Genomic DNA, 102463 nt, shown 5'->3' on the forward strand with positions numbered 1-102463 from the left:
AAATACTTGTCCCTTTTTCGCCATAGAAAGATCCCCTCCAAGTGTCACTCGAACCTCCATGATACCATGAAGGTTTTTTTGAGTGTCTACTTAAAGGGGATAATATCACGGCGTCGTATGGCTAACGGATTTTATGAATCCGCAAAAAGAAAATGTCGTACGTCCAAAGCTGGTCAAGTTAAGTGACGGCCGTTATGTGGCGATGTGGGAAAAATGGTCGGACTCGGAATACTTGACGACACAATACTTGATTATGGACGAAAAGGGTAATATCTTGAAAAAGGCAACCAATATCGGTCCCGTCCGCTTGAATCGCCCGGATGATATTATAGGATACGGAAATAAGGTCATTTGGGTAACCGGTGACGCGCCGAAAAAGTCATTGCGCGTGAATTGGCTGGAATTGTAGTGGAAAAGCTACGCGTAGAGTGAAAGAATGAAATCTCGAAGAAGGGAACCCTGCGGGGTTCCTTTTTGCTGCAGTTGTTTATTGACATTTTGCGGAGAGAAGCATAAGATTATATGTAGTCATATGAACATATACTCATGTATTAACGGGAGTTGATCCTGATGACAGCCAAAAAGCATTCGCAAGTCGGTTGTTGCGACGATGATCACAAGCACTCCGACCATGAACAAGAACATCGTCATGATCAATGCCAACAAGAACATGATCATAACGGACGTGATCACGGGCATAACCATGAACATCATCGTCACGATCATTGTGGGCATGATCACCATGGGCATCATCACGATCATGGGGCGGTTGATGAGCTTGCCGCAAGTGTTTCGCTGCAGTTCGAGGGGAAAGTCCCGAAGAGCGTGTTTCGCATCGACGGAATGGATTGTGCGGATTGTGCCCGCAAGCTGGAGAAGAAGGTCGGGGCTTTGCCCGCGATCCGGCAGGTTAGCGTGAATTTCGGCGCGGCGAAGATGACGGTGTATCACGACGGCAGCTCAGTCGAACAGATCATTCGCACGGTCGGCCAAGCCGGGTACGAAGCGTCGGAGGAGAAAGGGAACGTTCGGCGGGAACCGCAGAAGTCGTTCTGGAAAAGTAACAAAAAAGTATACAGTACGGGACTTGCCGGTGTTTTCTTCGGTATAGCTTGGATATTAGAGCAGTTGGATACGTTGCCTGCTTGGTCGGTTAATCTACTCTATGCAGTCGCTATTATTGTGGGTGGTTATCGGATTGCCAGAAGCGGATTGTACGGCTTGAAATCGCGTACGATCGGCATGGATTTGCTGATGGTCATCGCCGCGGTTGGAGCGGCTGTGATCGGGGAGTGGGAGGAAGGCGCGGCGGTCGTATTTTTATTTTCGCTAGGCGAAACGCTTGAAGCTTATACGATGGACCGTACCCGAAATTCGATCCGCGGCTTGATGGAGCTTGCCCCGAATGAAGCCTTGGTTCGAAGGGGGCAGCAGGAGCAGCTACTGCCGGTTGATCAAATCGCACTGGATGACATCGTGCTTGTCAAACCAGGGGAGAAGATTGCGATGGACGGCATCATCGTTAACGGTCGTTCCTCCATCAATCAAGCCCCGATTACCGGCGAATCCGTCCCTGTCGAGAAAGGCGCGGGCGAAGAAGTGTATGCCGGCACGGTGAATCAAGAAGGGCTGCTGGAAATTCGGGTCACGAAGCTATTCAAGGACAATACGTTGTCCCGGATCATTCATATGGTAGAAGAGGCACAAGCGCAAAAAGCGCCGTCGCAAAGGTTCGTGGATGTTTTCTCGAAATTTTACACGCCAATCGTAATCATTGCCGCTATACTTATTGCACTTATCCCGCCTCTTGGATGGGGCCAATCCTTCGAGACATGGATATATCGCGCTTTGATGATGCTTGTTGTATCTTGTCCTTGCGCTTTGGTCATTTCAACGCCGGTATCCATCGTGTCGGCAATCGGCAACGCTGCGCGGAACGGCATCCTGATCAAGGGGGGAGCTCATCTCGAACGGCTTGGCGCCATTACTGCATTTGCGTTTGACAAGACGGGAACATTAACAGCCGGAGTTCCGGAGGTCACCGGGATTAAGGTTCTCAATGACTGGAACCGGACCGAAGTGCTGGCGATTGCGGCAACGTTGGAAACCTATTCCGATCATCCGATTGCCAAAGCGATCGTACGCCGTGCGGTTGCGGAAGGGATTATCGCTAAGCCAAGCGCGAACTTCATTTCCGTTGTCAGTAAAGGCGTTCAAGCCGAGGTAGGCGGAACAACGTATTATATTGGCAAACCCCGTTGGTTTGAGTCGGATTTCGGCATATCGCTAAGCACGATCCAACAAGAACTTCAAGCTCAAGAGCAACAAGGCCAGACGGTCATGCTGCTGGGCACACGCGACACTGTCATTGCAATGATTTGCGTAGCCGATACGATTCGGGAGAATAGCAAAGAAACGCTGACGCAATTGAAAAAGATCGGCATTCGGAAGACGATCATGCTCACCGGCGACAATCAAGGAACGGCTCGCGCCGTTGCCGATCAACTCGGCGGCGTGGAGTATCGGGCCGAGCTGCTGCCCCAAGATAAAGTCTTCGCTGTTCAGCAGATCATTCAGCAGGAGAACGGCGTTGCGATGGTTGGAGACGGGGTGAATGACGCGCCTGCTTTGGCCGCGGCGACGGTCGGGATCGCAATGGGCGCCGCGGGAACCGATACTGCGCTGGAGACGGCTGATGTGGCCTTGATGGCGGACGATTTATCCAAGCTCCCGTACGCGGTCGGTTTGAGCCGTCGCGCATTGCGCATCATCAAGCAAAATATCGCCTTTTCACTCCTTGTCAAAGCGGTGTTTATCCTGTTAATCTTTGCAGGCAAGTCGACGTTATGGATGTCCGTGCTGGCCGATACAGGAAGCTCGTTACTTGTTATTGCGAACGGGATGCGTTTGGTGCGGCAACAACAACCTCTGCGCGTTGAATAAACGTGCGGGGGTTTTTATTTTTTTATTGCAGAAATGTGCAAAAAAAGAGACCCGGCAGCAACGGGCCGCGGGTCCAAGGTTTATATATTAAAAAAGGGGGTCGAATAGAAGTATAGCCTAGCAACATTAAAGAGAGATGAAAAGAGGATTTCATTTTTATTACAATACGATGTCAACCTGTATCCGAGTGTAATCTTCCATACCAACTGCTAATGTCCAGAGCCGAGTTCGTGGATTGTGAGTGTGGCGGTAAAAATATTATACTTAATTTATTGCCATTTAGTTAGCCAGGGGGTTATTGTATGAACACCTATCATTTGCTCGATATCGAATTCGAGGTGAACGGACAAAAACAAGTCATCACTCCAATGCTGCTTCAAGACGATCGCGATACGATTCTGATCGACTGCGGTTATCCTGATTTTATGCCTCTTCTTGAAGAAGCGGCTAATCGGCACGGGGTCACGCTCGAAGATATAACAAAATTGATCGTGACGCATCACGATATGGACCATATGGGATCGCTTGCCGCACTCAAGCGGGCGTACTCTCACATCGAAATCATCGCTCATGAGCTGGAGGCACCTTATATTGACGGAACGAAAAAGTCGTTACGGCTTGAACAGGCGGAATCCACGTTAGACGTTTTGCCGACTGAAGCGAAGCCGTTTGCTGAACAGTTTATTCAATTGTTAAAGTCAATTGAACCGGTTGCCGTCGATCGGATGGTATCGAGTGGGGAGAGGTTACCTTGGTGCGACGGCATTGAGGTCATTCACACGCCCGGTCATATGCCCGGCCATATCTCATTGTATCTGCCCGCCAGCAAAACGCTGATCGCGGCAGACGCCGTCGTCATCGAGGAAGGCAAGCTAGCTATTGCCAATCCCCAGTATACACTGGATCTGGATGAGGCAATTCGCTCATTACAACGTTTGCTTGACTATGATATAGAGCGGATGATTTGCTACCATGGTGGATTGTTCCATCATGATGCCAAACAAGCTCTCCGGCAGCTCGTTCATGAATATTCTCTAGATAATGTAGTATTATTTCCAGACTAGCGTCAAAACGACAATCGAAAAAGCGACGATGCTGCCTAAAATATAGAACATCGTGAGCCTGCTCCAATACCCTTTTGTCTTGCGGTCGTAGTCCGGGTTCCCGTTTTTGTTCGGTTTAGAATTACCGATCATAACTGTTGCGGCTACGCCGATGATAAAAATTGCGAATATTAAGATATAACTATAGCTTGGCATTGTAAAAAGCACCCTTCCTCAAAAAAATGACAGTTCGATCATATAAACAATGGACGGAAAAGTAACCATCCAATTTATCGTTTTTATACCCATCCAATACTCGAGGTCATGGTATATTTCATCGCTCCGGAATCAACCTTGCTTTGATGCCGGTTTCTGTTTAAAATTATCCATACGGTAACGAAGAATCAGATAAACTATGCGAGTGGAGCGATCATATTGATGATGGATCTGAAATCGAAGCTGGATGAACCGGCGGTTGTGGAATTAATCGGTCTGGCTGTATTTCCGGAGCCGGAACATGTCGAACGAGCTGTTCAAATGTACAAGCAGGATGAGCGTCTTGAACTGTTAGGTTATGAAGAAGAGGACACGATCATTGGGGTTATCGGTTTTCACGACGATCTTGGAGAAATCGAGCTCAAGCATATCGCCGTTATCCCGGAGGAACGCGGCAAAGGATATGGCCGGGGAATGCTCATGGAGTTGATCAAGCTTAAAGATCCCAAAGTGATTGTCGCGGAAACCGATGAAGACGCAGTCGATTTTTACAGGGGATCCGGTTTTACGGTAGAAAGCCTTGGGGAGAAGTACCCTGGAACAGAGCGATTTAAATGTACATATATCACCGATCCTGATGATGCAGAATGACGCTCATAAATGAATGAGATGATCAAGAAGGAAAAATCAATTTAAATGCGAATCTATGTATCGATAACCTATGAAAGGGACGATTGATACAAATGAATCGATGGATCAAAATTGTTGGCTGGGCTCTCGTCCTATTTTTGCTGTCCGCCCAGTGGACTTATGCAGCCGGTGCTTCATCCAAAACCAAAGTTGAAGTTACGTTTGTTAGCGCCGAGCTTGTTGACAATAATCATGTCGGCAATGAATGGGTGGTAGCCGGATTTGTCAACGGAAAATCTATCTCCGAAGGAGAGCGGATGACTTTAACGGTGAAGAGTACATCATCCATTACATTAAAAGCCGTTGCGGAAGAACAAGATAAAATCCCCGACAAGGGAACGAAAAGCAAAACGATTAAAGTATCATCGCTATCTAAGAAGTCGACGGAAAGCGAACTTGTTGTTACCGTCACCGAAAATCGCGGCAGATACTCCGGGAATACGGCGGAATGGAAATTTATTTTTGCTGTCAAAAAAGTTTAGAATTTGGAGCTAAGAAGAAAGAGAGCAGGCACCCGTCGGTGACCTGCTCTCTTGCATCATGGCATACGATCGGCATTCATATTTTGCCGTTCTTCTCGTGCACGGATGTGATGACTTTATCGATGATCCCGTATTCAAGCGCTTCCTGCGCGGACATGAACGTATCGCGATCCATATCCTTCTCGATCCGTTCCAGCGACTGTCCGGTGCGCTCCGCCGTAATTTCATTCAGCCTCTTGCGAATGCCCAGAATCCGGTTCGCGCTGATCGCGATGTCGCTGGCTTGCCCTTGAGCGCCGCCATGCGGCTGGTGAATCATGATTTCGCTGTTCGGCAGCGCGTACCGGTAGCCTTTGGCACCGGCAAGCAATAGAATGGCGGCGAACGAAGCGGCGAATCCAGCGCATATCGTATGCACCGGCGGTTTCACAAGTTGCATCGTATCGTAGATCGCAAATCCGGCTGTAGTGGAGCCGCCAGGACTGTTGATATAAAGCGAAATCGGCTTATCCGGGTCGCTCCCCTCAAGAAATAAGAGCTGAGCGATGACGCTGTTGGCTATCGTATCGTTGATTTCCGTTCCGATAAATACGATCCGGTCATTCAGCAGCCGGGAAAAAATGTCGTACGACCGCTCGCCGCGGCTCGTTTGTTCAATCACGTAAGGAATATAACCGTTCATGAGCATAACCTCCTAATACTACTCGTTTTCGTCTTTCGTAACGTAAACGAACGAAGATGGTCAAAGGATACGCAATCATCAGGCGGCAGGTATTCTCAATCGCGAATATGGTTATATAATGGAATTGAAAAACTTTTTTCGAATCGGCGTATCTTTATTACAGTTTCATTCGTTTACAAGATGAGGTTATCGTGGCTTCAACCCAAACGAAGAAGAAGGAGGCAAGAACATGAATTCGGCTGATCAACTGCATGCTGTCGTGAAACGATATTGCGTCTCATTAACGGGCTCGCCGCTCGAAGGGGAGGATCTAGCTCAAGAAGTCTGGCTGAGAGCGATCGTATCCGCGCCTTACACCAATCATGCCAATCCGGAAGCTTATTTGCTTCGGGTTGCCAAAAATATATGGATCGACCAATCCCGCCGCAAAACGCGGCTGAACCGAATCATAAAACAACAATCGAGAGAAGAACTGTCGGCTGCCGATAACCTATCGTTTGATGTGGAGATGGCTTTCCAAGCTCTAATGAAGCATTTATCGCCGCTGCAGCGGAGCGTGTTTATTTTGCGCGACGTGTTCGGTTATTCAAGTGAAGAAACGGCCAAGAAGCTGAAGACCACGGAAGGAGCGGTAAAAGCGGCGCTCCATCGCGCGCGTCAATCGCTGGTACTCGTGCGCAGCGACTTGGAACATGATAAGCTTAAGTACCCCGAAGATGATTCGATGAAAGCGTTCCTTCATGCGATCGCAGCCGCCTACCGTAAAGGCGACGTCGCTGAAATCGTCCGATTGGCACAGCAAGACGCCATCGAGCCGGTTGCTGCAATTGGAGCCGTTCAGAGCAAATATGTTTACGAAGCTATTCACTCACAGCGACATGCAAGCGTTCGGAGCTCCGGCCACGTAAGCTCGTTCCATTCTTCTTCGATGTGGATGGTCGCATAAGCAAGATAAGAATAATCACTCTTTTAGAGAAGGGTGATTATTTTTGTTAAGAAGGCATTGGAAAATATAACAAAACATCGTATACTAAAGATGTTTCATGGATCAGGATATAGTTTCATATAACGAAACGATAGGGGTGATTCAATGAATGATTTTATCCGAAAAGCTGAAGTCCATGATATTCCTTCTTTATGTACGCTCATTAGTGAATTAGGAGGCAAACCGATCACACAAGAGGATATGATGAACCGGCTGAACATGACCGAGAACAGCGATACTGACACTCTTTATGTTTATGAGTCCGACAATCGGGTGAAAGGCGTTCTTCTGTTCCGAATTCGTGAAAATATTAGAGAAGTGAGCCGGTACGGCGAAATCGGGATTATTGTCGTTCAATCCTCCGAAAAAAGGAAAGGGATCGGGAAACGTCTTATGGCATTTGCCGAAGAACTTGCCAAACAATTAAACTGTAAAGGAACTTATCTGATTAGCGGATTTGCCCGGAAAGACGAGGCGCATCGGTTTTATTTGGAATTAGGCTACGAGATTACAGGCTATCGATTTGTAAAGTCATTTGAAGATTAACTGAAGGATTTTGAACAAAGAAGAGGTGATCGATTGACGCGGCACAAATGGCGTATCGCAGCGATTGCGGTCATTGCGATTACAGGAATCGTAATGCTGATCCTGTGGAGATGGACTTATACGAATAAATATTTAAACGAAGCGAAGCAGGTTGAGGTATCACAAGTAAAGCTACTCATGACCCGTACGGGGGTAGAAAAGCTACACGGCAAAGGTGAAGACAAGACTCCGGGGTGTTTTGGCTGCGAGATGAATTTTATATATCCCGAACTGCATCTTTCCGGCCGTTATTCAGAAACTTTGGACCGGATGAAGAAAGGGGAAATTGATCATCGGGTGAGCCCGAAGGTCAAGCAAATAACGACGTCGGATCCAGCTTTTAGCATCTTCGGTATAAGGATCGGCGACACGATGAAATTCGCGGCAGCGACGCTGGAATCTCAAGGTTTTGCTCGGCAATCCGATCCTTCGACGAATTATTATCTTTATTACTCCAGAGATGATCTGTATATTAGGCTATGGAACGATCCGGACCTCGATTGGAAGCAGAAGGATCGAACCTTATGGGGAGACGAAAACGATCCGGTTGCGAGCATTACGATCGAGATTCGAGTACCTAAAGACGAAGAGATCATATATTGATCGGGGCGTAAATGAAGAAGAGGAGCAGTATCCATGAAGAGCTGCTCCTCTCGTTTTGCGCATGTTATTCCGATTGTTTTTCATAAATAATTCCTCGGATTCTTTCCTGGCTCAGGCTATAGATTTCCGCAAGGGTATGAACGGGTACCCCTTCTATATATTTCAGATAGATTTCTTTGTTCCTCGCATTTAACTCCTCACGAATGCCGGAAAGCTGTCCCCATTGCTGCCTGTTTTGATTCGGTATATACAAGTATTCGCCTTGGATATATTTTTGTATTTCCTCAACCAACTCGGCAGGGAGGACGTTCCTGGCATTTTTATATTTTTTCATGTGAAATGTCCTTCGTCAGCCGGATCGTATTGGCTAAGAAATCAACGAATCCCTCGTTTATTAAGATAACGAATGTTTCAAAGTTCTTTAACGTCAAGAGGGTGGTTACAGCATGCAAATCCAATTGCTTCATGGACAATAAAGCGGCTTGAAGCAGCCTTCTTTTGTCCTCCATGGATAAGTTAATCTCCGGTCTAAAATGAAGCCCAAAACCGACGGCCGAAGCTTTTGGGTGTGACGGATGTACAAGAGAGACTTTATAATAGGCGAACCCTGCCAAGCGATTTGCATCCTTATCTTCTATCCCCAGAATGATCGTATTTTTACTTCGATCGGAATAAATTTCCTTGAAACGAGCCGCTGTGCGGGTTTCGCCATCTTCGGCAAGAATCTCATAAAACTCGTTCGGAACAATCTCAGCTGTCGGAACGATACGAGACAAATCAATTTGTTCAGGCTCCTTCCAGTTATCGAGTACCAGATGAGTTGAAGTTTCCGTATACTCGTCGGATACAAATCCAAGTTGCTCGAACATGGCGATCTCTTGATTTCTGATTTGCCCAAAAGGGGTCGGCGCAAAGTAAAATAATTTGTTTCCGCCTTTTGACCTGATCCACGAAACACAACGATCCACTAATTGTTGTAAAACATGTGCATAATCATCTTGAAAACCGTATCTGAGATACGCATTCCCGGTCTCCTCCGCATACGAGATGCCCATAAAAGCAACGATGGCTTCTCCCGCCGCGGCCACAAAGCATAGACTGGATTTTTGACCAAGGTAATCTTCCTGAATCACCTCCACGGGTCCAACATCGAATCTAGGATCGGAAATAAATCTTTTGGAAGTCAGTTGTAAAATATGGTGAACGTCCGTAACATCTTCGACTTCCATTTCTCTGATTGTAATTTCTTTCATAAAACACAATCACCTCTCATTGTTCGATATTTAATACATCCTAATTATGTCAGTTGCACAAGTATATTTAAATACTAACAATAAAGTAGACTTAAGCTCAAACACGAGTTACAAATCAGCCAGCCACTATTGACAAATTCTACAAACATGCCTAATATGCATAAATATACAATTAAATGAATGAAAAAACGAAAGCGAGCTGTTTTAATTATGAACCATTTAACTTCCTTCAACAATTTAACCGGTGATGATTTATTCGACCTTATCAAGCAAGGAATAGACATTAAGCGAAATCCGCGGCACTACGAACAGGCTGGTCATCGCAAAGGGCTGCTACTCCTATTCCAGAAAACTTCCACAAGAACGAATCTTTCGTTTCAATCCGGCATTCAACAGTTAGGCGGTAATGCGGTCACATTGGACTGGAATTCCAGCAATTTCAGCATTTCACCTATTCAATACGAAGCACGATATATCTCGAGAAACTGCGACCTTATTATGGCACGGTTGAAGAAGCACGCCGATCTGCTAGAGTTGGCGAAATATGCAACGGTTCCGGTCATTAACGGTTGCTGCGACAAGTATCATCCTTGCCAGGCTTTGGCTGATTTCATGACGATCTACGAAGTTGCGGGAACGTTTGACAACGTGACAGTTACGTATATTGGCATTCATAACAATGTGGCAAATTCGCTAGTAGAAGGGTGTATTAAGCTGGGACTGAAGCTGATTCTTGTAACGCCAGTGATCAACGAAGCATCCTGGGATGCCGAACTGATGGAAGAAGCGCGGCGAAGCGGCATGATCGAGCGAACGGACGATATGCAATATGCCGTTGCAAATTCGGATTTTGTATACACCGATACTTGGATTGATATGGAGTTCATTACCGATCCTGCCTTCGAGCAAGAAAAACAGCGCCGAATGGACATTATGATGCCTTACCAGATCAATCGTGCACTGCTGCGCAATCATACGCCGTACCTCATGCACGACATGCCGATTCACCCCGGTTTTGAAATTGAGGAGGAATTGATCGAATCCCCGCGGTCGGTAATCTACCAGCAAGCGGAGAATCGAATGCATGTACAAAAAGCGCTTATTCTTCGATTGTTATAGCGAAAATTTACCATGCGTCGGCTTCGGATAACAATTATACTAGATACTCGAGTACTATGCTCTACCATGTTGCTCTATCGAGGTGAAGTGATGAATCCATTAATACAAGAAGCTGTGATCCGGTTAGCTGAGAAGGTGCAGCTTCCGGAAAGAGTATTCCAAATCGATGATTTGCCATGGATTCCGTTTGACGGCGGATCGTGCTATTTCAAACCTTTGCGATTCGATCTAAACACGGGGACGTGGACGTATTTGTTCAAAATATTAGGCAATCAAGTGCTGACGCGGCATCGGCATACCGGCGGATGCGTGATCGGCTATAATCTGCAAGGCCGCTGGCGTTATGAAGGGCGGGATTGGGTTGCGACACCGGGTACGTTTATCTATGAACCGCCGGGAGATATACATACTTTGATCACCGGAGATGAAGAGGTGATCGCCTTGTTTATTCTGAGTGGATCACTGCAATATTTTGACGAGGAAGATCGTGTCGTGGGTCAAGATGATGTTTACACCATCCTCAATAAGTACAAAGTTTATTGCGAAGTGAGCGGGCTGAAAATGCAGCAGGAGCTGATTTATTAAGCGGGATAGGGGAATAGACATGTACTTATATCACTATTATAGCGAAAAGCAAGGTCCATTCCGTAACCTGTCGAGTTTGCCATTAGAAGAAGCCGAACAAATACTAAGTGAAATCAAGCAAAATAGGGTTGGCTTCGCCAGCCGACGCTCGGATGATTATTTGCTGATCCGCCATCAATTGGAGCAGCAAGCGAGAGCTTTGTTCATTTCGAAAGGCGGCAAACCGCAAAATCGATTTCCGCATTATTTGACATTAGGCGAATGCCCTTGGCTTGAATCCTGGTTTCCAGACGGTCGGGTTCTTCGGATTCCGCTGGAGGAAATCAAGGAAGAGGCGATAAGCTTCACCTATGGGGACTTGTTTCCGACTATGCGATATGATGACGGAAAAATCTACCGAGGTCAAGTGTATACAAAGCCGGAGATATTGGAGATGATCCGAGTCTACGGGTATCCGCAAGATTGGAATCCGGATGGAAAGTTAGGACCTGAACGATACATCGAGGCTCAATTATGGGTGGATCCGTATCCGAGGTGAATGACGACAATTTCCGGTTCAAAAAAGAAAAACATTAAAAAGCGCATTGCCCAAGGCAATGCGCTTAAGTTCGTATGTGTGTTTTTGACATGTATAAAGACAAGAATGGTGTCCTTGACTTCCATAATATTAGTATAAACGACAGAAAAGGTTAGGTCCTCAAACCGGTTGGAAAAGCTGGAGGTTTGCGGCCTTCGCTTTACTTATCCGGGAACCGATGCGGGTATTCGGGACGTATCGTTTTCGATCCCGCGAGGATCATTCACCGTCGTAACGGGAAAGATCGGAGCCGGCAAAACAACGCTGCTGCGCGTGCTGCTCGGTCTGCTTCCGAGCGACTCCGGCGAAATGTTATGGAACGGGAGCCGCGTCCGAGAAGCATCACAATTCATGGTCCCGCCGCGGGTCGCCTATACGCCGCAGACACCATATTTGTTCTCCGACACGCTGTTGCGAAACATCCTACTGGGCTGTTCCGACGAAAGTCGCGTTCAACAAGCCGTGCATCTAGCCGCATTGGAGACGGACTTAAACTTGTTGGGGGAAGGGTTGCAGAGCGAGCTTGGACCAAAAGGTTTGAATTTGTCCGGGGGCCAACAGCAGCGCGTTGCCGTATCCCGAATGCTCGCTAGGAATGCCGAGCTTCTCGTGCTCGACGATATTTCCAGCGCGCTTGATCCCGAGACGGAAGCTCGAATGTGGGAGCGTTTGAACGAATATCGAAAAACGAATCAGATCGCTTGCCTCGTCGTCACGCAGAAGCCGTATGCCATGCGGATTGCCGATCAAATCCTGGTGCTTGAGCAAGGCCAAGTGAGACTGTTCGGGGCGAGAGACGAAGTTTTGCCAAAGATCAACAAGGAATAATATCCAGCAATGTCGAAACTAACCGATAGCTGTAAAGGTTGTATTGCATCTGATTACGGAGGTGTCGTTATGGGGTTATTTGATTGGTTGCGAGGAGGCTCGGCCGACGAGGTGGTTTGTCCGGAAGAGCATCTTGAAAGCTACAAACGGTTAGGGGAGCAAGTATTCGGTCTGCATGTGGAGCTTAGCGAAAGCCGGCATTCGCGAGCACTCGCCTATTTGAATGCCGCGAGAAGTCTGCAGACGATGTCCGACGCACTGCTGGGTGACGCGGTGACGAGCGGAAAGAAAAAACCGGTCCCGATCGTATCGCATGAGCAAGCGGACGATTGGTACGGGCGAATTCCGGATTTGCTGGTCGCCGCAAGGCAAGAAGCCGCTTTCGAGCATTCGTCGAGCGTGCCGCTGCCGGTTCGGATCGGTGTGCAAAACGAAGGTCCGAGTCCTTGCCCTGTCGAGCATCTGGCGGGCTTGCGCCGCGCGGCGGCGGAGATGGAAGCACTCGTATCGGACGGAATCGCGCAGGCCCGGCTTGAGGGGGACCGGTTCAAATTCGCGATCCTGCTGTATGAAGAAGCGCGAACTCGCAAGCAAGCGGCTGACGCCATCGTGGGCATTATTACGAACGGACGTCATGTGTCCATGGAAAGCCACGAGGACGCGGAAACACAATACTGGATGGCGCTGTCGAACTATATTCTTGTTGCGCAAGGCATGAAGGCTGCGGATGTACTTGGCCCCGAAGATTTGAAGAAGCCCCAAGCGCCAAAGGAGACGAGGCCGAAACCGAATCCGATCCCGACACAGGAAACGAGACGTTGCAAGCTGGATTCGAACGACATCTGGAAGGTTACATCCCAAAGCGCCATAAGGGAAATCAAACGCTCGGGGGAATGGGAACAGGCCGAGCACGACTTGATCGAGCATTGGGAGACGCACCATATCCGCGAGGAAGAACGGACTTATGAATATACGGTCGAGCAGCTGCTTCGCACCGGGCACATTGTCGAGGAATCGTATTGGTACTGCTGCCCGTTCCCGTCCGTATATCGGGTCGGCAGCGAACCGGTTCGGATTCTGGGATACGAGATTCCGCGAGGCTATGTTTTCGTATACGAATACGGCGATGACGGAGCGCCTGGGCGGTTCATCTACCAACCTTCGTTCTCCAAAGCCGATTCTCGCAAATATTGCGAGGATTGATCGAACTTACTTACTAAACGAAGAAGGAGTCGCACAAGATGGGGCTGATAACCCGCCTGAAAAGCTGGTTCGGCAAGGAAGATCCGGAAGAGCAGCTGAACGCTTTTATTGAATCGGCCACGGAGAAGCTGCGGGAATTTGAGGTTGTCGTCAATCGTGCCGAATCGGAGCGGCTGACTGCACGTGAGCGGCTGAAACGGTATGAAACGGAAATTCGCTTTTTGCGCAGTCAAGCGGAAACTTACGCCGAGCAGCTGGACGAAGAGTCGGCGCGCCGAAAGCTGGAGCAGGCGCATGAGAAGAAGCAGCTGGCCGAACAGCTGTCGGTGGATATGGAGCCGGCCGAGAAATCGGTCGCGCTGCTTCGGGAACAGTTTCTGCAGATGACCAAGAAGCTGAATGAAGTGAAGGCGAACCGGCAGGCGATCGTTCAGCGCAACCGGAATGCCGCGGCGCGGAAGGATGCGTTTCTGACGATGTCGAAGAGCGAAGACCCGTTGAAGCTGCTCGGCTCCATGCAAGAGGACCCGTTTTTGGCAGAGGCCGAGGCAGAACTAGCCGGCAAACGGGAAACCTCGCTGGACGAGGAGTTTGAAAAGCTGCGTCGAAATGCTGCCGCGGCAAAAGACAATACGAAAATGCAATAACCTTGATTCTCAATGAATCTTATGCCGATCCCGGACGGAGTTTTTACGAATCCGGAGGTCGGCTTTCATGTTCATTCATGCTTATAACGATTCTTTCCTTACCGGACATGCTTTCAAACGTGGCATAATTGTTATAGTCATTTGAAAATTTCAATCAATTTTAGAGGTGTTCGATGAAAATAAAGCTTCGCCCTTTGCGGTTGCCGGATGATTATGAAGGAATCGCCAATCTGTTGAATCAATATGGGTCGGAACCGACGACGGCCGTCAAATTGCAGGATGACGACGCCAAGCTCTACGAGGTCGGACATACGTGGATGGATGACAACGGCTTGCTCGCCGGTTATGACCGGGAGCGCCAAGTGGCCGTGACGGAGAAAGACGAGATCGTCGGCTACTTGTGGACATGGCGCGCGCCGTGGACGGAACCGGGGTATTTGTGCAACACGCTTGTCGTAGACCGGTCGAACCGGAAGCAAGGAATCGGCGGGCTTCTGCTGCGTCACATCGTAGAATGGGGCAATAAAATCGGTGCGACCAAACTGGTTACCGAAGTATGGGACGACGATCCCGATGCGCTGCAATTTGCCGTCAGCCGGGGATTTGAGGTCGAACGCCATGCTTTCCAATCGGTTCTGGACATCGGCGATCATCATATGCCTGTTGATTCGGACGTTATTTCGAAGCTGGAGCATGAGGGAATACGGCTCATGACTTTGGCCGATGCTCCCGGTGAAGAAAGCGAACGGAAGCTATATGCGCTTTATCAGGAGACATTGGTCGACATACCGGGGTATATGGGTGAAGTGCCGCAAATCGAAGAATGGAAAAAATGGTACCTGAAGGTGGAAGGCTTCGCTCCCGAACAAGTGATCATTGCCGTGGCAGGGGATCGATATGTCGGCGTTACGAACGTGCTTCACAATCCGCAAAGCAACGGCATGTACCACGAATATACCGGGGTTAGCCGGAATTACCGCGGGAAGAAGATCGCCCAGGCGCTAAAAATCAAAGCGATAGAGCTTGCTCACCGCCGTAAAGCCGATTATATCAGGACCGATAACGATTCGATCAACGAGCCGATCCTTGCGATCAACCGCCGTTTAGGCTACGTGCCGCTGCGAGGATCATATCGTATTATTGCATCGCTGCATGACGTATTGGGACACTTGGAATCTGCTTCTTCGGCGGCTGCTCCTAAGCTTAAATAAGGTATGCAAGGAAAACGTTCAACAAGGACACTCCTGTATAGGGGTGTCCTTATTTGATTTTTTGACGCGTCTAGCCGTGTCCGTCGCATCAACTCTTTCCTTCATGCGTTCAAGGGCTCTTCCGCTCAAATGTCGGAATGCAAAAACTTGGCCCAATCATATAATCTTATGATCCTGATGGAAATGGGGCGTTTTGATGAATCCTTTGTCTATGTATCATTCGCTTGTGGCAAGTTTTTTGCCGCCAACCGCTAATTTATATCATCTAGAGCATCCTCATGAAGGTCCGGCTTTATTGTTCTCGGACATCGATAGTGACGGCGAGGCGGAGATCGTATCGGTGTATTGCTTTCGAGGTGATCCGTATTTGCTGGCTATCAAGAGACATCAAAACATGTGGTACCGCATGTTCGAGGCACGGGGCAAAGGGGTTGGCGTTCGGGATTTGTTATCGGCACCGATCATGAGGGCGGATCAGTGCAGCATTCTGATCGGTTGGCAGATGGAGTCCGATTCGGATTCGGCTGAACTGGATCTGATGCACTGGTCTCCGCAAGGCTTTCTTCGAATCATTCCGGAAGGTATGCGATACACCTATTTGCAGGTTGAAGATATGCCGGGACAGCATGGCTTAGACGGCATATGCGAATTGGGTTTATGGACGAGAGACACCGAGAGGGCGTTTCGCGTGGAAGCCTATCGCTGGCATGATTATGAATTGGTCCATGCTGCGGACGTGTATCCGTATTATTTTCAACGAGTTGCCCGATATTACGACAAATTAGTGAGAGAGTTCCCCGACACGCCATTATATCGATCGTACAGGGAAGATACCGCTGCAAAGATGGGCCATTCCATTCCTTAGTAAAGAAGGAATTCGATGTTCCTTGCAGAACTAAGAAAGCAACTGACCGAAGCCTTTCGATGAAGATACGCGCGGCCCGGTCATACGATTAGAGAAAGAGTGCTAACGGAGGAGCCGGCGATGATGAAGGTCAAATATGCGAACCGCCCCGATTGGGGGCGTATTCTGGAGCGGCGCTACAGCCAGGATTATGTGCGAGAGGGTGACTTTGAAGGATACGTCACCTATTTGTTTTTGGACAAGGTCAAAAGCCCGCTGATCGCGCAATATGGGGAAGATTCCGTCTGTATCGTTGATGACGGCTATATTTGGATGATGTTTTTTCCGATCGGCGGAAGCTATAGTGTGACGGTCATGATCAATGCGAAGTATGAGGTCGTCCAATGGTATTTCGACATGATCGCTTCAATGGAGCTTACGGAGGAAAGGGTTCCTTTTGTACAGGATATGTATTTGGACTATATTTATTTGCCTAGCGGCAGGCTCGTCGTGAAAGACGAAGACGAATTGCGGGAGGCTTTGCGAACAGAGGCAATCGGGCAGATGGCCTATGACGACATCGTCAGGAAAGGCGCGGAGCTGAAACGTACGATTGCGAGCGGAACGAATTCTCTGATTACCCATATCGGATGGTATATCGAACGATTGAAGGAGCTTAATGAACCGGGAGTTGCAAAGTGATGAAAAAAGCGATCGTCGCTTTATACGGACTGCTCGTATTGTGCATGACAGTACTTCATCCGAAGGCGTATGCGGATTTGTCTATTTACACACCGCAGGATATGATCTCGAAATCAACCTCCATCATAACGGGTACAGTGGTTGAGAAGGAGGACGGACAAGACCGGCGCAAAGTGATTATTCGAACGAAAAAAGTCATCAAAGGCGACAGTCCCGGGGAGCTACTCGTTCTTGAGCGGAACATTGGCCGCATGTATGGTTGGATCGGATTCGAGTTCCCGGAAGCGGGGAAGGACGTCCTCTTGTTCCTTCAAGGCAAGGATGGATTGACCGGCGATGCCAATAACGTAGCAACGATCGAGGCGGGCAATAAAGCGGTTGTATATAAGGGGTTGGCGACTGACGCACATCCCATTAAAGAATATAATAAAGCGTATTCCGAGCTTATTGCGTCGAAGACGAGCATGGCTGCGATCGGAAATACGGCACTGATCATTGCTCTCGCGGCAGTAGGTATCGTGATCTGGTCTATCGAATCCCGAAGAGGAAAAAGATAATTCCGTTATAACGAGTCGTTCCCTTGTACGCGATTTCTTAATATCTTTGCCGGAATAAATGGATACGCGCGAAAAAATAAGAGCTGGTCTCGCATCTTGCGGAGATCAGCTCTTTATTTACAAGGTACCTTTTTAGAAATAATCGGAAAAATAGGGTTTCTCGCGAATGATGAGATTTTCCAGCAGGTTGACGATATTGTCATCGGCGTGAATGCGGCCGATTTGCGACAGGTAGGTCGGACGCTTATAGCCCATCAGCATCGTCGTTAACGTCGGAATGTCGAACGTAATCGAAGGAGGCATTCCGCCTCCGCCTTCGGTCAAACGCCCTTGGCCCGAACGGTCCACGGTCAGCGTGAATGTACCTTGATTCCATTCCAGCATCGGGTCGTGCAGCTTGAAGACGAGACGACTTTCCTGATCTTGCTTCTGGAACGGATATTGCTCGATGAACAGCCGGATGTCAACGATCCGAGCCATAAAATACGGGGCGATCGTTTCCTTGATATCGCCGTCTTCCAACAGGAAAGCGAGCGGCTCATCTTTATAGATGTCTCCTTTGACCCGCGTGATCATGGAGAAGTGTGCGCTGATGAAATTCCATAAGCCGGTGCGCGCTTCTTCGTCGATCGAGACAAGCTCTTTAAGGTGGAAAATTTCTTCGGCGACCCAATAAAGCAAGTAGCCTGTCGGCTCGTCTTTATTGTCGTAATAAATGGCCACCGTCATATCGTCCAAATCCCAACGAAGGTATTCCTCCCAAGCGAGCTCGTTGCGAAGCATGGCGCCATGGTGAGTCAACGCGAACTTCTCGTACACCTTCTTAATGTCGGGATGCTCGATCGTTACGCGTTCCACGTTGCCCGGGACCATCTTAGGCTTCGGGAGCTGCGTGTCCTGTACTTCGAACGAAATTTTGTTGGAAATGATTTCCCAGCCTTTGCGCCGATAATACGGAATCGAATACGGGTACAGGTAAGAGATCGATTGCTTCCGGTCTCGCATGTTGCTAAGCGCATGCAGCATCAGCTTGTTCATTAAACCTAGATTGGCGTATTCCGGATATGTACCGACGCCTGTTAATCCGCCCATTTCGTAAATGCGCCCGAAAATATTCACTTTAAAAGGGTAAACGGCCAGCTGCGAGATCAGCTTGTCTCCGTCGAACCAGCCGAGTACGTCGGCATGCCGGAGCACCGGCAGCTTGGATTGCGCGATCTCCCGATTTTCCCAGCCGAACGTTTGCAAATCGCGGTTTGTCACTTGAAATACATAACGCAGCAAATTGTTGAACTGCTCGCCGTGCACCGGTTCTACGCTTCGCAATTTGAGTCTGTCGATCAATTTCCGGCGACTCATCGATAACAACCTCCATTTGGACATGACAATATCCAATAGTTTACCGATACCGGCATTGGATTGCAAATCTGCGGGTCAAAACTTCATTTTGCCAAGCAACGCTTGGTCAAGGTAAACTGTGACTAGAACCTTAGCCGAATGCGATAGGAGATCAAGATGAAAAATCTTCTCGTCACGGGTTACCGTGCGCACGAATTAAGCATTTTCGATCAGAAGCACAAAGGCATCGCCTATATCAAAAAAGCAATCGCAGACCGTCTCGCGCCGCTGGTGGAGGATGGGCTGGAATGGGTTATTACGTCAGGGCAATACGGCGTAGACTTATGGGCTTGCGAAGTCGTGTTCGAGCTGAAGAAGCGGTACCCGCGGCTGCAGCTGGCCATCATTACGGCTTACCTCAATCCGGAGGAGAACTGGAAGGAAGAGAAGCAGGAATATTACCGGGATATTATCAAGCACGCCGATTATTACGGTGCCGTCAGTAAACAGCCGTACCAAGGCGTTTGGCAGCTTACGGCGAGAGACGAGCTGCTGCTGCGCAAGACGGACGGCATTTTGCTTTTTTACGACGAGGATGCGGGGGAAGCAAGCCCGAAATATATGAAGCTCAAAGCGCTCAAGAAACGCGAGGAAGAAGGCTATCTGTATATGGACATCACGGCGGAGACGATCCAGAGCATCGCGGAGGAAGAACGTCAGGACATGACCGGGCTGGAGGAATGGGGCTAGTCACGGGTAGCTAAATACTGAAAAGGAATTGTTTACAAGCCCGTAGATGCGATCTATGGGCTTGTTTGTCGTTTTCGTCTTTACAATCCGCCAAGGCGTTGTTACAATGACAATGCAATTGTTAACCCATTATCACAAAGCGAGGTTAACAATTAAGTTTCTGAAAGGAGCTGTCAGATTGTCCTCCTTAACCTATGAACAATTAGCCGCGTGGGACCGCGCGCATGTGTGGCATCCTTTTACGCAAATGAAAGACTATTGCGGTACCGACCCGCTCATTATCGAGCGAGGCGATGGCATCAAGCTATACGATATGCAAGGGAAAGCTTATTACGATGGATTTTCTTCCATTTGGCTGAATGTACACGGCCACAATGTGCCGGAATTGAATCAAGCGATCATCCGGCAGCTGGAACGGGTGGCCCATTCGACGCTGCTTGGCATGAGCAACGTTCCGGCGATTGAACTTGCTGCGAAGCTGGCTGAAATTGCTCCGAAGGGGCTGAATAAAGTATTTTATTCGGATGCGGGCGCAACAGGGGTAGAGATCGCCTTGAAGATGGCGTACCAATACGAGATTCATCGCGGAAATCGCCGGAAAACCTCCTTCATCACAATGAAAGAAGCGTATCACGGCGATACGATCGGCGCGGTCAGCGTAGGTGCGATCCCGTTGTATCACGAGACGTTCCGGCCATTACTGTTCCCGGCGCATTCGATCCCGTACCCGAATACATACCGGCATCCTGACGGAGCAACAGGCGCGGTGGAAGAAACTTTATCGGCGCTGCGCCATGTGCTGAAGCGGCACGATGGAGAAATCGCCGCCCTCATTGTTGAACCGATCGTGCAAGGCGCAAGCGGCATGATGGTTATGCCCCGCGGGTGTTTGAGCGCCATTGCTGCCATTTGCCGGGAGCATGACGTGCTGCTGATCGCAGACGAAGTCGCAACCGGTTTCGGACGTACGGGCGCGATGTTCTCTTGCGATCTGGAGAACGTTTCTCCGGATATTATGATCGTCGGCAAAGGGTTGACGGGCGGTTATTTACCGGTTGCGGCAACACTGACGACAGATGCAATCTATAATGCGTTTTACGGCGATTATGAGGAGCAAAAAACATTTTTCCACGGCCATTCCTATACCGGTAATCCGCTCGGCTGTGCGGTTGCTCTGGAAAGCTTGCGGCTGATGGAGGAGCGGCGCATCGTTGAAGAGGTCAAGGCGAAAGCCGATTATGTGTCGCGCAAGCTCGCTGCGCTGTCCGACCGTCCGTTTGTCGGCGACATTCGTCAGCAAGGACTGATGATCGGGATCGAGCTCGTCCGGAGCAAGATGACCAAGCAGCCGTTCGAATGGGCGGAACGAATCGGGGTGCAAGTCAGCTCTCGGGCAAGGGAGCTGGGCATGCTGACAAGGCCGCTCGGGAACGTTGTCGTTTTCATTCCGCCGTTGGTCAGTTCGATCGAGGAGCTTGATGCGATGACGGACATCCTGATTCAATCGATCATCGACGTAACGGAGAGCGAGGGCCATTCGGATGGCAGGTAGAGCGATATTCGTCGCAGGGACGGACACCGAAGTCGGCAAAACGGTCGTGACCGGCGCCATTGCGGCGGCGCTTCGCACGGAAGGGCTTAACGTCGGCGTCTGGAAGCCGGTGCAGTCCGGCGCCGTGATCGGCAGCGGCAGCAGCGACGCGGAGCGATTGATCCGGTACAGCGGCATCGCCGAATTGCCGGAAAACGTAGCCCCGTATTCGTTTCGCGCGCCGCTCGCACCGATGCTTGCGGCTGAAGCCGAAGGCGTGCAGCTGACGAAAGAGGCTCTGCGCCGAGCAGGCGAACCGCTCTATGAGCGATATGACGCATTGCTCGTTGAAGGGGCCGGCGGCGTTGCCGTGCCGCTTACGAACGATGCGCTAGCGATCGACTGGATTGCCGAATTGGGAGCGCCGGTGCTGATCGTTGCCCGTTCCGGCTTAGGGACGATCAACCATACTTTGCTGACGGCGGCTATGCTGCGTACGAAGGGCGTGACCATGTTAGGCGTTGTGTTGAATGATGGGGCTGACGAAAAGTTCCGATTGACCGATGGCGGCGATCAGCGTGACTTCGGCGGTAATGATATGAGCATCGCCACGAATGCGCAAATGATCGAACGATATGGCGGATTGCGCATATTAGGTCGATTTCCTTTTGTGCCGGGCGAACCGGGGGCGAAGCAATTGGCGGAGGTCGCCCGTAATTGCCTCGATTTATCCACGGTCAAGGCAGCATTGATGGAATGAGAAATGATCATAAGAGAGGATGTGCAGCGTAATGAATGGAACAACGGGTAAGGCTGTAATCGACTGGAATCAATTGGCGCAGCGCGTGCTGGAGGGGCATCTGCTCACGGCAGAGGAAGGGCTTGCCGTCATCGAAGCGGATGACGAGCAAATATTGCCGATCATGCAGGCGGCTTTTACGGTTCGCAAGCATTATTATGGCAAAAAAGTCAAACTGAACATGATCATCAATACGAAAAGCGGGCTATGCCCGGAAGATTGCGGGTATTGCTCCCAATCGATCGTATCGACCGCACCGATCAAGAAATATACGATGCTTGACAAGGACACGTTGCTAGCCGGTGCGCGGGAAGCCATGAACCGGAAGGCCGGCACCTATTGCATCGTCGCCTCCGGCAAAGGCCCTACCGACAAGGAGCTGGAACAGGTCGTAGAAGCTGTGAAAGAAATTCGCGAGACGATGCCGCTCAAAATTTGCGCATGTCTCGGCATTTTGAAGGACGGGCAAGCGGAGAAGCTGGCCGAGGCCGGAGTTCACCGCTACAACCATAACCTGAATACGAGCAAAGCCAATTATCCTTCCATTACAACGACTCATACATACGATCAGCGCGTCGAGACGGTAGAGAAGGTGAAGAGCCGGGGCATGTCGCCTTGCTCCGGCGTCATTATCGGCATGGGCGAAACGCATGAGGAAATCGTGGAAATGGCTTACGCATTGCGGAAGCTGGACGCCGACTCCATTCCGATTAATTTTCTGAACGCCATCGAAGGCACTCCGCTTCAGAATGCCGGTCGGACACCGGCCATGAAGGCGCTAAAGGTACTCGCCTTATTCCGCTTCATCTGTCCTTCTAAGGAAATTCGCGTAGCGGGCGGTCGCGAAGTCAATTTGCGCACGCTGCAGCCATTGTCGCTGTATGCCGCAAATTCGTTATTCGTAGGCGATTATTTGACTACGGCGGGCCAGGACGTGAGCGTCGACCATCTAATGATCGAGGATTTGGGCTTTGAGATCGAGCTGTGCGCATTGTAGACGTTGAGGCGATAACGGCTGGGAAAGGGGAAGACGCGGCATGAACTGGATGGAGGAGGAACTGGCTGTGATGGCTCGGGAATCGCGAGAGCGTAAGCTGAGGGACGTCGGAGCGGTAGAGGGCAAGCCAGGGTATCTCATGCGAGAGGGCAAAATGCTGCTGAATCTATCATCCAACGATTATCTCGGTTTGTCGCAGCACCCGGCGATAGCCGAAGCGATGCGGGAATCGCTTGATGAAACGTGCGGCTCGGGTGCATCCCGCCTCGTCACGGGCAATCGGATGCCGTACCGGCATCTGGAGAAGGAGCTTGCGGACTGGCAGCAGACCGAGGCTGCGCTTGTATTCGCGAACGGATACATGGCGAATGTCGGCGCGATTGCCTCGCTTGTCGGGCGGGGCGATGTCGTGTTCAGCGATCGGCTCAACCATGCCAGCATCGTCGACGGCATCGTGCTAAGCCGGGCGGAGCATGTCCGTTACCGCCACGGCGACGTCGAGCATTTGCGCCACGTTATAGCGAAATATGCGCAAGCCCGCAGGAAGCTCATCGTGACGGATGCGATTTTTTCGATGGACGGAGACGCCGCGCCGCTTGAGGAGCTGGTCCGAATCAAAACCGAGCGTCATGCGATGCTCCTGGTGGACGAGGCGCACAGTGAAGGCGTCTATGGCGAACGCGGGGCAGGACTTAGCCATGCGCTTGGCATCGAGCGCGATGTCGACATCCGGATGGGCACGTTCAGCAAAGCATTCGGCCTATATGGCGCCCATATTTGCGGGAGTACGACGTTGATCCGGTGGCTGACGAACAAAGCGCGGCCGTTCATTTACTCGACCGCCATGCCGCCATCCATCGTCACCGGTGTCCGCCAGGCGCTGGAGCTAGTCCAGTCGGAGCAGAGCCGGCGGGAACGATTACTTGCAGCGAGCGCACGGTTTCGCAAGCGGCTGGCGTCAGCCGGATTCCGCGTCGGATCGGGCGACTCGCCGATCGTGCCCGTAATCGTAGGCGACAATGAAACCGCCCTGCGTTTCGCGGACGAACTGGAGAATGCGGGCATTGCAGCGGTTGCTATCCGGCCGCCGACCGTTCCGGAAGGAACGGCGCGAATTCGATTTTCGTTATGTGCGGCGCATTGTGATATGGAACTCGACGAAGCGTTCGAGCGGATTCGGCAGGTTGGGTATGCGCTTGGGGTGATCGAATGACAGCGCGTGACAGAAGCCAAATGGATTGTGAATGCGGGCAACTTAGCGTGCCAGCAGGCGCCATGCCGATCGACGGCATATTGTGGCTGACCGGCTGGAGCATGTCGCCTGCTGTATTTGACGAAGTGCAGCGAATGATGCCTGATTTTCGGCATTTCCGGGCGGATTACAGCAAAGCTGGCACACCGGATGAGATGGTTGCGATCGCGCGGGAAGCGGCAATGGAATGCCGCCGTTCCGTGGTCAATCCCAAAGGAGGTCAAGGAGATCTCATCATCGTCGGATGGTCGCTCGGCGGACTGCTCGCTTTGCAGCTCGCTGCAGAAGGGATGGCACAGGGCTTGGTCCTTATCGGTTCAACGGCTTGTTTCTCCCGCGGAATCTCCGAACAAGATCGAGGTTGGCCTGTCAGCTACATAAGGCAAATGAAAAAAGCTTTGCAAAATAAACGTGAGAGCACCTTGGATCAGTTTCACAAGATGATGTTCACGGTTCAAGAGGCTAACGGCGGATTTGCCAATCGCATTCCGTCCGGCTCAGAATGGTCATTGTCCGCTCTGCAATCAGGACTTCAACTGCTGCAAACAAGCGACTTCCGCGCTGCGCTGCCGGAGCTTGCTTGTCCTGTCCTGCTGCTGCACGGGGCGGAGGATCGCATTTGTCCGATCGGAGCGGCGGAGGAAGTTCGAGAACAGGCCAAGCACGTTGATTTGATCCGTTTCGATAGCAGCGGACATGTCCTCTTCCTGGGTAAGGAACGGCAGGTTGCCGACGCGATAAGGAGGTGGCGGGATGGCCAATCTGCAAGGCGCGATCCGTCGTCAATTTGACCGCAGCGCAAACGGTACGTACGACCGGCATGCATCGGTACAGAAGGAGATGGCTCATGAGCTGGTCCGTCATATCGCATGTACGGATAGAGCCGCGCCTGCCCGCTCGATACTCGAAATTGGCTGCGGTACGGGATATCTCACGAAGCTTCTGCTGGAGCGGTATCCGCTGCCCGCAGAATTGACGGCGCTTGATATTGCGCCTGCTATGCTAGATGCCGCGCGACAGCGCATTGTTCACAGCAGGGCAGTTGGCGTTGACGTGGAAGCTAGCGGCATCCTGGAACATGAAGCGGCAATACCGGGAAGGCACCCTCGTCGCACCGATTCGGAGCGTACGCATTTCATCCTGGCCGATATCGAAGCTTGGGCTGCTGCAACTCCATCCGAGGCATATGAGTTGATCGTTTCCAACGCTTGTTTCCAATGGCTAACCCAGCCGAAAGCAACGCTATTGGAGCTCCGGCGTATGCTCAGTTCGGAAGGCAGGCTTGTTTTTACAACTTTCGGTCCGGGTACGTTCTGCGAGCTGCACAGCGCTTTTGATGAGGCCTATCGATCGCTAGGCCAACCATCGCAGCGGCACGGTTTATCGTTCCTCTCGCCGGAGGAATGGCATGCTAGTATAGCCGACGCTGGTTTTTCGAATATACGGCAATACACACATCGCTATTCGGAGAAATTCCCTTCGGTACGAGACTTTCTCAAATCCGTCAAATCGGTCGGCGCCGGCGTCTCGGAAGCTTTTTTGCGTCCCGGTTTGAGCGGCAGAAGATTATTTCATCGGATGTTTCAAGCTTACGAGGAAAGATTCGGCGTGGACGGCCTTATTCCGGCAACCTATGAAGTGATGATTTTTCAAGCTTCGGTCTCGTAATCGATTGATTCTCTAAATAAGCGCGAAAGTGATATAATGGCAGAAAACAGAATCGAGGAGCAGTATGACCGTATATATCGCTTTATTGCGAGGAATCAATGTCGGCGGCAATAAAAAGCTCAAAATGGCCGATCTCAAGATGACATTTGAGAGCTTGGGCTTCGGCCAGGTGCAAACGTATATTCAAAGCGGCAATATATTATTCGTATCGCCGGACGAACCGGAAACGATTCGCGAGCGGATCGAGCAAGAAATCAAAACCGCTCACGGCATGTCGGTTTCCGTGATTTTGCGGACGGCCGATCAGTTGGAAAATATCGTCGGTAATTGCCCTTATTCACCGGATTCTATATCCGAAGGCGAAAGTATTTATTTTACGCTGACGACGGACAATCTTCCCAAAGAAGATGTCGATCGACTGCCTCAAGGCGAACACGAAATCGATGAGTTTGTCATCGACGGTACGACAATTTACTTGCTATACCGCCAAAGCATATTGGACTCTAAGCTTTCCAATCAGTTGCAGAAGCTGAAAACCCCGGCAACGACGCGCAACTGGAATACGATGAATAAGCTAGTCTCGTTGGCCAATGCAATGAAGGCGAAATGACAAGTTTCTGTAAAAAGCTCCGTGCAAACGGGGCTTTTGTTGTATTACAAGCGATATTTTATCCATATAAGCACAAAAATCAAAAAAGGAGTATAGCCTACACAATCCACATAAAAACAACAAAAGCCATTATTTTCGATGATCTGTCCATGGACACTCAAACGATTTCCAATTACAATCTGCCTGAATGGTGACTCTGAGTCATTTTATTATTCTGCGGCTGTTTTGGCTCGGGATGACTTGTCGGCTCACCATTATCGAAGTAGATACAGTCGATCGCGATGGCTTCATCAGTAGAAGGGAGTGATGTGGACAGAGCTTTAGTCGCTTCATCCGTACAAGATGCTCATCCTATTGAGCCGTTTTGCAGAGAAGAAATGCACGACAAAACAACCTCTGAGAAGATTTCGCCGACACAAGAAAATGAAAAGGGATGGCTTTGAGATCAATACGAAATACATGCAAAAGTAACATTATCCTGTGGAAGGTGGTTTTGTATGTTTCGGAACGTGTTCAAAAAGCTGGCGAGTATAGGTGTCGCAGCGAGCGTCCTGCTCACGACGCTAATTGCAGCACCGCTTACGGCAAGTGCCGCATCGGATGTAACCGTGAACTGGAATGACGTCAAGCAACAAATCGACGGATTCGGAGTTTCGCAGGCAGGATGGTCGGATGCGATTTATGATTTGGCCGAACCGGTAAGAAGCCAAATTATGGACCTATTGTTCACGCAAGAGAACGGAATCGGAATATCGATATTCCGTGGCGAAATATTCCCTCAATTCAACCCATCGCCCGGCGTTTATAACTTCAATGCAAGACCTGACCAAATCTGGGTTATGCAGCAAGCGAAGGCCAGAGGGGTCGATAAAATCATGGCTACCACCTGGAGCCCTCCCGCCTGGATGAAAACGAACAACTCCACCACGAACGGCGGATACCTCAAGTCCGAAAATTACGGCGATTACGCTACGCTCATGTCCAAGTTCATCAAGGAATACGATCAACAATTCGGCATTGATTTGTACGCCGTATCCATCGCCAACGAACCGAACTCCATGACGTTCCTCTCTTGGAATTCCAGCGAATGGAATTCAACCCATATCGAAATGTTCCTCAAAGATTATTTGAAGCAAGAAATGATCAATCAAGGCGTTCAAGACACGAAAGTCGTTGCCGGCGAGGTTTCCTGGTGGTCAGAGGATCTGGTGAAGGACGCTCTCAACAATCCGGCTTCCGCCGAAAGGATCGACATTGTCGGAGGACACAACTACCCGGTGCCCGTCATTAACACGGAGCTGCCGACGAATCCTTTCGCCACGGCGCAGTCCATAGGCAAAAAGGTATGGATGACCGAAGTGTCCAAAGTCGATTCCTATGATCCGGGAATCAATTCCGGCTTAAAGTTTGCCAAGCAGATCCATGAATTTATGACCCGGGCGGGCGTCAACGCGTGGATGTATTGGACCGGGGCGATTCCGGGCAACAATGACGAAGGTCTCATCAACGTTTATAAGGATACGAATACGTACCAATTGACGAAACGTTATTATTCTTTCGGCAACTTCAGCAAATATATCAAACCGGGATATGTTCGTATCGGAGCAACGACAAGCCCGCAGTCCGGCGTTTATACTTCGGCATACAAAGATCCTGCGACCGGCAAATTTACGATCGTGGCGATCAACGACAACGACAGCACGGTGGAGCTTAATTTTGTGCCGAGCGGGTTTACGGCAGGCAAATTAACGCCGTATATTACGAACAGCAGCCTAAGCCTTGGTCAAGGCCCGAACATTCCGTTGTCCGGGGGCAAATTCAGTACGACCATCGCTCCAAAAAGCGTCGTTACCTACGTCGGCGAAAACGGCTCCGCGCCGGACCCGATAGGGCAAACGCTCACAGATGATCTGAACAATTGGAACAATACGGTTTCACACACTAACAACCTGACGTTCGATTCCTCTAACGCCTTCTTGTATTTCAACAATGACAGCTCCCGCGTCAAACGGACAAATGGCACGACCGAAAGCTTCGTATACAATTTGCCGAACATCAAAAATTTCACGGCGACGCTATATCATTTCAGCATATGGGACGGGGTCGCGTTCTACGCATCCAGCGACAATGTCAACTGGACGCCGATCGTTCATGTCAGCACGCCGGGTGTATATACGGGCAGCCAGTGGTACCGTAAAACGTACACCGCGCAATCCGCATTGCCGGCCGGGACGCAATATTTGAAGGTGGAATTGTCGGGTTCGGATTCGTGGGAGAAGCAGGTTTCGAAGATGGTCATTAAATACGGGCCGTGAGATACGAGCGAGGCGAATTAAGAAGGAAGAGGGAAGAAGGAAGAAGGAAGAAGGAAGACCCGCCTGATCGGCGGGTCTTTTCTTTCGTGTATTTTCGCGATTAATTGTGCGTGACGACGGCACCGGAACCGCCGTACATATCCAGCTCGCCTTCGAGCTCAAGTTTCAGTACGGTTACATGCTCATGCGCGTCTTCCGGCTTCATGTAGATCCAGGTCGTTCCCGGAATGTTGAACCAAGGCACCCCGCCATGAATTTCGTGGGTCAGCTCTTTGCCAGAGTGGAGCACCGTAATACGGTTAATCTTATTCGACAGTCCTTTCAGGCAGATGCTTTCCTTAGGATCGTCGTACACGAAGAGATACAACGTTTTCTTGTCTTGGGATACCGTGCTGCCGCCTAGGAAATAACGCGGAAGAATGCCTTCGGTCGTTTTGAAAATCGCTTCTTCGTGCGTGCGAATCCAGTCTCCGAGCCCGAGCAAAATATCTTCCTGCCGCTTGTCGACCGTGCCGTCTTCCATCGGCCCGATATCGAGCAGCATGTTACCGCCCATCGTAATGCAATCGCAGAACATGCGGATGATTTGTTTTAAAGTCTTATATTTGTCGTCTTTAGGCTGATAACCCCAAGATCTGTTGATCGTCGTGCAGAACTCCCACGGACCTTCCGGTCTTGTGATCGGAATGCCTTGCTCCGGCGTTTTGTAGTCGCCATGGCCTTGCAGGCGAGAGTTGATAATGATCTCCGGGTTAAACGATTGGAGGTAATGCTTGAACTCCGGCAAATTCCATTGTTCGGCGCTTCTTTCCCAGTCGCCGTCAAACCACAGGAGGTCGACCTTGCCGTAGTTCGACAGCAGCTCGCCTAATTGATTGTTGTTGAACTCGAGGAACCGCTGCCACTTGGCTTCATCCTGAACGCCGTCCGCCGGGTTCGAATAACGATTGACTTGGCTCAAGTCTTCCGGCACTTTGCCGCCTTCGAATACGCTTGCGTAATCCGGGTGCGACCAGTCGATCAAGGAGTAGTACATACCCAGCTTGATTCCTTTTTTGGTTACAGCATCGGCATATTCTTTGATCAGGTCGCGTCCCGCAGGCGACTTCTTCACGACGTTCAAGTCGGAATATTTCGTATCCCACAAAGCAACCCCGTCATGATGCTTCGTCGTAAGGACGGCGTATTTTGCCCCGGCTTTCTCGAACAAGTCCGCCCACTTGTCCGCGTCGAAATTTTTCGCGGTGAAGCCGTCCAGCTGTTTCATATAGTCTTCGTGAGAGATTCGGTCGTGATAGAACGACCAGGACTCGGCGATCCCGTTAACTGCATAAACGCCCCAATGAATAAAAATGCCCAGCTTTGCTTCTTCAAACCACTTCGGTACCATGATAATCCTCCTTGAATGAAGTCCAGTTTAACTTTCTTACATCTTAGAAATAAAGTCAAGTTGGTATATTCACATAATAAATATTATGTAAACTCAATTGTCCAGCGTTTTTGGGATTTGCGGAATTCCGATGGTGAAATGCCGTATTTGCGCTTGAACTCCCGGCTGAAATGATAAGGATTCGAAAAACCGACTTGCTCGGCGACAGAATGAATCGATGAATCACTCATGCTCAAGATGCGAAACGCCTCATTCAATCGAACAGCCTTCAAATAGTTTAACGGCGTCTGCCGGAATGCTTGCCGGAAAAATAAAAACAAGCGTGAGCGCGACATTTGCAGCTCTTGCGTTAATGCTTCGATCGTGATCGGATCGTTCATATGCTGGTGTACGTAGGCAAGAAGCCGCTTAAGTTCATGAGAGGTCGAGAGGAGCAGGGCCATTTCAGGCCGCGGCGTTGATTCCGCCAAAATGGCGTTTAAGATCCGGTAACCGATTTCTTTGCGCAGGACGATGCGGCGGATCGGATCTGCCGATGACGGACTGCGGTCCAACTCCCGCAAAGCTTCGATCCATTGTCCGATTTGTTCCCCAATAACCGTACTGAACCGTTGGGGAATCTCATATAAGGATAACAAATCGATCGTTTCGAATAATGAAAATTGACAATGTACATAACGGAACGACATGGGCTGCTTTGTTTCTTCCGACGGATAGTGGTGAAAGGTGAGAGGCGTTCCCGCCCGGGAAAGAAAAGCTTCGCCTTGCCGGATGGTGACGGTTCCCGAAGGCGTATCGACCTCGTACCGGCCTGACGTCGCTTGCGTGACGATAGCGAACGGGACGGTTTTCGTATGAAAGAAATAGTCGGCTGTCCGACCTTTGCCCACATCCAATAAATCAAGTCGAACAACATCGTCGGTCAAGCTCGATTCCCGGTAATACATGAGGCATCGATTCCTTTCTGGACTCCTGGATATGAAACCGGAAGCTATGGACATTTCGATACGGATTGCTTTTCGATAAATTTATAGTAGCAAACGATACAAGCGAGTAGAAGGGGAATGACGCATGCCAAGCAAAAAAATTGTCATCTTGGCGGGTGAACCGAGTCATGGCGCCGATTACCACGAATACGAACAAACAGCCCGATTATTCAAGGTTGCGCTGGAGCATTCGAACGTCGGCGATCAAGTTGTCGTGGAGTACCATGCCGGGGGATGGCCCGAGGATGAAAGAACGCTTGAAACGGCCGATTTGATCGTCGTCTATACGGATGGTCGGGATGGCGATTTGTATCGCGACGTGCCTTTTGTCACGTCTGATCGAATGAACAAGATGGAGCAATGGATAAACCGCGGCTGCGGGTTGATGCTGATCCATTTCTCGACGTTTGTCACTCGGGCGGAAGGCAGGTGCGTTTTGGAATGGGCCGGCGCTTATTTCGAATGGGAGGATGAAGCAGGAGAGCGAAATTGGTACTCGCGGATCGACTACGGCAAGCGATTCCAGCTCAGCACGCTTAGTCACCCGATTGTTCAGGGGGTATCGCAAGAGCTAGCTTTGGATGATGAGATCTATTACCGCCTTCGGTTTCGTGAGCAGGATCCGCGCGTTACGCCTATCGGCCGTATTCCGGAGTTTGCCGATCAAGGCGATATGATGGCGAATGTAGTGGCTTGGGCGGTCGAACGGGAGGATGGCGGCAGAGCCTTCGGCACAACGCTTGGCCATGCGTACCGGTTGTGGAAGGAGGAGGATTATCGCCGCCTGCTGCTGAATGCCATCGTCTGGACGGCGGGGTTGGAGGTTCCCGAAGGAGGGGTACGTTCCCGTTTTTACTCCGATTCGGAGTTGGAGCAGGCGCTTGCCGGTATCCGAGGGAAGGAACGCTCGAAGGAATTGCCGGAACAAGTCCAAATTCTATTATTGTCAGGCAATGAACATCACAAATGGCATAACTGGGAAGAGACGACTCCGGAAATTGTCGAGGCGCTCCAAGCCGATGCACGTGTGACCGTGGAAGTGCTGCTGCAAGCCGACGGTATGGCCGAATTGGACTTAACGCAATTTGATGCGATTGTCCTCAACTATTGCAACTGGCTTGATCCGCGCGGGTTATCGGAGCCGTCTAAGAATAACCTGCTGCGATACTTGCAGGGCGGCGGCGGTTTGGCCGTTTTGCATTTTGCGAATGGAAGCTTCCATTATTCGCTTCCCGAAGCCGGCGCATCCGACTGGCCCGAATTCCGCAAAATCGTGCCGCGCGTATGGAATCATCATGGAACGAGCGGACATGATGATTACGGGGATTTTGAAGTGCGTCCGATCGCATCGGCGCAACCCATTGTAGCAGGCATCGAACCGTTTACCATTCGGGACGAATTGTATTTTGACCAAGAAGGCGACGCGGCCGTGGACATTCTCTGCACCGCACATTCGAAGGTGACGGGCGAGGAAGAACCTCTAGTCTGGTTGCACCATTACGGTGCGGCAAGAGTATTCCAATCGCTGCTAGGGCATAGCGCTGCTGCATACTCACCTTCAGAAGCGAAAACGATTCTTCGCAGAGGCGTGTTATGGGCGGCAAGTAGGGAGGAAACGAAGTGACAAAGGTGAATTCAGCGGTTATTGTCAGCGGTTACGGTCAAGCGGAATATGTGGAGGTGGCGTATTCCGGAGGAGCCGTGTCCGACGAAATTACGGGTGAGGCCGTCGTTTCCCTCATCAGTCCCGGCACGGAATTGGCCGCATGTTTTTTCGGGGAGGAGCCGTTTCCGAAATATCCGGGTTATGCAACAGTTATGCGAGTGAATGAAGTAGGAGAAGGCGTTCGCGACGTACGGCCGGGCGATTATGTCTTCTTGATGGGTAATCACCAGCGATATCATAAAATTTCCCGCTCAGGGGTTGTGCCGCTGCCTTCGGGGTTAGATCCGAAAGCTGCCGCAATCGCTAGACTTATGGGCGTCAGCATGACGACTTTGATGACGACCGCGGCCCGCCCAGGCGATCGCGTGCTGGTGACGGGTGCCGGTCCGGTCGGTTATTTGGCCGCTCACCTATTCCAGCAGTCCGGCTACCGGGTGACCGTATGCGATCCGGTTCTTGACCGCCGGGAGCTGCTGTTGCAATCCGGCATTGCTTCGGTTTGCGAATCGGCTCATGCCATTCCTTCCGAATATTGCGGCAGCTTCGCTCTAGCCATGGATTGTTCGGGCCACGAAGCAGCCGTGCTGGAGGCTTGCAGGATCGTTCGGAAAGGCGGGGAGGTTGTCCTGATCGGCGCCCCGTGGAGACAGTATACCGAGCTTTCGGCGCACGAGCTTGTACATGAGATCTTTCATGGGTATGTACATTTGCGAAGCGGCTGGGAATGGGAACTCCCGGTCCATGCGACGGATTTCCGACCTCATAGCATTATGGGGAATTTAAGCATCGCAATGGAGTGGCTGAATGCGGGGAAAATCCCATTAAGCGGACTGATCCGAAGCTTCGCGCCGCAGGAAGCCCAGCTCGCGTACCGATCTTTGGCCGATAAAGCAATAAAGGAGCTTTTCGTCCAATTCGATTGGGAGGCTAGCCGTGCTAGCGTTGGTTCAACGATTCAACTCTAAGAAAACCACATGAAGACTGCCGGAAGGCAGTCTTTTTGCCGTCATAGATTTATGTCATTTATATTTAATGTAATTAATTAAAATTATTAATGAGCTGGTGTAGTCACGAACGATCGTATATGATACTTTTCATAAAAATAGGGATCGCATCGCCAACAAAACGAACCGGCATCCCGTTATATGTACGAAGGAGGTGGCCAATGAATCTGGATGAAGCTTTGCGAGGCGTTGCAAACGGCAATACCGCAGCGCTCAAAATCGTCTACGAGGAGCTGCGCTATATGGTATATTCCTTGGCGCTGTCCATCGTACGAAGCGCGCCGGCTGCCGAAGACGTACTGCAAGAAACATTTCTTCGGGTATATGAGAAAGCGGGCACCTATCAATCGGGAACTCATCCCAAAGCGTGGGTACTGTCCATCGCGCGGAATCTGTCTTACGATGCATTGCGACGCGAAAAAACTTTATACGTCGAAGAAGAATGGCAGGAATGCGGTGCGACCTCGGAATCGGTGATACTACAGCGCATGGAGCTTACCGAGGCGTTATGGCGGCTGGACGAGACGGAACGGCAAATCGTCGTTATGCATCTTGTCGGGGGGCTCAAGCACCGGGAAATTAGCGAAATGATGGGCATTCCGGCCGGAACCGTACGATGGAAATACCGTCAAAGCTTGTCCCGATTAAGCGAATGGATGGAGGGGGATCGGCATGAAGCAGGAACAAGTGCTATTCGGTCTAAAAGATGAGCTGATTCGGAATACGCCGGACGTCTGGAGCGGCATTCACAAGCGGTTGGCCGAACAAGTTGCTGCGAAGCTGCTGCTGGAGCTGGAAGGGATTCCTTCTCCTGAAGGGAAGCTGTTCGGTGAAATAAGAGATTCACGAATTCAAAAACGAGCGATGGGAGCGTAAAGTCATGTCAAAGGATGAGTTTCACTTGAAATGGGAGCGGGATGAAAAGTTTAACCTACAGGAACAAATCGAAAATATATATGATGAAGCACTATGGGTCGAAGCAACTCGTTTATATCAAGATGATTTGGCAGACAAACCGAACCACCCGGAATATCTTTTTTCTTATGGATACCTCCTGGAGATGAAGGCGAATAAACTTCTGCGCGATGCGGCGGAATGTTACAAAAATGGGATAAACGCGCTTTCCGATCAACCGGAATTCGCTTGGATAAGCGGTAAGCTTCAAGCTCAATTGATTAAAGTTCGCAACCAGCTTTCTGAAAATCATATTTCGATAAACGACTACAAACAACGGCTGAGCGAATCGCCGGACGATCCAAGTTTGTATTGCTTCCTGATCCAATGTTACCTCAATATGCACCAGCTGTCCGAAGCGAAAAAAGTAGTCGAAGCCGGAATCAAGCTGTTCCCGGACAACGCTATGATTAATTATTACGAAGGGGAGATTCACTCCCGACTTGGATATGTTGAAGAAGCGCTGAAAGCATGGGCGAAATCCGCCGAGCTTGACCCACAGCTGATTGACGGCCGGTTCAGCAGAGCTTTTTTGCTCGAACGTGAGCAACGGTACGCCGAAGCCGCAGACGAGTGGGACCAAATCGTCGACTTTATGGAGCGCTACAACTTTGGCGACGAATACCCGCGGCAAGAACAGCGAAGATTGCGGGAACGGGCGGAACAAGGGAAGCAAGGGGGATAAACGGCATTTCGTTAATTCATAATATGTTCATTTGCGCATGGCATAACCTGACTTTATACTAATCCTATCTTTGCAACAAGATAGGGGAACAATCGAATGAGAGCGCTACAAATGATCGTATCGATATTGATAATGGTAGTTGTCGTCTCGCTCTTGAATTATTACATCGGCCTGCATGTCGTCATGCTTGCCGAGGCATGGTGGCCTCGATTTCAGCCGGTATGGTTCTGGCCGGTATTCGCCGTTATCGTTTTTTCTTACGCCATCGGAATCATTCGTTGGCCGAAACCGCTACGGCCGTTCGCAAGACTATTAAAAGTCGTCGGCTCCTACTATTTCGCGCTGATGGAATTCGCCGTTATTTTGCTGCCGATCGACGACTTGGTTTATTTCATTCTTGCGCTTGGTGATATGGATACCGGTTCCTATGTATCGATCGCAGGCGGGATTACGCTCGGGCTGCTTGCATCGCTCATGCTGTGGGGATCGCGAAATGCTTGGAGTACGGTCATTCGGCAGCATGTGTTCCATGTTGATAAGCAGGCAGGGGGGATGAAGGAGCTTCGGGTGGCTGTAGCCTCCGACTTGCATCTCGGCAATATTGTCGGCAATCGTCATTTGAAACGATTGGTTAAGCGAATTAATGCGATGAAGCCTGATGTTGTTCTGCTTCCGGGGGATGTGCTCGACGACAGCATCGAGCCTTTCCTGCGCAACCGCATGAGCGATGCGCTGCAGGAACTGAAAGCACGCGACGGAGTATACGCCGTTCTCGGCAATCACGAATATTACGGCGGCTCTATTCCACAATATGTCGAGGTGATGCAGCGGATCGGCATCCGGGTGCTGCAGGATGAAACCGTTGCGATCGGGGATCGTTATTATGTCGCCGGAAGAAAAGACCGGACGGCGGAATCGGCAAGTCCCGAAGGACGGATGAGCGTTGCTTCGCTAATCCATGGGCTCGATATGTCCCGACCGGTGATTATGATGGATCATCAGCCTTACGGGTTTCATCTTGCGGCCGCGGCCGGCGTGGATGTCCTGCTCTGCGGGCACACCCATCGAGGTCAAATTGCTCCTAACCATTGGATCACGAAAAGGTTATTCGAGCTGGATTGGGGTTATATGCGCAAGGACAAGATGCATGTTGCGGTGTCTTCGGGTTATGGAACTTGGGGCCCGCCAATCCGTCTTGCAAGCCGGTCGGAAATTGTTGACCTGAAGATCACATTCGGGTAATGTTCAACCGGATTGGGAAATGAAGCCGGTTATTTCGATCATTTCCCGGGGAAGCGCAAAAAACGGCGGAAAACGACAGCAATATTTTTAGATTAATGTGATAAGTTATTAACGATGTTAACTAAATATAAACCGGTTGCTCTTGATCGCAGCCGGTTTTTTATTCGAATCGAAGCTTTGTTATACCCGAGGTTGAATCAAATGAAGCAAGCCATCTTATCAAATTTCCCAGATATTCGCTCGCGCATACTCTTTGGGTACCGCTACATTCCTCGAAGCGTCCAATCGTTGAGCAAAAAAGCCACTTTTCGTGTCGAAGCTGCGTCCGCACGTGGTTTCATGAATCGACAATTCGGTAGCTACATAGTCACGACAACATTTCCACATTTTCCGTATTTCCCGATTCAGTTCCAAATGAGAGGTCGAAACCATTCACGGATTTTGCGGCGGACTTGAATATATGAACAGAACGATACATATTTCTGTTCCTTCGATGGAATATTACTCCATAGCGTAAGCATAAAGGAGTGAATGGCTTGAAACGGTATGCAGTTGGGTTAGCCTTCTTGGTCGCCGTCATCCTAGCGGGAACGGCTTCAATCGCATTTGCCGCGGGGACGGGGGGAGCTTATCACTTCGGGTTTAAGAAGAGCCAGAACGGTAAGCTTCCGTCCATCGCGGAAGAAGGATTTCAAAATATCGTCAAGAAGCATGACGCGATTTTCCTAGGCGATACGAATCAGAAGGAGCTTTATTTGACCTTCGACAACGGGTATGAGAACGGGTATACCGCCAAGATTTTGGATGTGCTCAAGTCGAAGCAGGTGCCGGCTATTTTCTTCGTTACCGGCCACTACATTAAAGACCAGCCCGAGCTGATCAAAAGAATGTGGGGGGAAGGCCATCTTATCGGCAATCATTCCTGGACTCACCCGGATATGACCCAAGTATCGAGCGACGCGATTCAGAACGAACTGGATAAAGTCAAGGTGGAAGTCGCTAAGCTGACAGGGCAAAAGGAAATGCCGTTCCTTCGCCCCCCGCGGGGCATATTCAGCGACCGAACGCTTGCAGTCAGCCGGCAGTTAGGCTATACCCATGTATTCTGGTCGGTTGCGTACCGGGATTGGGAGCCGCAAAAGCAACGCGGACGCGACTTTGCCTATCGGAGCGTCATGAGTCAGCTTCACCCCGGGGCCGTTATTTTGCTGCATTCGGTATCCAAGGACAATACGGAAGCGCTAGGTCAAATTATTGACGATGCTAGGAAGCAAGGATTTCAGTTCAAACATTTAACCGAGATGGCCGCCCGGAACTACTAAGGGCCCGATTTTTATATGTACCGTTGCAGCACTCGCTGCAAGCAAAATCGTCCGAGGAACAGGCGTTACTTGCGTTTGTAGACGCCTTGAATCATCTCCAATAGAGCAAATGAAGTGAAAGAAGGCCCTTGTCGCTATAGGCAATCAGGGTCTTCTTTCATTTGCTTGTTCAAACTCTTGAGCGTCATCGCACGAACAAATCAATTGCTTATCACAATCCTCGATCCTAGATAGTCAACCTACGAACGAGTTCGGCCGGCTTCGATGAGCTTGTCCAGCTCCTGGCTCAGCCTCAACAACAGCGCCGAGTCTTCAACATATACGTTGTCGTTCTCGCGAACGTCCCGTCCGAGATGATACAGCTGTTCCGCCGGATCGCCAGGTAGCACGTCGCGCGACGGCGAATGCGGGATGCCGATGATTTCCCTGCCGTTCAGATGGAAACCGCCGCCGCCTGCGCCGCGAATATATTTCCAGTCGCCTTTGCGGAAGGCGAACATGCCTTCGTACGAATGCAAAATGACCGATTCCCGCACAGGGCGCTCAATCTGCTGCCCTAATAGCTCCGGCAGCAGATTAAAGCTATCCTCGCCGGCATTCGCGGGAAGCTCGGATTGAACGATCGCCGAACAGGTTGCCAGTAAATCCGTCAGGCAGATCAGCGCATCGCTTACGGTGCCTTGCGGGATCCGCTTCGGCCAGCTTGCGATAAACGGCACGCGATGCCCGCCTTCCCAGATGTCCGCCTTCTGGCCGCGCAGCTGACCGGCAGGTTCATGGCCGTGCACGGTAATCTCTTCCTTATACGGGTCCGGGCCGTTGTCGCTCGTGAACACAATCAAGGTATTGTCACGCTGCCCTTGTTCCTCCAGCAGGCGCATCAGTTGACCGACCGTATCGTCGATTTCAATAATCAAGTCCGCCCGCGGACCGATGCCGCTTCTCCCGAGGAACGAATCGCTCGGGGACCATGGCGTATGGGGTCCGGTCAACGGCAAATATAGAAAGAACGGCATTCTCCGATCGCTCACGTCATCGTGAGCGCAATGGTGGCGGATGAACTCCAGCGCTTTACGGGTCAACGTCGGATTCACGTCCTCGTCTTTCCACCCAGGCAACATGAGACCGCCGCGTCCGCTCTGACTGAAGTCGAGAGGATCTTTCAGCTGGCTGGGGATTCCTACGGTCCTGTCGTTTTCGATAAAACAATAAGGCGGCATATCGAGCGAAGCGGAAATGCCGAAGTAATAATCGAATCCGGCATCGCAAGGACCTCCTTGAATCGGCCGGCTGTAGTCCGCGCTCCACGAGGCGTTTCCGGAATCGGCCCAGCCTAAGCCGAGGTGCCACTTCCCGATGCAGGCAGTCGCGTAGCCGTGCTGCCGCAAGTATGCAGGGACGGTCAGCCTGTCCGGTTCGATCAATGGCGCATCGTGCCCGTGCAGCACGCCTTTCTTCAATTCCCCACGCCAGCAATATCTTCCGGTCATTATCCCGTAGCGGGAAGGGGTGCAGACGGCGGATGGCGCGTGTGCGTCCGTAAACATTCGTCCTTCGGCAGCCAACCGGTCGAGATGGGGCGTCTGGAAACGGGATGCGCCATAACAGCTCAAGTCGCCATAACCTAGGTCATCAGTTAAAATATATAGGATATTCGGTTTCTCCATGGAAAAGCTCCTTCCGAGATAATTGTACTTCCGGTATGGTCTAATCGTACGACCACATCGTATCATGGAGATGACGCATCCTCCCATGGCAGCGATTCCGGTTTATTTGACATTTCTTACGGCATCATGGAAAGGACCTTGAAGAAACGGAGATGGGACATTGTTTATCCTGAACGAATCGTTTGACGTAGATTACTTGCAATTGCGCGCTCGCTGGATCCGCAACATGCACAAAACAGCGGATTACGCCATCGACGGCATGCGCATTCCCTATACGCTCGTTTGGTTAGTTCTGGAAGGTACGCTGCATGTCGTGATCGACGGACATGAACTGCACGCTGTTCCGGGTGATCTGATCATGTGCCCGCCGAATAAGTCGTTTAGCCTCATCCCAAGAGACAGCAGCGAAACGATTCATTATTTGTCCATGTGCGCGCATATGAAAATCGGCAATATCGATTTGGTCACCTTGTACGGGCTGCCTGCTTTGGCGCACCTAGAGCCGTCTGCCGAGCTGGAGCATTGGACGGCATCTTGGAAGTCGCTTGTCGTTTCGTTTGACCATTTCGGCGCCCTTGTTTCCGCGCATTCCGCCAAGCCCGATTCATCCGAGCACGCTTATGTGCTGCACACGGACGTTTCGATTCATTATTTGGGCTTGCAGGGACTGCTTCATCAATGGTTGCAGATGTGGCTGACGCAGCTAAGAGACCGGCTTCCGAACGAGCCGCTGCGATTCGATCATCGGGTCATGAAGGTGTGCGATTATGTTCGTCGTCATCTCGGCCAACGTTTGCGTTTGCAAGAGCTGGGGGAGCATGTCCATGTCAGCGCAAGTCATTTGAGCTACTTATTTGCGGAGACGTTAGGCATATCGCCGATGGAATATGTTCGCCGAACGAGACTTGAAGCGGCCAAAGAAATGCTGCTGAATACCGACTTGACCGTCAAACAAATAGCCGAAAGCATCGGCTATGAGGATCAGAGCCAGCTAAGCCGGGCGTTCGGGCAAGCGGAGGGCATCAGCCCGATTGGATACCGTAAGGCTTCGAGACGGACAAGATTGTGAAGATATTGCCTAAAAATCGTATTGACAATGCTTCTCAACGCGATTACAATAGGTTTCGGTCATCATTATTGATAATGAATTTCATTTACAGTTATTGAGAGACAGTTTTTTCACGATGGAGAGGGGATATTTAGACAATGAAAGCAGTAAGCATGGCTGTAGGAACACTTCTAATCGGATCGATTTTATTGGCGGGGTGCGGGCAGAACAAAGAGCAAAGCGAGCAGCCAGCGAACTCTTCCAACACAACGGAAACGAAGCAGGAGAGCGGAAACGAACAGAACACAACGAACAATACGGAAAACTCATCGAACGAAGCAACAGGGACGACCGGCTTCACGGAAGCGGCGAAAGCACTCGTCGACGGCATGAAGAAGGGTGCGGAAGCCGGGAAGATCGATTGGGCTCAGTCTCATAAACTATATACGGACAGCGTCAAATCTGTTGTAAAATCCATGGACGACGAATCTGAAAGCCAAACGGACGAGCAATTGGAAGCGGCATTGAAAGCTGGAGAAGAAGGATCGTTTTCTGCCAGCGTTGTCGCTCAGCTCTATGATAAGCTTTTGCAAAAAACCGCATTTCTTATGATGCGCCACGATTTCAAAGAAGCTAATGAGAAGTTCAGCGACCAGACGGTTGCAGCTAAAGAGCTGGCCGAAGCTCGCGAAGTTTACGACGGCATTCTGAAAGGTATGGTTGAAAAACGCGACAAAGCTTACGGCACCTTGCTGCTGGAGGCGATCGACGGCGGTTTTGACCAAATGAAGCAATCGGTTGAGAAGGGAGATAATCTCGCTTACAACCTCGGAAAGCAAGTCGTCGACAAAACGTTGATGAAGGCTTTTTATTTGGCGGCCGGCGCGGAGAAAGGTTATGGGTATAAAATCGAACAAGCGGTGAAGGAAAACTCCCTTGACGAAGCCAAGGTCGAGCAAGCGGAAGGATGGGCATTTTTCCAATCGCTGAAAAAATATTTGGAAGAGTACGACAAAGAAGCCGCGGGTTTCATCGAAAGCCAATTCGACTTGTCGGGCGACATCAAGAAAGTGCAAGGCGAAAAGATCAACCAAGCTTTCGTACGCGCCTTCGCGGCGACAGCGCAAGGGGAATACGGCGAAACGTTCGAAAATTGGGGCAAGGACAAAGCGGCGATTACCGCGATGGAAGGCGCACTGTTCCTTGACGCCATCCGTCTTGATCTACCGAAAGCGCTAGGCGGTGAAGAGCAGGGGAACCAATTGCTGGAGCAAGCACAGAAATTGCTGGATGCAGTGAAATCCGGTGATAAAGCAAATGCGGAATCTATTTTCAAAAACGTAGAAGCTTCGATCGAAAAATTGAAAGCATACGGCAAATAAGCAAGTAATAGAAGAGCTAACGAAAAAGGTCGCGATTGTCGCGGCCTTTTTTTCATTATTTTGTTTGCGGGAAGCTTGTCCGAGACATCGTATTTACATATGAGCAAGTATTCATGTATGATGAAGAGGTAGATTTTCATCACGTATACGAAGGATGATCCTCATGCAAACGGAAGTATTGATTATAGGCGGGGGGCAAGCAGGGCTTGCGGCCTCGTATTATTTGCAACAATCCCGAATCTCTTCGACCATTCTGGATCGAAACAACGCCATAGGCGATGAGTGGAGAAACCGGTACGAATCGTTGACTTTATTCACGCCTCGTGCTTACAGCCAACTTCCAGGAATGAAACTACCGGGCGATCCCGATCAATTTGCCGGCAAAAATGAAATCGCCGATGCTTTGCAGCATTATGCTTCACAATATGAGTTGCCGGTACGGTCGGGCACCGAGGTCTTCTCCTTGAGCCAAGAACGCGGCGGCTTTACCGCGCATACGAATCGGGGGGATTTCTCCGCCCGGCAAGTCATCATCGCTACCGGGCCGTTCCAGAAGCCGAATATTCCCGGCTTCTCCCGGCAATTGGACCCGAGCGTTACGCAACTGCACTCCGCAGCGTACCACAATCCAAGCGATCTGGGATCCGGAACGGTGCTGGTCGTAGGCAGCGGCAACTCGGGTGCTCAAATCGCGGTGGAGCTAACCCGCAGCCATCGGGTATTCGTCGCGACCGGGCACCGGCTCACGCATTTGCCGCTTACGATAGCAGGCAAGAGCATCTTCTGGTGGTTCGATAAGCTAGGGATATTGAACGCACCGTCCGAATCGCGGCTGAGCCGCAGAATTCGCCGGCGTCCGGATCCGATCTTCGGGCTTGACTTCAAGCGTCTTGTGAAGTCCGGGCATATCACGTTAACGGATAAAGCTAAGGATGCGGCGGACCGAACTGTATTTTTTGCGGACGGTACTTCGCTTGCCGTCGATCATATCGTCTGGGCTACCGGATTTCGGTCCGACTATGGCTGGTTGAACGTTCCGGAAGCATTGGACGGGAACGGAAAGCCGGTTCACCGGCGGGGAGTCAGTCCGGTTGAAGGTTTGTATTACGTCGGCTTGCCGTGGCAGTCCTCGCGAAATTCCGCATTGCTCGGCGGCGTCGGGCGCGATGCGGAGCAAATCGTGAAGCATATCACAAACAAGATACGATCTTGATCCAGTCGATTATCGACTGGATTTTTTGCGTTCGGAAAGGAATTTTGCCGACAAATAGGGAATTGTCATAAAATCATTGTTCAAATTCGTTCAGGCAGCGGCATCAATCTTCTTGAGGCCAAGATTGAGGGAGGAAGGTATGGCAAAGGAAGCGAGGCTTACAAAGGAGCAAGATGAGGCGGGACAACGTCAAGCGGAACAGTCCGAAAACGTTCAAACGTTGGTCGACCGGGCGAAGCTAGGGGATACGGAAGCATTCGGCGAGCTGATCGAGCAGCATCGGCACAAGGCGCACGGCTGGGCCGAGCGGATGACCGGCGATCCGCACATGGCCGACGATATCGTGCAGGACGCACTCATTCGCGCTTTTCTGCATCTAGGCTCGCTCACGGATACGAGCCGGTTTCTGCCGTGGCTGTACCGCATCGTGCGGAATCAGGCCAACATGCGATTGCGCCGGGGCGGCCCGCACAGGAAGGAGAAACCGTTTGCGTCGCTAGGTGTTCCGGAGAGCGATGAATACCGGGTCGATTGGGAGGATCTGGACAGCATTCTGTTTCACCTGTCTCGCAAAGTTGCCGATGATCGGGGTACGGGGCAGGACCCGGCCGAAAGCCTGCTGCGCAAAGAGACGTTCGAAACGATCCATGCGCTGCTCCATTGTCTTAGCTTGAAGGAGCGGAATATTTTTAAAGCGCATTTTTTCCAGCAGCTGAGTCCGGAAGAAATCGCGTCCATGTACGGGATGACCACCGGATCCATCTACACGTACATTTACCGTTCCCGCCAGAAGCTTCGTCAGGAACATATCCGAGTCTCGCTTGGCCTTCTACCGGAGAAGAAGGGAGGAGACCGAATGGCACGGAATCAGGTGCTGCAGCTGCCCGATTGGTCTTCGCGGCCGATGCTGCAAGCTACGTTTGTGGACAACGTTAGCCGCATGCTGGCCATGCTGGGCGATCAGCGGGAAGCTGCCGAGCTGATGGGGAATTCGACTTGGGCGTTTCGAATGAAAATTTCGGAGAAGACGACGTTTGCCGACGGCTTGTACATTTTCGATTGGAGACAGACACTGCATGCGTTTATGGAGTATTTGGGCTATGAAGTTTCCGTGTTGTGCGGCCAGTTGTCGGATATGCCGGTCCCGCTTCTTGCGGCCGTCGAGCGGTTCCCGGTCGTACTGCCGATCGAGGAAGCGATGCTGCCGTTTATCCGAAGATACATTGACCTCGGCAAGCCGGTGCTGTATTTCGATACGATGGCCGCGAAGCCTTATGTCCACGAATGGTGTCTCATCTACGGATATGACGACGAGCGGCGCGTCGTCTACGCGACCGACCGAATGCACCCCGAAGGCAAGACGCTTACATACGACGACGTGACGGAAAATCCGGTCCGATTCGCGGCAGGAATCGACGGCAAGGCGACGGCGGCGGAAAAGACGGCAGACCGGCAGGCACGGGTAAGGGTGCTCCGGCAGCAAGCGGAAAAAACGATCGCATTTGCTGTCAAATATGCAAGGCAAGGCTGCGATTACCGTCATTTGACCAATTATTTGCATTATGCATCCGGACTGGCGGCGTATGACCGATGGATCCATCACTTGCGAGGCGGCGGCATGCCGAACCGGTACGGGATGGGGCAGCTAGCCGCTGTGTATGCAGAAGCGAAGCAATATGCAGCGGCATATTTGCGCAGCGTTCCACTCGAAGGTGAAGCGATGCGAATGACGCTGCTTGCATCTGAAGCATACAAGCAGGCGGCTGATGAATTGGATAAGGTCAGCGGAGAAGTACCGTTCATTCGTACGTCCGATACCCTGACATCGGACTTACGCGAGCGTTGCGCAGACTGCTTGAGCAAGGCTAAAGAGTTCGAAGCGGCGGCAATCGGCTATTTGGAGAAAACCATCACTTTGATCCAGGAAAGGAAGTAAACGATGAGAGAAATTCGATTTGTTACGGAAATGGCGTATAACATGGATACGATCTTGGCAGCGAAAGAATCGTTCGAGCGGAAGCATCCGGACGTTCGGGTTATTGTTGAGCAATCGGCCGATCCCTTTGAGACGATGAAAGTTTTGGAATCGGACGAAGCGCCGGATTTGCTGGAAATCGGCGGATTTCCGATCGGCAACCTAGGAGGGACTTTTATCGATTTGAACCCTTATGTGGCTGAGATTGAAGGCTTGGAGGAGGATTTGTTCCCTTGCTTGATAAAAGCCGCTCGGCACGGCGGTACGCTCCCTGCGCTGCCCGTCGAGGTCAGTCCGCCGCTGGTGATGTATAACAAAGAAATGTTCGATCGTGCCGGCTTGCATTATCCGTCGGAGGAATGGACTTGGGACGTTATGGTCGAAATGGCGAAGAAATTGACCCTGCGCAACGAGCAAGGAATCGCCACGCAGTTCGGTTTCGGGATCGATATCGACATTGAATGGTTCGAGCCATTTGTCATGCGCAACGGGGGAAGATATATCGCTCCCGACGGATCGACATCGCGAGGATACGTGGACAGTCCCGCAACGATCGAGGCATTCCGTAAGCTGATCGATGCGTTCCGCGTGCATCGTATCGTGCGCAAACCGAACGAACCGGCGGAAACGGCGCAGTGGCCTAACGAGAATGCGATGACTTTCGCTTTCATCTGGTCCGCTCACCATTACCGGCTGGATGAAGATAAATACGGCGTCGTCGGACTTCCGAACATGCCGGGCCATAACCAATCGAACATGATCTATATGGGCGGAGCCGGCATCACGTCGAAATCCGCGAACCCGCGGCTTGCATGGGAGTTTCTGCGGCATTACTTGCTGGAATGCCACTCGTGGTTTCCGCCGGTTTCCAAATCGCAAGCGGAACAGCGAGGACTGACGAGCCATCCGATATGGTCCCGTTATTTGCAAGAACTCGATCGTATCCAGCTGAGCGGATTTTTTCTCAACAAAAAGTGGAACGCTTCCCGCCAATTGATCAACGAGGATATCCATCGCATGATTCTGGACGGAGCCGACGTTGCGCAGACGCTTCGCTCCTGGACGAGATTTACTTAATCGGCAAATCGTCGTATAGTAGATTCTAGCTTTATACTTCATTAGAACGGTCGGAGGAATCTCGTATGCTGCGCGGATGGAAAGTCCCTATAATCGGAATCATCATCGTTGGATTAGCCGCCTGGATCACGCCTTTACTCGGATGGTCCGAATATACGAAGACGGTGCCGCTGTTCATTTTGTTCGTATTGTTCGTGCTTGGGATGCAAGTTTTGGAATCGATGAAGAAGAAATCAAAAAAATAATAGGATCATTGGCGCGAAGCAGTTGTTGTCATTCGACATCAGCTGCTTCTTTTTTTTATGCATTTGGAACTAATAGCGTATGACAAATCATGATGACATCGAGCGATTTCAACATAAAAATGACATGACATCCATTCTATGAATTGAGTATTTTAACATCTATCGAAATGGAAAAAGTAGGGATATAATGGCGGTGATTAGAGTCTGGGCCGTTTAAGGAGGTTGAAACCGTTTATTTTTTGAAGAGCTTATCGCTGGGAGTAGAACGAGATCGATAAAGTAGTTTTAGTATAAATGCCATTTTTGAATGGGGAGGTAAATCATGAATCGTTCGGACAAACAAGAAACAAAATCGGAACAGGGCACGGACGGCGGATTCGGAGAAAGTCCGTTTTCGGCGATTGCAATGCCGAAAGGAGGCGGAGCGATCCAAGGAATTGGGGAGAAGCTTACCGTCAGTCAAATGACGGGAACGGCTTCGCTGCAAATTCCGATTCAAGTTACTCCCGGCCGGTCCGGTTTTTCTCCGGAGCTCGCGCTGTCCTACGATTCGGGATCGGGCAACGGTCCGTTCGGCTTAGGTTGGAGTCTGTCCGTTCCGGCTATTACCCGCAAAACCGACAAGGGACTGCCCCAGTACCGGGATAGGGAGCAGTCGGATACGTTTCTTCTGTCCGGCGTGGAGGACCTTGTTCCGGCAGCGGATAACTCCGGCGACAGTATCGAGTGGGTCGAGACGGAATCCGGCAGCTTTAAGATAAGCCTTTACCGTCCGCGAATCGAAGGTGCCTTCACTCGAATCGAACGGTGGGAGCATGCCGATACCGGCGTACTTCACTGGCGCACGATTTCGGGCCATAACACGGTTCAAGTATTCGGCCGTTCGCCGGATTGCCGAATCGCCGATCCGAAGGATTCGTCGAAGGTCTACTCTTGGCTGCTCGAAGAGTCTTCCGACAGCAAAGGCAACCTGATCCATTATGTGTACAAGCAAGAGGACGGCGAAGGCATCGACCGCAGCATGGTTTGGGAAAAAAACCGTTCCGTCGATGCAAACCGTTATTTGAAAAGGATTTTCTACGGAAATCAAATTCCGTACGTCCGAGGCGGCTGGTTGTTCCAAGTCGTGTTCGATTACGGGGAGCATGATTCCGGTGATCCTACGGTTGAAGAACGGCGATCATGGCTTGTTCGCAAGGATCCGTTCTCCAGTTTTCGTCCCGGATTTGAACTTAGGACGTACCGTTTATGCCGGCGCATTCTGATGTTTCACCAAATGGATGCATTAGGCGATCGTCCTTATCTTGTCCGGTCGGACGATTTGGGCTATTCGGAACGGACGGACGCGACGCTCTTAGCCGATTTTACCCGCAAAGGGTACAAAAAAGACCCGGCTACCGGCAGCTTTGGCTCCAAAGCGATGCCGCCGATTGAGCTCGAATATTCTACAGTTGTTTTTAACGAAGCGATCCATACGATTCAAGTTGCGGACGCGGAGAATGCACCCATTGGACTGGATGGGACGGTCTATCGATGGACGGATTTGGATAGTGAAGGGATCAGCGGGATTTTGACCGAACAAGCGGAAGCGTGGTATTACAAGCGCAATCTCGGCGACGGTACGTTCGCTCCTCTGGAGGCTGTGGCTGCAATCCCGTCCGGTGCGAAGCTTAACGGAGGGAAAGCGCAGCTCATGGATTTGGCCGGAGACGGGCGAACCTATGCCGTACAGCTAGGCGGGCAAACCCCGGGCTATCAGGCAAGGAACCATGACGGCTCTTGGGAGCCATTCACGGCATTCCCTTCGCAGCCCCACATTCCATGGAACGATCCGACCTTGCGTTTTATCGATCTTACCGGAGACGGACATGCCGATCTGGTTCTATCGGATCAGAACGTATTTACGTTCTATCGTTCGCTAGTCAAGGAAGGTTACGACCAAGGGCGGCAGCAAGTGTTGTGGGACGATGAGGACAAAAGTCCCGTGCTTCTGTTCGCGGATTCGGCCGAAACGGTGTTCCTGGCAGACTTCAACGGCGACGGATTAACGGATATTGTGCGCATACGCTGCGGCGAAGTGTGTTATTGGCCGAATATGGGCTACGGCAATTTCGGCGCCAAAGTGACGATGGACAGTCCGCCACAATTCGATTATACCGATCAATTCGATCCGAAACGGATCAAGCTGTTCGATATCGACGGTACCGGTCCTGCGGATATTCTCTATCTGGGTTCGGGGCAAATCACGGTTTGGCTGAATCAATCGGGCAACGGCTGGAGTTCGCCGGAACGGATTAATGGCTTGCCGCAGACGAATGCACTGAGCTCGATATCGGTTGTCGATTTTCTCGGCAACGGTACGGCATGCATCGTATGGTCGTCATCTCTTTCCGTACATTCGCGGCAGCCGATGCGGTATATCGACTTGATGGGCGGCCGCAAGCCTAACTTGCTGACCGTAGTCCGCAACAATACCGGTGCGGAATCAACGATTGAATATAGCGTGTCGACCCGATTCTACTTGCAGGATCGTGCAGCGGGCACGCCCTGGGTAACGAAGCTACCGTTCCCGGTCCACGTAGTGGAACGGCTGTCGGTGTACGACCGAATCGGGAATACGCGGCTTGTTACGAAGTACGCGTACCACCACGGTTATTATGACGGGACCGAACGGGAGTTTCGCGGCTTCGGCATGGTCGAGCAATGGGACACGGAGGAATTGTCGTATTTGCAAAATCCCGTTCACGGACCGATTGCCGACAACTTGGAGGAAGCGACTTACGTTGCGCCGATCTTGACGAAAACGTGGTACCATACCGGCGCTTATTTCGAACGGCACGATCTAGCGCGACAGTATGCGAAAAGCTATTTTAGCATTGGTTCGGAATCTGTGGGTAAACCGATGCTCCCCGATCCCTCGCTGCCGGAAGGCCTGAATACCCAGGAGCTGCGCGAAGCATGCCGTGCGCTTAAAGGATCGATGCTGCGCAAGGAAGTATATGCGGAAGACGGTTCGGCCAGAAGCGGAGTTCCTTATTCCGTGTCCGAGCAAACGTATTCCGTTCATTGCGTGCAGCCGCAAGGCTCCGGCAAACATGCCGTATTTCATCCGCGCTTGCGCGAATCGGTCGATTATCAATATGAACGCGACCAAGCGGACCCAAGAATCGGTCATCGGCTGAGTCTGGCCTACGATGAATTCGGGAACGTGCTGCAAAGCGCCGAAATCGGTTATGGGCGCCGCCTCGCGGATCCGCTGCTTTCCACGCAAGAGCAGGAGCTTCAGCGAAGAACGAAAATCGTTTATGAAAAAAACGAGTATACGAACGGTCTCAATCTTTTAAACGTGTATCGCACGCCGCAGCTTTGGGAAACGCGAACGTACGAATGGACCGGATTAAACGATCCGGATGAAAACGGCGGCTTGTTTTCTTTGGATCAACTATTGAAAGCAGCCGGCACTAGCGAAACGATATCTTTTGAATGCGAGCCGAACGGTACGCTGCAAATCCGCTTGATCGATTGTTCCCGGTCTTTGTATTACAACGACGATTTGTCGGGGCCGCTTGACTGGGGTCAGCTCGGTTCCTCGGGAATAACCTATACAAGCTACCGGATGGTATATACGCCCGGGCTGCTCGGACAAGTTTTCGCCGGCAAGGGAGCGGAGACGGTACTGGAAGGCACAGGCGGTTATATGTTCTCAGGCGGGGTTTGGTGGGCCCCTTCGGGTAGAACCGAATATGACAAAACGGATTTTTATTTGCCGGTTCGATTTATCGATCCTTATGGCGCCGTTTCGTTTATCGCTTACGACGAATACAGGCTGCTGGTGCGCCAATCGATAGATCCTGCCGGAAGCGTAACGACGGCCGTCAATGACTATCGCGTCATGCAGCCGGATATGGTTACGGATCCGAACGGAAACCGGTCGGCCGCCGTGTTCGACGAGCTTGGCGTCGTCATCTCGACGGCACTCATGGGGAAGGAAGGGCAATCGGAAGGGGATTCCCTGGAAGAACCAACGACGATTACGGCGTACGACCTGTTTCAGTGGATGTCGGCGGGCAAACCGAATTACGTCCATTCCATGCAGCGGGAAGAACACGGCAATCCGCTTGGTCGATGGCAGCAAACGTATGTTTATTCCGACGGCTTTTCCCGCGAAATCATGAAGAAGGTCCAGGCCGGACCTGACCTCTCGCGTTGGGCGGCGACAGGCCGGACATTATGGAACAACAAGGGAAATGCGGTAAAGCAATACGAGCCGTATTACAGCGCTACGCATTTGTATGAGGACGACCTGGAGCTGCGGCAATGGGGCGTTACTCCGATTATGGAATACGATCCGCTCGGCCGGTTAACCGGGATCCGTCATCCGAACGGCACTTTTAATAAAGTCGAGTTCCATGCATGGCATAAAATTGTGTGGGATGAAAACGATACGGCGCCCGAAAGCCGCTGGTACGCGGAGCGTATGGCTCCCGGCAGCGCGGAGGCCGAGCGGCGAGCCGCTAAGCTGACGGAGCTTCACGCGGGAACGTTCAGCATCGAGCATTTCGACGCGCAGGGCCGCACCGCGATATCTTCCGTTCAGAACGGGGAGGGCGTATGGGTCCGCAACCGCACCAATACCGATATCCGGGGCAATGTCTTGTCGGTTACGGATGCGCGAGGTTTTATGGCGTCAGAACAGTGCTTCGACATGTTGAACAGGCCCGTTTATTCGCACAGCCCCGATGCAGGAGAGAGATGGACGCTGCACCGCGCTGCGGGAGAGCCGATACGGGAATGGAATAGCAGAGGGTATTGCTACAGCCGGGAATACGATGTGCTGAAGCGGATGACCCACTTGTTCACGGCAATTCCTGCAAGCGAATCCCGTGCAGGAGAATCTAGCGGGATAGAGCGGACAGAGCTGCTGCTGGAGCGGATTGTTTATGGCGAGAGCTTGCCGCAGGCGGAAGCGAAAGAGGGCAATATGCTGGGGAAAGTTTACCGCCATTACGACCAAGCGGGAGTGGTCACGAACGAAAGCTACGATTTCAAAGGCAACCCGGTCAATATGCGAAGGCAGCTGGCTGCCGGATACAGGTCGGAAACGGACTGGTCACTTCTAGCAGGGATTGAGGACCCGAGGATAATGGAAAGCTTGTCGCGGCCTTTGCTCGAAACGGAAGAGTTCGTTTCGACTTCCAGATACGACGCCATGAATCGCTTGACTCGGCAAACGGCACCCAATCCGGAGCATAGCGAGGTCGGATACGCGTACAATGACGCAGGTTTGTTAAACGGCGTCAACGTTCGGATTCGGGACGATTCAGAATGGACATCCGTCGTCGCGAATATCGAGTATAACGCAAAAGGACAGCGTACCCTTATCGCTTACGGCAACGGGGTACAGACCGTTTATGAATATGCTACGGATACGTTCAGGCTCACCCGAGCGCTGACGACCCGCCCGTCCGCCGGACCGCTTCAAGACCTTCGCTACACGTACGATCCTGTCGGCAATATTGTCGAGCTGCGGGATCATGCCCAGCAAACGGTTTATTTTAACAATGCAGTCGTACAGCCGCACAGCGCTTACGAATACGACCCGTTGTATCGATTGGTTCATGCGGAAGGCCGGGAACATGTCGGTCAAAATGCTGAAGTTCAACAGGATCACTACGATATGCCTCGGAAGAAAGCAACGCATGCGAACGACGTGCAAAGCATGCGCCATTACACGGAACGGTTCGAGTACGACGCCGTAGGCAATCTGTTGCGGATGATTCACCGGGCCGACGGGACGAGCTGGACGCGAAATTATGCCATTTCCGAACATCGAAACCGGCTGGAATCGATACGATTGCCGGGAGACCCGGATGACGGCCCGTATAGCGAAGTTTATGGCTACGATGCGCACGGGAATATGACCTCGATGCCGCATTTGCGGAAGCTCGGCTGGAATGCATATGACCGGCTCGGCTTCGTCGAACTCGGAGGCGGCGGGTCTGCGTATTATGTATACGATGCCGTCGGCAAACGAGTGCGCGCCGTCGTCGAAAGGACGGACGTCTATGCCGAGGAACGGATTTACTTGGGTCATTTCGAAATATTCCGCAAACGAACGGGCGGCGGCGTGAAGCTGGAGCGGCAAACGCTGCACATGATGGATGGAGATAAACGGGTGGCCATGATCGAAACGAAAACGATCGATGCCGATCATCCTGCCCTAGTGCCCGCACCCGTCATCCGTTTCCAGCATAGCGATCATGCGGAATCGTCCAGAGCGGAAACGGATCACGAAGGACGAATCATTTCCTACGAGGAATATCACCCGTTCGGAACGACGTCATATCATGCCGTGAGCGGCAGCGTGGAAGTGAGTTTGAAGCGTTATCGCCATGCGGGGAAAGAACTCGACGAGGAAACGGGGTTGTACGACTACGGATCGAGGTATTACGCATCGTGGCTCGGCCGATGGATTAGCTGCGACCCAGCCGGTTTCGTCGACGGCACGAATATGTACGCTTTTGTCCGGAACAATCCGGTCACGTTATCCGATAAAACGGGCATGTATGCCGAGGCGGGCCATTTTTACACCGTTTATTTCGTGTCGCTCGCCGCAGGCTTCAGTCCGGAGGTAGCTTATCGGAATGCCTTTTACGCCCAGATGCCGGATGAAGTTCATGAGTTTGATGCCAAGGAACTGGAGATCGATTATTTGTCTTCTCTCGGGATGCACGTAAGTGCAGCTCTTGAAGAAGTTAATCGTAAAAAAGCGGAGATGGGTCGATCACTCGACGATATGATGCGTTCCATCGTGGATCTGCCACCGAATTTTGGCTCCATACCGCTAGGGGAAAACCAAAGCAGGTTAATCGGAATGAAGGAGAACAGGGATAATGTCCAAACTGGACTGCATACGTTAACGGGCGGAAGCACGGCCTATGAGCGGTCGTTCCGGGAGAGCAATATCAGGAGTTTGACCCCAGGGACGCTGGAATTCGGATTTAACCTTCATGCCTACGGTGACAGCTTTGCACATTCTACATTCAACAATGAAGGCGTTTTTTATGAACCGGGGTTAGGTCATGCCGTCGAAGTGTTCTCGAGCAGAATTAGCGGAACCTCGCCTGATGAAATCGTGCGCAGGAAAGAGCTTTACTACGATTATGTGGATCATTTGTACCAAGTTTTGTCGGATATGGCAAAAGCACAAGGACTGACTCCGCGATTATCGAAAGAAAAGGTTCGGGAGATGGCGGAAATCATTTCGTTCCGCAGAAACGATGAAAAACAGATCGAAGTCATCAGGGCACTTACGAAAGTCATGATGGGCGTGGAAATGAAAGAATATAGCCCTGAGCTGGAAGACGTACTTCATATGGAGGATTTTGCTTTGCGGCATCCGAACGAGGTTTCGGATCCCGACGATGCGCTGCAAAGAGGTTTGGTTAAATCGAATGCGTGGAGCAAGCAAGGAAGCACGGGCCGTTAAAAAAAAGCGGCCCAATAACATCAGTTTGGGGGATTGAGCATGGAAACGACGAATCGGCTATTTACGGTGCAGGGAAAAATTACGCTGCCTGACGGGACTGCACTCAACCGAACCAAAGTTGAACTCTATCGTAAATCGTTTCGTACCGAAGAAAAAATCGGAGAAACGGCTACGGATCGCCAAGGTTTATATGCAATACATTATCCATTCGATACTTCCGGCAACCCGCAGGGGGACGGAATGCATCTGATCGTGCGAATCGTTGGCGGGGAAGGAACGATTATGGCCGCATCGCCGATCCTCTTCAATGCGGGAGAAACGGAAACAATCGATCTAGTCGCGGAGGTGCCGGAGAACGGGAATCGAACGGAGTTTGAACGGATTGATCAGGCACTGGCACATGAAAAGGATAGTTTTGCCGCCGAGCGGTTGAGTCATGACGATGTATTGTTTTTGGCAAAGCAAACTTCGTTTTCGACCGGGCAAATTGAAGGGTATGCAACGTCGGTTCGGCTATCGGCGGAAACCGGATTGCCTGCGGAATTGTTTTATGCGTTTGCCCGGTATCATCTCCCGATGGAGGTGCCCGAATTGGCGGCTCAGCAGGCAAATACACTGCGGGAAGCAATCGAGCATGCTGTCAGAAGCAGCATCGTCCAAGTAACGTTCCGGGATCAAATCGACTCGTTGATTGAACGTCTGCACCGGCTGCCGCTTGAGACGCGCAATGCGGCAAGGAGAGGGTTGCTTAAGGACGACGGGCTGGGGTCGCTGATCCAAGCGGCAGGGCTGCCGCAGGAGAAACATCAACAGTTGATTGCCTTATATTCGGCGCATGATGGAGGAGCGGAGTCGTTTTTGACGATGCTTCAAGCCGATTCGCAGATGAAACCGGATGCTGAACGGATCGAGTTTGCCTTGCAGCTCGGATCGCTGACTGATCAGAACCTTTCCCTCGTTCAGGCCGTCATGAGGCTGGCTGACGGTAGCGAAGGGCAAATCCAATCGATTCGCGACCTGGTTCGGTTAAGCGAACAGGAATGGATGGACTTGCTCCATTCCGATGACTCACATCGAACATCCGGCGAATCTTACCGCCTCGCCGCTGTTTCCGGAGCGGATGAAACCCACGCACCGATGGACGCGGACGCCTATGTCCAGACGATCGTTCGAACGCTCGAGAACGCCTACCCGACGGCAGCCGTCGCCAAAAAAATTAGGCGTGACGACGGCGGCACGTTCGGCGTTGAGGTTGCCGATTTCCTGGAACTCCATCCCGAATTCGACTTGCGTAAGACACCCGTCGATTCGTTCTTGTCCGAAATCCAAGCCCAAGAAGGCACGTCACGGTTATCACGCAAAACGGATTCTCCGGATTTGTCCGGCAAATTAAAGAGCATGCAGCGCGTATTCCGTCTCGCCCCTTCTTATGAATCGATGAGCGCGCTGATTGAAGACGGGGTTCATTCCGCTTACGGCATCGCCCAGATGGGAAAAGGCGTTTTTATCGAGCGTTACGGCGAACGGCTGGGGGGAGAAGCGCAAGCATACGACATTTATGCCAGGGCATCTCAGGTGACGGCTACGGCGCTAACGTTGTTCGGCCAATACCATGAGGAAGCGAACGCCGTTCAGTTCGCCGCTACGGCTGCAAATACGAATGCGGTTTCCGCAGGTTCGCTGCCGAACTGGAGCGAAATGTTCGGTTCGCTCGAATGGTGCGATTGCGATCAATGCCGCACGGTTTACAGCCCGGCCGCTTATCTCGTCGATATCCTTCATTTCTTGTCGAAGTGCCCGGCCGATCGCGGCAGCGCGCTGGATGTCTTGCTTGGGCGGCGTCCGGATATCGCCAAAATTCCACTATCGTGCGATAACACGAACGTGCTCGTACCATACGTGGATCTCGTCAATGAAACGCTTGAAAACGCCGTTTCCCCGGAAACCGCCGTATCGGCCAACAACACGACCCGCACGGCCGAAGAACTTGGAGCGAGCCCGGAGTATGTCAATACAGGGGCATATGACCGTTTGGCCCGGCAAATCTATCCGTGGAATCTTCCTTATGATTATTGGCTGGACGAATCGCGGATTCATCTCGAGCATTTGGGAATCAAGCGGGATGCATTAATGGCCGCATTTCGTCCGTTCGGCGAATCGTCCGCCTCGGCCGAATTGGCTGAAGCCGCCGAGCTGTTGAACATCTCGATGTTCGAATGCGGCATCATTGCCGGGAATGCGGCGAATCAAGCAGAGCTTTGGAAATATTGGGGATTTACTGAGGAAAAAATCGCCGGCACGTTATGGACCGAGACGTTAAGCTCCGTCCCGAATCTGTTGCAGCGTTCAGGCCTGTCTTACTCCGAATTATCGGAGCTGTTGAACGCCCGTTTCATCAACGCCAGCGGCACGATGAAGCTTTCGTTCGACGGCGCGACTTGTTCTTTGGACAAAGCGCGGTTGACGGGCGCATCGGCACCGGCATTCGGCCGCATGCATCGATTTGTCAGGCTGCAGCGCAAGCTAGGCTGGACGATGGAGGAGCTGGATAAAACGATCGCGGCCGTTAACGGCGGCGTGCTCGATGAAGCGCTGATCATTCGTCTTGCCCGTTTGGTCCGCCTGTTGAACAAAGTCAAACTGCCACTCTTGCAAATGCTTGCCTGGTGGGCGCCTATCGACACACGTTACATTCCTGAATGGGAGAAGTGTTTGTATGATCGGCTCTTCCTGAATCCATCCGTCGTATCTCCGGTGGATCAAGCGTTTCGCTTGAAGGAGCCGGAGCGGAACGAACTGGCCGACACGTCCGGAAGCTTGCGCGCGCATTTGCCGATTTTGCTCGCGGCGTTCGAAATGTCGCAAGCCGAGTACGAGCAGCTGTCCGGCGCGTTTTTGGCCGACGACCGGCTGAACTTGTCGAACCTGTCGGTCCTGTACCGGAACGTTTCACTGGCGCAGGCTATCGGATTATCGATCGGGGACTATGTATCCATGCGGAAAATGATTACCGTCGATCCATTTGCCCTCGGGGACAAAACGGTCGTCGAAACGCTCCGCTTCATCTCCTATGTCGAGGAAATGAAGCAAATCGGTTATACGGTTGGCGAATGGACGTATTTACTGCTCCATCAGCGGAACGACGGAGGAATCGGGGAACCGTTCGAGCGGCAATATATCGAATGGCTCGAGACGATTCGGAGCCGGTTGAAGCAAATCGCGGATGATTACGCCGTCGCTTCGGACCCGCAAGGAGTATGGACTGCGGGTACGCTCGCCGCCATGTTCCCGCAAGACATCGCCGAAGCGATCGTTCAGGTCATTGTGCAGCCGGACTTGGGGGACGAACGCCAATTGTCCATCATCGACAATTATTTCGCAGAGTTCATCGACACGGCTGAAGCGAAAACCATTCTGTCGATGGAGCCGAATAAAGAAGTCCGCTTCGAGTGCTTCTTAGGTCCTTTGGTTTCGACAAGAAAAAATCGTTTGAGCGTCTTGGCCCTTCAAGAGTTGTTATCTGCGTATTTGTCGCTTAGCCAGGAAGCGGTCGGACCGCTGCTGTTCCAGTTCGTTCATTCGCCGGTAGAGCCTCGCGCAGCAATTGGGATCGAGCTTACTCAGGCAGCCTTTATCAACAGCGATGTTCCGATTTCACAAGTCGCATTCCCGTCACAATACCGATCCATCGTGCTGCTGGATAAAATCGCTTCGTTCATTCATCGACTCGCTTTGACGCCGGCAGAAATGAACTATTTGTTCGCCAAGCCGAGCTGGATCGATATGCCGAATTGGACGGCGTTCCCGGTTGAGCCTTGCAGCGTTCCGCCTGTGGCCGCCGAAGACATCATCCGTCTGCATCGTTTGGTGGTATGGCGCGATGGGTTAACCGGCCCAAGAGACTGGTACGCCATGTTCACCGAGCTGCACCGCCGCCAGAACGACAACGCAGTACCGGAGGAAGCGCTCAAGCACTTGTGCCGGCTCACCGGCTGGAAACTCGACGAAGTGAGAACGTTGGTCGGCCCGGATGGCCTGCAGCTTCGTTTCCCGGCGGATTACCGGAATACGCAATGGGTGCTGCGACTGAACGAAACGTTCGCTCTACTTCGCCAATCCGGGGTTATGGCATCGGAAGCGAAATCATGGGCACTGCCCGTTCTGACCGTTAATGAAGCGCGTTCGATCAAGCAGGCGGTCAAAGCAAGATACGACCGCGATCAGTGGCTGTCCGTCGCCAAGGCGCTCAAGGACCCGCTTCGTGAAAAGCAGCGCACGAAACTAGCGGATTATTTAATTCACCAATACGGCCTCTACCATGCCGACGATCTATTTTCGCGTTTCCTAATCGATGTGGAGATGAGCGCGGTTCAGCAAACGTCGCGGATCAAACAGGCGATTTCGTCGGTGCAGCTGTTCGTGCAGCGCTGCTTCATGAACCTGGAGCCGCAAGTGAAACTGAAGCCGGAAGTCGCCCAAGACTGGAAAACGATGAAAAATTACCGGGTTTGGGAAGCGAATCGCAAAATATTTTTATACCCGGAAAACTGGGTGGAACCCGATCTTCGCGACGACAAATCGGTTTTCTTCACCGAGCTGGATCACGAGTTCATGGAGAACGAGGCGACGCAGGCTACCGCCGAGAGAGCGTTCATGAATTATTTGCACAAGCTCGACCAGGTGTCTTGGCTGGAAATATGCGCGATGTATCACGACCACGAAGATCGCGGGGATGGAAGGTCCAACGATATTCTTCACGTTTTCGGAAGAACGCGGAACAGCCCTCATGTCTTTTATTACCGCAGGTTCGAAAACTCGTTGTACTGGACCGCATGGGAGAAGGTCGACGTCGATATCGAAGGCGAACACCTGTTGCCGGTGATTTTTAAAGGCAGATTGTATCTGTTCTGGCCGATATTCACTTCGGCTGCCGACAAAAGGCCATTGACCGCACAAGGGGAGCTGCCCAAAATGTATCTTAATGTTGGGCTTGCTTGGAGTGAGTATCATCTTGGGAAATGGTCGCCAAAAACAGTTACAAACGCCAACTTCGAGATGAAAAACCTGGATTACAAAAGCAATCAACTGTTGTTCCATTCCGTCGTTAATGAAAACAACGATTTACTGATTATTGCAAAATTTTTGTACGGCGGGGGATACACGTATTATCACTCATTGTTTTATTTCAAGCTAAGTAACCCCAACGGACAAATCGATTCTTATGCGATGCCGACTGACTTGATGTATATGCGCTACCCGCTCCCTGTATGGTCGGAAAATTACAACAACTACATCGTAAGTCAGAAAGAATATGCCACCGGAACAGTCGTAATTCCGATGGAAGAATATTGGCAGGGTTATCCTTACCGAATGACGGATATTATGAAATTCACGGAATATTTTAAGATCGTATTCCCGCAAAACAATATCTGGTTTGACGGAACACGTCCGTTTTTTTACCAGGACGGCCGAAAAATGTTGTTTATTACTTCACGCAAGCATTACGGAACGACGGCAGGCTTAAGCTTAACGAACAATTTGCCAGGCGAACGCCTTTCCGACAGGCTGGAGGTTCAACAGATTGCAGGGAATGACGCCATGGCAAGCTTCGGAACGGCGCTTGGATCAGAACATCAAGAAGTCGTGTTCCATACGGCTTATCACCCTTTCGTCAGCGACTTCGTCGAAATCTTGTCTCGGCGCGGCATCGACGGACTGTTGCAGCTTCCGGTGCAAAGCGTCACGCGCGATTACTTCGAATCGATGTATAATCCGAACCCGGATAATGTCGGGACGCCGTATCCGGCGGATACCGTCGATTTCACGACAAGCGGCCCTTATGCGTTGTATAACTGGGAATTGTTTTTCCATACGCCGTTCATGCTCGCAAACCGTCTGAGCAAAAATCAGCGGTTTGAGGAAGCGCAAAAATGGTTCCATTATATATTCAATCCGACCGACGGAACTGCCGGTTCGACGGAACGCTTCTGGAAGCTGCTTCCGTTTTATCGAAACAACGCCCGCTTCTCCATCGAAGAATCGCTGCTTCTGCTGCATTACAACGGCAACGATCCGGAGACGCTGCAGCGCAGGGATGAGCTGCTGAAATTGATCGCCGCCTGGAAGAACAACCCGTTCAACCCGCATCTGATCGCGCGGATTCGCATTTCGTCGTATCAAAAAGCGGTCGTGATGAAGTACTTGGATAACCTGATCGCCTGGGCGGATCAATTGTTCCGGCAGGATACGATCGAATCGATCAACGAAGCGACGCAGCTGTATGTGCTTGCCTCGGAACTGCTTGGTGACAAGCCGCAATACGGCGTCAAACGGCCGAATGCCGTCGTCAAATCGTATGCCGACATCGCGCCGGAACTCGACGCGTTCTCGAATGCGCTCGTGCAGCTGGAAAACGCAGTGCCGGCACTCGTTGCGGACGCGGCGCAGGATACGTCGATGCCGTTATTAATGTCCGCGGGAACCGCGCTTTATTTCAGCATTCCGCCGAACGACAAGCTGCTCGCTTATTGGGATACGGTCGCCGATCGACTGTTCAAAATCCGTCACAGCATGACGATCGACGGCGCCTTCCGCCAGCTGCCGATGTTCCAGCCACCGATCGATCCCGGCGTTTTGGCCAGCGCGGCGTCGTCCGGCGTCGACATCGGGGCCGCCTTGCAGGATGCATACGCTCCGCTGCCGCATTACCGGTACGCGATGATGGCGCAAAAAGCGGCCGAATTATGCGCGGAGGTCAAAACTTACGGAGGGGCGCTGTTGTCCGCGCTGGAGAAGAAGGACGCGGAGAAGCTGTCGCAAATCCGTTCCGGGCACGAGGCGAATTTGCTCTCCGCGATGGTGCAGACGAAAGAATTGCAAATCGAGGAAAACCGGGAGGCGATCGAAGGATTAAAGCTGTCCCGTCAACTTGCCGAAGCGCGTCAATCGTATTATAAAGCATTGATTGATCAGGATAAGAACGTGTATGAAACGAACCAATTGTCACAATTGAACGAAGGGAACTCGTTCCAGCACGTCATCATGCGTTACGAGCTTGCCGCGCAAGCGGCGACGCTGATTCCCAATTTGACGTTCGGCACTTCGGGAGTCGCAAGTCCGGTCATTACCGCCGCATACGGAGGCACGAATTTGTCCATGGCCGCCCAGGCATATGCCCGATATTTGGCCTATAAAGCCGGTCAAGAGAACTTCAAAGCGAACAAAAACTCGATCCTCAGCTCGTTTGAGCGGAGAAAGGGCGATTGGCAACTGCAAGCCGAACTGGCGGAGAAGGAGCAAGCCCAAATCGACAGGCAAATCGCCGCCGCGCGGGTCAGATTGTCGCTCGCCGAGAAGGAGCTGCTCCAGCAGAGGCTGCAAATCCGAAATGCCGTGGAAATCGACGCGTTCATGAAGTCGAAATATACGAACGCGGAGCTTTACGAATGGATGGCCGCCCAAACGTCCTCGTTATATTTCCGTTCCTACCAGCTCGCTTACGATACGGCCAAACGGGCGGAACGCGCATTGAATTACGAACTGGGCCGGGAGAAAACGTTCATCAAGTTCGGCTATTGGGACAGCATGAAGAAAGGGCTGCTTGCGGGCGAGAAGCTGTTCGGCGATCTGAGACGGATGGAAATGGATTATCTCGACCAGAACAAACGCGAGTACGAATTAACGAAGCATGTTTCGATTGGGTTGCTGGATCCGATCGCTCTTACGATGCTCAAGGAAACCGGCGAATGTTATGTGGATCTGCCGGAGAGCGTATTCGATCTCGATTATGCCGGTCACTATATGCGCCGCATCAAGTCGGTGAGCCTTTCGATTCCGTGCGTGACCGGGCCGTACACCGGCGTCAACTGCACGCTCACCTTGCTGCAAAGCTCGATCCGGAAGTCGAATCTGCTCTCGGGCGGCAAGTATGCGAGAACATCCGGCGAAGACGGACGCTTTGTCGACAGATTCGGCATCAATCAATCGATCGTAACGAGCGGCGCGCAAAACGACAGCGGTTTGTTCGAAACGAACTTCCGGGATGAACGTTATTTGCCGTTCGAAGGCTGCGGAGCGATCAGTCGTTGGAAGCTCGAGCTACCGGATGCATGCAACGCCTTCGATGTCAATACGGTATCGGATGTCGTGCTGCATATGAAATATACAGCCAGGGAGGGCGGAGGCCAGCTCAAAAAAGCGGCGATGGAGGAAGTTGTTGTGGCGCAGCCCGGTAAGGAGCACATGCTCATGCTGTCCGGTAAGCACCATTTTTCCGTCGAGTGGCATCGGTTCTTGCATCCGTCGGCAGGTCAAGAAGGGCAATCGCTCAACATCGATATCGCGGAGAAACAATTTCCTTATGCGCTTCGCAGCAGGACGGTCCAAGTATCCCGGGTCGAAATGTTTCTGAAGCTGCGCGACACGTCATCCTATGCCAAAGGAATGCCGCTGAAGCTTTATGTCCATGCGGCGGGAAGCAGTGCTGACAAACCGGCTGAGCTTATCGCTGACCCTGTCTTTGACGGACTGCCTCATGTTGCACTGAAGACGGACAACGCAGGTCTAGGATCGTGGAGCTTCGCGGCCAAAGAGGAAGATGTCGCGGCGCTTGCCGATGTGTACCGTACGAGCGAAACGATTGGGGATAAGGTTCATCATCGGTTGGATGCGAAGGCAATCGATGATTTATGGATTTTACTGCATTATCATGCGTGATTATTGAGCTTCATGGAAGAGAGAGGGCGTTAACCGCACCCTCTCTTTTTTTTATTTCGATGCTATTTTTTCCTGAAATAAGGGAGCAGCCGTTTTCCTAAATCGTCCGTCAAGGAAATGAGCGCGATTGTCCGTTTGGCTTCGGAATCTTGCACCGGTATAACGTCCAGGTTCGGATTTTGTATATGATTGGCGACGATTTCGGGAATAAATGTAATCCCCGCACCGGTCGCGACATAACCGAGAATGAACTCGCCGAAATTGACTTCGGTTTTGATTTCGGGCTTTGCGCCTTCCCGTTCGATCAGCCGGGTGAACAGCTGCCGGATCCGGCAAGGGTGCGGATGAACGATCAAAGGCTCCGCGGCCACCTCCGTTACGGATATTTCTTTGTTGCCCGATAACCTATGATTGGCGTATAAGGCCGCATAATAACGTTCTTCGAATAGATCCGCATTCCAGACGGAAGCGTGAACCGGCAGCCGTTCGCACACAGCGGCGTCCACGGCGCCGGAGTTCAGCATGTCGTACAGCTCGTGCGAAGAATGGGAGACGACGATTTCCGCTTCGATATTTCGCTCTCCGAGCGCAAATACGATTTCGGGCATATAATAGGCAGCCAGACTCGCGAGCGTTCCCAAGCGAATTTTCCGGACGCCATGCATATTCGAAATTTCGGCACGCACTGCCAAGAGCTCGTTATAGAGAGGGGCCAATCTTCTGAGAAGAGCCTCGCCGGCATCGGTTAGCTCCACGCCTGCCGAAGAGCGTTTGAATAACGAGGCCCCGAAGTAATTTTCCACGCTGCGAATTTGTTTGCTTAATGCCGGATGCGTCATGTTCAGTTTTTCGCTTGATTTGGCGATGCTTTTTAGTTTTGCCGTCTCCAGGAAGCTTTCAATATACTCTATGTTCATCTGCCGCACCCCTCTGAACACATTTTTAAACCTAAGCATATCAAATCGATGATTTAATGAAAAGCAATGGTCGCAGGCGAGAATCCATAACGGATGCAACTTTTGGTGTTAGGGCTGCAAAACATTCGAAGTTCCCGCATGCGGCTGCGAGGCGTAAGATTTCTCTATCGACATAGAGGAGTTGATCATTCATGAAAGTAAGCGTTATTGGAACAGGCCGCATGGGGAAAGGACTCGCGGGCGTACTTGCGCCGGTCGTCGCCGATTTGATGTGGGGCTCGCGAACGTTTTCGAAAGTGAAGGAACTTGTAGAGCAGCACGAATATACGAACGTAATTCCGGTAGAGGCGAGCCAAGCGTTGGAGGCGGATGTGATCTTTCATTCGCTGTGGTTTCGGGATTTGCTGCCGTGGGTCGACAAGCATGAAAAAGCGCTGAAAGGCAAAATCCTGGTCGACATCGTGAATCCTTTTACGGAAGACTTTAACGATTTTACGACGGAATGGGGAATCTCGGCAGCGGAATTATTGCAGCAAGCGATTCCGGGTACAAAAGTGGTCGGCGCATTTAAAAATACGTTCTTCAAAGTTCTTGAGACTCCTGTTCACAAGGAGCAGGTGAGCGATGTTTATGTTACATCGGATCATGAGGATGCGAAAGAGACTGTCATGCGACTCTTGAAGGGCATCCCGTTCCGGGTGCTTGACGGCGGTGCTCTGAAAAATAACCGTACCATCGAACGGATGACGTTATTCGAGCGCGAATTGGCAATCCGCTACGGTACGTATCCATACGTGTCCTTTCAGTTGTTTGGATTAAACTAACGATGAAATAAGCGCCAGGTTAGTTAACCGGCTTTTTTAAGATAATTCCGATCTTTTTTGACCCGAATCCATTTGACCGACACGATACAGCTGGCCAGGAGCACGATCGCGCCGAATAAGTACGGCAAATTCATATGAACATCGAACAATATCCCCGCTAGCGCAGGCCCGAAAATATTGCCGAGACTCATGTAAGCATTGTTCATCCCCGCGACGAATCCTTGCTCTTCGCCGGCTTCCTTGGACAATAGCGTGTTGATCGTCGGACGCATGATGTTGTTAAACGTAAAAAACAGCATCGTGATCAGCATCACGTAATAAAAATTTCCCGAGAACAGCATGAGCACCAGTGAAACGGCGGACAACAGGAGCGTACAGTTGACAATGGCCTTTTCCCCGAACCGCTTTGTGAGCCAGTTGGTGAAGACGACTTGGTTGAACGTACCGATCAAGGAACAAACGGTTATAAGGATGGCGATATCGCGTGTCGTGAATCCGTAGCTCTGAACGACAAACAGCGGAAAGATCGCTTCGAAGTGAGTAAGTCCGAACGTAAGCGCAAAAACGATCAATAATAAAACGAAGTACCGCGATTTAAACGAAAGCGCGAGCTGGCGGAAAACACTTTCCCGTTTCTCGTCCGATTGACGCCGTTTCAGACGCAATTCCGAAGACAGAGACTCCGGCAATAAAATAAAGCTGCACAACATCGCCAGAAGACCGATTCCAGCGGATGCGTAAAATGGAGTCCGAATCCCGAATTCAGCGAGCAAGCCCCCGAGACCCGGGCCGATAATAAATCCGGATGACATGGAAGCCCCGAGCCAGGACATGCCTTTGCCACGCTGTGCGTCTGTCGTAATATCCGCGACATAGGCCATGATGGAAGGGATTAAGGCGGCCGCGCCGATCCCGCCGATCAACCGCGATACGTACAGCAGCCACAAATCGTTAGCAACGGCTGCCAGCAGATTGGACAAAGCGAATAAGAAAAGTCCGAGCACGATCATCGGTTTGCGCCCGAATTTGTCGGACAAATCCCCTGCCACCGGCGAAAACATAAATTGCGTCAAGCCGAAGGCGGAGACCAGGTACCCGGCCGCTTGGCCGCCGGCGTCGAATTCCTTCAGAAATTCCGGAAGAACCGGAATGATCAGCCCGATACCGAGCATCGCCAGAAACATGTTAATCAACAACAACGGAAGTGAAGTCTTGGAAGTCACGAATGTTCTCCTTTGCATGGGTTGAACTGAAATTTCTATTATACAAGGATGATCGATGATGTCAATACATAAGGATAGGAAAGGAGGTGACGGCATGTTCGAACCAGGATTGTTGAAGAATAAAGTTGTCCTCATTACGGGTGGCGGAACCGGATTAGGACGCGCGATGGGCGAAAAGTTCCTGTCGCTCGGAGCGAAGCTCGCCATTGCGAGCAGACGGGAGGAGGTGCTCGCACAGGCGGCCGCCGAGATGGGGGGCGAGGACAAGGAAGTCATCCATACGTGCTGCGATGTTCGGGACCCGCAGCAAGTGCAGACGATGATCGAGTCCGTGGAACGTCATTACGGCTATATTGATGTGCTGATTAACAATGCGGCCGGCAACTTCGCGAGCCCGACGGAGCTTCTTTCGCCTAGAGCGGTCGATGCGGTGCTGAATATCGTTTTGCACGGCACATTCTATACCTCGCTCGAGCTGGGTAAACGGTGGATCGAGCAGGGCCGTGGCGGAACGATGCTGAATATCGTGACAACCTACGCATCCACTGGCTCTGGATTCGTTGTGCCTTCCGCTGCCGCGAAGGCAGGCGTGCTTGCTCTTACGCGATCGCTCGCCGTCGAGTGGGCGCGATACGGCATTCGCCAAGTCGCCATTGCCCCCGGATTGTTCCCGACCGAAGGGGCATGGAGCCGACTGGTCCCAACGCCGGAGCTGTCGGAGAAAATCGTGGAACGCGTCCCGCTGAAGCGCGTCGGCGACAAAGAGGAATTGACGAACCTAGCCGCTTATTTGATTTCCGATTATGCCGCATATATCAACGGCGAGGTCATTACGATCGACGGGGGCGAATGGCTCCGCGGCGCCGGTCAATTTAACGATCTTCTGGACTTGACCTCGGAAGAATGGAGCGAGCTTTCCGCATTAACGCGCAAGGGGAAGTCCTGATACTGCTATATGACAAAAGCTGCCGTTGACGGCGGCTTTTTGCATATAAGGAACGATGCTGATCGTGAACAGGAACTTGCCCTGAGACCAAAATCATGGAATGATGGATTGACACTTTCTGTCATTTCGTGTTACTGTACTAATATAATAATACAGTGATACGGTGTTGAGCGGTTTGTGGAGGTTGCGATGGAGTTTAATCAGAAAGAACCGATTTATACGCAAATTATTGACGACATCAAGATGAAATTCATTACCGGCGTTTATCGATTAGGGCAAGAGATCCCTTCCCGTCGCGAGCTTGCCAAGCAATTAGGCGTCAATCCGAATACGATTCAACGGGCTTATCGGGAGATGGAGGATATGAAACTGATCGTGACGGCCAGAGGACAGGGCAGCTTTATGACTTCCGATTCGGCGTATCTCGATTCGCTGCGGGAGACGGCACTGGATGGTGCGGTAAGCCGAAGCGTGGAAATGCTGCGTTCGTTCGGCAAATCGGATCAAGATATATTGGAAACCGTAAAAAAGTACTTGGAAAGGGGAAATCCTCGTGATCAAAGTGGATCAAGCCGTAAAGTCGTTCCGGAATAAAATTGCGTTAGATCATGTCTCATTCAACGTTGAAGAAGGGAAGATCGTCGGATTGACCGGAACGAACGGAGCCGGGAAATCGACGCTACTGAAAGCAATTGCGGCTCTGATCCGTCTTGATAAAGGAAACATAACGATCGACGGAAAATCCCCTTCGATCGAAACAAGAAGCTTAGTGACCTTACTTCCGGACATCGACGCGTTTTATCCGTGGATGAGCGTGGCGGACGCAATCCGATATATGAAGGATATGTATTGGGATTGGGATGACCGGAAGGCGGCGCATTTGCTTGAGTTTTTCGAGTTGCATGCCGGCATGCTCATCAAAGAGGCATCCAAAGGCGTAAGAGCCAAAATCAAACTATTTCTTGCGCTCAGCCGCCAGTCCAAATATTTGCTCCTGGACGAACCTTTATCCGGCATCGATCTCTTCGCCAGAGAGCAAATCGCGAACGCCATCATGGAAGATTTCCTGGAGGAGGGCCAAACAATCCTGATATCGACCCATGAGGTGAGTGAAGTGGAGCGATTGCTGGACGATGTGCTCTTCCTGCACGAAGGCAAGCTGCTCCTATCGGGCCATGTGGAGGCGCTGAAGCAACAGAAAAACCGAGCTTTCATGGAAATTCTTAAAGAGGTGTATGACCATGCACGCGTTTAGCCGATTGCTCAAAACCGATCTGCGACATCGCAGAAATACGTTATTAGTTACGCTCGGGGCCATTATTTTGTTGAATGCTGCGATTACGTTATTGACTTCCCTGTACGTTCCACCGAATGGGTTAAGTTTGATCATGAGTCTTAATGTCGGGATTTTCGTCGCCGTGCTTGCGATTCCGTTGATTCATTGTTTTACCGCATGGCGGGATGAATGGAGACAAGGGACCATTTATCAATTATTGTCTTTGCCCGTTCCAAGGACGTATTTACTCTTGGCCAAATATATAGCCGTTATTTGCGAGACATTGCTTATATGCGCGGCTGCGGCGATCGGCTTGTGGCTACAGCATGCATTCGTCCAAGAAGGCGTTTTATTCAGAGCGGAGCCATTGCTTGCCTGGAACGGGGCGAAGGTTCTATTGCTGCTGAACTGGATCATCGCGGCAAGCGGCATCGTGTTCTTAAGTTTTACGTGCGTGTTTATCGGAAAATGTTTCGGAAGACTTTCCCTGTTCGCTGCGTTCCTCAGCTTCGCCGTTGGGGTATTCGTTTCGATTTTCGCTTACGCCATGTTTCCGTCGATCATCACATTGCTAGTGCTCTGCCTCATATACATTGCGACAAGCGTTTATTTGCTGGAGAAGAAAGTAGGGGTCGAATGAAAAAGCCTTCCTTCCTCGGGGAGTTCCTGGTACATTCCGGCCAAGTGGGCAGCGTGAATCCAAGCTCTCGGTTTCTGATTCGTAAGATGCTTCCGGCAACGATCCCTTGGCACAAAATGCTGCGTATCGCCGAGCTTGGTCCTGGTACGGGCGTGTTCACCGAATATATCGAACGGCACCGAGATACCCGGAGCGAGTTCTATTTGTTCGAAAAAAACGAAAGCTTTAAATCGGAACTGAAGCAACGTTTCCCGCACCTTCCCCTGTACGACGATGCGCTGGGGCTCGCTGAAATCGCGAAGCTAACAGGTCGGCCCTTTGATCTCGTCGTTTCGGGTCTGCCGTTCGCCAATTTTCCAGTTGAACTGCAGGATCGCATCTTTCAGAGCATTCATGATAGTTTAGGCGACTACGGCACCTTCGTCGCCTTTCAATACACGCTGCTGCTGAAGAAGAGATTCCAATTATTTTTCCAGGTTACGGATACGGGACACACGTGGATGAATGTCCCGCCCGCCTGGGTGTTCAAATGCCGGAAGCGCTCAAAATGCTCATGAACCGGTCGACCGGTAATGGCGTACGCCGATACGCCAAACGATCAGGCATGGAATCAGGAACAGAAATCCAGACAGAGGCGATAACGCGTAAAGGATGCCGCTGCCTTCCGTCCTTCCGAGTATAAACATGAGCGGCAAATAGTTAAAGCAGCCGAACGGAATGACGAAGGTGAAAAAACGCCGAACCCACGTACGATAAATGCTCAAAGGATACTGCGTTATTTCGCGGCCGCCGTCGGTGAAGATGTTCGCGATTTCGAGCCCCTGTACGGTCCAAAAGCTGACGGAGGCGGCTGCAATGAAAACCCCCGTGAAAATGGCGACGCCGCTAGCGATCATCAAGAGGAGGGAGATCAGCTTAAGCAATGTCCAGTCGACGTTGACATGAACGGCTGTCCAGATCAGAACGCCCGTGCTCAGAATCAGCCGCCCGATGCGGGCGAATTCGAACCGGGAGCCGAGCACTTGTACGACCGTGCTGCGCGGACGAACGAGCAGCCGGTCGAAATCCCCGCTTACGACCAAGCTTGAGAACGTATCGAAGCCGCGCGCGAAAATCTCCGTGATGGAGAAGGTGATCATGGTCACTGCGAAGCATAGCAGCACCTCGTGCAGTTCCCATCCTTTCAGCTGTCCGAATCGGTCGAACATAAAGTACAAACCGGCGAATGCCGTAAAGGGCGTCAAGCATTGTCCTAGCGTAAGAAAAAGAAAAGAAGCACGGTATTGCATTTGCGCTTTGAATAACAGCAGCATGTATTTAAAGTAAAGTTTCATCCGAGTTACCCACCTTGTACAACGACGCGCCGCAGCGCTTTGTCCATGGCGAATTTGCCGATTGCGACAAGCGCGGCCAGCCAGATTAGCTGACCTCCGAGTCCCACTATGGCGTCATCCTTCGACAGGTTGCCGGTGAACACGCGAAACGGAAAATCGGCGGTCCAATGAAACGGCAGCAAATAAACGATTTGCTGCATCCAGCCGGGCATCAGAGGGACAGGAATGATCAGTCCGGCCAAAAATTCCCCGAAGATGCTGAACAACAGCAGCGAACCGGTTGGCGACATCGTGACAAAGACCGAAATGTAAATCAGCATGGATAAGGCGACAATCATGAGCAATCCTACGATTAGAACGGCGGCAAACAGGAGGAACGAAACAAAATCGGGAGGCAGCTTGAGTCCGTACGGCTCGGGCAAAAAAACAACGACGACCAGAATGGGGAAGCAACGGAGCAGGGCGCTCGATAAACGTTGGGCGAGCAGCTTGGTATACCACAAGCCGTAAATGCCGCTGGGCCTGCACAGCTCGTAAGCAATATTGCCGCTTGTGATGAGCTGGAACAGTTCATTATCCCGAAGCCACAGAACAATGAGGGCAAGAAACGCTTGCTTGAGCCACGTATATGTAATGACTTCGGATAACGTCATCGGGGGCTCGCCGCTTGCATTCGCGTAAAAGGCCTCGAAAATCATGATGAACATAAAGCCGAAAAAAAATTGCGTTCCGATACCGGCTAACGCGGCGGCGCGGTATTGCAAGCCGTTGTTGATCCGCAGCTTGAAAACGGATATGTACGCCTTCATCATAGCTGGTACTCCTTATACATCTGAACGATAATGTCTTCGATCGGCTGGGTATCGATCGTGACGTCAAGCAGTTCCACCTGGGCGGACAAGGAGGTGATCGCATCCGATATTATCGTTTGCTCCGTGTCTATGCTTATGACGGCTCGATCCGGCGTCCATGATAAAAGGGATGCTCCCGGAATGTCCAGAGGCGTGGCGTTCTCCCGGTAATCGGCCGTAATCGTTCGTTTCGTCCCGAACCGGCTGCGCAACCCTTGAACGCTGCCGTCGTAGAGCAACGTGCCTTTGCCGATTAACAAGATCCGATCCGCGAGCGCTTCGATATCGTTCATATCGTGCGTAGTCAGGATGACCGTTACGCCTTTTTCTTTGTTGATCGTCTTGATGAAATGACGCACGGCGATCTTCGAGACGGCGTCCAATCCGATCGTCGGTTCGTCGAGGAAGAGGATACTCGGACTGTGGAGTAGAGAAGCAGCAATCTCGCAGCGCATTCGTTGTCCGAGACTCAGCTGGCGCACCGGCGTATTGATGATGTCTTGCAGATGAAGCGTGTCGATCAGCAGCGCCAGCGTATCCTTGTATTCCGCCGGCGGGACGTTATAGATGTCGCGCAGAAGCTCGAACGAATCCATGACGGGGACGTCCCACCATAGCTGAGAGCGCTGTCCGAATACGACGCCGATGTTCCTTACGTAGGCTACGCGATCCAGCCACGGGGTAAATCCCTTGATGGAACACGTTCCGCGGTCCGGAACGAGGATGCCGCTCATGATTTTAATCGTGGTTGATTTTCCTGCGCCGTTTGGCCCGATGTAACCAACAATCTCGCCCGGGGCGATGGAGAAGGAAATGTCCTGAAGCGCTTCCACAATCGTGTATTCTCGGTGGAATAACGATTTCACGGCATGCCACAGACCCGATGGCCGCTTCGACACCAGGAACGATTTGCTAATCCCTTGTACTTGAATCACAACTTGAACCCTCCAATCCTTTTTAGAGTGACAGGAACAACATACTACCATTTCAAGGGAATATGTGTCAATCGTTATTTTCAACATGATCTTGACTAGCATAAACCCCGGATGCAATCAACATAATAATGCTGGAATATGTTGTGTGATTCACTACAAAAAGGTGTGAGGTGCGCCATGAAAGCCGTTACGTATCAAGGGGCAAAATCGATTCATGTGAAAGAGGTGCCGGAGCCAGCTATAGAAAAAAAAGACGATATCGTCGTGCGGATTACATCAACCGCGATATGCGGTTCCGATTTGCACTTATATCAAGGCAATTTCCCGCTGCCGGATAACTACATCATCGGCCATGAACCGATGGGCATCGTCGAAGAAGTCGGCCCGGAAGTCACTCGCGTGAAAAAAGGGGACCGCGTCATCATCCCGTTCACCGTCGCATGCGGCCATTGCCATTACTGCAAGCACGACATGGAAAGCCAATGCGACAACAGCAATCCGCATTACGATTCGGGCGGATACTTCGGCTACTCGGAGAAGTTCGGCAATTATCCCGGAGGACAAGCGCAGTATTTGCGCGTGCCGTTCGGCAATTTTACGCCGTTCGTCGTTCCGCCTTCGTGCGAGCTGGAGGACGAATCGCTGCTGTTCCTGTCCGACGTGCTTCCGACCGCTTATTGGAGCGTGGACAACGCCGGCGTCAAACCGGGCGATACGGTCATTGTGCTAGGCTGCGGTCCTGTCGGGCTCATGGCGCAAAAATTCGCCTGGATGAAGGGAGCCAAACGCGTCATCGCGGTGGATCATGAGTTATATCGGCTGCAGCATGCCAAGAAGATAAACGACGTCGAGACGTTCGACTTCACGAAGCAAGACGATATGGGCGAGCACTTGAAGGAAATCACGAATGGCGGGGCGGACGTCGTGATCGACTGCGTGGGCATGGATGGCAAAAAATCGCCGCTGGAATTCATCGAGCAAAAGCTGAAACTGCAGGGCGGCACGCTCGGACCGATTCAAATTTCCACCAAAGCGGTGCGCAAGTTCGGTACCGTTCAAATTACCGGTGTGTACGGCGGCTATTACAATCTGTTCCCGCTCGGCGCTTTTTTCGCCCGGAATATCACGCTGAAGATGGGCCAAGCACCGGTCATTCATTACATGCCTGAACTGTATAAAAAAATCGAAAGCGGCGAATTGGATCCGAAAACGATCATCACGCACCGTTTGCCGCTGGACGAAGCGGCTCATGGTTACCAAGTGTTTAACAATCACGAGGAGGATTGCATTAAAGTCGTCTTGAAGCCGTAGGTTCAGCTCCGCCGAAGACTTACACTTTCAGATACAATAACAAAATCCCCACCGGCCTTAAGGTTAGTGGGGATTTTATGACGAGTTTTCTGTTTATTGGAAGTTTCTGTATGTGTTGCTCGGTGCGTTCGTGTTATAAGCCTGTTGTTGGTTCATTTGATTGTACATCATGCTTTGCATGCTTTGCTCAAGTTGTCTGCAAATGCCTTGAATTTGCTGCATTTGCTGCATTGCCGTTTGATGGCCTTGCAGGACGGTTTGAATCATTTGGGACGCTTGATGCTCCCGATGCGCCAGCTCTTCCAGGCGAGCCGCGTTTTGCTGCTCTTGCTGCAGCATGTGCTGGTACATTTGCGTCGATTGCTGCGTTTGGTTCATCATTTGACGGACGATTTGCTCGCATTGATTGATTTGGTTTTGGAGTTGATGCATGTTATGATTCTCCTTTTTTGGATTCGATTTGGCTTTGGCCCGTCGTTTATTGTCTACAATTATCGTTCTTTTATGCAAAAAAATGCCCCGCCTGGTCGTAACCAGCCGTTACGAAATAGGCGAAGCTTGGGTTAGGCGGGAATTCAGCAAAATCATATTCGGGGTTTTGCCGGATTGCAATGAGGAGCGGGCAAAACGCCCGTTTGCGCTAATTTCGTTAAATAATAACATTCTTCCCGAGCCATATGGTCCGGCATTAACGGCATCATTCGGCTCAGCACCTCTGAATTGATTTCCATTTCTTCAAGCTCATGCAGAAATTTAACGAATAAGCTCAATTCCATGTCTACATCCCGGTGGAATCTACGAAATGCGGGATAATCCTGCAGCATCGTTCTCATGTATCCCACCATCTCTACTGCTTTTAAATACAAATCGTTGAAGTGTTTTTCATATTCGGTGCTTTTATGAATCAGCGCGCTTTCCACACGATCCAGTCCCGAGGCGATCGCCCCAGCATGTCCCGACGCATCGGATAACCAAATCAGATCATAATGCAGCGGATTATACAATGGAACCGGCCGCCCGGCAACCAACTCATTCAAAATAAGCACATATTCCTCTAATTCATTGACCATGTGATTCAGAAAAGTCGGCGGCAAACCGATAGATAAATGGCCCTGCAGCTTGCGCTTAAGCAAATCCAGCTTGAATTGCCGAAATTCCGTAGTCAATTGCAAAGCTTGGCGGTTTAACTCGGCTAGGTTCGTATTCGTATTGCGAGAGGTTTCCAACAGCTGGTCATAGTGTCCGATGAACTGCTGGGCAAGGTGAATGTCATTCGTTTCGTTCGGTGCCAGGGAGACAAAGATGAATCGGCCGTGATCCCCTAAAATCTGGAGCCAAAATTGATGCTCGAAAAAAGCTTGCTGAGTATCTGTGGTTACTCTCAATTCATTCCCTCCATTAACATTTATGAATAAAACATTGTATGTGCAAACGCCTATAAAAGTGAAATCTCAAAATCATGTGCAAAACAGCATAAATGGATTATAATGGGGTGCGATAGCTAAATCCTTATAAGAAGAAAGTAGGAATTGTTTTGACATCCGTATCGATAGGCGAACTCCACGAGATTTATAGATATCCGGTCAAATCGTTTGCGGGAGAACGCGTGGAATCCAGCATCATCGAGTCCTATGGAATTTACGGCGACCGCTCGCATGCATTTATAGATGAAACGAAAGAAGGCTGGAACAAATATTTTACCGCGCGGAACAGCTCCAAGATGCTAGGCTACAAGGCAGCGCTCGTCGGCGAAGGAACTGCTCATTCTTTTCCTGACGTCGAAATTGCATCGCCGGATGGGCGATCGTTCCATTGGGATGAGCGACTGTTAGATGAGATCCAAGCCTACTCCAGCAAAAAACTGTCCATGATCAGCCATGAGCCCGGAAGCTCCGAGCTGCTTTCCGTTGATACGGGGAGCATATTGATCGTAACGGACAAGTCGTTACGCAGGCTGGAAAGCCTGTGGGGGAAAGGCTTGGATAAACGACGTTTCCGTCCCAACCTGGTCATTGTTCTTGCCGATAACGCGCCGGATGAAAGCGAATGGATCGGAAAGCGATTGAGAATTGGAACGGCAGAGCTTCATGCGGATTCGTTCTGCGAGCGCTGCTCCATGATTACGATCGATCCGGATACGTTGGAATCGGACCCGACTCTCTTGAAGACCGTATACAAGGAGATGGGCTTGAATTTCGGCGTGTATGCATCGGTTGTCCAGGCCGGCGAAGTCAGGGTAGGAGATACGATGTATTTGACGGGAGAATCATAATCGGTATCATGAAGCAAATACGACATCAATAGAAGAGGGGAAAAGGAATGGAGCATGTTCATGGTTCCTATGATTCGCTGCTCGTTGTTTTTTCGTACGTCGTTGCCGTTGTCGCGTCGTATACGGTACTGGATTTGGTAGAGAGAATCAGCACTTCCTTGGGAAGAAACCGATGGTTATGGCTCTCGTTCGGCGCCATTGCGATGGGAATGGGAATATGGTCGATGCATTTCGTCGGCATGCTTGCTTTTTCGTTAGCGGTTCCGGTCGCCTATGATTTGGCTTACGTCGTGTTATCCGTCCTTGTAGCTATTGCCGCGTCTTTTATTGCTTTATTCGTCGTCGGGCGAAGTCGGGTGACCTGGCGTCAACTGATCGGAGGCGGAGTGCTCCTTGCGACCGGCATTTCCGCGATGCATTATATCGGCATGGCGGCAATGGTTGTCGATATTTCGTATGACCCGGTTTATTTTACCCTTTCGATCATTATTGCGCTAGTCGCATCGATCGCGGCGTTATGGCTGTCTTTTTATTTTCGCAAAGGCGCTCCGCGAGGAGACGGCTGGAAGAAGTTCGGCAGCGGATTGATTATGGGTGCTGCAATCGTAGGCATGCATTACACGGGCATGGCAGCCGCCCATTTTCATCTGGGGAATCCGTCTTCCGGGTCCATAGGCATGATGTTGGATCAGAAATGGCTCGCCTATTTCATTTCCGCCGGCACGTTGTTTACGCTCGGCTTATCGATTCTCGGCATATTCATCTCCAAAAAATTCAATCATAAAGATTCGGAGATTCAGGCCAAAGCGGACGAAATTTACGCCATGAACCAAGAGCTGCGTCAGTTGAACGATCATCTGGAGGAGCTGGTGCGCGAACGTACTGTTCAGCTGGAGCAGGCTCACGATGAAGCGATCAAGGCGAACCTGATCAAAAGCCAATTCCTCGCCAATATGAGCCATGAGCTGAGGACGCCGTTGAATGCGATCATCGGTTACAGCGAGATGCTGCTGGAGGAAGCCGAGGAGCTTGGCCAACAAACGTTCGTAGAGGATCTTGGTAAAATTGGTAAATCAGGAAAACACCTTTTGGCTCTTATTAACGACATTTTAGATATTTCGAAAATTGAAGCGGGCAAAATCGAGCTGTATAACGAAACCTTCGATCTGGAGGAGCTTATTCAGGACGTACTGACAACGGTCAAGCCGTTAGTTGCGGCAAATGGGAATCTGCTGGAAACTCGCTGCATTGCAGGCAGCATGACAACCGATATGACAAAGCTGAAGCAGATCTTGATCAATCTGCTCAGCAATGCGAGCAAATTTACGAAAGACGGAACGATTGAGTTCGAAGTCTCTCGCGAAACAAGAAACAATATTTCCGGCTATTGCTTCCGTATTCGGGACACGGGCATCGGTATGACGCCCGAGCAAGTGGACAAGCTATTTCAACCGTTCACGCAAGCCGACTCTTCCACGACGCGAAGATACGGCGGGACCGGATTGGGGCTCGCGATCAGTCAAAGCTTCAGCAAGATCATGGGCGGTATCATTGAAGTGAACAGCCAGCTGGGTGCCGGAAGTTCATTTCGTTGTTGGCTGCCGCTGGCACCTGTCGAAAGGGAGTATCACATTGGATAGAAATCGTAGGAAGGCACCGGAATCCGGTGTCTTCTTTGTCGTTCCGGCTTTGCTTTGCAGGACTCGCAGGCCTTTTTGCCGAAATACTAATCGATTGAATCCACATACAATACATCGTGAACGTCAACATATACTAGGAAGTATGTCTTTTAGGGAGAGTTGTTATGGTTTTTGAATTAAGCGGATTCGCCCAGCGAGAAAACCGTTATATCGTCGGTCGGCGGAATGAGATTAAGGATATTAAGATTTTGTTGGAGCAATCCACATCAAACGAGCAACCGAAAATCGTTCACATTTACGGCACCGGCGGTGTCGGAAAAAGCACGTTTTTACGATTGTGCAGCCGTTTGGCCGAAGAGACGGGAGCCGCATTCTTTATGCTCGACAGCCGCGATTTTGTGCATACCGAAGAAAGCCTCACTTCCGCATTGTTTCGTTTGATGACGGGCAACGATTCGATGCGAACCAAGGAAGCGGGATACGGCGATACGAGAGGAAGATGTCTGGACTATATTTCTCAGATTGCGGGCGAACGGCGGGTCATTCTTGCTTTTGATACGTTCGAGGAAATGTTCGATATGGAAGCTTGGCTGCGCGACCGATTCATCCCGTGGCTTCCGGAAGGGTCAATAGTCATGTTCGCGGGTCTGCATCCTTTGAAAGGCGCTTGGCTGTTATCGCCGGCATGGCGGGAAGCAATATGGCAAATACCGCTCAGCCATCTAAGCCGGGAAGATTGCATGAGTTATGCAAGATTGTGCGGCATTGAGGAAGAGGAGCGAATGGAATACTTGTGGAGAAGGTCCCAAGGCCATCCGCTGACATTATCCCTTGCCGTAGCCGCGCAGTCCTTCGGGGAGGAATCCGTCATCGCGCCGGGATCCGACTGGTTTGGAGAAGTAGCCGCAAGGTGGCTCAAAGAAGTTCCCGATACCGAGCTTCGCGAGGTGGTGGAGGCAGCATCCGTGCTGCGCAGGTTCAACCAGGAGCTGCTTTCTTTCGTGATGGAACAGGATATTCCAGTCGATGTATTCGAGAGGCTCAAATCGCTATCCTTCGTGAAAAAATCGGTAAACGGCTGGCAATTGCACGACTTGATGAGCGATATTACGAGTAGTCAATTTAGAGAGCGTACCCCGGGACGATGTAAACGGTACATGGAACGAAGCGCGATTTATTATGCGGAAGCGTTGCTAAGTTCTACGGGAAACCGGGAAATGTCGTGGGAAGTCGGAGAGCTGTTCCGATACGCCGACGTCAAGCTGCTTCGGGCGCTGGCGAGCGGCAGCGCCGATCAATCCCATTATTGGGAGCCGGTAACGGAGTCGACGTTGCCCGAAGCGCTAGATTTTATCCGTTGGCGCGAGAATTGCGAAGAAGGCATTTCCGGGGTCGAAATCGATCCGGATACCGGCGAACAGTTTCGTATCGATTATACGGTGGAGGCTCTCCGCTACAATACCGCATGGCTCGATGTAGAAGCAGTGTTCCGGCTCGCGCCGGAATCGCTGAAGCTGCTAAGGGACAAGGAACGGCGCGTGCATGCGTTGTCCGTCATCATTCCGCTGCATGCGGAAACGATCCCTTGGCTTGAACAAGATCCGCAATGTCAGCCGTTTTTCGCTGCATTGACGCCTGACGAAAGAAAAAGACTGGAAACGCCGCGCGATCGGCCGGCTGGTTGGTTCATGCGGATGATGGATTTTATCGATGTCATGAATCCCTTACCCCGGACGCAGGGTGTCAATTTGATTTTTGCTCATATGTGCATGGGGGGAATATTCGTCTGCTCCCCTTATCCGTCGGAGATCAGCAATAAGGTGTACCCGGAGCTCGGGTTCCACGTCGTTGAAGGGGCTACCCACTATCATTTCGATGGTGTTACCGCAATTCCTACGTACGCCATCGATACAAGAGGGAGCAAGCTTCGCGATTTTCTTGTAGGATTGCTCCGCAAAGCCGGTCTTGAATGGAAAGGAGTCGCGCCTGCAGAGGTCGTTCCGGAAGAAAAGAGCGGGCGCAAGAACGATTTGATGAAGCAATTTACGGCTCGCGAGCAGGATGTGATTGAACTGGTTCTTGCGGGATGCTCCAATGCGGAGGCTGCCGGTCGGTTGTATCTCAGCGAAGCGACCGTGAAGAAACATCTGAAATCGATCTATGCGAAACTAGGAATTAATACGAGAACGCAGCTTGCCAGCAAAATGATGGCGGATTAATGCCGACGCGCTATAGGACTGCAGCGTCTTCCATTGAATGGAACGGTTCTCATTGACATAACCGGCAGCGATTGAGATAGGGACAATAAAATACGGGCATTCCTCATCTTCAACGATGCTGGAATGCCCGTTCGTATTGTTTGTATACTGGATCTTATCTGTATGTCATGACACTCAATTATTGCGGATCAATAGATAAACAATTAGTCCCATCACCGGGAAGAACAGCAGACCGACCAGTACGATTAAAGCAAATTCTTGGCTGCGGCCTCTGCCGATACAGTCCCGATATCCCCAGACACAGACCGCGATATGCAGGATAAAGAACATGAGCGCAATGAATAAGCCAAAAAAGACGATTCCCGCCATAAAATAACCTCCCTTGGAACAATCTTGATCCATATTACGGGAAAAGAAGAGGAACGTTTCGCAGTCTTAATTGATTCTCGAAACAATACGGGCGACCCTTGTCGTGTTACTTGACGGAAACTGGGAAGCTGAGTCGAAAAACCGCTCCGCCGCTTGGGTGATTGAGGGCCATAATATGTCCATGGCAGCGTTCCACGATAGCTCTCGAGATGGCAAGGCCTAGTCCGGTTTCGCCGCCGTTTCCTTTGGCGAACCGCTGAAACAGCTGCGGCAGCAATTGCGCCGAGATGCCTTCGCCATCATCAGTGATCTCAATCTGAATGATTTGCTCACGCGATGTGGCGTTGATGCTTATCGTTTGTTTGGCGTAACGCGCCGCGTTGCCGGCTACGTTAAGAAGAGCTTGCAGCATTTTCTCACGGTCGGCGTAAATATGCTGTGCATCCTTTGCGGTGTCGCAGTCGACTTGGATGATCAGTCCGTTTTTGACAAGAAGCGGGTTGATCCGTTCGACGGTTTCATGGATCAGGTCGCGGATCAGCACATGATCCATATGGAAAATGCCGTCTTCGTTCTCGAGCTTCGCAAGAAGGATCATTTCGTTGACGATTTTTTTCAATCGCTCGCATTCTCCCGCGATGACGTCCAAACCTTTGACCGCATTGTCCCCCGTGAAGATGCCGTCTTTGATTCCTTCGGCATAACCTTGGATCGACATGAGCGGCGTCTTTAATTCATGGGAGGCATTCTGGAAAAATTGCTTTTGCAGCTTTTGATATTTTTCCAATTCCCTCGCAAGTTGATATACGCTTTTGGCGACTTCCCCGACCTCGCCGTCCGATTCGACGAGACGTACTTCCGAGAAACGGCGGTTTTCCACCTTCTCCAGCTCCTTGCGAAGCTTGGTTAGCGGCGTGACGAGTCTTTTCGTGATGAACATGCTCAAGAGAAAAGCCAATATCCCGCCAATGGCAAGAATGATCATCAGCCGTCCGAACAACGCGAGCTGCATCGATTTAATCTTGCTGACCGGTGTAGTCATGATCGCTGTGAAAGCAGCGGATGCCGGGAGGACGCCGTTTTTGCGCGAGGTTATCGTCTCGACGATATACCGGTCGTCCTGACCTTGCCAGATCCCTTTGCCGAAGCTGCTCGATTGCGATAAGTTCGCCCACTCCGTCGCTTTTTCATCCGGGAGGGTGCTGTACAACACTTTGGAGCTCGGCGACAGAAGCACGGCATTCGTTGACGATTGGGACTGCTTTTGCTCCAACTCTTTAAGGGCCTCCGTTGTGCTGGCGGCAGGCATAATCGGCATCGCGGGAACTAAGTTCATCAGCATGCTGCCTTGCTCGCGCATTTCTTGCCGCTGGCTTTCCACGAGGGAATCGAACAGCAGCGGATAGAGGAGCGTCGCCGTTATCGCCAATATGCAAAGAAGCAGCAGCCCGAACGACAAATTGAGCTTATAGATCAATTTCATGTTAGGATACCTCGCTTTCGACCCGGAATCGATACCCATGACCCCAGACGGTTTCGACAGGTAGGCCGTTCAGTTTGCGGCGGAGCCGTTTGACGAGATCGTCGATGGCGCGGTCGCTCCCGAAATAATCGTCTCCCCAAACCAGGTTAAGCAGCTCATCTCTGGAGAACGCTCGGTTCGGCTGCTCGGCTAATGTTTGCAGCAGCTTGAATTCTTTGAGCGTCATTTCGATTTCCGTTTCCCGCCAGAACACGCGTCTTTCCTCAAGCATTAACCGCAGCTCGCCCGCAGAGAGCATTGTTCTGGTCAGAGGATAGGAAGGATGCTCCTGGACAGGGGGCTTTGCCGAGCTGAGCCGATGGAACAAACGGTTCACCCGGGCAACCAATTCCCGCGGGCTGAACGGCTTGGTCAAATAATCGTCGCTGCCGAGCTCCAGCCCGAGTATTTTATCCACGTCCTCGTCTCGCGCCGAAATCATCACGATCGGCACTTCCGCTTCCTTGCGAATGTTGCGGCACAAGTCGAAGCCATTCATTCCCGGCAGCATGATATCGAGAATCCACATGTCCGGCGGATCGTTCTTCCACAGCTCCCAAGCTTCCTCGGCCGACGACAGCGGAACCGTCCGGTATCCTTCCTTTTGCAAATAAGCCTCTACGATTTCCCGTATTTGAACATCGTCGTCGACGACGGCGATTTGATAACATTTCATGCTTGTCCCTCCACGCAACAATCTCAACCCATTGTAGCAAAAAAAGCGACCCCCGCATGCAATTCCATACTTTTTCCACATTTGCTCCGAACTTTTGCCGGAGGTTGTCTTTAGACTGAATACTGTGAAGCCGAGCGCCCCGACGAACAGCAATAACAACAGTTAACCCATGGAGGATACCTTATGAAAATGCAGCGTTTGGCGCGAAGGGAGCTCCTGGTCGCACTTTGCTTTCTTGCTCCGAGCCTGGCCGGATTCGCCGTTTTTTATTTGATCCCGTTCGGTCAAAGCATCCTGAATTCATTGCAAGACCGCCTTGGAACCAGAGGTCTGACGTTGGCCAATTATGCCGAATTGATCCATAGCTCGTCCTTCCAGAAAGCAGCATCGAATACATTTTCGTTCACGGCGATCAGCGTACCGATATTGGTCGCATTATCGCTTACGTTAGCCTTGCTTTTGAACCAAAGGGTCTTCTTCCGCAACTGGTTGCGGACAGCCTACGTGCTGCCGCTCGTCGTACCGGTGGCGTCGATCGTATTGGTCTGGCAGATCCTGTTCGATTGGAACGGCGCGCTGAATGCACTGCTGGAGCATTTCGGCGCGGAGCGGCACGATTGGATGAAATCGGACTTTGCGGGCACCGTCGTTATTCTGATTTATGTATGGAAGAACATCGGATACAACGTCGTTTTGTTCCTGGCGGGATTGCAAAATATTCCGGAGCAGTATTACGAGATCGCCGATTTGGAAGGCGCGGGTCCGGTTCGCAAACTGTTCGGCATCACGCTGACTTATTTGACGCCGACCACATTTCTTGTCGTGCTCATGTCCGTGTTGGGTTCGTTCAAAGTGTTCCGGGAGACGTATTTGGTCGCCGGCGCGTATCCGCACGACAGCATCTATATGATGCAGCACTATATGAACAATATGTTTCTGTCGCTCGATATTCAGAAGCTGTACGCAGCGGCGGTATTGATGGCGATTTGTATACTTGCGCTCGTGCTTGTGCTGTTCCGTACGGAGCGAATATTCCGTTCTTTTATGGAGTAGGAGAGTGGAGTCGATTCGTTGGATTTGGATTTCATGGGGGGTGAATGCATGAAAAAAGAGCTCGCTCTGCCTTCGCTGCGGACGCTTCTCTTGGTGGCGATCGCGGTGCTGATGCTGACGCCCGTCGTGCTGACCGTCGTCAACTCGTTCATGACGGAGCGGGAGATCATGTCAAATTACGGCATGCTCGGAAAACAAGACACAAGCGTTTTCGTCAATTTGAAATGGGTGCCCGATTGGGTTTCGTTTCAGCAATATGACAAAGTATTGATCGCTACGCCCAAGTTTTTGATGATGTTCTGGAATTCCGTCGGGATGGTCGCTCCGATCATCATCGGTCAAGTGGCGGTTGCGACGCTCGCTGCCTTTGCGTTCGGAAAGCTGCGTTTTCCGGGCAGGGAGCCGCTGTTCTTCCTTTATCTGATCACGATGCTCATGCCATTCCAGGTGACCTTAGTACCGAACTACATGATGGCGGACCGGCTGGGATTGTTGAACCGTCCAAGCGGCATAATTCTGCCCGGCATCTTCGGCGCATTCGGGGTGTTCCTGCTGAGGCAGTTCATGATGCATATTCATTCCGCTTACATGGAAGCGGCCAAGATGGACGGCGCCGGATATTTGCGCATCTTCGTTTCCGTGGCGCTGCCGATGGTCAAGCCCGGCATTGCCGCACTCATCGTGCTATTGTTCGCCGATTATTGGAACATGGTGGAGCAGCCGCTTATTTTCCTGCAGGATGCGGAGCTGCAGCCGCTGTCTGTCTTTCTGTCCCGCCTCCAAGAAGAAGCGCTTGGCGTATCGTTCGCTGCTTCCGTCTTGTATATGGTGCCGATGGTGCTGCTGTTCTTGTGCGCGGAGCGGTATTTTATCGAAGGCATCCAGCTTTCCGGGGTGAAAGGGTGACGGAAAGACGCGATGTTCCATACAACAGCGTGAAGAAGGAGGAACAGCATATGGAGTTACGAGGACAACGGATGGCAAGCGTGCTCTTTGTATTATTCTTCGTCGCGTTAGCTGGCTTAACGTTGTTCAGCAACACATTCCAGACGGCGATGCTGCCGAAAGTGACGACTGAAAAACCGGAGAAGAAGACGTTGTCGCATGTTATCAAAGGCAGCGGCGTTCTCGCTCCGCGGGATACAACCGTGCTTGTGAGCGAAAGCGGGTGGAAGGTCGCCAAGGTGCATATCGGCAATAACGATATGGTCAAGAAAGACCAAGTGCTCGTGACATTCGACAGTTCCGAAGCACAGCGGCAGTTGCTGGATGCCGAGGATCAATTGAAGAGGATGAGCTTGAACCGTGAAGTGTTGAAGGAGCAGTTTGTCCATGCTCAGCAGGAAGGGAACGAGGAAGCGATACGCAAAGCAAAACGCGATTTGGCGATCGATCAGCTCGATTGGGATGCAGCCGAACGTAAATTAGACGCCATGAGGCGGGATCTGGTTGGCAAACGTACCGTGAAAGCGCCGTTCGACGGCAGAGTCACCATGCTGAAGGCTAAGGAGGGAACCGCCGTGCCGCAAGGCGGGCCTGTGCTCACCCTCGTTCGGACAGGCGAAGGGTTTCAGTTTTCTTTTACGACAGATGCCGACTCCGCAGATTTGTTGATGAAAAATGACAAAGTTCCAGTGGATATCCGAGGCGAAAAGCCGAGGCGGCTGGAAGGAACGATCGCCGAGATCAAGGACGCAGCCGCGGATAACAGTTCAGGCGGCGGAACGATGGGCGACGGGGGAGGTACAGACCAAGGTGGAGGCCAAGGTCAAGCTCCCATAGCTCAAAAAGCGATCGTCGTCACCGTTTCAGACGACGGGATTCAAGGGGGTGAGCTAGCGAGCGTAACTGTCGGCAAACAGGCGAAGGAGCAGGGACTTGTTATCCGCAAAGCGCTGCTGAAACAGCAAGGATCGCAAAGCTACGTATTCGTCGTTCGCGAGAACAAAAGCTCACTCGGCAATACGTACACGGTACAAAAGGCGAATGTTGCGACAGGGGATCAGAACGATGATGAAATCGTCATCCTGGGAGGACTTTCTCCGGAGGATGAAATCATTTCGGAAAGCAGCGAGCCGCTGCAAGAAGGAAATCGGGTTCGATTACAATGAAGGGATGGATAATGTTGAACATATTGAAAAAACCGCTTTTCGCAATGATCGCATTAGCATTAATGTTAACGGCTTGTTCCGGCAATAGCTCCGGCTCGAAGGATTCTGCCGCTATTCCGAAGGATGGCGCGGAGGGAGAAGGCAAGAAGACGGTGGTCGTCGCCGTTCAATCGTCGGACCGATTCCTGGAAACGGCGGTTAAGAGGTTCGAGCAGCTTCATCCGAATATTCATATCGAGATTCAAGAGCATTTGGCTCAGCCCAAATCGGATGGCGGGATGGCTGCAGCGATTTCATTAGCCGATATGGAGAAATACATCCAAACGGTGACGACTCAAGTCATCTCCGGCAAAGCCTCTGACTTGATTGCGATGGACAACTTGCCGCAGGATAAATTCGTCGAAAAGAACTTGCTCGTGAACTTATACGATCTGATGAAGAATGATCCGAAATTCGATAAGAGCCGTTATTACGAGAACATTTTGAAGTCGTCGCAGAACGGAGACGGTTTGTATGCGATGCCGTTCAGCTTTTATGTGGATGGGTTGTTGTCCGGAAAACCTTCCATGCTGAAGGAGTCGAACATTACGATCGACGACAACAGCTGGACTTGGGACCAGTTCAGAGAGATTGCCAAAAAGCTGCAAGAGCAGGAGGGAAGCGATTTTGTAGCGCTGATCAACATGTTTCCCCAGCAAATGCTATACGATTACATCGAAGCGAATTATTCGAAGCTGGTCCAAGACGGAGAGGCGCATTTTGACTCAGACTTGTTCCGCAGCATGATGCGCCAGATCAAATCCATGTACGACGAAGGCGTTCTAAAGGAGGAGTTCTCATACGATTATAGCAAACAATTATTTTCGGGATTTAGTTTGTACTCTCCGCAGACGGCCTTAACGGAAATGCTCCACCCCGATACGCAATATTTCCGGGCTCCGACGCTTAACGGACAGTCCGCGGGCATTACATTTCGGACGGGCTTTACGCTAGGTTTAAACAGCAAATCGGAGGTTCAGGCGGAAGCGTGGGAATTCATGAAATTTCTGCTGTCGGAGGAGATGCAGTCTTCGCCGGATTTGAAAGGTTATCCGATGGATAAAAATGCCGTCGAAAAGCTGATTCAAGACGAGAAAACGAAAATCGAAAAAGGCGAAGCGGAATTGAAGGGCGGCATCCCGGATGCCAAAACAATCGACGAGCACATTCAAACGCTGAAAAAACTGCTGGACAGTGCCGGAATAAAAAAGTCCAGCGATATGAGGGTTGTTTCCATCGCAACGGAGGAATTCAATTCGTACATGAGCGGGCAAAAGTCGGAGGACGCTGTCAGCAAGCTGATCCAAAACCGCGTCACGACGTATTTGAACGAATAAATTTTATATTCAGCTTGATACAAAAAAAGGAAATGAACTCACCGTCACGAACATAATAGGCAAGTACGGATAATTCAATTCGAGGAGAGATGATCAATGAATGCTCCGAACGAAACGAATGTGAAGACGTTGCGCTTGAACGGAAAAACACGGATCTGGATGTACGTGGACGATTTACCCCGATCGGTGAAGTGGTACACGGAGACGCTTCAGCTGCAATCGACGCATAACATCGGCATTGCCTACTTTTTCCCGCTTAACGAGCAAACGGAGCTGGCTTTATGCTTATCGGAATTAAACGGCGAAATTCTCGGGCCGACGCCAAGCGAAGCTCTTGACTTGGCTTGCGACGATATTTTCGGCGCTTACGAGCAGCTCCGCGATCGAGGGGAACTCATCGACGAAGAAATGCAGAATCCCGCCGGTAACTATTACGAGTTTTTTGTATCGGGTCCGGATCGGAACAAGATTCGAATTCATGGGTTTAAAGATTAGTAAACTGGAGCCGCTTCTTCATGCGGCTTTTCGCCTCTTTTATAGCAAACACCTATAAAGTGCGCATGTATTATATATTAGACCAATATCGAATCTGTCGTTATGATATGTATATAAGATAGAACGATCATGGCGGAGGTGTTTTCGATGTCGATTTATTCTTTTCAAGTCCAGACAAGTCAAGGCAAGCCTGTTGAACTTTCGCTTTTTCGCGGGAAAGTGCTTCTTATCGTCAATACGGCAAGCAAGTGCAGCTATTCCCGGCATTTCGCCGGTTTGCAGGAGCTTTACGCGAAGTACCGGGATAACGGGTTCGAAATCTTGGCTTTTCCATGCAATCAATTCAACGGAAAAGAGCCGGGCAGCAATTCGGAAATTCAAGAGATTTGCACTCGCGAGTTCGGCGTGACGTTTCCGATATTCGACAAAATGGATGTAAGAGGTTCGTCGGCTCATCCGCTGTTTCAATATTTAACGGATCAAGTTCCTTTCGGCGGTTTCGATCTTCAAACGGAGAACGGTCGGTGGATGCAAAGCTTTCTGCAGGAAAAATATCCGGACATTTACGCCGGGGACGGAATCAAGTGGAACTTCACGAAGTTCTTAATTGATCGTGACGGTACGGTCAAAGGCAGATACGAAACTCCCATCGAGCCTGCTCAAATCGAATCTGATATCAAATTGCTTTTATAACGGATCGGCGCAGCTTCTAAACACCAAGTTCATCGGCCAAATCAACGTATTTGTCCAAATAATCCGGCTGGGAACGGTATTTTCCTAAATTAACGGTATCGAATTCGTCCATGCCTTCGGTTGCTTTAACACCCAAATCTTGTAAAGCTGCGTTTATGGTAGGGATACCCTTATCCGCCAACCGTGAACCCTCGTAAACATGTGCCCATTGCTTGCCGACGCCGCCAAAGTATTCTGAAAATATAATGGCATACATCGGTTCGTCGAGCCCGGAAATTTTGGACATGAGAACGGAGATTACAGCTTCATTTGGGAACAAAGAAGGATGCCCATTCTGTACAGGCAAGCTGCCTTCAATATTTATCATCTTTTGCCAGCAGGCCGTATAGTAATGATCGATGGGGAACATTGTCAAATCATACCCTAGATTGATTCCATGTAAATCGTATGTATTCGCCTGGTTCATGTCGTACCGGTTTTTTAGGATCAGTGCCGTCATTTGATGTGCCAAAATCTCAAATCCTTTCACAAAGCTATTTATTATAATTATCCTATATCGATTAGAGAATGGGAATAAGTCGAAAAATTCTTGTGGTACCCTTTACACCGGACGATGCACGGAATGGGCGCTTCTCCTGTATACTGCAGTAGTATGAGATAAAGGAGTTGCTGTACGCGATGTATTTTTCACCGGCTCATTATTATTACCCCATTCGAAATGAAGCTCCGATGGCTTGTTGGACACCATCTCAGGTAGAGTTAAACCGGAAGCTTCGGTTGTTGTGGGAACAGCATGTATACTGGACCCGATTAACGATCAACAGTATAATCGGCCGTCTGCCGGATGAAAGCGAAACGGTAAAGCGGCTGCTTCGAAACGGAGCTGATTTTGCGGCGGCTCTTCTGCCATTGTATGGTCCGGTTATTGCAGCAAAATTCGGGGAACTGATGCGGGAACATCTCGCACTGGCGGCTGAAGTTGTCAAAGCGCTGGCTGCAGGTAATCCGGCGGTTACTGCCGACGCCAATAAACGTTGGTATGCCAATGCGGATGACATTGCCAATTTCTTGGCTAGTATCAATCCCTACTGGTCTAGAGAACAATGGCAAAAAATGCTCTACGAGCATTTAAAGATTACTACCGAAGAAGCCTCCTCGCGGTTGGCCGGCGACTATGCGAAAAATGTCGCTCTCGGCGATCCGATCGAAGCGCAGGCGCTTCAGATGGCTGATGTGTTGACGACGGGAATTATTCAGCAGTTTCCGTCTGCATTTATGGGCTAATTCACTTTTCCTTGAGAAGCAGGTTACCTCGGCAGCCTGCTTTTTTCATGTTGTGGCTGGAATACAATAACAGGAATTTCGTAACTTTTCGCGAAATATAGGGGCAAGCGGCAACTTTTTTGGCAAAATAAAAAAAAATTCGAAAAACAAGATAGATTCTTTGATCGGTTGGCATTAAAAAGAATAGGGGAGCGAAAGGAGCTTGTGCGTGTATCTGACGTCAGATTATGCAAAAGACGAGTACCGTAGCAATAGAACAGCCAGCCGAGACGAAGGATACGAAATCCTCCACGAAGAAGACCATCTTGAGTCGTTCTCGGAGGAACGGCTCACTACGATGGCTAGAGACGGCGATCGTCAGGCGTTCGGCGAGCTTGTGCGGCGCAGCCGCGCCAAAATGTACAGCTATGCGCGTTCACTTACGCAGGATCACCATATGGCGGAGGATGTCGTGCAGGAAGCGCTGGTCCGCGCGTTTCTGCATGTCGGCCGGCTGATGGACCACAGCCGGTTTCGGCCATGGCTTGCGCGGATCGTGCAGAATCAAGCCTATATGAAGCTGCGCCGCGGCGGGCCGTATGCCAAAGAACGGCCATTCTCCGGACTCGAGGCGGGAAACGGCAGTGAATCTTGGCATAAAGGCCGAATAGGGCTGGCTGGCATGAGCAGCGGTAGTACGGAAGATTGGCGCGATATCGATCGCGTACTGTTTCACTTGAGCCGCCATACGGAAGAAGCCGCTCGCATGGCGGGCGACCCTGCAGCCGCGCTGCTGCGCAAGGAAATGGTCGATGGAATCCGGCAGCTGTTCGCTTGCTTAAGCACGAGGGAGAAGGACATTTTCGAAGCTCACTTCTTCCGGCATGTGTCGCCGAATGAGATCGCGCTTGTATTGGATACGTCCGTTGCGAACGTATACAACAGCATTTCACGAGCCCGCGGCAAGCTGCAGCGCGAACGCTTGCGCCAGCACGTCAGCATGTACATCAAGCAGCGCCGGGAAGCCGGCAAGCCAAAAGCCAAGCTTCTCGCTCCACCCATCCTATTCCAGCCTAAGGAGTGTTAGTAACCATGAATCGACTTGATTACACCAATCATTTTAAACACACCAATATGACCGATACCGGTTCGATGTATTCCATCCTGCAATATACCGATCTCAAGGACTTATCTCTCGTCGAAGTCGCCGGGTATACCGCGAACGCGTTCCGCATTATCATTGACCGCGAACGGGTGAACGTGGCGGGATATTCCGCATTCGAATGGCCTCCGCATCATCAGGAGCAGTTCGCAAACTTAGGCGCAAGCACCCGGTACGAAGGCGGGCCGACTGAAATTCCGCCGACGCCTGAGGAGCTGGAGCGTGCGCTCGACATGATTCAATGGAGCCTGGATCGCGGGGTTCCAGTCATGGCATGGGACTTGTTCGTTCCCGAGTTCGGCATGATCTACGGCTACGACGACGAGTCTCGGACGCTTCGCTGCCGCGACATTACGAAGGACGGCGAGCTGTCGTATGAGAAGCTAGGCCGAGGCCAGGTTCACGAGCTTTACGTTATGGCCGTAACGGAAACGCAACGCGTCGACAAACGTAAAATGCTGCACGGCGCGCTGAAATTAGCGGTGCGGCATGCACGCGAACAAGGTTACAAGCGCGAGGATTCGCAATACCGCAATGGTCTGGCGGGTTATGACGCATGGATCGAAGCGTTCGGGAAAGGAAACGTCGAGGCATACGGCAACACGCTGCACGGCATGTATATATTCGATCAGCGTATCTTTGCCGCGGAGTTTTTGAAGCGGATTGCCGCGGAATGGCAAGGCGATTCGACGGCGGATCGGCAGTTGCAGTCGCTCGCGGAAAGAGCGGCCGTTCATTACGATCGGGTCGCGGATCAATTCAACGAGTTCGTGACGTTATTCCCTTTTCCCAAAGGCGGCGAACCGAACGATCCGGACCAAGCAGCCGCAGCAATCCGGATTTTGACGGCAGCAAGGGCGGAAGAGGAGAAGGGCGTAGAACTGTTGGAAGAAATGCTCCGCGTTATGGAAGAGAATGCGTCAATCGTTTCGCAATAGGTCGGAGAGGCTGTGAGTCGGGAACCGGCCCGGCTCAATGTCTTGCATGTTAGAATGCACGTCTCAATCACGGGTGAGCCCTTGCGGCTGCCCGTTTTTTGTGTTGTACAAGTGTAAGCTACAAGATATAATCGGTAATTGTTGTATATTTTTCCGAAAGCGAGGGCGATTGTAAATGGATCAATATTTCATGCGTGTACGGGTGACGGGGATTTATATCGAAGGCGGAGAAATACTGCTTGTGAAACAAAAAGTGAGCGCGGATCGGGATTGGTCATTGCCCGGCGGCAAGCTGGAACGCGGGGAATCGCTGGCCGAGGGGATGACGAGAGAAATGAAAGAGGAAACCGGGCTGGACATGAAGGTAAAACGTCTGCTGTACGTGTGCGATTTGCCTGAAGCGGAGCCACCGGTCATTCATATGACGTTTCTATTAAATAAAATATCGGGCGAATTGACGATGCCATCGAATGAATTTGAATCGACGCACATCCACGATATCTGCATGGTTCCAATACGCGATTTGGAGACCTACGGCTTCTCGGCAAAATTCGTTGAACTCGCGGAACAGGGCTTTCCGGATTCCGGAAGCTACCAGGGACATAAACGTAACATTGGTTTGTAGACATGAAAGCACGTAACGCGCGTGAAGAAACCGTTCGCATAGTTTCGAACGGTTCTTGTTCGTATCCGTTATTGCTCCGATTCTTTGAGCTTGAAAAAACGATCTTTCGCGAAAAATACATAGAACAAATACGAGATTAATGTATAGCCAATCGCCGTGATGGTGAACGCATAAGCGTAGCCGTAATAACTGCCGTAATGGGCGACAAGCCCCGTGCTGATCGGGGAGGCAATGAACCAACCGAGATTAAACATCGCTTCGCCGGAGCTGGAGGCAAGCCCGCGCATCGAGCGGTCGACGTATTTCATTTTGATCGTGCTATAGAACGGGTTGGCCGCATTCATTAACGCTTGCCGGAACAAATAGCCGGCCCCCGCCAAATAAAAGTTCGAAGAATACGCAGTAATAAGCAAAAAAGGGATCGAACCGAGCTGCAGCCATACGACAGCACGAACTTCGCCAAGCTTACGCGTAATGACCGGACCGAGCAGATAAGCGATTGCCGTAGCACCCTGTCCCAAGGAAACAATCAATCCGATAACCGTCTTGGACACCTCGAAACGATCTTCAAAGTACACATTCAAATACGGAACGATCATGCCGCCGGACGTGGAAGAGAGCAAACTCAAGAAAGCGAACAATGCAATCACCAACAGCGTAGGCTTGTTGTTTCGAATCATTTGGCTCCATTTCGCCTTCGGTTGATCCAAGGCAGCGGGTTCAGCCTCGCTATTATCCGGCCTGTATTGCAGCACGGGAATGAAGCTGAGTGCCGTGATGCCGACTCCGATCAGCAGCGTGAAGCGCAAGCTCTGAACTTCCGTATAACCCATCGCCATATGAAAAATATCGCTGAACATGCCGCCGGCTATGTTGCCGATTACGCTTGCGAACATCACAAGCGCCATATTAAAACTGAATAAATGCACGCGCTGCCGCGGAGTGGAATGATTCGCCATAAAGGGCAGCACCGTCGAGCTAACGACCGCTTGTGCCATTCCGCAGCCAAAAGCGGAAATCATCAAGCCTTGCTCCCCTTCGATCAAGGAACGCGCCATCAAGGCGCCGACGACGAAAAGAAGCCCAAACGAGGCGACTCGTTTGGACCCGAAGCGGTCATTCATAATGCCTGCGGGAATGAGGATGATGGCTGATGCGATCGCAGACATGCCGACCAAGCTGCCGACCATCGTTGGCTCATAACCGAGTTCCCTGACATACAGATTATATACAAGCCCGAACATGCTGATTCCCAAATTCCATAAGAGGTTGAATAAAAAGAAAAATCGTATATTCCGGCTGTAGCTTTGAAATTGTTGCTTCCATTCATCGATAAATAGCGACATATGCGTTTCCGTCCTCCGTCGTTGTCGTTCTTGTTGTCGGTGACTCCTATAAGAGTAACCGATTTATTCGAGGAGAGGAACTGTTTTTTTATGCCGATTCAGCATGATACTACTTTTATACGATGGAATATGAGAAAAAATATCTTGATAGAAACTCCCCCTCGACTTGACACTGTCAATGCAAGTAAGATATGACTAAATGTGGTCTTTTTAATCTGCAGTCACTTGGAGGGTTTATTGATGGAAAGGAATACGGGGTACCCTGACAACGATCCGTTGCTTCGACTTTATCCTGATGACACGGATCTGACGAAAATATGCGAAGAATTTGGCCTAGGCGATCTGTTATGCAATCACGGCGATCTCGGCGGATTATATAACGTCAATTTAAAGATTGAAACAAATAAAGGGATGTACGTTATTCGCATTGCCTCGGGACTTGCGAGTGAACGGCACCTTCGATACGCGAAGCAGGTAATCGATGTTTTGCATCATGCTAACATACCGGTGCTGAAACCAATCGTAAATGAACAAGGGATGAATTACACGACATATAAGGATCGTTTCGTTCAGATAACGCCATTTATCGAGGCATTTGCTTTTCAAACAAACCATAGATTTGCGAACGCCTCCGGGCGAGTTCTACGAAAAATGCATGACACGCTGGTAAACGCTCAGGCGGGACCATTGCCGGAATGGTCCAATTATCCATCCTCCATCGTTCTGGAAGAAGGCATGTCTCTTCTGAAGCATGTGTGCCGAGTTCCGCGCAATCAGCTCTCAAGCGCAGAAAGGTTTTATAATGGGGTCATGAATGAATGGGAGAAGTTGTGCTATGACTTGCCCAAGACGATTATTCATGGGGATTGGCACATGTGGAATGCGCTGTACGACACGAACGGAGAGGTTCGTGCCGTCTTGGATTTTGATTTTGTGCAGCGAGCCGAACGAATACACGACGTAGCGTACATGATGTGGGCGCTTTTGCCGAACGACTCTTTTCCGCAACTAGGCAGTGCATTTTTGCAAGGATACGGCGAGTTATCTGACATCGAAAAGAGGATTCTTCCTGTGGCGATCGCCAGAGCCAGTGTTTTTTTTATTTGCACTTCGTCGTTTAATCCCGTCCCGATAGACGAGCTCGAGCGCCAACTCACCCGGCAAGGCCCATTCATTGAATGGTTGCTTTCGAATGAAGGGAGAAGACGAATTGCCGATCTCCTGCCGGAATCAGCTCCAGACTAGAAAGCGGCCGCCAACCGCCGCGCTCGTTCGATGGCATCGGCCAATATGATGTTGGCGCGATCCGGAAACTGGTTGTGCCCTTCCACAAACAGGCCCTCGATCGAAGGGATTCCGAAAAAATCAAGCACGACGGATAAATGATGATGTCCGGATTCTTGCTTCGCCGCTTTTCCCTCCGAGTAAAGACCGCCTCTGGATTGAATGTGAATTGCTTTTTTCGTCCCGAGCAGGCCTACCGGGCCGTTTTCCGTATATTTAAACGTTTTGCCGGCCACGGCGATGGCGTCGATATATGCTTTTAGTACCGGAGGGTAGGAAAAATTCCACATCGGCGTTACAAAAACATATTTATCAAATGCTACGAACCGGTCGACGAGCTCGTTAAGACGGGTTATTTTATAGCGCTCGTCGGGAGATAACGACTCTAAGGCATTTCCTTCGCCTAGCTTCTTCCAACCTCTGAACACATCCGCATCCAGCTGTGGTATTCTGGAATTGTATAAATCGAGATGCTCGATTTCATCTTGCACATGATGAATGCGGTAGGCTTGCATAAAGGCTTTGCCCACGGCAAGACTCGAAGAGTTGGATTCATCCAGCGGATGCGCCGTAATATAAAGTACTTTGGACATCATTGTTCTCATCCTTTCAACATTGGGAATGAGAACATCATAACGGCATGACCGACCGCGGGATAGGCCACAAAAGATACTGCTGTCGGATATAGTAGTATAATCGAACCTGGTTGCAGTACTAGGATAACATGAAGGTGAGGGACGATATGCCATCCATCGAAGAGCAGCGTCGCAAAGCTTTGGCTGATTTTTTGAAAACACGCCGTTTGAAAATGCATCCCGATAAGGCCGGCATTTCCCAAGGAGCGAGCCGACGCCGGACGCCGGGATTGCGAAGAGAGGAATTGGCGGTGTTGTCCGGCATTTCATTGCCTTGGTATACCGCACTGGAACAGGGGAGAGATATTCGGGTTTCGGAGCAAGTGCTCGACAGTCTCGCGCGTACATTGAAGCTGGATCGAGACGAAAGAAACCATATGTATGCCTTGGCCAACCAGCAAATCCCGGTTTCTCCAGCGGCGCTTCCCTCCGAGACAGTCCCTTCTCAACTGCAGCTGGTGTTGGATCAGTTTCAACATATTCCGGCCTTTATTCACGGAACACGGTGGAACATCGTTGCTTGGAATGCGATTGCGTCCATGCTCTTCGGTAATTTTGAAGCTATGGATGAGGCGGAACGGAATATTATTTGGCAGATGTTTATGAATCCGACTTACAAGGCTTGGTATCTCAATTGGGATATGTTAGCTGCGAACATGATCGCGCAGTTCCGTGCGTTTTACGGCAAACATATGGAAGACCCTTGGTATTCGGACATGGCAACCAACCTACGCAAGGAAAGCCCGGAATTTAACCTCCTATGGGGGCGGCACGATGTTGCCGGCGCTCCCGAAGAAATCAAACAAATCATGCATCCTGAAGTCGGCTTACTTGTCTTGAGGCCGACCAGTTTCCGTTCCACGGAAAACGACGAACTCACCTTGAAGGTTTTTACGCCGGAACCTGGAACGGAATCTGAGGAGAGACTGAAGCGTTTGTTTTCGAGGTAGACAACAGACAATTTGAGAAAAGATCCGTCGGAATTTCTGACCTATCATCGATACCTTCCGAGTTGCTCCGCGGAAGCCGTGGCGAGAAGGGCGAAGCGGCAAGCGGTGTTCTATCGAGGGAATCTCGTATCGGGATCGCTATCCTAATTCACGAAGAAAACCTATACCTGTCGAAAGACAGGTTTTTTCAATGAAGAAACGTATTGCGTTCAGGCAGAGCCTGTGTTAAGCTCGGATGCATCTTGATTATGCAAGGAGTTTATCTCACCATGAACGAACTAGTAAAAACAAGCCGCGGGATCAACAAAATGTATGCATTGCAGCTCGCGACGATCTTTTTTGGATTCATCATTTTCGGATTATCGGAAAATATTAAAGGACCGGCCATTCCCCGGATCCAATTCGACTTTCGCCTTGATGAGCAGCAGATCGGTTCGCTCTTATCGCTGAACTCCTTCGGCTATTTGCTCGCATGCTCGTTCACGGCTTATCTGACTCGAAAAATAGGCATCAAGGCGGTCAGTTTGCTTGCCTTTGGGTCTATGCTGGTTTCGGGCTTCTTCATCTTTGTTTCGCAGAGCTATCCCGTTTTTTCCTTCTCCTATTTCTTCATGTACATAGGCAACGGTATGCTTGAGATCGGCTTGGCCATTCTTGGAGCACGTATATTTGTCCGAAACACCGGCACGATGCTGAATTTGTCTCATTTCTTCTATGGTCTGAGCTCGACGGTGGCGCCAATGATTGCGTCGGGATTAATGTCCGTCAGCGTATTCGGATACATGCTGGACTGGCGGGGTATGTATCTGCTAATGCTCTCGTTATCCGTGCTGCCGATGATTCCGGCGGTGCTCAGCAAGTTTCCCGGCGATGATTTGTCGCATGAAGAGAGGGTTCCATGGCAAGCGCTCGTGCGTGACCCGGCGCTGTGGATGATCGTCCTCATCCTGACGTTTGGCGTTGTTTCGGAACTCGCGGTAGGAGGGTGGCTTGTTAACTTTTTGGAGAAAGCTTACGAATGGAACAGCGTTTCCGCTTCCGGCATGTTGTCCGCGTTTTTTCTATGCTTCTCCATCGCAAGGTTAGTATTAGGCCCGTTAACCGATAAAATCGGGTTTACGCTGTCGCTCATCTTATTTTCCGGATTTTCTGCGTTGTGTACGTTTGCCGCGATTGTAGGCGGGGAATCGATGGCTTTCCTGTTCGCAGCCGCGGGGATTGGCATTTCGCCGATTTATCCGACCGTCATGGCTCTAATTGCCAAACGATATCCTCGAGGGACCGACACAGCCATTACGTTTACCGTTACGCTGATGGGGATCGGCAGCGTCATTGGCAATTTTGCGATCGGGGCGATAACAAGCGGCATCAAAAACGTCTTCGGAACGGATTCGGGCGTCGGATTGCTTCGTGGACTTCAGGCCGGGTACGGTTTTATCGGCTTATGTGCACTCATCTGCTCATTATCCGGTTGTATTTTATACAGGTATTTGAAATCGCGCAAAGAATTGTTATAGTGTCGCAGGTAGCAATCACGAGAAAACAGTCCGTAAGATAAACGTCTTCATTACGAGGAGGGATTGTTCATGAACGAATCGATTAAACTGCAATTGCATGAAAATGCTGAGGAAGGTTACCGGAAATTTTCCGCTGCATTGATCCCGAATATTAATAATGTGTTAGGCGTCAGATTGCCTGCATTACGCAAAATAGCCAAAACAATCGCGGCGGGGGACTGGCGATCCTATCTGGAACAAGCAGACAACGAATATTTTGAAGAAGTGATGCTGCAAGGCATGGTAATCGGCTACGTCAAAGCTGATATTGAGGAATTATTGCGTCATGTCGCCGATTTTGTGCCGAAAATAGACAATTGGTCGGTATGCGACAGTTTTTGTATCGGTCTTAAGTTTACGAACGCGAATAAAGCGCGCGTATGGGAGTTTCTGCAGCCCTACCTTCAGTCGGACAAGGAATACGAGCTGAGATTCGGGATTGTGATGCTGCTCGTTTTTTATGTGGAAGAGGGGTATATCCGTCAAGTCCTTCCGTTGTTGGATCGCATCCGGCATGAAGGTTATTATGTGAAGATGGCGGTCGCTTGGGCTCTGTCCATCTGTTATATTCACTTCCCGGACATGACGATGGCATACCTGCATAATAATACGCTGGATGATTTTACGTACAACAAAGCATTGCAGAAAATTACGGAATCGTATCGAGTCGACGATCCGACCAAACAAATCATTCGCAGCATGAAGCGAAAAAAATAACCTGACGGGAGGCGGAGAAATGGGTTCGTTACCTTCTCCGCCTGCTCTCAAGGCTATTAATGGCCGGCCACTTATTTGGCGTCATGAAAAATAATGCCTAGACTAAATCGGGTCCCCGAAGTAACCGTACTTACTCCATGCCGCAGCGTTGATTTATAATATCCGCGAGTTCCCGCCACCGGGCGATGTTGGGTCGGAAAGATTAGACCTTCGCCTTGCTCCAGCGTTATGGCATGCCCGCGGCTCTGGGCGCGTGGCCGCTGCTCCACAAGCATGAACTCTCCACCCGTATAATCTACTCCCCGTTGATTCAGAACAAAAACGACCTGAAATGGGAAATATACATTTCCGTACAAATCCTGATGTAGACAATTGTACCCGCCGGCTTCATATTTCAAGAGGAGCGGAGTAGGGCGGGTCTGATCCTCCTTATGGCACTGCTCGAGAAACTCGGTTAACGTTGCGGGATAGGATGCTTCGCCACCCAACTGCCCGAGCCAGCGATTAGCTGCAACCGCCAGTTCCGGATAGAAATGTTCCCGCAGCTGCTGTAACCACGTTGGCAGGGGGGCCGCAAAATATTTGTACTCTCCTTTGCCGAAACGGTACCTCGCCATGTCGATCGTATTCCGAAATCGATGCGGCTCCTCGTAGGTGGCAATCATTTCGCCGCATTCTGTTTTGCTTAATATTGCGGGCAGTTTCGCATAACCGAACTCGTCCATTTGCTGCTGAATCGAGGTCCATTCCAACCCGGCGATTCGATCTACTAGCCGATCAGGCATGTTCTGTTCCTCCCTGTTCGAATTCATCGTATTCTTCATGTGACTCATTGATACTCCTTCGTATCTTCCATTGAGCTATAGACACAGTATAACCTCAACTCTGCTCATTGGGACGTTTTGCCGAATGGATGAGCAAGATCGCCAAAGTAAATTCATCTCATCTCCATATATACCCATATGGAACATTCAAGTATAATAGGATTGACCTGACTTGTTGACGAAAGGTTGTGTAAGCTGAAGGTCTGAATATCCGAAGAACGGAATAAGCGGAGGTGTTTGTATTGAGGTTAACGTATGCGCAGAAAAAGGATTTTATGGAAAATGGATTTGTGAAAATCCCCGGTGTCATCCCGAAATCCATGATTCAGCAGACTGTCAAAATGATCAACCACTCTCTCGGTTCTGAAGGAATGAATAAAGTAGATTTGCCGCAATTCCGGTCGCTATCGTATTGCCCTGAACTGCAAAATGCGCCGATGATGGCGGATCTTATTTACAAGACACCTGCCGCCGACTTAGTTGAGTCCATTATCGGTGAAGGCAATCTGTCAGAAACTCGGCATGCGCAAATTGCTTTGCGGTTTCCTACGATGGCGGACCGTACCGGTCCGATCGGCTATCATCTGGATGGCATGCACGCTAAGCTTAACGGCGTGGAAGAAGGGACTTATTCCAACTTTACGATGTTGTTCGGCATCATGCTGAGCGATCTTCCCGAAGAAAATGCGGGCAATTTGTCCGTTTGGCCGGGCAGTCACCATCTGTATGAGCAATATTTTCGCGAACATGGATCCGATATTTTGTTAGAAAAGCTGCCACCGATCGATATCGGCAACCCGGTGCAAATTACCGGTCAGGCCGGAGATGTCATCCTATGCCATTATCAGGTAGCCCACGGCGTTGCGCCAAACCAATCGCCGAATACGCGCTATGCGTTGTATTACCGCTTGAAGCATAATCAGCACGATGCCGTCTGGAAGGAAACGTATAAGAACATATGGATGCATTATCCCGGCATTCGGGAGTTGTTGAAAGAATCCTAAGTAACATAGATTTTTTATCATAGCGGGAGCAAATGCTTCTGCTATTTATTTTGAAAGTGATGGGAGCGTTAGTATTTAAGATCTATAGAGTCAAGCATCTACTAAGATTGTTTGAGGAAACGAGGAAGCGATGGGAAAAACTGTTTTTGGCGTTTCGGGGAGTACGATCTTATCGGATCCCGCGCAATTTGAATCGTTATTCTGGGATGGAATCGATTCGATTGAAATCGGCGAGTTCTCCGATGAGGCGGCGTTCCGCGGCTTTTTGGCATTAACCCGCAAAAACCAAATTCCGTATGGCGTACATTCGCCGCTTGTCCGCAGCGGAAGCAAATATGATCTGATTCAACATGTCCAAATGGAACCCGACACGGCTTGGGAGCTATTGGAGCAAGAAATGGAGCAATTATCCGATCTTGGGGCGCAATATGTGCTTGTTCATTTTCCTTATTTTAAAGAACATGTGCCCGAGACAGTAGATGTCAACGAGATGATTGAAGACGGTTTGTACAAGCTGTATAGGCTACAGGAGAAATATGGCATGCCGATCGTGTGCGAACCAAAGCTTGGGTTGAATCGTTCCCCTGTAGGCATCGAATATTTACATCGCTTTCCGTTGGAAGTATGGCGGAAGTATAAGATGAAGCTTTGTATTGATGTCGGGGATTATTTGATGGCGACAGGTGAGCAGGCTTTGACGTATATTGCGAAATGGAAAGAGCATATCAAAATTATTCATTTACATAACGTAGATTATGTTAACGATAAATATGTTTGGATTCCCGTCCATCCATCGCATGAACAAAATGGCACACAGTTTAAACTCGCGAACATCATCGAATTTTTGGCGACATGTGATGATGCCGTGTTCATCTTCGAACATACGCCGCATTCCAATCCAAGTGAAGAATTCGTTCAATGCGGCTACCAATGGGTGCGCACACTGGTAGAGAAGGTACGCGGAAGCCGCGCGATAGAACATCATGATGAAGTCACAAATAAAGACAGGTGTAAAATAACGCGCGACATCGGCTAATATGATAGAATGAATGTTACCCAAGCGTTTGAATAGGAGTGTGCAATGTAATGGAAAAAGTTATGTTTATTGAAATCGGTATGGGTATTGATTTACATGGGCAGAACGTGACCAAAGCCGCGGTTCGCGCCGTACAAAACGCGATCCATCATAACTCGATGCCGGGTCTGCGATCGGTGCTGCCGAATAATGACTTGCATAACATGAAAGTTAACGTGAGACTTGCCGTTCCAATCGATAAAGACCAATTGGAACTTGAAGTCGTTCGTAAAGAATTGCCTTATGGAGAAGTCACGTTCGAGGTTGTTGACGGCGGTATGTTGACGAGCAGCGGTGTCGTGCTTGTTGAAAAAGAAGATAAAAACGATCTGATCTACGTCGTCATCGCCTCTGTCGAGGTCGGGTATTAAGCAGTCTTATCATATAGATATCATAGGAGTGAAGTGAAAGTATGATTTTTGTTTTTGACCTGGATGGAACGATCTGTTTTAAAGGAAAACCTGTTAGCGAAACGATCCTGCAAGCCTTGGAAAACCTAAAGTCTCAAGGTCACGAAGTCATCTTCGCTTCGGCAAGACCGATTCGCGATATGCTGCCGGTTCTGCATCAACGGTTTCATGCTTACACGATGATCGGAGGAAACGGTGCGCTCGTCTCGCAAGACAGCAAATTAACTCATGCGGCTTCGTTCACGGACGCTCAGCTCGATACGATAAAATCTTTATTGAACGAACATGAAGCTACCTATCTCATTGACGGGGAATGGGACTATACGTATACAGGCACTCCGGACCATCCGATTCTGAATAACGTGGATCCTGCCAAATTGGCGAATAAAGTTCCGCTGGATCAGCATCGATCGATCGTCAAGGCATTGATTCTAACGGCGAACGACATGGAAGGTCTCGCGCTAAAATTGAGCGCACTGGATGTAGTCGTACATAAGCACCGCAACGAAAATGTGCTGGATGTGAGCCCGAACCATATCGACAAATGGGAGGCATTGCGCAAACTGAATATCGAGCGAGGGACTTATGTAGCCTTCGGCAATGACGCCAATGATATGTCGATGTTCAGGCATGCCGTTCATTCCGTCATGATCGGGCATCACGACGAACTTGCCGGGATTGCTGCGGAATCAATTTCCTCGTCGGATCAGTTGGAAGAGTTAATCGCGGAAAAGCTGAAGCAGCTTGCCGAAAAATATCAATAACCGTTTATCGGTGAAACAAGCATAGAAGTGGAGCAGGGCATAGTCTGATATGCTCCCCTTACGGTAGACAGGTGAAATAATAAAACCTGCTACGGTAAGGGGAGCTTTTTCATGCAAAAACGATCCTATTCGGCTTCTGAGAAACTTACGAT

Annotated in this window: 93 protein-coding genes; 71 read left to right on the forward strand and 22 right to left on the reverse strand. The window is 50.8% G+C overall.

Going from position 1 to position 102463, the window contains the following annotated elements; translation table 11 throughout:
* The first annotated feature begins 133 nt into the window (after positions 1-133).
* The 4 genes from AC0LWM_RS26525 (at position 134) to AC0LWM_RS26540 (ending at position 4007) form a co-directional block, all read left to right on the forward strand.
* Positions 134-409: a hypothetical protein gene (locus AC0LWM_RS26525; RefSeq protein WP_474678040.1), complete on the forward strand. Its 276-nt coding sequence runs from the start codon at positions 134-136 to the stop codon at positions 407-409.
* Positions 410-610: 201 nt separating this feature from the next.
* Complete coding sequence (locus AC0LWM_RS26530; protein ID WP_474678041.1) at positions 611-919, forward strand: hypothetical protein; 309 nt, start codon at positions 611-613, stop codon at positions 917-919.
* Positions 844-2943 (forward strand): heavy metal translocating P-type ATPase, encoded by a 2100-nt coding sequence (locus tag AC0LWM_RS26535; protein ID WP_474678131.1) that lies wholly within the window; start codon positions 844-846, stop codon positions 2941-2943. Before AC0LWM_RS26530 ends, AC0LWM_RS26535 begins: the two co-directional genes overlap by 76 nt.
* A gap of 302 nt (positions 2944-3245) precedes the next feature.
* Positions 3246-4007: an MBL fold metallo-hydrolase gene (locus AC0LWM_RS26540; protein ID WP_474678042.1), complete on the forward strand. Its 762-nt coding sequence runs from the start codon at positions 3246-3248 to the stop codon at positions 4005-4007.
* On the opposite strand, the gene AC0LWM_RS26545 is transcribed toward AC0LWM_RS26540, so the two are convergent.
* A complete protein-coding gene (locus tag AC0LWM_RS26545) occupies positions 3993-4202 on the reverse strand; it encodes a hypothetical protein (RefSeq protein WP_474678043.1) in 210 nt (69 codons plus the stop codon). The genes AC0LWM_RS26540 and AC0LWM_RS26545 overlap by 15 nt on opposite strands.
* Before the next feature lie 222 nt (positions 4203-4424).
* Between AC0LWM_RS26545 and AC0LWM_RS26550 the strand changes: the two genes are divergently transcribed.
* Both AC0LWM_RS26550 and AC0LWM_RS26555 read left to right on the forward strand, forming a co-directional pair.
* Positions 4425-4853, forward strand: a complete 429-nt coding sequence (locus AC0LWM_RS26550) for a GNAT family N-acetyltransferase (RefSeq protein ID WP_474678044.1) — start codon at positions 4425-4427, stop codon at positions 4851-4853.
* A gap of 92 nt (positions 4854-4945) precedes the next feature.
* Entirely contained in the window at positions 4946-5374 is a 429-nt protein-coding gene (locus AC0LWM_RS26555) for a hypothetical protein (RefSeq protein WP_474678045.1), read from the forward strand.
* A 76-nt stretch (positions 5375-5450) separates the two neighbouring features.
* Here AC0LWM_RS26555 and AC0LWM_RS26560 read toward each other — a convergent pair whose 3' ends face one another.
* On the reverse strand, positions 5451-6056 hold the full coding sequence (locus tag AC0LWM_RS26560) for an ATP-dependent Clp protease proteolytic subunit (protein ID WP_474678046.1): 606 nt from the start codon (positions 6054-6056) through the stop codon (positions 5451-5453).
* A 229-nt stretch (positions 6057-6285) separates the two neighbouring features.
* Here AC0LWM_RS26560 and AC0LWM_RS26565 point away from each other — a divergent pair, with 229 nt between their 5' ends.
* The 3 genes from AC0LWM_RS26565 to AC0LWM_RS26575 all read left to right on the forward strand — a co-directional run bounded on the left by AC0LWM_RS26565 (position 6286) and on the right by AC0LWM_RS26575 (position 8229).
* Positions 6286-7002, forward strand: coding sequence for an RNA polymerase sigma factor (locus AC0LWM_RS26565; protein ID WP_474678047.1), 717 nt, complete (start codon positions 6286-6288; stop codon positions 7000-7002).
* A gap of 144 nt (positions 7003-7146) precedes the next feature.
* Complete coding sequence (locus AC0LWM_RS26570; protein WP_474678048.1) at positions 7147-7587, forward strand: GNAT family N-acetyltransferase; 441 nt, start codon at positions 7147-7149, stop codon at positions 7585-7587.
* Positions 7588-7620: 33 nt separating this feature from the next.
* Complete coding sequence (locus AC0LWM_RS26575) at positions 7621-8229, forward strand: hypothetical protein (RefSeq protein WP_474678049.1); 609 nt, start codon at positions 7621-7623, stop codon at positions 8227-8229.
* Positions 8230-8293: 64 nt separating this feature from the next.
* On the opposite strand, the gene AC0LWM_RS26580 is transcribed toward AC0LWM_RS26575, so the two are convergent.
* Both AC0LWM_RS26580 and AC0LWM_RS26585 read right to left on the reverse strand, forming a co-directional pair.
* Positions 8294-8563 (reverse strand): CD3324 family protein, encoded by a 270-nt coding sequence (locus AC0LWM_RS26580; protein ID WP_474678050.1) that lies wholly within the window; start codon positions 8561-8563, stop codon positions 8294-8296.
* Positions 8550-9482 carry a hypothetical protein gene (locus AC0LWM_RS26585; protein WP_474678051.1) on the reverse strand — a complete coding sequence of 311 codons (933 nt, stop codon included), beginning with the start codon at positions 9480-9482 and terminating at the stop codon, positions 8550-8552. The genes AC0LWM_RS26580 and AC0LWM_RS26585 overlap by 14 nt, the downstream gene beginning before the upstream one ends.
* Before the next feature lie 210 nt (positions 9483-9692).
* Between AC0LWM_RS26585 and AC0LWM_RS26590 the strand changes: the two genes are divergently transcribed.
* From AC0LWM_RS26590 to AC0LWM_RS26635, 10 genes are all read left to right on the forward strand, one after another.
* Positions 9693-10601, forward strand: a complete 909-nt coding sequence (locus AC0LWM_RS26590) for an ornithine carbamoyltransferase (RefSeq protein WP_474678052.1) — start codon at positions 9693-9695, stop codon at positions 10599-10601.
* A 90-nt stretch (positions 10602-10691) separates the two neighbouring features.
* The gene (locus AC0LWM_RS26595; RefSeq protein WP_474678053.1) at positions 10692-11186 is read left to right on the forward strand and encodes a 2,4'-dihydroxyacetophenone dioxygenase family protein; all 495 of its coding nucleotides are present in this window, start codon (positions 10692-10694) and stop codon (positions 11184-11186) included.
* A gap of 19 nt (positions 11187-11205) precedes the next feature.
* Entirely contained in the window at positions 11206-11724 is a 519-nt protein-coding gene (locus tag AC0LWM_RS26600) for a hypothetical protein (protein ID WP_474678054.1), read from the forward strand.
* Positions 11725-11892: 168 nt separating this feature from the next.
* On the forward strand, positions 11893-12591 hold the full coding sequence (locus tag AC0LWM_RS26605; RefSeq protein ID WP_474678055.1) for an ATP-binding cassette domain-containing protein: 699 nt from the start codon (positions 11893-11895) through the stop codon (positions 12589-12591).
* A 69-nt stretch (positions 12592-12660) separates the two neighbouring features.
* Positions 12661-13794 (forward strand): hypothetical protein, encoded by a 1134-nt coding sequence (locus AC0LWM_RS26610; RefSeq protein WP_474678056.1) that lies wholly within the window; start codon positions 12661-12663, stop codon positions 13792-13794.
* 38 nt (positions 13795-13832) lie between these two features.
* The gene (locus AC0LWM_RS26615; RefSeq protein ID WP_474678057.1) at positions 13833-14441 is read left to right on the forward strand and encodes a PspA/IM30 family protein; all 609 of its coding nucleotides are present in this window, start codon (positions 13833-13835) and stop codon (positions 14439-14441) included.
* 173 nt (positions 14442-14614) lie between these two features.
* Positions 14615-15652: a GNAT family N-acetyltransferase gene (locus AC0LWM_RS26620; RefSeq protein ID WP_474678058.1), complete on the forward strand. Its 1038-nt coding sequence runs from the start codon at positions 14615-14617 to the stop codon at positions 15650-15652.
* Between the two features lie 196 nt (positions 15653-15848).
* Positions 15849-16517 (forward strand): hypothetical protein, encoded by a 669-nt coding sequence (locus tag AC0LWM_RS26625; protein WP_474678059.1) that lies wholly within the window; start codon positions 15849-15851, stop codon positions 16515-16517.
* A 120-nt stretch (positions 16518-16637) separates the two neighbouring features.
* A complete protein-coding gene (locus AC0LWM_RS26630) occupies positions 16638-17198 on the forward strand; it encodes a DUF402 domain-containing protein (protein ID WP_474678060.1) in 561 nt (186 codons plus the stop codon).
* Entirely contained in the window at positions 17198-17755 is a 558-nt protein-coding gene (locus tag AC0LWM_RS26635) for a hypothetical protein (protein ID WP_474678061.1), read from the forward strand. The genes AC0LWM_RS26630 and AC0LWM_RS26635 overlap by 1 nt, the downstream gene beginning before the upstream one ends.
* Positions 17756-17887: 132 nt before the next feature.
* Here AC0LWM_RS26635 and AC0LWM_RS26640 read toward each other — a convergent pair whose 3' ends face one another.
* On the reverse strand, positions 17888-19114 hold the full coding sequence (locus AC0LWM_RS26640; RefSeq protein ID WP_474678062.1) for a GNAT family N-acetyltransferase: 1227 nt from the start codon (positions 19112-19114) through the stop codon (positions 17888-17890).
* 156 nt (positions 19115-19270) lie between these two features.
* On the opposite strand from AC0LWM_RS26640, the gene AC0LWM_RS26645 reads away from it, so the two are divergent.
* From AC0LWM_RS26645 to AC0LWM_RS26685, 9 genes are all read left to right on the forward strand, one after another.
* Positions 19271-19843 carry an SLOG family protein gene (locus tag AC0LWM_RS26645; protein ID WP_474678063.1) on the forward strand — a complete coding sequence of 191 codons (573 nt, stop codon included), beginning with the start codon at positions 19271-19273 and terminating at the stop codon, positions 19841-19843.
* 178 nt (positions 19844-20021) lie between these two features.
* Positions 20022-21395 carry an adenosylmethionine--8-amino-7-oxononanoate transaminase gene (gene bioA, locus AC0LWM_RS26650; RefSeq protein ID WP_474678064.1) on the forward strand — a complete coding sequence of 458 codons (1374 nt, stop codon included), beginning with the start codon at positions 20022-20024 and terminating at the stop codon, positions 21393-21395.
* On the forward strand, positions 21385-22134 hold the full coding sequence (gene bioD, locus AC0LWM_RS26655; protein ID WP_474678065.1) for a dethiobiotin synthase: 750 nt from the start codon (positions 21385-21387) through the stop codon (positions 22132-22134). Before bioA ends, bioD begins: the two co-directional genes overlap by 11 nt.
* Before the next feature lie 31 nt (positions 22135-22165).
* The gene (bioB, locus tag AC0LWM_RS26660; RefSeq protein WP_474678066.1) at positions 22166-23170 is read left to right on the forward strand and encodes a biotin synthase BioB; all 1005 of its coding nucleotides are present in this window, start codon (positions 22166-22168) and stop codon (positions 23168-23170) included.
* Positions 23171-23210: 40 nt separating this feature from the next.
* Positions 23211-24383 carry an 8-amino-7-oxononanoate synthase gene (gene bioF / locus AC0LWM_RS26665; RefSeq protein WP_474678067.1) on the forward strand — a complete coding sequence of 391 codons (1173 nt, stop codon included), beginning with the start codon at positions 23211-23213 and terminating at the stop codon, positions 24381-24383.
* Positions 24380-25213: an alpha/beta hydrolase gene (locus tag AC0LWM_RS26670; protein ID WP_474678068.1), complete on the forward strand. Its 834-nt coding sequence runs from the start codon at positions 24380-24382 to the stop codon at positions 25211-25213. The genes bioF and AC0LWM_RS26670 overlap by 4 nt, the downstream gene beginning before the upstream one ends.
* Positions 25176-26090: a malonyl-ACP O-methyltransferase BioC gene (gene bioC, locus AC0LWM_RS26675; protein ID WP_474678069.1), complete on the forward strand. Its 915-nt coding sequence runs from the start codon at positions 25176-25178 to the stop codon at positions 26088-26090. Before AC0LWM_RS26670 ends, bioC begins: the two co-directional genes overlap by 38 nt.
* A gap of 64 nt (positions 26091-26154) precedes the next feature.
* A complete protein-coding gene (locus AC0LWM_RS26680) occupies positions 26155-26700 on the forward strand; it encodes a DUF1697 domain-containing protein (RefSeq protein WP_474678070.1) in 546 nt (181 codons plus the stop codon).
* A gap of 497 nt (positions 26701-27197) precedes the next feature.
* Positions 27198-29015 (forward strand): glycoside hydrolase family 30 protein, encoded by a 1818-nt coding sequence (locus tag AC0LWM_RS26685; protein WP_474678071.1) that lies wholly within the window; start codon positions 27198-27200, stop codon positions 29013-29015.
* 100 nt (positions 29016-29115) lie between these two features.
* Here AC0LWM_RS26685 and AC0LWM_RS26690 read toward each other — a convergent pair whose 3' ends face one another.
* Both AC0LWM_RS26690 and AC0LWM_RS26695 read right to left on the reverse strand, forming a co-directional pair.
* Complete coding sequence (locus tag AC0LWM_RS26690) at positions 29116-30405, reverse strand: alpha-L-fucosidase (protein ID WP_474678072.1); 1290 nt, start codon at positions 30403-30405, stop codon at positions 29116-29118.
* Positions 30406-30488: 83 nt separating this feature from the next.
* Positions 30489-31352, reverse strand: coding sequence for a helix-turn-helix transcriptional regulator (locus AC0LWM_RS26695; protein ID WP_474678073.1), 864 nt, complete (start codon positions 31350-31352; stop codon positions 30489-30491).
* A gap of 124 nt (positions 31353-31476) precedes the next feature.
* On the opposite strand from AC0LWM_RS26695, the gene AC0LWM_RS26700 reads away from it, so the two are divergent.
* The 7 genes from AC0LWM_RS26700 (at position 31477) to pdaA (ending at position 38264) form a co-directional block, all read left to right on the forward strand.
* Entirely contained in the window at positions 31477-33015 is a 1539-nt protein-coding gene (locus AC0LWM_RS26700; protein WP_474678074.1) for a ThuA domain-containing protein, read from the forward strand.
* Positions 33012-34022, forward strand: a complete 1011-nt coding sequence (locus tag AC0LWM_RS26705; protein WP_474678075.1) for a zinc-dependent alcohol dehydrogenase — start codon at positions 33012-33014, stop codon at positions 34020-34022. The genes AC0LWM_RS26700 and AC0LWM_RS26705 overlap by 4 nt, the downstream gene beginning before the upstream one ends.
* A gap of 200 nt (positions 34023-34222) precedes the next feature.
* Positions 34223-34771: an RNA polymerase sigma factor gene (locus AC0LWM_RS26710; RefSeq protein WP_474678076.1), complete on the forward strand. Its 549-nt coding sequence runs from the start codon at positions 34223-34225 to the stop codon at positions 34769-34771.
* Positions 34734-34937, forward strand: coding sequence for a hypothetical protein (locus tag AC0LWM_RS26715; RefSeq protein ID WP_474678077.1), 204 nt, complete (start codon positions 34734-34736; stop codon positions 34935-34937). Before AC0LWM_RS26710 ends, AC0LWM_RS26715 begins: the two co-directional genes overlap by 38 nt.
* Before the next feature lie 4 nt (positions 34938-34941).
* Positions 34942-35700 carry a tetratricopeptide repeat protein gene (locus AC0LWM_RS26720; RefSeq protein ID WP_474678078.1) on the forward strand — a complete coding sequence of 253 codons (759 nt, stop codon included), beginning with the start codon at positions 34942-34944 and terminating at the stop codon, positions 35698-35700.
* A 96-nt stretch (positions 35701-35796) separates the two neighbouring features.
* Positions 35797-36942: a metallophosphoesterase gene (locus AC0LWM_RS26725; protein WP_474678079.1), complete on the forward strand. Its 1146-nt coding sequence runs from the start codon at positions 35797-35799 to the stop codon at positions 36940-36942.
* Between the two features lie 536 nt (positions 36943-37478).
* Positions 37479-38264, forward strand: coding sequence for a delta-lactam-biosynthetic de-N-acetylase (pdaA, locus tag AC0LWM_RS26730; RefSeq protein ID WP_474678080.1), 786 nt, complete (start codon positions 37479-37481; stop codon positions 38262-38264).
* Positions 38265-38503: 239 nt separating this feature from the next.
* Here the strand turns inward: pdaA and AC0LWM_RS26735 are convergent, their stop codons facing one another.
* Positions 38504-39931, reverse strand: coding sequence for a sulfatase family protein (locus tag AC0LWM_RS26735; protein WP_474678081.1), 1428 nt, complete (start codon positions 39929-39931; stop codon positions 38504-38506).
* 160 nt (positions 39932-40091) lie between these two features.
* Here AC0LWM_RS26735 and AC0LWM_RS26740 point away from each other — a divergent pair, with 160 nt between their 5' ends.
* The 8 genes from AC0LWM_RS26740 (at position 40092) to AC0LWM_RS26775 (ending at position 63075) form a co-directional block, all read left to right on the forward strand.
* Entirely contained in the window at positions 40092-41000 is a 909-nt protein-coding gene (locus AC0LWM_RS26740; RefSeq protein ID WP_474678082.1) for an AraC family transcriptional regulator, read from the forward strand.
* 137 nt (positions 41001-41137) lie between these two features.
* Entirely contained in the window at positions 41138-42361 is a 1224-nt protein-coding gene (locus AC0LWM_RS26745) for a hypothetical protein (RefSeq protein ID WP_474678083.1), read from the forward strand.
* A gap of 163 nt (positions 42362-42524) precedes the next feature.
* The gene (locus tag AC0LWM_RS26750) at positions 42525-43574 is read left to right on the forward strand and encodes a flavin-containing monooxygenase (protein ID WP_474678084.1); all 1050 of its coding nucleotides are present in this window, start codon (positions 42525-42527) and stop codon (positions 43572-43574) included.
* Between the two features lie 139 nt (positions 43575-43713).
* On the forward strand, positions 43714-45510 hold the full coding sequence (locus AC0LWM_RS26755; protein ID WP_474678085.1) for an RNA polymerase sigma factor: 1797 nt from the start codon (positions 43714-43716) through the stop codon (positions 45508-45510).
* 3 nt (positions 45511-45513) lie between these two features.
* The gene (locus AC0LWM_RS26760) at positions 45514-46626 is read left to right on the forward strand and encodes an extracellular solute-binding protein (protein WP_474678086.1); all 1113 of its coding nucleotides are present in this window, start codon (positions 45514-45516) and stop codon (positions 46624-46626) included.
* A 65-nt stretch (positions 46627-46691) separates the two neighbouring features.
* On the forward strand, positions 46692-46871 hold the full coding sequence (locus AC0LWM_RS26765) for a hypothetical protein (protein ID WP_474678087.1): 180 nt from the start codon (positions 46692-46694) through the stop codon (positions 46869-46871).
* 322 nt (positions 46872-47193) lie between these two features.
* Positions 47194-54360 (forward strand): DUF6765 family protein, encoded by a 7167-nt coding sequence (locus AC0LWM_RS26770; RefSeq protein WP_474678088.1) that lies wholly within the window; start codon positions 47194-47196, stop codon positions 54358-54360.
* A 39-nt stretch (positions 54361-54399) separates the two neighbouring features.
* Complete coding sequence (locus AC0LWM_RS26775; protein WP_474678089.1) at positions 54400-63075, forward strand: Tc toxin subunit A-related protein; 8676 nt, start codon at positions 54400-54402, stop codon at positions 63073-63075.
* 62 nt (positions 63076-63137) lie between these two features.
* Here the strand turns inward: AC0LWM_RS26775 and AC0LWM_RS26780 are convergent, their stop codons facing one another.
* Positions 63138-63992 carry a LysR family transcriptional regulator gene (locus AC0LWM_RS26780; RefSeq protein WP_474678090.1) on the reverse strand — a complete coding sequence of 285 codons (855 nt, stop codon included), beginning with the start codon at positions 63990-63992 and terminating at the stop codon, positions 63138-63140.
* A gap of 191 nt (positions 63993-64183) precedes the next feature.
* On the opposite strand from AC0LWM_RS26780, the gene AC0LWM_RS26785 reads away from it, so the two are divergent.
* Positions 64184-64816 carry an NADPH-dependent F420 reductase gene (locus AC0LWM_RS26785; RefSeq protein WP_474678091.1) on the forward strand — a complete coding sequence of 211 codons (633 nt, stop codon included), beginning with the start codon at positions 64184-64186 and terminating at the stop codon, positions 64814-64816.
* A gap of 23 nt (positions 64817-64839) precedes the next feature.
* Here the strand turns inward: AC0LWM_RS26785 and AC0LWM_RS26790 are convergent, their stop codons facing one another.
* A complete protein-coding gene (locus AC0LWM_RS26790; RefSeq protein ID WP_474678092.1) occupies positions 64840-66057 on the reverse strand; it encodes an MFS transporter in 1218 nt (405 codons plus the stop codon).
* Between the two features lie 76 nt (positions 66058-66133).
* Here AC0LWM_RS26790 and AC0LWM_RS26795 point away from each other — a divergent pair, with 76 nt between their 5' ends.
* The 5 genes from AC0LWM_RS26795 to AC0LWM_RS26815 all read left to right on the forward strand — a co-directional run bounded on the left by AC0LWM_RS26795 (position 66134) and on the right by AC0LWM_RS26815 (position 69458).
* Complete coding sequence (locus tag AC0LWM_RS26795) at positions 66134-66985, forward strand: SDR family oxidoreductase (protein ID WP_474678093.1); 852 nt, start codon at positions 66134-66136, stop codon at positions 66983-66985.
* Between the two features lie 189 nt (positions 66986-67174).
* Positions 67175-67579 carry a GntR family transcriptional regulator gene (locus AC0LWM_RS26800; protein ID WP_474678094.1) on the forward strand — a complete coding sequence of 135 codons (405 nt, stop codon included), beginning with the start codon at positions 67175-67177 and terminating at the stop codon, positions 67577-67579.
* Complete coding sequence (locus AC0LWM_RS26805; RefSeq protein WP_474678095.1) at positions 67539-68240, forward strand: ABC transporter ATP-binding protein; 702 nt, start codon at positions 67539-67541, stop codon at positions 68238-68240. Before AC0LWM_RS26800 ends, AC0LWM_RS26805 begins: the two co-directional genes overlap by 41 nt.
* Positions 68227-68901 carry an ABC transporter permease gene (locus tag AC0LWM_RS26810; RefSeq protein ID WP_474678096.1) on the forward strand — a complete coding sequence of 225 codons (675 nt, stop codon included), beginning with the start codon at positions 68227-68229 and terminating at the stop codon, positions 68899-68901. Before AC0LWM_RS26805 ends, AC0LWM_RS26810 begins: the two co-directional genes overlap by 14 nt.
* Positions 68898-69458 carry a class I SAM-dependent methyltransferase gene (locus tag AC0LWM_RS26815; protein WP_474678097.1) on the forward strand — a complete coding sequence of 187 codons (561 nt, stop codon included), beginning with the start codon at positions 68898-68900 and terminating at the stop codon, positions 69456-69458. The genes AC0LWM_RS26810 and AC0LWM_RS26815 overlap by 4 nt, the downstream gene beginning before the upstream one ends.
* On the opposite strand, the gene AC0LWM_RS26820 is transcribed toward AC0LWM_RS26815, so the two are convergent.
* Genes AC0LWM_RS26820 through AC0LWM_RS26830 form a run of 3 tightly spaced genes read right to left on the reverse strand, consistent with a single transcriptional unit; the run spans position 69453 to position 72021 of the window.
* Positions 69453-70235: an ABC transporter permease gene (locus AC0LWM_RS26820; protein ID WP_474678098.1), complete on the reverse strand. Its 783-nt coding sequence runs from the start codon at positions 70233-70235 to the stop codon at positions 69453-69455. The two genes, AC0LWM_RS26815 and AC0LWM_RS26820, sit on opposite strands and share 6 nt — an antisense overlap.
* 5 nt (positions 70236-70240) lie before the next feature.
* On the reverse strand, positions 70241-71047 hold the full coding sequence (locus AC0LWM_RS26825) for an ABC transporter permease (RefSeq protein WP_474678099.1): 807 nt from the start codon (positions 71045-71047) through the stop codon (positions 70241-70243).
* Positions 71044-72021, reverse strand: a complete 978-nt coding sequence (locus AC0LWM_RS26830) for an ABC transporter ATP-binding protein (RefSeq protein WP_474678100.1) — start codon at positions 72019-72021, stop codon at positions 71044-71046. The genes AC0LWM_RS26825 and AC0LWM_RS26830 overlap by 4 nt, the downstream gene beginning before the upstream one ends.
* Positions 72022-72198: 177 nt before the next feature.
* Here AC0LWM_RS26830 and AC0LWM_RS26835 point away from each other — a divergent pair, with 177 nt between their 5' ends.
* Complete coding sequence (locus AC0LWM_RS26835; protein ID WP_474678101.1) at positions 72199-73332, forward strand: zinc-dependent alcohol dehydrogenase; 1134 nt, start codon at positions 72199-72201, stop codon at positions 73330-73332.
* Between the two features lie 93 nt (positions 73333-73425).
* Here AC0LWM_RS26835 and AC0LWM_RS26840 read toward each other — a convergent pair whose 3' ends face one another.
* Both AC0LWM_RS26840 and AC0LWM_RS26845 read right to left on the reverse strand, forming a co-directional pair.
* Complete coding sequence (locus AC0LWM_RS26840) at positions 73426-73764, reverse strand: hypothetical protein (RefSeq protein WP_474678102.1); 339 nt, start codon at positions 73762-73764, stop codon at positions 73426-73428.
* A 152-nt stretch (positions 73765-73916) separates the two neighbouring features.
* Positions 73917-74717, reverse strand: a complete 801-nt coding sequence (locus AC0LWM_RS26845) for a DUF2935 domain-containing protein (RefSeq protein WP_474678103.1) — start codon at positions 74715-74717, stop codon at positions 73917-73919.
* Between the two features lie 149 nt (positions 74718-74866).
* On the opposite strand from AC0LWM_RS26845, the gene AC0LWM_RS26850 reads away from it, so the two are divergent.
* The 3 genes from AC0LWM_RS26850 to AC0LWM_RS26860 all read left to right on the forward strand — a co-directional run bounded on the left by AC0LWM_RS26850 (position 74867) and on the right by AC0LWM_RS26860 (position 79463).
* A complete protein-coding gene (locus AC0LWM_RS26850) occupies positions 74867-75604 on the forward strand; it encodes an MOSC domain-containing protein (RefSeq protein WP_474678104.1) in 738 nt (245 codons plus the stop codon).
* Positions 75605-75651: 47 nt separating this feature from the next.
* On the forward strand, positions 75652-77244 hold the full coding sequence (locus tag AC0LWM_RS26855; RefSeq protein WP_474678105.1) for a sensor histidine kinase: 1593 nt from the start codon (positions 75652-75654) through the stop codon (positions 77242-77244).
* A gap of 164 nt (positions 77245-77408) precedes the next feature.
* Positions 77409-79463: a LuxR C-terminal-related transcriptional regulator gene (locus AC0LWM_RS26860; protein WP_474678106.1), complete on the forward strand. Its 2055-nt coding sequence runs from the start codon at positions 77409-77411 to the stop codon at positions 79461-79463.
* A 174-nt stretch (positions 79464-79637) separates the two neighbouring features.
* Here the strand turns inward: AC0LWM_RS26860 and AC0LWM_RS26865 are convergent, their stop codons facing one another.
* The 3 genes from AC0LWM_RS26865 to AC0LWM_RS26875 all read right to left on the reverse strand — a co-directional run bounded on the left by AC0LWM_RS26865 (position 79638) and on the right by AC0LWM_RS26875 (position 82030).
* Positions 79638-79832: a PLDc N-terminal domain-containing protein gene (locus tag AC0LWM_RS26865; protein ID WP_474678107.1), complete on the reverse strand. Its 195-nt coding sequence runs from the start codon at positions 79830-79832 to the stop codon at positions 79638-79640.
* Between the two features lie 106 nt (positions 79833-79938).
* Positions 79939-81315, reverse strand: a complete 1377-nt coding sequence (locus AC0LWM_RS26870) for a sensor histidine kinase (protein ID WP_474678108.1) — start codon at positions 81313-81315, stop codon at positions 79939-79941.
* Between the two features lies 1 nt (position 81316).
* Positions 81317-82030, reverse strand: a complete 714-nt coding sequence (locus AC0LWM_RS26875; protein WP_474678109.1) for a response regulator transcription factor — start codon at positions 82028-82030, stop codon at positions 81317-81319.
* A gap of 189 nt (positions 82031-82219) precedes the next feature.
* Between AC0LWM_RS26875 and AC0LWM_RS26880 the strand changes: the two genes are divergently transcribed.
* The 6 genes from AC0LWM_RS26880 (at position 82220) to AC0LWM_RS26905 (ending at position 87758) form a co-directional block, all read left to right on the forward strand.
* A complete protein-coding gene (locus tag AC0LWM_RS26880; RefSeq protein WP_474678132.1) occupies positions 82220-83083 on the forward strand; it encodes a carbohydrate ABC transporter permease in 864 nt (287 codons plus the stop codon).
* Between the two features lie 48 nt (positions 83084-83131).
* Complete coding sequence (locus AC0LWM_RS26885; RefSeq protein ID WP_474678110.1) at positions 83132-83989, forward strand: carbohydrate ABC transporter permease; 858 nt, start codon at positions 83132-83134, stop codon at positions 83987-83989.
* 50 nt (positions 83990-84039) lie between these two features.
* Positions 84040-85194 (forward strand): efflux RND transporter periplasmic adaptor subunit, encoded by a 1155-nt coding sequence (locus AC0LWM_RS26890; protein ID WP_474678111.1) that lies wholly within the window; start codon positions 84040-84042, stop codon positions 85192-85194.
* Positions 85195-85205: 11 nt separating this feature from the next.
* Positions 85206-86570, forward strand: a complete 1365-nt coding sequence (locus AC0LWM_RS26895) for an ABC transporter substrate-binding protein (protein WP_474678112.1) — start codon at positions 85206-85208, stop codon at positions 86568-86570.
* Between the two features lie 96 nt (positions 86571-86666).
* Complete coding sequence (locus tag AC0LWM_RS26900; protein WP_474678113.1) at positions 86667-87065, forward strand: VOC family protein; 399 nt, start codon at positions 86667-86669, stop codon at positions 87063-87065.
* Positions 87066-87212: 147 nt separating this feature from the next.
* Positions 87213-87758, forward strand: coding sequence for a glutathione peroxidase (locus AC0LWM_RS26905; protein ID WP_474678114.1), 546 nt, complete (start codon positions 87213-87215; stop codon positions 87756-87758).
* Between the two features lie 16 nt (positions 87759-87774).
* On the opposite strand, the gene AC0LWM_RS26910 is transcribed toward AC0LWM_RS26905, so the two are convergent.
* Entirely contained in the window at positions 87775-88269 is a 495-nt protein-coding gene (locus AC0LWM_RS26910) for a hypothetical protein (RefSeq protein ID WP_474678115.1), read from the reverse strand.
* Between the two features lie 167 nt (positions 88270-88436).
* On the opposite strand from AC0LWM_RS26910, the gene AC0LWM_RS26915 reads away from it, so the two are divergent.
* The 4 genes from AC0LWM_RS26915 to AC0LWM_RS26930 all read left to right on the forward strand — a co-directional run bounded on the left by AC0LWM_RS26915 (position 88437) and on the right by AC0LWM_RS26930 (position 91746).
* A complete protein-coding gene (locus AC0LWM_RS26915) occupies positions 88437-89042 on the forward strand; it encodes an acetylglutamate kinase (protein ID WP_474678116.1) in 606 nt (201 codons plus the stop codon).
* A 208-nt stretch (positions 89043-89250) separates the two neighbouring features.
* Positions 89251-90108, forward strand: a complete 858-nt coding sequence (locus AC0LWM_RS26920) for an RNA polymerase sigma factor (RefSeq protein ID WP_474678117.1) — start codon at positions 89251-89253, stop codon at positions 90106-90108.
* Positions 90109-90113: 5 nt separating this feature from the next.
* The gene (locus AC0LWM_RS26925) at positions 90114-91121 is read left to right on the forward strand and encodes a hypothetical protein (RefSeq protein WP_474678118.1); all 1008 of its coding nucleotides are present in this window, start codon (positions 90114-90116) and stop codon (positions 91119-91121) included.
* Between the two features lie 175 nt (positions 91122-91296).
* The gene (locus tag AC0LWM_RS26930; protein WP_474678119.1) at positions 91297-91746 is read left to right on the forward strand and encodes an NUDIX domain-containing protein; all 450 of its coding nucleotides are present in this window, start codon (positions 91297-91299) and stop codon (positions 91744-91746) included.
* A 68-nt stretch (positions 91747-91814) separates the two neighbouring features.
* On the opposite strand, the gene AC0LWM_RS26935 is transcribed toward AC0LWM_RS26930, so the two are convergent.
* Positions 91815-93092 (reverse strand): MFS transporter, encoded by a 1278-nt coding sequence (locus tag AC0LWM_RS26935; RefSeq protein WP_474678120.1) that lies wholly within the window; start codon positions 93090-93092, stop codon positions 91815-91817.
* A gap of 240 nt (positions 93093-93332) precedes the next feature.
* On the opposite strand from AC0LWM_RS26935, the gene AC0LWM_RS26940 reads away from it, so the two are divergent.
* Positions 93333-94337 carry a phosphotransferase gene (locus tag AC0LWM_RS26940; RefSeq protein ID WP_474678121.1) on the forward strand — a complete coding sequence of 335 codons (1005 nt, stop codon included), beginning with the start codon at positions 93333-93335 and terminating at the stop codon, positions 94335-94337.
* Here the strand turns inward: AC0LWM_RS26940 and AC0LWM_RS26945 are convergent.
* Positions 94334-94969 carry an FMN-dependent NADH-azoreductase gene (locus tag AC0LWM_RS26945; protein ID WP_474678122.1) on the reverse strand — a complete coding sequence of 212 codons (636 nt, stop codon included), beginning with the start codon at positions 94967-94969 and terminating at the stop codon, positions 94334-94336. The genes AC0LWM_RS26940 and AC0LWM_RS26945 overlap by 4 nt on opposite strands.
* Positions 94970-95118: 149 nt before the next feature.
* Here AC0LWM_RS26945 and AC0LWM_RS26950 point away from each other — a divergent pair, with 149 nt between their 5' ends.
* From AC0LWM_RS26950 to AC0LWM_RS26960, 3 genes are all read left to right on the forward strand, one after another.
* Positions 95119-95961, forward strand: a complete 843-nt coding sequence (locus AC0LWM_RS26950) for a helix-turn-helix transcriptional regulator (protein ID WP_474678123.1) — start codon at positions 95119-95121, stop codon at positions 95959-95961.
* A 269-nt stretch (positions 95962-96230) separates the two neighbouring features.
* Positions 96231-97478: an MFS transporter gene (locus tag AC0LWM_RS26955; protein ID WP_474678124.1), complete on the forward strand. Its 1248-nt coding sequence runs from the start codon at positions 96231-96233 to the stop codon at positions 97476-97478.
* A 69-nt stretch (positions 97479-97547) separates the two neighbouring features.
* Complete coding sequence (locus tag AC0LWM_RS26960; protein WP_474678125.1) at positions 97548-98234, forward strand: DNA alkylation repair protein; 687 nt, start codon at positions 97548-97550, stop codon at positions 98232-98234.
* A 71-nt stretch (positions 98235-98305) separates the two neighbouring features.
* Here AC0LWM_RS26960 and AC0LWM_RS26965 read toward each other — a convergent pair whose 3' ends face one another.
* Positions 98306-99019, reverse strand: coding sequence for a 2OG-Fe(II) oxygenase (locus tag AC0LWM_RS26965; RefSeq protein ID WP_474678126.1), 714 nt, complete (start codon positions 99017-99019; stop codon positions 98306-98308).
* 281 nt (positions 99020-99300) lie between these two features.
* Here AC0LWM_RS26965 and AC0LWM_RS26970 point away from each other — a divergent pair, with 281 nt between their 5' ends.
* The 4 genes from AC0LWM_RS26970 (at position 99301) to AC0LWM_RS26985 (ending at position 102311) form a co-directional block, all read left to right on the forward strand.
* Complete coding sequence (locus AC0LWM_RS26970; protein ID WP_474678127.1) at positions 99301-100062, forward strand: phytanoyl-CoA dioxygenase family protein; 762 nt, start codon at positions 99301-99303, stop codon at positions 100060-100062.
* Positions 100063-100192: 130 nt separating this feature from the next.
* A complete protein-coding gene (locus AC0LWM_RS26975; RefSeq protein WP_474678128.1) occupies positions 100193-101098 on the forward strand; it encodes a TIM barrel protein in 906 nt (301 codons plus the stop codon).
* A 50-nt stretch (positions 101099-101148) separates the two neighbouring features.
* Positions 101149-101508 (forward strand): Lin0512 family protein, encoded by a 360-nt coding sequence (locus AC0LWM_RS26980; RefSeq protein ID WP_474678129.1) that lies wholly within the window; start codon positions 101149-101151, stop codon positions 101506-101508.
* A gap of 41 nt (positions 101509-101549) precedes the next feature.
* Positions 101550-102311 carry an HAD-IIB family hydrolase gene (locus AC0LWM_RS26985; RefSeq protein WP_474678130.1) on the forward strand — a complete coding sequence of 254 codons (762 nt, stop codon included), beginning with the start codon at positions 101550-101552 and terminating at the stop codon, positions 102309-102311.
* The last annotated feature ends 152 nt before the right edge of the window (positions 102312-102463 follow it).

Source organism: Paenibacillus sp. sgz302148, from assembly GCF_056120465.1.

Bases quoted from the DNA above. Each gene is read 5' to 3' on its own strand.
- AC0LWM_RS26860 (WP_474678106.1), top strand. From the start codon at position 77,409: ATGGTTTTTGAATTAAGCGGATTCGCCCAGCGAGAAAACCGTTATATC.
- AC0LWM_RS26595 (WP_474678053.1), top strand. From the start codon at position 10,692: ATGAATCCATTAATACAAGAAGCTGTGATCCGGTTAGCTGAGAAGGTG.
- AC0LWM_RS26975 (WP_474678128.1), top strand. From the start codon at position 100,193: ATGGGAAAAACTGTTTTTGGCGTTTCGGGGAGTACGATCTTATCGGAT.
- AC0LWM_RS26710 (WP_474678076.1), top strand. From the start codon at position 34,223: ATGAATCTGGATGAAGCTTTGCGAGGCGTTGCAAACGGCAATACCGCA.
- AC0LWM_RS26780 (WP_474678090.1), bottom strand. From the start codon at position 63,992: ATGAACATAGAGTATATTGAAAGCTTCCTGGAGACGGCAAAACTAAAA.
- AC0LWM_RS26775 (WP_474678089.1), top strand. From the start codon at position 54,400: ATGGAAACGACGAATCGGCTATTTACGGTGCAGGGAAAAATTACGCTG.
- AC0LWM_RS26630 (WP_474678060.1), top strand. From the start codon at position 16,638: ATGATGAAGGTCAAATATGCGAACCGCCCCGATTGGGGGCGTATTCTG.
- AC0LWM_RS26855 (WP_474678105.1), top strand. From the start codon at position 75,652: ATGGAGCATGTTCATGGTTCCTATGATTCGCTGCTCGTTGTTTTTTCG.
- AC0LWM_RS26535 (WP_474678131.1), top strand. From the start codon at position 844: ATGGATTGTGCGGATTGTGCCCGCAAGCTGGAGAAGAAGGTCGGGGCT.
- AC0LWM_RS26835 (WP_474678101.1), top strand. From the start codon at position 72,199: ATGAAAGCCGTTACGTATCAAGGGGCAAAATCGATTCATGTGAAAGAG.
- AC0LWM_RS26875 (WP_474678109.1), bottom strand. From the start codon at position 82,030: ATGAAATGTTATCAAATCGCCGTCGTCGACGACGATGTTCAAATACGG.
- AC0LWM_RS26785 (WP_474678091.1), top strand. From the start codon at position 64,184: ATGAAAGTAAGCGTTATTGGAACAGGCCGCATGGGGAAAGGACTCGCG.
- bioC (WP_474678069.1), top strand. From the start codon at position 25,176: ATGGCCAATCTGCAAGGCGCGATCCGTCGTCAATTTGACCGCAGCGCA.
- AC0LWM_RS26765 (WP_474678087.1), top strand. From the start codon at position 46,692: ATGCTGCGCGGATGGAAAGTCCCTATAATCGGAATCATCATCGTTGGA.
- AC0LWM_RS26980 (WP_474678129.1), top strand. From the start codon at position 101,149: ATGGAAAAAGTTATGTTTATTGAAATCGGTATGGGTATTGATTTACAT.
- AC0LWM_RS26625 (WP_474678059.1), top strand. From the start codon at position 15,849: ATGAATCCTTTGTCTATGTATCATTCGCTTGTGGCAAGTTTTTTGCCG.
- AC0LWM_RS26700 (WP_474678074.1), top strand. From the start codon at position 31,477: ATGCCAAGCAAAAAAATTGTCATCTTGGCGGGTGAACCGAGTCATGGC.
- AC0LWM_RS26820 (WP_474678098.1), bottom strand. From the start codon at position 70,235: ATGAAACTTTACTTTAAATACATGCTGCTGTTATTCAAAGCGCAAATG.
- AC0LWM_RS26620 (WP_474678058.1), top strand. From the start codon at position 14,615: ATGAAAATAAAGCTTCGCCCTTTGCGGTTGCCGGATGATTATGAAGGA.
- AC0LWM_RS26955 (WP_474678124.1), top strand. From the start codon at position 96,231: ATGAACGAACTAGTAAAAACAAGCCGCGGGATCAACAAAATGTATGCA.
- AC0LWM_RS26895 (WP_474678112.1), top strand. From the start codon at position 85,206: ATGTTGAACATATTGAAAAAACCGCTTTTCGCAATGATCGCATTAGCA.
- AC0LWM_RS26940 (WP_474678121.1), top strand. From the start codon at position 93,333: ATGGAAAGGAATACGGGGTACCCTGACAACGATCCGTTGCTTCGACTT.
- AC0LWM_RS26960 (WP_474678125.1), top strand. From the start codon at position 97,548: ATGAACGAATCGATTAAACTGCAATTGCATGAAAATGCTGAGGAAGGT.
- AC0LWM_RS26545 (WP_474678043.1), bottom strand. From the start codon at position 4,202: ATGCCAAGCTATAGTTATATCTTAATATTCGCAATTTTTATCATCGGC.
- AC0LWM_RS26745 (WP_474678083.1), top strand. From the start codon at position 41,138: ATGAAAGCAGTAAGCATGGCTGTAGGAACACTTCTAATCGGATCGATT.
- AC0LWM_RS26540 (WP_474678042.1), top strand. From the start codon at position 3,246: ATGAACACCTATCATTTGCTCGATATCGAATTCGAGGTGAACGGACAA.
- AC0LWM_RS26790 (WP_474678092.1), bottom strand. From the start codon at position 66,057: ATGCAAAGGAGAACATTCGTGACTTCCAAGACTTCACTTCCGTTGTTG.
- AC0LWM_RS26640 (WP_474678062.1), bottom strand. From the start codon at position 19,114: ATGAGTCGCCGGAAATTGATCGACAGACTCAAATTGCGAAGCGTAGAA.
- AC0LWM_RS26800 (WP_474678094.1), top strand. From the start codon at position 67,175: ATGGAGTTTAATCAGAAAGAACCGATTTATACGCAAATTATTGACGAC.
- AC0LWM_RS26950 (WP_474678123.1), top strand. From the start codon at position 95,119: ATGCCATCCATCGAAGAGCAGCGTCGCAAAGCTTTGGCTGATTTTTTG.
- AC0LWM_RS26925 (WP_474678118.1), top strand. From the start codon at position 90,114: ATGAATCGACTTGATTACACCAATCATTTTAAACACACCAATATGACC.
- AC0LWM_RS26870 (WP_474678108.1), bottom strand. From the start codon at position 81,315: ATGAAATTGATCTATAAGCTCAATTTGTCGTTCGGGCTGCTGCTTCTT.
- AC0LWM_RS26680 (WP_474678070.1), top strand. From the start codon at position 26,155: ATGACCGTATATATCGCTTTATTGCGAGGAATCAATGTCGGCGGCAAT.
- AC0LWM_RS26815 (WP_474678097.1), top strand. From the start codon at position 68,898: ATGAAAAAGCCTTCCTTCCTCGGGGAGTTCCTGGTACATTCCGGCCAA.
- AC0LWM_RS26720 (WP_474678078.1), top strand. From the start codon at position 34,942: ATGTCAAAGGATGAGTTTCACTTGAAATGGGAGCGGGATGAAAAGTTT.
- AC0LWM_RS26930 (WP_474678119.1), top strand. From the start codon at position 91,297: ATGGATCAATATTTCATGCGTGTACGGGTGACGGGGATTTATATCGAA.
- AC0LWM_RS26695 (WP_474678073.1), bottom strand. From the start codon at position 31,352: ATGTATTACCGGGAATCGAGCTTGACCGACGATGTTGTTCGACTTGAT.
- AC0LWM_RS26750 (WP_474678084.1), top strand. From the start codon at position 42,525: ATGCAAACGGAAGTATTGATTATAGGCGGGGGGCAAGCAGGGCTTGCG.
- AC0LWM_RS26880 (WP_474678132.1), top strand. From the start codon at position 82,220: ATGCAGCGTTTGGCGCGAAGGGAGCTCCTGGTCGCACTTTGCTTTCTT.
- AC0LWM_RS26810 (WP_474678096.1), top strand. From the start codon at position 68,227: ATGCACGCGTTTAGCCGATTGCTCAAAACCGATCTGCGACATCGCAGA.
- AC0LWM_RS26865 (WP_474678107.1), bottom strand. From the start codon at position 79,832: ATGGCGGGAATCGTCTTTTTTGGCTTATTCATTGCGCTCATGTTCTTT.
- AC0LWM_RS26645 (WP_474678063.1), top strand. From the start codon at position 19,271: ATGAAAAATCTTCTCGTCACGGGTTACCGTGCGCACGAATTAAGCATT.
- AC0LWM_RS26580 (WP_474678050.1), bottom strand. From the start codon at position 8,563: ATGAAAAAATATAAAAATGCCAGGAACGTCCTCCCTGCCGAGTTGGTT.
- bioD (WP_474678065.1), top strand. From the start codon at position 21,385: ATGGCAGGTAGAGCGATATTCGTCGCAGGGACGGACACCGAAGTCGGC.
- AC0LWM_RS26525 (WP_474678040.1), top strand. From the start codon at position 134: ATGAATCCGCAAAAAGAAAATGTCGTACGTCCAAAGCTGGTCAAGTTA.
- AC0LWM_RS26760 (WP_474678086.1), top strand. From the start codon at position 45,514: ATGAGAGAAATTCGATTTGTTACGGAAATGGCGTATAACATGGATACG.
- AC0LWM_RS26840 (WP_474678102.1), bottom strand. From the start codon at position 73,764: ATGCATCAACTCCAAAACCAAATCAATCAATGCGAGCAAATCGTCCGT.
- AC0LWM_RS26635 (WP_474678061.1), top strand. From the start codon at position 17,198: ATGAAAAAAGCGATCGTCGCTTTATACGGACTGCTCGTATTGTGCATG.
- AC0LWM_RS26565 (WP_474678047.1), top strand. From the start codon at position 6,286: ATGAATTCGGCTGATCAACTGCATGCTGTCGTGAAACGATATTGCGTC.
- AC0LWM_RS26615 (WP_474678057.1), top strand. From the start codon at position 13,833: ATGGGGCTGATAACCCGCCTGAAAAGCTGGTTCGGCAAGGAAGATCCG.
- AC0LWM_RS26945 (WP_474678122.1), bottom strand. From the start codon at position 94,969: ATGTCCAAAGTACTTTATATTACGGCGCATCCGCTGGATGAATCCAAC.
- AC0LWM_RS26900 (WP_474678113.1), top strand. From the start codon at position 86,667: ATGAATGCTCCGAACGAAACGAATGTGAAGACGTTGCGCTTGAACGGA.
- AC0LWM_RS26600 (WP_474678054.1), top strand. From the start codon at position 11,206: ATGTACTTATATCACTATTATAGCGAAAAGCAAGGTCCATTCCGTAAC.
- bioF (WP_474678067.1), top strand. From the start codon at position 23,211: ATGAACTGGATGGAGGAGGAACTGGCTGTGATGGCTCGGGAATCGCGA.
- AC0LWM_RS26570 (WP_474678048.1), top strand. From the start codon at position 7,147: ATGAATGATTTTATCCGAAAAGCTGAAGTCCATGATATTCCTTCTTTA.
- AC0LWM_RS26985 (WP_474678130.1), top strand. From the start codon at position 101,550: ATGATTTTTGTTTTTGACCTGGATGGAACGATCTGTTTTAAAGGAAAA.
- AC0LWM_RS26770 (WP_474678088.1), top strand. From the start codon at position 47,194: ATGAATCGTTCGGACAAACAAGAAACAAAATCGGAACAGGGCACGGAC.
- AC0LWM_RS26885 (WP_474678110.1), top strand. From the start codon at position 83,132: ATGAAAAAAGAGCTCGCTCTGCCTTCGCTGCGGACGCTTCTCTTGGTG.
- AC0LWM_RS26610 (WP_474678056.1), top strand. From the start codon at position 12,661: ATGGGGTTATTTGATTGGTTGCGAGGAGGCTCGGCCGACGAGGTGGTT.
- bioB (WP_474678066.1), top strand. From the start codon at position 22,166: ATGAATGGAACAACGGGTAAGGCTGTAATCGACTGGAATCAATTGGCG.
- AC0LWM_RS26530 (WP_474678041.1), top strand. From the start codon at position 611: ATGATCACAAGCACTCCGACCATGAACAAGAACATCGTCATGATCAAT.
- AC0LWM_RS26725 (WP_474678079.1), top strand. From the start codon at position 35,797: ATGAGAGCGCTACAAATGATCGTATCGATATTGATAATGGTAGTTGTC.
- AC0LWM_RS26670 (WP_474678068.1), top strand. From the start codon at position 24,380: ATGACAGCGCGTGACAGAAGCCAAATGGATTGTGAATGCGGGCAACTT.
- AC0LWM_RS26755 (WP_474678085.1), top strand. From the start codon at position 43,714: ATGGCAAAGGAAGCGAGGCTTACAAAGGAGCAAGATGAGGCGGGACAA.
- AC0LWM_RS26555 (WP_474678045.1), top strand. From the start codon at position 4,946: ATGAATCGATGGATCAAAATTGTTGGCTGGGCTCTCGTCCTATTTTTG.
- AC0LWM_RS26685 (WP_474678071.1), top strand. From the start codon at position 27,198: ATGTTTCGGAACGTGTTCAAAAAGCTGGCGAGTATAGGTGTCGCAGCG.
- AC0LWM_RS26890 (WP_474678111.1), top strand. From the start codon at position 84,040: ATGGAGTTACGAGGACAACGGATGGCAAGCGTGCTCTTTGTATTATTC.
- AC0LWM_RS26690 (WP_474678072.1), bottom strand. From the start codon at position 30,405: ATGGTACCGAAGTGGTTTGAAGAAGCAAAGCTGGGCATTTTTATTCAT.
- AC0LWM_RS26590 (WP_474678052.1), top strand. From the start codon at position 9,693: ATGAACCATTTAACTTCCTTCAACAATTTAACCGGTGATGATTTATTC.
- AC0LWM_RS26735 (WP_474678081.1), bottom strand. From the start codon at position 39,931: ATGGAGAAACCGAATATCCTATATATTTTAACTGATGACCTAGGTTAT.
- AC0LWM_RS26935 (WP_474678120.1), bottom strand. From the start codon at position 93,092: ATGTCGCTATTTATCGATGAATGGAAGCAACAATTTCAAAGCTACAGC.
- AC0LWM_RS26825 (WP_474678099.1), bottom strand. From the start codon at position 71,047: ATGATGAAGGCGTACATATCCGTTTTCAAGCTGCGGATCAACAACGGC.
- AC0LWM_RS26560 (WP_474678046.1), bottom strand. From the start codon at position 6,056: ATGAACGGTTATATTCCTTACGTGATTGAACAAACGAGCCGCGGCGAG.
- AC0LWM_RS26795 (WP_474678093.1), top strand. From the start codon at position 66,134: ATGTTCGAACCAGGATTGTTGAAGAATAAAGTTGTCCTCATTACGGGT.
- AC0LWM_RS26915 (WP_474678116.1), top strand. From the start codon at position 88,437: ATGTATTTTTCACCGGCTCATTATTATTACCCCATTCGAAATGAAGCT.
- AC0LWM_RS26965 (WP_474678126.1), bottom strand. From the start codon at position 99,019: ATGCCTGATCGGCTAGTAGATCGAATCGCCGGGTTGGAATGGACCTCG.
- AC0LWM_RS26905 (WP_474678114.1), top strand. From the start codon at position 87,213: ATGTCGATTTATTCTTTTCAAGTCCAGACAAGTCAAGGCAAGCCTGTT.
- AC0LWM_RS26715 (WP_474678077.1), top strand. From the start codon at position 34,734: ATGAAGCAGGAACAAGTGCTATTCGGTCTAAAAGATGAGCTGATTCGG.
- AC0LWM_RS26585 (WP_474678051.1), bottom strand. From the start codon at position 9,482: ATGAAAGAAATTACAATCAGAGAAATGGAAGTCGAAGATGTTACGGAC.
- AC0LWM_RS26550 (WP_474678044.1), top strand. From the start codon at position 4,425: ATGATGGATCTGAAATCGAAGCTGGATGAACCGGCGGTTGTGGAATTA.